This window comes from Jeotgalibacillus campisalis (assembly GCF_000829515.1).
GTDB lineage: Bacteria > Bacillota > Bacilli > Bacillales > Jeotgalibacillaceae > Jeotgalibacillus > Jeotgalibacillus campisalis.
Genome location: NZ_JXRR01000014.1, coordinates 173,014 through 288,356, shown reverse-complemented (window position 1 = coordinate 288,356; position 115,343 = coordinate 173,014). Strand labels below are relative to the sequence as shown.

General features: G+C 39.3%; 113 protein-coding genes and 1 pseudogene (1 of these 114 running past the window's edge). 27 read left to right on the top strand and 87 right to left on the bottom strand.

The genetic code is table 11. The features are described 5' to 3' along the window. Nucleotides 1–10 precede the first annotated feature (10 nt). The 11 genes from KR50_RS08520 to KR50_RS08470 all read right to left on the bottom strand — a co-directional run bounded on the left by KR50_RS08520 (nucleotide 11) and on the right by KR50_RS08470 (nucleotide 12,704). Entirely contained in the window at nucleotides 11–1,936 is a 1,926-nt protein-coding gene (locus KR50_RS08520; protein ID WP_041057300.1) for a stage V sporulation protein D, read from the bottom strand. A 107-nt stretch (nucleotides 1,937–2,043) separates the two neighbouring features. Continuing rightward, nucleotides 2,044–4,248, bottom strand: a complete 2,205-nt coding sequence (locus tag KR50_RS08515; protein ID WP_232304259.1) for a penicillin-binding transpeptidase domain-containing protein — start codon at nucleotides 4,246–4,248, stop codon at nucleotides 2,044–2,046. Further along, on the bottom strand, nucleotides 4,245–4,601 hold the full coding sequence (gene ftsL, locus KR50_RS08510) for a cell division protein FtsL (RefSeq protein ID WP_041057297.1): 357 nt from the start codon (nucleotides 4,599–4,601) through the stop codon (nucleotides 4,245–4,247). The genes KR50_RS08515 and ftsL overlap by 4 nt, the downstream gene beginning before the upstream one ends. A 27-nt stretch (nucleotides 4,602–4,628) precedes the next feature. Then, on the bottom strand, nucleotides 4,629–5,564 hold the full coding sequence (gene rsmH, locus KR50_RS08505; protein ID WP_041057295.1) for a 16S rRNA (cytosine(1402)-N(4))-methyltransferase RsmH: 936 nt from the start codon (nucleotides 5,562–5,564) through the stop codon (nucleotides 4,629–4,631). Between the two features lie 29 nt (nucleotides 5,565–5,593). Next, nucleotides 5,594–6,025 (bottom strand): division/cell wall cluster transcriptional repressor MraZ, encoded by a 432-nt coding sequence (gene mraZ, locus KR50_RS08500; protein WP_041057292.1) that lies wholly within the window; start codon nucleotides 6,023–6,025, stop codon nucleotides 5,594–5,596. A 283-nt stretch (nucleotides 6,026–6,308) separates the two neighbouring features. Beyond that, nucleotides 6,309–7,928 (bottom strand): bacillithiol biosynthesis cysteine-adding enzyme BshC, encoded by a 1,620-nt coding sequence (gene bshC, locus KR50_RS08495; protein WP_041057289.1) that lies wholly within the window; start codon nucleotides 7,926–7,928, stop codon nucleotides 6,309–6,311. A gap of 163 nt (nucleotides 7,929–8,091) precedes the next feature. Then, nucleotides 8,092–8,481 carry a DUF3397 domain-containing protein gene (locus KR50_RS08490; protein ID WP_041057287.1) on the bottom strand — a complete coding sequence of 130 codons (390 nt, stop codon included), beginning with the start codon at nucleotides 8,479–8,481 and terminating at the stop codon, nucleotides 8,092–8,094. After that, nucleotides 8,478–9,380 (bottom strand): 2-dehydropantoate 2-reductase, encoded by a 903-nt coding sequence (locus KR50_RS08485; protein ID WP_041057285.1) that lies wholly within the window; start codon nucleotides 9,378–9,380, stop codon nucleotides 8,478–8,480. Before KR50_RS08485 ends, KR50_RS08490 begins: the two co-directional genes overlap by 4 nt. A 200-nt stretch (nucleotides 9,381–9,580) precedes the next feature. Then, the gene (locus KR50_RS08480; protein ID WP_041057282.1) at nucleotides 9,581–11,122 is read right to left on the bottom strand and encodes an acyl-CoA carboxylase subunit beta; all 1,542 of its coding nucleotides are present in this window, start codon (nucleotides 11,120–11,122) and stop codon (nucleotides 9,581–9,583) included. 21 nt (nucleotides 11,123–11,143) lie between these two features. Then, entirely contained in the window at nucleotides 11,144–11,356 is a 213-nt protein-coding gene (locus KR50_RS08475) for an acetyl-CoA carboxylase biotin carboxyl carrier protein subunit (RefSeq protein ID WP_041057281.1), read from the bottom strand. 1 nt (nucleotide 11,357) lies between these two features. Next, nucleotides 11,358–12,704 carry an acetyl-CoA carboxylase biotin carboxylase subunit gene (locus KR50_RS08470; RefSeq protein WP_041058166.1) on the bottom strand — a complete coding sequence of 449 codons (1,347 nt, stop codon included), beginning with the start codon at nucleotides 12,702–12,704 and terminating at the stop codon, nucleotides 11,358–11,360. 207 nt (nucleotides 12,705–12,911) lie between these two features. Here KR50_RS08470 and KR50_RS08465 point away from each other — a divergent pair, with 207 nt between their 5' ends. Further along, nucleotides 12,912–13,385, top strand: a complete 474-nt coding sequence (locus KR50_RS08465) for an N-acetyltransferase (protein WP_041057279.1) — start codon at nucleotides 12,912–12,914, stop codon at nucleotides 13,383–13,385. Between the two features lie 95 nt (nucleotides 13,386–13,480). On the opposite strand, the gene KR50_RS08460 is transcribed toward KR50_RS08465, so the two are convergent. The 4 genes from KR50_RS08460 to KR50_RS08445 form a co-directional block, all read right to left on the bottom strand. Next, entirely contained in the window at nucleotides 13,481–14,098 is a 618-nt protein-coding gene (locus KR50_RS08460; protein WP_052476907.1) for an RsfA family transcriptional regulator, read from the bottom strand. An 82-nt stretch (nucleotides 14,099–14,180) separates the two neighbouring features. Continuing rightward, nucleotides 14,181–14,957: an enoyl-CoA hydratase/isomerase family protein gene (locus tag KR50_RS08455; protein WP_041057278.1), complete on the bottom strand. Its 777-nt coding sequence runs from the start codon at nucleotides 14,955–14,957 to the stop codon at nucleotides 14,181–14,183. Nucleotides 14,958–15,195: 238 nt separating this feature from the next. Further along, the gene (gene rpmF / locus KR50_RS08450) at nucleotides 15,196–15,369 is read right to left on the bottom strand and encodes a 50S ribosomal protein L32 (RefSeq protein WP_041057276.1); all 174 of its coding nucleotides are present in this window, start codon (nucleotides 15,367–15,369) and stop codon (nucleotides 15,196–15,198) included. Between the two features lie 60 nt (nucleotides 15,370–15,429). Next, nucleotides 15,430–15,981, bottom strand: a complete 552-nt coding sequence (locus tag KR50_RS08445; RefSeq protein WP_041057274.1) for a YceD family protein — start codon at nucleotides 15,979–15,981, stop codon at nucleotides 15,430–15,432. 273 nt (nucleotides 15,982–16,254) lie between these two features. Between KR50_RS08445 and KR50_RS08440 the strand changes: the two genes are divergently transcribed. Next, nucleotides 16,255–17,463, top strand: a complete 1,209-nt coding sequence (locus tag KR50_RS08440) for a nucleotidyltransferase (protein WP_041057272.1) — start codon at nucleotides 16,255–16,257, stop codon at nucleotides 17,461–17,463. Between the two features lie 159 nt (nucleotides 17,464–17,622). Here the strand turns inward: KR50_RS08440 and KR50_RS08435 are convergent, their stop codons facing one another. Beyond that, the gene (locus KR50_RS08435; RefSeq protein ID WP_041057270.1) at nucleotides 17,623–18,672 is read right to left on the bottom strand and encodes a SepM family pheromone-processing serine protease; all 1,050 of its coding nucleotides are present in this window, start codon (nucleotides 18,670–18,672) and stop codon (nucleotides 17,623–17,625) included. Next, nucleotides 18,662–19,459, bottom strand: a complete 798-nt coding sequence (locus KR50_RS08430) for a patatin-like phospholipase family protein (protein WP_041057268.1) — start codon at nucleotides 19,457–19,459, stop codon at nucleotides 18,662–18,664. The genes KR50_RS08435 and KR50_RS08430 overlap by 11 nt, the downstream gene beginning before the upstream one ends. A 125-nt stretch (nucleotides 19,460–19,584) precedes the next feature. Here KR50_RS08430 and KR50_RS08425 point away from each other — a divergent pair, with 125 nt between their 5' ends. Continuing rightward, nucleotides 19,585–20,766: a nucleoside recognition domain-containing protein gene (locus KR50_RS08425; protein ID WP_041057266.1), complete on the top strand. Its 1,182-nt coding sequence runs from the start codon at nucleotides 19,585–19,587 to the stop codon at nucleotides 20,764–20,766. A 24-nt stretch (nucleotides 20,767–20,790) separates the two neighbouring features. On the opposite strand, the gene coaD is transcribed toward KR50_RS08425, so the two are convergent. Then, nucleotides 20,791–21,270 carry a pantetheine-phosphate adenylyltransferase gene (coaD, locus tag KR50_RS08420; RefSeq protein ID WP_041057264.1) on the bottom strand — a complete coding sequence of 160 codons (480 nt, stop codon included), beginning with the start codon at nucleotides 21,268–21,270 and terminating at the stop codon, nucleotides 20,791–20,793. 4 nt (nucleotides 21,271–21,274) lie between these two features. Then, the gene (rsmD, locus tag KR50_RS08415) at nucleotides 21,275–21,844 is read right to left on the bottom strand and encodes a 16S rRNA (guanine(966)-N(2))-methyltransferase RsmD (protein ID WP_041057262.1); all 570 of its coding nucleotides are present in this window, start codon (nucleotides 21,842–21,844) and stop codon (nucleotides 21,275–21,277) included. A gap of 137 nt (nucleotides 21,845–21,981) precedes the next feature. Between rsmD and KR50_RS08410 the strand changes: the two genes are divergently transcribed. Continuing rightward, entirely contained in the window at nucleotides 21,982–22,371 is a 390-nt protein-coding gene (locus tag KR50_RS08410) for a DUF7147 family protein (RefSeq protein ID WP_041057259.1), read from the top strand. Between the two features lie 44 nt (nucleotides 22,372–22,415). On the opposite strand, the gene KR50_RS08405 is transcribed toward KR50_RS08410, so the two are convergent. Continuing rightward, entirely contained in the window at nucleotides 22,416–22,691 is a 276-nt protein-coding gene (locus KR50_RS08405) for a YlbG family protein (protein WP_041057256.1), read from the bottom strand. A gap of 83 nt (nucleotides 22,692–22,774) precedes the next feature. Here KR50_RS08405 and KR50_RS08400 point away from each other — a divergent pair, with 83 nt between their 5' ends. Both KR50_RS08400 and KR50_RS08395 read left to right on the top strand, forming a co-directional pair. Then, on the top strand, nucleotides 22,775–23,092 hold the full coding sequence (locus KR50_RS08400; protein ID WP_156969490.1) for a hypothetical protein: 318 nt from the start codon (nucleotides 22,775–22,777) through the stop codon (nucleotides 23,090–23,092). A gap of 87 nt (nucleotides 23,093–23,179) precedes the next feature. Then, nucleotides 23,180–24,082 carry a glycerophosphodiester phosphodiesterase gene (locus KR50_RS08395; protein ID WP_041057252.1) on the top strand — a complete coding sequence of 301 codons (903 nt, stop codon included), beginning with the start codon at nucleotides 23,180–23,182 and terminating at the stop codon, nucleotides 24,080–24,082. Between the two features lie 50 nt (nucleotides 24,083–24,132). On the opposite strand, the gene KR50_RS08390 is transcribed toward KR50_RS08395, so the two are convergent. Both KR50_RS08390 and ylbD read right to left on the bottom strand, forming a co-directional pair. Continuing rightward, complete coding sequence (locus tag KR50_RS08390; protein WP_041057250.1) at nucleotides 24,133–24,579, bottom strand: YlbF family regulator; 447 nt, start codon at nucleotides 24,577–24,579, stop codon at nucleotides 24,133–24,135. A 124-nt stretch (nucleotides 24,580–24,703) separates the two neighbouring features. After that, on the bottom strand, nucleotides 24,704–25,075 hold the full coding sequence (gene ylbD, locus KR50_RS08385; RefSeq protein WP_041057248.1) for a spore coat protein YlbD: 372 nt from the start codon (nucleotides 25,073–25,075) through the stop codon (nucleotides 24,704–24,706). A gap of 89 nt (nucleotides 25,076–25,164) precedes the next feature. Here ylbD and KR50_RS08380 point away from each other — a divergent pair, with 89 nt between their 5' ends. Then, entirely contained in the window at nucleotides 25,165–25,650 is a 486-nt protein-coding gene (locus KR50_RS08380) for a PaaI family thioesterase (RefSeq protein ID WP_041057246.1), read from the top strand. Nucleotides 25,651–25,749: 99 nt separating this feature from the next. Here the strand turns inward: KR50_RS08380 and KR50_RS08375 are convergent, their stop codons facing one another. Continuing rightward, entirely contained in the window at nucleotides 25,750–26,826 is a 1,077-nt protein-coding gene (locus KR50_RS08375; protein WP_052476905.1) for a CAP domain-containing protein, read from the bottom strand. Between the two features lie 206 nt (nucleotides 26,827–27,032). Here KR50_RS08375 and KR50_RS08370 point away from each other — a divergent pair, with 206 nt between their 5' ends. Together KR50_RS08370 and ytvI are read left to right on the top strand one after the other, a co-directional pair. Continuing rightward, entirely contained in the window at nucleotides 27,033–27,392 is a 360-nt protein-coding gene (locus KR50_RS08370; RefSeq protein WP_041057242.1) for a YugN family protein, read from the top strand. Nucleotides 27,393–27,591: 199 nt separating this feature from the next. Then, on the top strand, nucleotides 27,592–28,641 hold the full coding sequence (ytvI, locus tag KR50_RS08365) for a sporulation integral membrane protein YtvI (RefSeq protein ID WP_332307477.1): 1,050 nt from the start codon (nucleotides 27,592–27,594) through the stop codon (nucleotides 28,639–28,641). Nucleotides 28,642–28,729: 88 nt separating this feature from the next. On the opposite strand, the gene KR50_RS08360 is transcribed toward ytvI, so the two are convergent. The 7 genes from KR50_RS08360 to cyoE all read right to left on the bottom strand — a co-directional run bounded on the left by KR50_RS08360 (nucleotide 28,730) and on the right by cyoE (nucleotide 35,321). Next, nucleotides 28,730–29,191: a DUF420 domain-containing protein gene (locus KR50_RS08360; protein ID WP_041057239.1), complete on the bottom strand. Its 462-nt coding sequence runs from the start codon at nucleotides 29,189–29,191 to the stop codon at nucleotides 28,730–28,732. Between the two features lie 35 nt (nucleotides 29,192–29,226). Further along, a complete protein-coding gene (gene ctaG / locus KR50_RS08355) occupies nucleotides 29,227–30,135 on the bottom strand; it encodes a cytochrome c oxidase assembly factor CtaG (RefSeq protein WP_041057237.1) in 909 nt (302 codons plus the stop codon). Between the two features lie 175 nt (nucleotides 30,136–30,310). Then, a complete protein-coding gene (gene ctaF, locus KR50_RS08350; RefSeq protein WP_041057235.1) occupies nucleotides 30,311–30,643 on the bottom strand; it encodes a cytochrome c oxidase subunit IVB in 333 nt (110 codons plus the stop codon). Nucleotides 30,644–30,646: 3 nt separating this feature from the next. Beyond that, nucleotides 30,647–31,276 carry a cytochrome (ubi)quinol oxidase subunit III gene (locus tag KR50_RS08345; protein ID WP_041057234.1) on the bottom strand — a complete coding sequence of 210 codons (630 nt, stop codon included), beginning with the start codon at nucleotides 31,274–31,276 and terminating at the stop codon, nucleotides 30,647–30,649. Then, nucleotides 31,276–33,165, bottom strand: coding sequence for a cytochrome c oxidase subunit I (ctaD, locus tag KR50_RS08340; RefSeq protein WP_041057232.1), 1,890 nt, complete (start codon nucleotides 33,163–33,165; stop codon nucleotides 31,276–31,278). The genes KR50_RS08345 and ctaD overlap by 1 nt, the downstream gene beginning before the upstream one ends. Nucleotides 33,166–33,202: 37 nt before the next feature. Further along, entirely contained in the window at nucleotides 33,203–34,315 is a 1,113-nt protein-coding gene (gene coxB / locus KR50_RS08335) for a cytochrome c oxidase subunit II (protein WP_041057231.1), read from the bottom strand. 91 nt (nucleotides 34,316–34,406) lie between these two features. After that, nucleotides 34,407–35,321 (bottom strand): heme o synthase, encoded by a 915-nt coding sequence (gene cyoE / locus KR50_RS08330; protein WP_041057229.1) that lies wholly within the window; start codon nucleotides 35,319–35,321, stop codon nucleotides 34,407–34,409. 424 nt (nucleotides 35,322–35,745) lie between these two features. Between cyoE and KR50_RS08325 the strand changes: the two genes are divergently transcribed. Next, nucleotides 35,746–36,621: a COX15/CtaA family protein gene (locus KR50_RS08325; protein ID WP_052476989.1), complete on the top strand. Its 876-nt coding sequence runs from the start codon at nucleotides 35,746–35,748 to the stop codon at nucleotides 36,619–36,621. A 299-nt stretch (nucleotides 36,622–36,920) separates the two neighbouring features. Here KR50_RS08325 and pyc read toward each other — a convergent pair whose 3' ends face one another. The 3 genes from pyc to KR50_RS08310 all read right to left on the bottom strand — a co-directional run bounded on the left by pyc (nucleotide 36,921) and on the right by KR50_RS08310 (nucleotide 42,058). Next, nucleotides 36,921–40,364 (bottom strand): pyruvate carboxylase, encoded by a 3,444-nt coding sequence (pyc, locus tag KR50_RS08320; RefSeq protein WP_041057227.1) that lies wholly within the window; start codon nucleotides 40,362–40,364, stop codon nucleotides 36,921–36,923. A 44-nt stretch (nucleotides 40,365–40,408) separates the two neighbouring features. Then, entirely contained in the window at nucleotides 40,409–41,653 is a 1,245-nt protein-coding gene (locus tag KR50_RS08315) for an FtsW/RodA/SpoVE family cell cycle protein (protein WP_041058160.1), read from the bottom strand. A 123-nt stretch (nucleotides 41,654–41,776) separates the two neighbouring features. Further along, nucleotides 41,777–42,058: a YlaN family protein gene (locus KR50_RS08310; RefSeq protein WP_041057226.1), complete on the bottom strand. Its 282-nt coding sequence runs from the start codon at nucleotides 42,056–42,058 to the stop codon at nucleotides 41,777–41,779. A gap of 231 nt (nucleotides 42,059–42,289) precedes the next feature. On the opposite strand from KR50_RS08310, the gene KR50_RS08305 reads away from it, so the two are divergent. Further along, entirely contained in the window at nucleotides 42,290–42,787 is a 498-nt protein-coding gene (locus KR50_RS08305) for a molybdopterin-binding protein (RefSeq protein WP_041057224.1), read from the top strand. A gap of 61 nt (nucleotides 42,788–42,848) precedes the next feature. Here KR50_RS08305 and KR50_RS08300 read toward each other — a convergent pair whose 3' ends face one another. Then, nucleotides 42,849–43,304, bottom strand: a complete 456-nt coding sequence (locus KR50_RS08300) for a pyridoxamine 5'-phosphate oxidase family protein (protein WP_041057222.1) — start codon at nucleotides 43,302–43,304, stop codon at nucleotides 42,849–42,851. A 159-nt stretch (nucleotides 43,305–43,463) separates the two neighbouring features. Between KR50_RS08300 and KR50_RS08295 the strand changes: the two genes are divergently transcribed. Both KR50_RS08295 and KR50_RS08290 read left to right on the top strand, forming a co-directional pair. After that, nucleotides 43,464–43,667: a YlaI family protein gene (locus KR50_RS08295; protein ID WP_041057219.1), complete on the top strand. Its 204-nt coding sequence runs from the start codon at nucleotides 43,464–43,466 to the stop codon at nucleotides 43,665–43,667. After that, complete coding sequence (locus KR50_RS08290; protein WP_041057217.1) at nucleotides 43,667–44,122, top strand: hypothetical protein; 456 nt, start codon at nucleotides 43,667–43,669, stop codon at nucleotides 44,120–44,122. The genes KR50_RS08295 and KR50_RS08290 overlap by 1 nt, the downstream gene beginning before the upstream one ends. A 96-nt stretch (nucleotides 44,123–44,218) precedes the next feature. Here the strand turns inward: KR50_RS08290 and KR50_RS08285 are convergent. The 11 genes and pseudogenes from KR50_RS08285 to typA form a co-directional block, all read right to left on the bottom strand. Next, nucleotides 44,219–45,169 (bottom strand): annotated as a pseudogene (locus KR50_RS08285) (threonine ammonia-lyase); the annotation flags it as partial. An 86-nt stretch (nucleotides 45,170–45,255) separates the two neighbouring features. After that, the gene (gene leuD / locus KR50_RS08280) at nucleotides 45,256–45,840 is read right to left on the bottom strand and encodes a 3-isopropylmalate dehydratase small subunit (protein WP_041057214.1); all 585 of its coding nucleotides are present in this window, start codon (nucleotides 45,838–45,840) and stop codon (nucleotides 45,256–45,258) included. A gap of 15 nt (nucleotides 45,841–45,855) precedes the next feature. Continuing rightward, on the bottom strand, nucleotides 45,856–47,265 hold the full coding sequence (gene leuC / locus KR50_RS08275; RefSeq protein WP_041057211.1) for a 3-isopropylmalate dehydratase large subunit: 1,410 nt from the start codon (nucleotides 47,263–47,265) through the stop codon (nucleotides 45,856–45,858). A gap of 18 nt (nucleotides 47,266–47,283) precedes the next feature. Further along, nucleotides 47,284–48,384, bottom strand: a complete 1,101-nt coding sequence (leuB, locus tag KR50_RS08270; protein ID WP_041057210.1) for a 3-isopropylmalate dehydrogenase — start codon at nucleotides 48,382–48,384, stop codon at nucleotides 47,284–47,286. 20 nt (nucleotides 48,385–48,404) lie between these two features. Next, the gene (locus KR50_RS08265; RefSeq protein WP_041057208.1) at nucleotides 48,405–49,946 is read right to left on the bottom strand and encodes a 2-isopropylmalate synthase; all 1,542 of its coding nucleotides are present in this window, start codon (nucleotides 49,944–49,946) and stop codon (nucleotides 48,405–48,407) included. Further along, entirely contained in the window at nucleotides 49,933–50,964 is a 1,032-nt protein-coding gene (gene ilvC, locus KR50_RS08260; RefSeq protein ID WP_041057205.1) for a ketol-acid reductoisomerase, read from the bottom strand. The genes KR50_RS08265 and ilvC overlap by 14 nt, the downstream gene beginning before the upstream one ends. 23 nt (nucleotides 50,965–50,987) lie before the next feature. Continuing rightward, nucleotides 50,988–51,500 (bottom strand): acetolactate synthase small subunit, encoded by a 513-nt coding sequence (gene ilvN / locus KR50_RS08255; protein WP_041057202.1) that lies wholly within the window; start codon nucleotides 51,498–51,500, stop codon nucleotides 50,988–50,990. Next, a complete protein-coding gene (ilvB, locus tag KR50_RS08250; protein WP_041057200.1) occupies nucleotides 51,497–53,242 on the bottom strand; it encodes a biosynthetic-type acetolactate synthase large subunit in 1,746 nt (581 codons plus the stop codon). Before ilvB ends, ilvN begins: the two co-directional genes overlap by 4 nt. 382 nt (nucleotides 53,243–53,624) lie before the next feature. Then, entirely contained in the window at nucleotides 53,625–54,524 is a 900-nt protein-coding gene (gene ilvE, locus KR50_RS08245; RefSeq protein ID WP_041057198.1) for a branched-chain-amino-acid transaminase, read from the bottom strand. A 259-nt stretch (nucleotides 54,525–54,783) separates the two neighbouring features. Next, complete coding sequence (locus KR50_RS08240; protein WP_041057197.1) at nucleotides 54,784–55,095, bottom strand: YlaH-like family protein; 312 nt, start codon at nucleotides 55,093–55,095, stop codon at nucleotides 54,784–54,786. Between the two features lie 23 nt (nucleotides 55,096–55,118). Continuing rightward, nucleotides 55,119–56,960: a translational GTPase TypA gene (typA, locus tag KR50_RS08235; protein ID WP_041057195.1), complete on the bottom strand. Its 1,842-nt coding sequence runs from the start codon at nucleotides 56,958–56,960 to the stop codon at nucleotides 55,119–55,121. A gap of 109 nt (nucleotides 56,961–57,069) precedes the next feature. Between typA and KR50_RS08230 the strand changes: the two genes are divergently transcribed. Next, nucleotides 57,070–57,261: a YlaF family protein gene (locus tag KR50_RS08230; protein ID WP_041057192.1), complete on the top strand. Its 192-nt coding sequence runs from the start codon at nucleotides 57,070–57,072 to the stop codon at nucleotides 57,259–57,261. Nucleotides 57,262–57,280: 19 nt separating this feature from the next. Here the strand turns inward: KR50_RS08230 and KR50_RS08225 are convergent, their stop codons facing one another. Together KR50_RS08225 and KR50_RS08220 are read right to left on the bottom strand one after the other, a co-directional pair. Next, nucleotides 57,281–58,081, bottom strand: a complete 801-nt coding sequence (locus KR50_RS08225) for an inositol monophosphatase family protein (RefSeq protein WP_041057190.1) — start codon at nucleotides 58,079–58,081, stop codon at nucleotides 57,281–57,283. A gap of 148 nt (nucleotides 58,082–58,229) precedes the next feature. Beyond that, nucleotides 58,230–58,427, bottom strand: a complete 198-nt coding sequence (locus KR50_RS08220) for a hypothetical protein (RefSeq protein ID WP_041057189.1) — start codon at nucleotides 58,425–58,427, stop codon at nucleotides 58,230–58,232. Between the two features lie 255 nt (nucleotides 58,428–58,682). Here KR50_RS08220 and KR50_RS08215 point away from each other — a divergent pair, with 255 nt between their 5' ends. Next, entirely contained in the window at nucleotides 58,683–59,318 is a 636-nt protein-coding gene (locus KR50_RS08215; protein WP_041057187.1) for a YktB family protein, read from the top strand. Nucleotides 59,319–59,567: 249 nt separating this feature from the next. Here KR50_RS08215 and KR50_RS08210 read toward each other — a convergent pair whose 3' ends face one another. Further along, nucleotides 59,568–59,837, bottom strand: coding sequence for a UPF0223 family protein (locus KR50_RS08210; protein ID WP_041057185.1), 270 nt, complete (start codon nucleotides 59,835–59,837; stop codon nucleotides 59,568–59,570). 169 nt (nucleotides 59,838–60,006) lie between these two features. Here KR50_RS08210 and KR50_RS08205 point away from each other — a divergent pair, with 169 nt between their 5' ends. After that, the gene (locus KR50_RS08205) at nucleotides 60,007–61,533 is read left to right on the top strand and encodes an aminotransferase class I/II-fold pyridoxal phosphate-dependent enzyme (RefSeq protein WP_052476900.1); all 1,527 of its coding nucleotides are present in this window, start codon (nucleotides 60,007–60,009) and stop codon (nucleotides 61,531–61,533) included. Between the two features lie 158 nt (nucleotides 61,534–61,691). Here the strand turns inward: KR50_RS08205 and KR50_RS08200 are convergent, their stop codons facing one another. From KR50_RS08200 to KR50_RS08175, 6 genes are all read right to left on the bottom strand, one after another. Next, entirely contained in the window at nucleotides 61,692–62,552 is an 861-nt protein-coding gene (locus KR50_RS08200) for a polysaccharide deacetylase family protein (RefSeq protein ID WP_041057183.1), read from the bottom strand. Nucleotides 62,553–62,682: 130 nt separating this feature from the next. Further along, complete coding sequence (gene lpdA, locus KR50_RS08195; RefSeq protein ID WP_041057181.1) at nucleotides 62,683–64,092, bottom strand: dihydrolipoyl dehydrogenase; 1,410 nt, start codon at nucleotides 64,090–64,092, stop codon at nucleotides 62,683–62,685. Between the two features lie 5 nt (nucleotides 64,093–64,097). Continuing rightward, nucleotides 64,098–65,444: a dihydrolipoamide acetyltransferase family protein gene (locus KR50_RS08190; protein ID WP_041057179.1), complete on the bottom strand. Its 1,347-nt coding sequence runs from the start codon at nucleotides 65,442–65,444 to the stop codon at nucleotides 64,098–64,100. Between the two features lie 77 nt (nucleotides 65,445–65,521). After that, the gene (locus tag KR50_RS08185) at nucleotides 65,522–66,499 is read right to left on the bottom strand and encodes an alpha-ketoacid dehydrogenase subunit beta (RefSeq protein ID WP_041057177.1); all 978 of its coding nucleotides are present in this window, start codon (nucleotides 66,497–66,499) and stop codon (nucleotides 65,522–65,524) included. Nucleotides 66,500–66,502: 3 nt separating this feature from the next. After that, on the bottom strand, nucleotides 66,503–67,615 hold the full coding sequence (gene pdhA, locus KR50_RS08180; protein ID WP_041057174.1) for a pyruvate dehydrogenase (acetyl-transferring) E1 component subunit alpha: 1,113 nt from the start codon (nucleotides 67,613–67,615) through the stop codon (nucleotides 66,503–66,505). 581 nt (nucleotides 67,616–68,196) lie between these two features. Beyond that, nucleotides 68,197–68,838: a YkyA family protein gene (locus KR50_RS08175; protein WP_052476898.1), complete on the bottom strand. Its 642-nt coding sequence runs from the start codon at nucleotides 68,836–68,838 to the stop codon at nucleotides 68,197–68,199. A 211-nt stretch (nucleotides 68,839–69,049) separates the two neighbouring features. Between KR50_RS08175 and def the strand changes: the two genes are divergently transcribed. The 3 genes from def (at nucleotide 69,050) to rnjA (ending at nucleotide 71,903) form a co-directional block, all read left to right on the top strand. Continuing rightward, nucleotides 69,050–69,604 carry a peptide deformylase gene (gene def, locus KR50_RS08170; RefSeq protein WP_041057170.1) on the top strand — a complete coding sequence of 185 codons (555 nt, stop codon included), beginning with the start codon at nucleotides 69,050–69,052 and terminating at the stop codon, nucleotides 69,602–69,604. Nucleotides 69,605–70,022: 418 nt separating this feature from the next. Next, the gene (locus KR50_RS08165; protein WP_041057167.1) at nucleotides 70,023–70,232 is read left to right on the top strand and encodes a DNA-dependent RNA polymerase subunit epsilon; all 210 of its coding nucleotides are present in this window, start codon (nucleotides 70,023–70,025) and stop codon (nucleotides 70,230–70,232) included. A 3-nt stretch (nucleotides 70,233–70,235) separates the two neighbouring features. After that, nucleotides 70,236–71,903, top strand: coding sequence for a ribonuclease J1 (rnjA, locus tag KR50_RS08160; protein WP_041057165.1), 1,668 nt, complete (start codon nucleotides 70,236–70,238; stop codon nucleotides 71,901–71,903). 177 nt (nucleotides 71,904–72,080) lie between these two features. Here the strand turns inward: rnjA and KR50_RS08155 are convergent, their stop codons facing one another. The 6 genes from KR50_RS08155 to KR50_RS08130 form a co-directional block, all read right to left on the bottom strand. Then, nucleotides 72,081–72,746, bottom strand: a complete 666-nt coding sequence (locus KR50_RS08155; RefSeq protein ID WP_041057163.1) for a potassium channel family protein — start codon at nucleotides 72,744–72,746, stop codon at nucleotides 72,081–72,083. A gap of 54 nt (nucleotides 72,747–72,800) precedes the next feature. Then, entirely contained in the window at nucleotides 72,801–73,814 is a 1,014-nt protein-coding gene (locus KR50_RS08150) for a cytochrome d ubiquinol oxidase subunit II (protein ID WP_041057160.1), read from the bottom strand. Nucleotides 73,815–73,949: 135 nt separating this feature from the next. Beyond that, nucleotides 73,950–75,290: a cytochrome ubiquinol oxidase subunit I gene (locus KR50_RS08145; RefSeq protein ID WP_041057157.1), complete on the bottom strand. Its 1,341-nt coding sequence runs from the start codon at nucleotides 75,288–75,290 to the stop codon at nucleotides 73,950–73,952. A 303-nt stretch (nucleotides 75,291–75,593) separates the two neighbouring features. Next, complete coding sequence (locus tag KR50_RS08140) at nucleotides 75,594–77,414, bottom strand: ABC transporter ATP-binding protein (RefSeq protein ID WP_041057156.1); 1,821 nt, start codon at nucleotides 77,412–77,414, stop codon at nucleotides 75,594–75,596. Between the two features lie 4 nt (nucleotides 77,415–77,418). After that, nucleotides 77,419–79,179: an ABC transporter ATP-binding protein gene (locus KR50_RS08135; protein ID WP_041057154.1), complete on the bottom strand. Its 1,761-nt coding sequence runs from the start codon at nucleotides 79,177–79,179 to the stop codon at nucleotides 77,419–77,421. A gap of 217 nt (nucleotides 79,180–79,396) precedes the next feature. Next, nucleotides 79,397–79,939, bottom strand: coding sequence for a peroxiredoxin (locus KR50_RS08130; protein WP_041057151.1), 543 nt, complete (start codon nucleotides 79,937–79,939; stop codon nucleotides 79,397–79,399). Between the two features lie 238 nt (nucleotides 79,940–80,177). On the opposite strand from KR50_RS08130, the gene KR50_RS08125 reads away from it, so the two are divergent. After that, nucleotides 80,178–81,047 (top strand): mechanosensitive ion channel family protein, encoded by an 870-nt coding sequence (locus KR50_RS08125; protein WP_041057149.1) that lies wholly within the window; start codon nucleotides 80,178–80,180, stop codon nucleotides 81,045–81,047. Nucleotides 81,048–81,271: 224 nt separating this feature from the next. On the opposite strand, the gene KR50_RS08120 is transcribed toward KR50_RS08125, so the two are convergent. From KR50_RS08120 to KR50_RS08095, 6 genes are all read right to left on the bottom strand, one after another. Beyond that, on the bottom strand, nucleotides 81,272–82,390 hold the full coding sequence (locus KR50_RS08120) for an N-acetyldiaminopimelate deacetylase (protein ID WP_041057147.1): 1,119 nt from the start codon (nucleotides 82,388–82,390) through the stop codon (nucleotides 81,272–81,274). Between the two features lie 86 nt (nucleotides 82,391–82,476). Then, nucleotides 82,477–83,190 (bottom strand): 2,3,4,5-tetrahydropyridine-2,6-dicarboxylate N-acetyltransferase, encoded by a 714-nt coding sequence (gene dapD, locus KR50_RS08115; RefSeq protein ID WP_041057146.1) that lies wholly within the window; start codon nucleotides 83,188–83,190, stop codon nucleotides 82,477–82,479. A gap of 86 nt (nucleotides 83,191–83,276) precedes the next feature. Continuing rightward, the gene (locus KR50_RS08110) at nucleotides 83,277–84,158 is read right to left on the bottom strand and encodes a LysR family transcriptional regulator (RefSeq protein ID WP_041057145.1); all 882 of its coding nucleotides are present in this window, start codon (nucleotides 84,156–84,158) and stop codon (nucleotides 83,277–83,279) included. A 17-nt stretch (nucleotides 84,159–84,175) separates the two neighbouring features. Next, complete coding sequence (locus tag KR50_RS08105; RefSeq protein ID WP_041057144.1) at nucleotides 84,176–85,678, bottom strand: MDR family MFS transporter; 1,503 nt, start codon at nucleotides 85,676–85,678, stop codon at nucleotides 84,176–84,178. Nucleotides 85,679–85,700: 22 nt separating this feature from the next. Continuing rightward, complete coding sequence (gene cbpB / locus KR50_RS08100) at nucleotides 85,701–86,150, bottom strand: cyclic-di-AMP-binding protein CbpB (RefSeq protein WP_041057142.1); 450 nt, start codon at nucleotides 86,148–86,150, stop codon at nucleotides 85,701–85,703. Nucleotides 86,151–86,414: 264 nt separating this feature from the next. Continuing rightward, entirely contained in the window at nucleotides 86,415–86,672 is a 258-nt protein-coding gene (locus tag KR50_RS08095) for a YkuJ family protein (RefSeq protein ID WP_041057141.1), read from the bottom strand. Nucleotides 86,673–87,031: 359 nt separating this feature from the next. Between KR50_RS08095 and KR50_RS08090 the strand changes: the two genes are divergently transcribed. Beyond that, a complete protein-coding gene (locus tag KR50_RS08090) occupies nucleotides 87,032–87,277 on the top strand; it encodes a glutaredoxin family protein (RefSeq protein ID WP_041057139.1) in 246 nt (81 codons plus the stop codon). A gap of 38 nt (nucleotides 87,278–87,315) precedes the next feature. Here KR50_RS08090 and KR50_RS08085 read toward each other — a convergent pair whose 3' ends face one another. The 5 genes from KR50_RS08085 to ppx all read right to left on the bottom strand — a co-directional run bounded on the left by KR50_RS08085 (nucleotide 87,316) and on the right by ppx (nucleotide 92,763). Next, entirely contained in the window at nucleotides 87,316–87,552 is a 237-nt protein-coding gene (locus KR50_RS08085) for a hypothetical protein (RefSeq protein ID WP_041057137.1), read from the bottom strand. 54 nt (nucleotides 87,553–87,606) lie between these two features. Beyond that, nucleotides 87,607–88,374: a 2,4-dienoyl-CoA reductase gene (gene fadH, locus KR50_RS08080; RefSeq protein WP_041057135.1), complete on the bottom strand. Its 768-nt coding sequence runs from the start codon at nucleotides 88,372–88,374 to the stop codon at nucleotides 87,607–87,609. Nucleotides 88,375–88,485: 111 nt separating this feature from the next. Next, on the bottom strand, nucleotides 88,486–88,710 hold the full coding sequence (locus KR50_RS08075; RefSeq protein WP_052476895.1) for a hypothetical protein: 225 nt from the start codon (nucleotides 88,708–88,710) through the stop codon (nucleotides 88,486–88,488). Between the two features lie 357 nt (nucleotides 88,711–89,067). Continuing rightward, nucleotides 89,068–91,149, bottom strand: a complete 2,082-nt coding sequence (locus KR50_RS08070) for an RNA degradosome polyphosphate kinase (RefSeq protein WP_041057134.1) — start codon at nucleotides 91,147–91,149, stop codon at nucleotides 89,068–89,070. Between the two features lie 87 nt (nucleotides 91,150–91,236). Continuing rightward, a complete protein-coding gene (gene ppx, locus KR50_RS08065) occupies nucleotides 91,237–92,763 on the bottom strand; it encodes an exopolyphosphatase (protein ID WP_041057133.1) in 1,527 nt (508 codons plus the stop codon). Between the two features lie 147 nt (nucleotides 92,764–92,910). Here ppx and KR50_RS08060 point away from each other — a divergent pair, with 147 nt between their 5' ends. Further along, complete coding sequence (locus tag KR50_RS08060) at nucleotides 92,911–93,357, top strand: YkyB family protein (protein WP_041057131.1); 447 nt, start codon at nucleotides 92,911–92,913, stop codon at nucleotides 93,355–93,357. A gap of 341 nt (nucleotides 93,358–93,698) precedes the next feature. On the opposite strand, the gene KR50_RS08055 is transcribed toward KR50_RS08060, so the two are convergent. The 4 genes from KR50_RS08055 to corA all read right to left on the bottom strand — a co-directional run bounded on the left by KR50_RS08055 (nucleotide 93,699) and on the right by corA (nucleotide 98,126). Further along, nucleotides 93,699–94,610 (bottom strand): chemotaxis protein, encoded by a 912-nt coding sequence (locus KR50_RS08055; RefSeq protein ID WP_041057130.1) that lies wholly within the window; start codon nucleotides 94,608–94,610, stop codon nucleotides 93,699–93,701. Nucleotides 94,611–94,918: 308 nt separating this feature from the next. Continuing rightward, entirely contained in the window at nucleotides 94,919–95,371 is a 453-nt protein-coding gene (locus tag KR50_RS08050) for a TlpA family protein disulfide reductase (RefSeq protein WP_041057129.1), read from the bottom strand. 170 nt (nucleotides 95,372–95,541) lie between these two features. Beyond that, nucleotides 95,542–96,873: an MFS transporter gene (locus KR50_RS08045; protein ID WP_041057127.1), complete on the bottom strand. Its 1,332-nt coding sequence runs from the start codon at nucleotides 96,871–96,873 to the stop codon at nucleotides 95,542–95,544. Nucleotides 96,874–97,127: 254 nt separating this feature from the next. After that, entirely contained in the window at nucleotides 97,128–98,126 is a 999-nt protein-coding gene (gene corA, locus KR50_RS08040) for a magnesium/cobalt transporter CorA (protein WP_041057125.1), read from the bottom strand. A gap of 146 nt (nucleotides 98,127–98,272) precedes the next feature. On the opposite strand from corA, the gene KR50_RS08035 reads away from it, so the two are divergent. After that, complete coding sequence (locus KR50_RS08035; RefSeq protein WP_041057124.1) at nucleotides 98,273–99,418, top strand: aminotransferase class I/II-fold pyridoxal phosphate-dependent enzyme; 1,146 nt, start codon at nucleotides 98,273–98,275, stop codon at nucleotides 99,416–99,418. Between the two features lie 164 nt (nucleotides 99,419–99,582). On the opposite strand, the gene KR50_RS08030 is transcribed toward KR50_RS08035, so the two are convergent. After that, complete coding sequence (locus KR50_RS08030) at nucleotides 99,583–100,449, bottom strand: NAD(P)-dependent oxidoreductase (RefSeq protein WP_041057123.1); 867 nt, start codon at nucleotides 100,447–100,449, stop codon at nucleotides 99,583–99,585. 99 nt (nucleotides 100,450–100,548) lie between these two features. On the opposite strand from KR50_RS08030, the gene KR50_RS08025 reads away from it, so the two are divergent. Next, entirely contained in the window at nucleotides 100,549–101,205 is a 657-nt protein-coding gene (locus KR50_RS08025; RefSeq protein ID WP_041057121.1) for a GNAT family N-acetyltransferase, read from the top strand. 137 nt (nucleotides 101,206–101,342) lie between these two features. On the opposite strand, the gene ptsP is transcribed toward KR50_RS08025, so the two are convergent. The 4 genes from ptsP to KR50_RS08005 all read right to left on the bottom strand — a co-directional run bounded on the left by ptsP (nucleotide 101,343) and on the right by KR50_RS08005 (nucleotide 104,532). Next, nucleotides 101,343–103,061 carry a phosphoenolpyruvate--protein phosphotransferase gene (gene ptsP / locus KR50_RS08020; RefSeq protein ID WP_041057119.1) on the bottom strand — a complete coding sequence of 573 codons (1,719 nt, stop codon included), beginning with the start codon at nucleotides 103,059–103,061 and terminating at the stop codon, nucleotides 101,343–101,345. 3 nt (nucleotides 103,062–103,064) lie between these two features. Continuing rightward, nucleotides 103,065–103,328 (bottom strand): phosphocarrier protein HPr, encoded by a 264-nt coding sequence (locus tag KR50_RS08015; protein WP_041057118.1) that lies wholly within the window; start codon nucleotides 103,326–103,328, stop codon nucleotides 103,065–103,067. A 261-nt stretch (nucleotides 103,329–103,589) separates the two neighbouring features. After that, complete coding sequence (locus KR50_RS08010) at nucleotides 103,590–104,324, bottom strand: SDR family NAD(P)-dependent oxidoreductase (protein WP_041057117.1); 735 nt, start codon at nucleotides 104,322–104,324, stop codon at nucleotides 103,590–103,592. Between the two features lie 13 nt (nucleotides 104,325–104,337). Further along, complete coding sequence (locus KR50_RS08005) at nucleotides 104,338–104,532, bottom strand: hypothetical protein (RefSeq protein ID WP_041057115.1); 195 nt, start codon at nucleotides 104,530–104,532, stop codon at nucleotides 104,338–104,340. A gap of 212 nt (nucleotides 104,533–104,744) precedes the next feature. Between KR50_RS08005 and KR50_RS08000 the strand changes: the two genes are divergently transcribed. The 3 genes from KR50_RS08000 to KR50_RS07995 all read left to right on the top strand — a co-directional run bounded on the left by KR50_RS08000 (nucleotide 104,745) and on the right by KR50_RS07995 (nucleotide 107,947). Next, nucleotides 104,745–105,350: a CPBP family intramembrane glutamic endopeptidase gene (locus KR50_RS08000; RefSeq protein WP_041057113.1), complete on the top strand. Its 606-nt coding sequence runs from the start codon at nucleotides 104,745–104,747 to the stop codon at nucleotides 105,348–105,350. 107 nt (nucleotides 105,351–105,457) lie between these two features. Continuing rightward, nucleotides 105,458–105,589 carry a hypothetical protein gene (locus tag KR50_RS18815; protein WP_269746068.1) on the top strand — a complete coding sequence of 44 codons (132 nt, stop codon included), beginning with the start codon at nucleotides 105,458–105,460 and terminating at the stop codon, nucleotides 105,587–105,589. A gap of 231 nt (nucleotides 105,590–105,820) precedes the next feature. Continuing rightward, nucleotides 105,821–107,947 carry an ATP-dependent Clp protease ATP-binding subunit gene (locus tag KR50_RS07995; protein WP_041057112.1) on the top strand — a complete coding sequence of 709 codons (2,127 nt, stop codon included), beginning with the start codon at nucleotides 105,821–105,823 and terminating at the stop codon, nucleotides 107,945–107,947. Between the two features lie 36 nt (nucleotides 107,948–107,983). Here KR50_RS07995 and KR50_RS07990 read toward each other — a convergent pair whose 3' ends face one another. The 7 genes from KR50_RS07990 to KR50_RS07960 all read right to left on the bottom strand — a co-directional run. Further along, nucleotides 107,984–109,681, bottom strand: a complete 1,698-nt coding sequence (locus tag KR50_RS07990) for a M3 family oligoendopeptidase (protein WP_041057110.1) — start codon at nucleotides 109,679–109,681, stop codon at nucleotides 107,984–107,986. A gap of 160 nt (nucleotides 109,682–109,841) precedes the next feature. Next, the gene (locus KR50_RS07985; protein WP_041057109.1) at nucleotides 109,842–110,291 is read right to left on the bottom strand and encodes a MarR family winged helix-turn-helix transcriptional regulator; all 450 of its coding nucleotides are present in this window, start codon (nucleotides 110,289–110,291) and stop codon (nucleotides 109,842–109,844) included. A 188-nt stretch (nucleotides 110,292–110,479) separates the two neighbouring features. After that, nucleotides 110,480–112,048, bottom strand: coding sequence for a bifunctional metallophosphatase/5'-nucleotidase (locus tag KR50_RS07980; protein ID WP_041057108.1), 1,569 nt, complete (start codon nucleotides 112,046–112,048; stop codon nucleotides 110,480–110,482). 147 nt (nucleotides 112,049–112,195) lie between these two features. Next, entirely contained in the window at nucleotides 112,196–112,996 is an 801-nt protein-coding gene (phnE, locus tag KR50_RS07975) for a phosphonate ABC transporter, permease protein PhnE (RefSeq protein WP_041057106.1), read from the bottom strand. Beyond that, complete coding sequence (phnE, locus tag KR50_RS07970) at nucleotides 112,996–113,817, bottom strand: phosphonate ABC transporter, permease protein PhnE (protein ID WP_232304258.1); 822 nt, start codon at nucleotides 113,815–113,817, stop codon at nucleotides 112,996–112,998. The genes phnE (KR50_RS07975) and phnE (KR50_RS07970) overlap by 1 nt, the downstream gene beginning before the upstream one ends. Then, nucleotides 113,804–114,586, bottom strand: coding sequence for a phosphonate ABC transporter ATP-binding protein (phnC, locus tag KR50_RS07965; RefSeq protein WP_041057104.1), 783 nt, complete (start codon nucleotides 114,584–114,586; stop codon nucleotides 113,804–113,806). The genes phnE (KR50_RS07970) and phnC overlap by 14 nt, the downstream gene beginning before the upstream one ends. Nucleotides 114,587–114,767: 181 nt before the next feature. Continuing rightward, a protein-coding gene (locus KR50_RS07960; protein ID WP_041057103.1) for a phosphate/phosphite/phosphonate ABC transporter substrate-binding protein crosses the window boundary here: on the bottom strand, nucleotides 114,768–115,343 show its 3' portion. Its footprint extends 345 nt past the window's final position; the window shows 576 of its 921 coding nt (coding positions 346–921); the start codon falls outside the window, past its right edge; the stop codon is at nucleotides 114,768–114,770.

The window sequence follows — 115,343 nt, the reverse complement described above, 5'->3', positions numbered from 1 at the left end:
TCCATGAAAGTTATTCCCCATCCCCCATCATTACCCGTACAGTAGAGCCCTCATTGACCGTGACATTTGGCTTAGGAGATTGTTCGATAACTTTTTTGCCGTCTCCCTCCACCTCAAGTTTTAAAGGAAGAAGCATCTCTTTCAACTCCTTTGTGGTAACACCGATCAAATCAGGTACTTTATACGTAATAGGATCAAGCCATCGCACCGCTTTTTCAACTTGCGTTTTTCTTGGTTCTACCCCGAGTGTTCTTAAACCGTCTTCAAGTATATTTCCGACAATGGGTGCTGCTACAACTCCACCGAATTGAACTGTATTTTTCGGATGATCAATTGCAAGATAAACGATTAATTCCGGGTCATCACTCGGAGCAAATCCGATAAAGGATACGATGTAGCTATCATCCATGTATCTTCCATCTTTAACTTTTTGAGCAGTTCCCGTTTTTCCTCCAACTCTGTAATTCTCCACATATGCCCCGCGACCTGTACCTTGAGCGACGACTGTTTCAAGCGCTTCTCTGACTTTTTTCGATGTTTCCTCTGAGATTACCTGTCTTTTAATTTCCGGTTCTATTTCCTTAATTACCTCTCCCGTTTCCCCATCCACCCATTTTTTTGCAATGTGTGGCGTTGGCAAATGTCCCCCGTTAATGGCTGCAGACACCGCTGTAATCTGTTGAATCGGCGTTACAGACACCCCTTGCCCAAATGCAGTAGTGGCAAGTTCCAAGGGACCTACGTTGTCTAATGCAAAAAGAATTCCACTCGCTTCTCCCTGTAAATCAACGCCTGTTTTATCACCAAAGCCAAAATTATGAATATATTCAAAGAGTTTTTCTTTCCCAAGCCGATTACCTAATTCTATAAAGCCCGGATTGCATGAATTTTGAACAACCTCCAAGAAAGTTTGCTGACCATGTCCTTCTCTCTTCCAGCAATGCAGATGAGTGCCTGCAATTTCTACAGAGCCTGAGTCATAGAATTGCTCTTTTTCAAGGTCAACCTTTCCTTCTTCTAACGCTGCCGCAAGCGTGATAATTTTAAATGTTGAGCCTGGCTCATACGTACTCCATACAGGAAGGATCCGATTATAAATATCAGGGTTAACTTCCTGATAGGTCAAAGGATGAAAATCCGGTCTGCTCGCCATACCCAATATCTCTCCTGTCTTGGGATTCATTGCGACAGCTAGCATTTGATCGGGATCATATTGAATTTGAGCATTTGTTAATTCCCTTTCCAGGATTGATTGAACATTTTGATCAATCGTTAAATAGAGGTCATTTCCTTTTTCAGGCTGATTATAGTTTGCACTCATATCTTCCATATCTCTTCCTTTAGCATCGGTGTAAAGTTCAATTGCCCCTTTTTCCCCATTCAGCATTTTATCGTGCATTAGTTCAAGTCCTGATAAACCCTGGTTGTCCACACCTATAAAGCCAAGCACATGGGCAAGAGAACGCCCATTGGGATATTGCCTCTCAAAGTCATCTGCAATATAAACACCTTTTAATTCAGCCTCTTCTATTTTTCTGACCTGATCAAATGATAACTTTCTTCCTTCTGGATGAAGTTTTTCCATTGATCCTTTTCTTTCTACGAACGCTGTTGCTTTTTCAAGCGGCATGTCCAGTATTTCAGCAAGCATTTCTGCTGCTGCTTTCCGGTCTTCTATTTGCCTCGGAATAATAAATAAGCTCGGTGCCAGTTTGTTTGATACGATCGGCTCGCCATTCCTGTCGTAAATCAACCCGCGCTCTGCTTCCATTGGAAGCTCTCTGCTCCAGCTGCTTAGTGCTTTTGATAAAAGCGTATCGTGGGAGATAAACTGAACAATAAACATACGTCCTGTTAAAATAACGATACCTGCTAAAAAGAGCAGAAGAGCCAGCGCAAGTCTTTTCCTTACAGTTCTATTTGTTATTTTTTTCAAGGAGCACAATCCTCCATCTTCGTAATACTTCATGTATATGAATGCATTAGAAAGTAATGACAAAAAAGCCTTGACCAAACGGTTTCCCGTCAAGTCAAGGCTTTTGTTTAATCCTGAATAAGATCTTCTTCTGTAGATTCCTCATTTTGCTGCGGCTGATTTGTTCCGAAGGAAACAATTAACGGCTCATCTTCGGAGATTGGTGTATCAGGCTTAATGCTTTGTTTTTTAGCATAGCCTGAGCCGGCTGTGCTGAGCTCTAATTTAGCGAGACTGGCCATTTTAATGACATCTCTTACAGACCACCCGCTTACATCAGGTATGGTTAACTCACCATCTGTCAACAGAATAAATTTCTCTCCTGCAAGCAAAGAAGTATCTGATGAAGACTGGCCAATAATCGTTTTACCATTACCCAGTATAACCGTATCAATCCCTTGTTTTACCAAATCTTTTTGAACTTTTTCAGCGTTTTCACCTTCATATTCTTTAATAGGCACAGCTTTAGCCGTAGGCGCTTCGGCCGGTTCAATATTTAGATACTTCAAGCTGTTCATCATAACAGGATTAAACACTTTAGAAACGGGATCTGAACCAATCTCAGTATCACCTAGGGATGGCTGCTGTATAGCCACATAGACAATTAATTCCGGATCATCTGCAGGCGCCATGCCCATAAATGAAAACAGATAATTTTCTCTTCCCTGCATATACTTCCCCGTTGTAGAATCCGGTATTTGAGCGGTGCCGGATTTGCCGGATACTTCGTAGCCGGGAATTTTAAATGGCTGACCTGTCCCGTCTTCTGACGTTACCGTGGTGGCAAGGTATTCTCTTACCTTTGCAGCCGTTTGGGATGAAATCGGTTCGCCGGACACCTCAGGCTCTCCTTGATGGACCGTCTTTTTTGTGTTTGGATCCACAATTTTAGAAATCACAAATGGTTTCATCATTTTTCCATCGTTCGCAATAGCTGTTTGCGCCTGAATCATTTGCAGGGGCGTCACTGTGGTCCCCTGACCAAAGACAGTCGTCACTTTTTCTATCGGCCAGTTATAAAGAATATTTCCTGCTGCTTCATTCGGCAAATCAATGCCTGTGGGAGATCCGAAACCAAAGGCTTCGAGATAGTTTTCATAACGGTCCTCTCCCATCAATTCAAGAAGCTTGGCAAATGCAACATTAGATGAACGCTGTACACCCTCAAGGTAGCTGATTTCTCCCCAGCCAGCTCCATTGTTATGATCTCCGATTTGCGTTCCTAGCACATCATAGGTACCTGACTGATAAGTGGCATTAGGGTTAAACTTGTCTTCTTCCACAGCGGCTGCAAGAGAAAAAGCCTTAAATGTAGACCCAGGTTCAAAGGTGCTTTCAACTATTTGGTTATACCAATTATCTGACAGACCTTCTCTTGAATCTGGATCAAATGTTGGACGCTGACTCATTGCAAGAATTTCGCCTGTTTTTGGATCCGCAACAATTCCATACATTTTCTCAGGGCTGTACTCTTCTGCCACCTGACTCATCGCATCTTCTAAAAATGTCTGAACTTTTTTATCAAGTGTTAAGTAGACATCGTTACCGTCTTCTGCTTTTTGGATCGTTTCTTCACCAGAAGGAAGGAAGAATTCTCTGGCGTCTACTTCATATTCCATTTTCCCATTTTCGCCTTGCAGGTATTCATTCAGATTTTTTTCTATCCCCATTTGGCCGACGGCATCGACCGTTCCGTCTTCTTGTTCTTCAGGTCTTGCAAATCCGATCAAATGTGATGAAAATATGCCATTAGGATAAAATCTTTTCAAATCTTCTAAAAAGAATATTCCAGGCAGTTCAAGCTCTTCAAGCGCACTTTTTATTTCTAACGGAATGTCTTTTCCTTCAGCACCGAACTCTACTTGAAAACGTTCATTTTCAATCCCTTGTTCAAGCGTTTCAAGAATTTCCGCTTCTTCTATTGATAGATGCTCTGACAATATGCGGGCGGTTTTTTCAGGATCAGCCACATAATTTGGATCTCCTGCACTTGTCTTCATTTCTTCATTTAATACAGCAACAATTTTGTAAGCAGATGTGTCTTCTGCAATTACTTCTCCATTCCTGTCTACTATTTTGCCTCTTTCCGCCTCGAGTGTGCGTTCTCTCGCATATTGCGCCTCTGCCTGCGCAGCTAAATCACGACCTTCTGCTTCACCAGTAATCTGAAGAGTTAGGAACCTAGTAAGTAAAATAAAAAAGAGAGCACCAAATACCAAAAATAACAGGTAGGCGCCCCAATTTTTTTTTATCATTTTTAACGCAGTGTTCATGGCTGCTGAACTACTTTCACATTTGATTCATCAAGTGTCAGTCCAAGCTCTTTTGCCTTTTCCCAGACCCTCTCATATGTACTCATTTGACTGATTTGTATGGACAGGTCGTCATTAATATTCTGCTGGCTTACGATCGTGGTTTCGAGGGTTTGAATTTCTTTGTTGGTATTATATATTTCCGCTTGTGCAGTTATGATGTGCAGACTGGCGATACTTACAAATGCAACAAAAACCATCGCAATGACTTTTTCACCCAATGTAAAAGAAGAAGTTCTCTGCTTCACTACTCTAACTTTTTTAACTTGTTCAGCTGTTTGATACTCTTTGTACTGTCTCGCAGTATTTGCCACTCTAATTCCCCCCATCAAAAATTTTTATTATGTGTTTTTCTCTACGATTCTAAGCTTGGCTGACCTAGACCGATTATTTACCTCAAGTTCCTCTGTCCCTGCAACGATTGGTTTACGGGTAATTAATTTAAGCATTGGTTTATATTCTTCCGGAATAACAGGAAATCCGTGCGGCAGTTCAGGGCCCTGTGAAGCTTTTTTAAACATTGTTTTACAGATTCTGTCTTCTAGTGAATGAAATGTGATGACACTGATGCGGCCACCCGGTTTGATGATCTCCATCGCCTGTTCCAACGATTCCTCAACAACACCTAATTCGTCATTTACAGCAATTCTGATCGCCTGAAAAACCCGTTTTGCGGGGTGTCCGCCTTTACGTCTGGCAGGTGCAGGGATGCCATCTTTTATTAGTTCAACTAATTCACCAGTCGTTTCTATCTCTTTTACTTCTCTGGCAGCTTCGATTTTACGGGCAATTTGCTTGGAAAATTTCTCTTCTCCATACCGGTAAAAAATTCTAACCAAATCTTCAAATTTCCATTCATTAACAACAATTTTAGCTGTTAAAGGAGCCGACTGATCCATCCTCATATCCAGCGGGGCATCATTATGATAGCTGAAACCTCTTTCAGGAGTATCGAGCTGAGGTGAAGAAACGCCAAGATCATATAAAATTCCATCTACTTCATATACATCTAACAGGGCTAATTCCTCTTTTAAAAAGCGGAAGTTGGCTTTAATGAAGGTAACTTGACCGGCATATGGCTCAAGTCGTTTTCGAGCGCTTTCGATAGCGGTTTGGTCCTGATCAAAACAATATAATCGTCCTTGTTCTGACAGTTTGGACAAAAGATATTCACTGTGTCCAGCTCCGCCAAGTGTACAGTCCACATAAACTCCATCAGGTTTTACATCCAGACCGTCCACCGTTTCTTTTAACAATACAGTTGTGTGATCGAACATTTTGGGGTCACCTCAATATTTCTTTACATTTATAAATCAAAATCAATCAGGTTCTCTGCAATCTCTGCAAAAGAGTCCTCTTGCTCATCTAAATACGTATCCCAAATGGATTTTCCCCAAATTTCAATTCGGCTTGACACTCCAAGGATCATACATTCTTTTTCGATTTTCGCATAATCAAGTAAATTTTTAGGCAGGTTTATACGACCCTGCTTATCGATTTCACATTCTACAGCTCCAGAAAAGAAAAACCTCGCAAACGCACGGGCATCCTTTTTTGTTACAGGAAGGGAACGTACTTTTTCTTCGAGACGGCGCCATTCATTCATAGGATAACCGAAAAGACATTGATCAAGTCCTCGTGTAATAACGAAAACATCTTCAACATATTCACGGTGTTTCGCAGGAACAATAATTCTGCCCTTCGTATCAATATTATGTTGATATTCTCCCATGAACATGCGTCTTTCCCACCTCTCCACCTAAATGTACCACAGTCCCCCACTTCGTACCACTTCTTTCTTTACATTCTAACATAACTGTAATCTAGGAAATAGAGGCGATTATAAAAATTATTTTTTATATTTCTGAATTATTAGAATAGTGTAAAGGAAGAAGTTTCTTTATCAACCATAAAGCAGCGGTTTTTTTTCATTCAGCAAGACTTTTGACTAAACTTTGGTGTGAATAGTTAAATAAAAAACGGGTGCAGTTCCATTTATAAGGAACTGCACCCGTTTTTTATCATACAAATATTACCTTGTGATCATGGTCAAATTTAAAATTCAGCTTTACTAATTCAGAGGCAAAATCAATACCGTATTTGTTTAAAAAGTAAAAAACATTCCATATTCGCTCTTGAGGTCCGTCCTCTGGAATAAGTCTTGATTCAACCTGATCGTATTTTGTCAGCTCAACATGATGCTTAAAAGACAAATAGTCATTTGTTTTTCTTTTTAAATAGGCTAATTGCTTTTCATGTATGGCTAAGTTTTTTTCTACAATAGCAGGCAGTCCAGGATGAAGGTCTTCTGCTTTTTGCTTCATCTTACTATATTGATCATCAATCAGTTTTTGTGTTTCTTCGATATATTCTTCCATTGCTTCATCTTTAACGCTTGACCAAAACTGATCCTTCTCTTTTTTTACACCGGTCTTTAATACGGAATGGATTGAAAGGTTTAGATCAGTCAGTTTCTGTTGAATATCCCGCTCAACAATCGTGATATTCAGTCTGGGCATAATCGGAGGCATTGTCAGATCGAGTTGTTCAAAAGCACGTTTTAGCTCCGCCCAATAGGCGATTTCTCCGGGCCCTGCGATAAAAGAGAGTGAAGGAAAGAGCCACTCTTGCATAAGAGGCCGGGTCACTACATTATTGCTGAATAGATGAGGCGACTGATCAATCAACTCTTCAAGCACTTTATGTCCAAACTTATTGCTTCCATTTTTGTCTTGATAGCCATCAGGCGTTTTGAAAAGCAATATCCGCTCACCATTTATTGTCATAAATAAATTCACAGCATTTTTTTCAATCTCGATTAATGAATGGAAGCCATCTTCCATTAGCAATTCCTGCTGTTCGAAGACAGATGAAGTTATCTTTTCACTTTGATCCAGCAGTCTTTTAAAAAAGGGCTGTTCAATTTTTCTCAGTTCCTTATCAGCTGAATCTATGACAAGCAAACCTTCTTCTTTAAATAGATCCATTATAATAAAGGCAAACAAATCAGTTATCGAAGCTGATTCTTCAATTGCACCATCCAGCATTTCAATAAGCACTGAGGTATGAGATGTTTCGCCAAAATCTCTCAGAATCGATCTGACCCATTTTTTCATGGAGGATTTTTCAAAGGATGTATCAGATGCCATTCTTTTATCGAGCACCCGTTCAGCGTACCCTTTCTTATTTAGTTGACCATCTCTTTCTACATATACGTGATTGATCTCCATAAAATCGTGGTCTTCTCCGGCAATCCAAAAAACCGGTATAACAGGGACACTCAAGCTTTGAGACTGCTCTTTCGCTAATTGTATAATGGAAATAACTTTATGTATGGCATAAAGCGGGCCGGTTAATAACCCTGCCTGCTGGCCTCCAATGACCACCACACCATCCGAACGTAAATCAGCAATCGATTGTTGTACAGCAGGGCTCGATGGCAATGGTTTCATATATGCTTCTATACAGTCAGCAAGATCTGCCCGTTGAAACGAGCGTTCCTGCAATTCTTTTAACCGTTTATTATAAGCCTCCTGACCGTTGTACCCATAGTGAAAATTAGACAGGACTTTTTTGTCCTGATTCAAGTAATGTGAGGCAAACGGTTGAATGGCAGGAAGCGGTATGTTTTCCAATAGCATAGCTTAAAACCCCTTTTTCGGACATTCTCATTAAAGATTATAGCATCTGGGGTCTTAAATACGAAAGAAGATGCTTCAAGATAAGGAACTCAAGAATCCAGCTATTTATCTTTGAAGTGATAACATGGTGTATTCAGATTCAATCCTTTGCTAATCAAGCAGCTTAACTAATAGACCTGATAACACTGTAGAGTATTCCAAAAGCAAGCAGGAAACTGTAGATCATTAAGAAAAAAGCAAAATTCATCCGCCAAAACCCTCTATATAGTTTATGCCAATCAAAATCATCATTTTTCTGCCAAATATAAAAGGCTAATATAATTCCAATTAAAGCCATGAAAATGAGAATAAGCCATAACAAAGAAACGTTCCAGATCGTTAGGAATAAAAAGTAGACAGAACCAATTACAAATGGCGTGGCTCCGTAAATAGCGAGGTTAACAGCATATCTATGGTTTTTAGTCAGCCATTTTGCAGACGAAAAAAGCAGGATATACACCAGAATGGGCATAGCGATAAAAATAGAAATTACAAACGCAATAGCGTTGGTCAATGCCTGATCCCCTCTCTATATTCAATGGCAAGAATACTGTCATAGATGAAATTCAACAGCGGCAGCTTGATCTTCATTTTTCTTCCTTTCTCAAGGGTATATCCGATAATTGCCTCTACTTCAGTCGGCCTGTTTAAACTCACATCTGTTCTCATCGAAGAACTGTTTGCGGCTGTTGATTTGCATAGAGATTCAATCACGTCGAAAGAAAGTGAATCCCTCAGATCGAAAAAAACCTGCATTACTTCATCATAGAGAGAATGCAGCAGCTTATGCAGGTGCGGGTTGGTGATCAGCTCTCCATTTTTTACATCGAACAACGCTGTGAGGGAATTAATTAAGGTGTTTTTCACTAATTTTTCTGCTAAAAGTGCATAGTAATCGTCATGAAATTCAATTGGAAAAGAGTCAGCCCTTTTTTCTGCAAAAAAAGAAATAGCTTCGGATTTTCCCTTTACTGCTGCAATTTTCCATTTACCTACACCATTATGAAGGACCGCATTTTTTGAAAGCCTTTCTGCTCCATGTTCAACCGTGCTGACAAAGACGTGATGATGCGGCAGGTTTTCAGCCATCTTCAAATGGGACATCCCGTTCTGTATAAAAATAATGGGCACAGTTACAGGCAGCGAGGAAAGTGAAGGGTACAATAAGGATAGTTGATATTGTTTTACTGTAACGATGTAACAATCGCTTTCCTTCTCTCGCTCAATATAGCTGCTGGCCGTTACATCTGACCAATTCGTATTCTGATCAGCGTGCAGCGCAATTCCGTTCGCTTTTAGATCATCACTTTGATCTTTTTGCCTTGTAATCAGATGTACATTATGACCGAGTTGAGTTAATTTTGCTGCAAATAACAATCCGATCGCACCTGCTCCAATTACAGTAATCTTCATATAGCCACCTTCTTTTGTACTAGTTTAGCACTCATCAGCTTTACTTAATTTTAATAGCAGTATGTACTATTTTAATTAAAATCTTTTTATTATCCCTGCAGCTAAATCTCAATCTCAATCAACAGATTAAAAAAGAACTTTACACCTCTGACGAATAATTCGACAAGAGCTTGTAAAGTTCCTTGCTTATCTTTTCTTAATTATACTGGATTAACAGAACGTTTTTTAGGTGCGGGTGCAATTTTTTTCGTCGAGTAATAATCAAATCGCTTGATTAGCTCATTTCTTAACTTATCAGGCTCGACGATATCATCAATAATCAGTTCAGAGGCAAGTTTATAAAGATCAATTTCTTCCTTGTACTCCTGATGCTTTGTCTGAACGTAAGCAATACGCTCTTTCGGATCTTCAATCGCTTGGATTTTGTTAGAGTAGACGGCATTTACTGCAGCTTCAGGTCCCATGACTGCAATTTGAGCTGTCGGAAGCGCGAGACAGCAGTCCGGTTCAAACGCCGGTCCGGACATGGCATAAAGTCCTGCACCGTACGCTTTTCGAACCACAACAGAAATTTTTGGCACAGTAGCTGAACTCATCGCTGCAATTAGCTTGGCTCCGTGTCTGATTATCCCGGCACGTTCTACTTTCGTCCCGATCATAAATCCAGGAACATCTGCTAAAAAGAGCAAGGGAATATCGAACGCATCACATAACTGAATAAATTTCGCACCTTTATCTGCTGAGTCTACAAAAAGGACTCCACCTTTTACCTTCGGTTGATTCGCGATTATTCCAATAGGTCTTCCGTCCATCCGCCCGAACCCTGTTATAAGCTCAGGGGCAAAAAGCCCTTTAATTTCAAAAAAACTTTCACCATCTACTATTGTTTCAATCGCATCATACATGTTAAATGGAGCATTTTGATTTTGCGGGATCAGCTCTGATAATTTTTTTTCGGAAGATGGATTGATTTTTTCCAAAACAGGGACAGCAGATTTAAAATTTGAAGGAACATAACGTAAATAATCTTGAGCAAGCTTAATTGCCTCTTCTTCGTTCGCTGCCAGTATATCACCGCATCCGCTGACTGAACAGTGCATGCGCGCACCGCCCATTTCTTCGAGTGAAACTTTTTCCCCGATCACTTTTTCCGCCATTCTTGGTGAACCGAGATACATGGACGCATTGCCATCTACCATTATGACAATATCACAAAAAGCAGGAATGTATGCGCCGCCTGCAGCTGATGGTCCAAATAGCAAGCAGATTTGCGGGATTGAACCCGATAAACGCACCTGGTTATGAAAAATTCTTCCCGCTCCTCTTCGGTTAGGGAACATATCCAGCTGATCCGTAATCCTGGCACCTGCTGAATCCACTAAGTAAAGCAAAGGGATCATCAGCTTTTCGGCAGTTTCCTGTATGCGAATAATTTTTTCAACCGTTCTTGCTCCCCACGAACCCGCCTTAACGGTAGAATCATTTGCCATAAAGCATACGGGTCTTCCGTCAATTTTACCTGTCCCGGTCACCACACCATCTGCGGGTAAATCACCTGCAGTCTGGTTGGCAAAAAGGCCATCTTCTTGCAGAGATCCTTCATCTAAAAGCAGTTCGAGACGTTTTCTTACAAAGAGCTTTCCGGCTGCTGCCTGCTTTTCATGATACTTATCATGGCCGCCTTTTTTAATGGACTGTGTTATTTCTTCAAATCTGCTCTGGTTTTCTGTTTGATTGTTCATACGATTTCCCCCTTATGAAACTTAAGCTAATACCGCTAAGACGTCGCCTTCATTTACGAAATCTCCTATTGCTACCTTTAATTCTTTTACAGTTCCGTCTTGTTCTGAATCAACCGGAATCTCCATTTTCATTGATTCTAATACTAAAACGGTTTGACCTTTTGATACAGAATCTCCTTCTCCCACTAAAATTTGAAATACTGTTCCTGCCATTGATGATTGAATTTCCTTCATATTAATTCTCTCCTTTTTTCATCTGTTGTAGTGATTGTGTGTGATAATGTCCGCTTTTGAAGCTCTCAGAATTAAGTACTGTTTTAAACAGCGGAAGATTTGATTTAACTCCTTCAATCGATACTTCATCTAATACTTTTTCAGCTTTCATTAAACATGCTTCTCTTGTCTCATCGCTAATAATAATTTTTGCAATCATTGGGTCATAATAGGGTGTTATTTTATTGCCCTGTTCGTAACCGAAATCAATTCGAATATTCTCACCTTCAGGGAAACTTGCTTTTGTAAGTTCGCCCGGGGAAGGATAAAAGGTCACAGGGTCCTCTGCGTACAATCGAAATTCTACTGCATGTCCATTTTCCTTAATCTGATGCTGACCAGTGATCGGAACCGGAATATTTTGAGCAGTAACAATCTGCCACTCTACAAGATCAATACCTGTGATCATTTCTGTTACCGGATGTTCCACTTGAAGCCGTGTGTTCATTTCAAGAAAATAAGCGTTTTCGCTTTCGTCCACAATCATTTCAATGGTACCTGCATTTCGGTAGTCAACGGCTTTAGCTGCTTGAACAGCTGCCTTTAAAATATGTGAACGTGCAGTATCAGTCAGCTGGGGAGAGGGTGATTCTTCAATAATTTTCTGGTTCCTGCGCTGTATAGAACAATTTCTTTCGTATAAATGATAGATTTCTCCATCGGCACTGCCAAAAATCTGCACCTCTATATGCTTGGCATTTGGTATGTATTTCTCAATAAAGAGATCTCCTGATCCAAAGTACGATTCCGAACGCTTTTTCGTACTTTCAAAGTGCTGAGTGAGCGCTTGCTCATCATTACAACGAACCATTCCTACACCACCCCCGCCGTTGCTCGCTTTCAGCATCACGGGATAGCCTGCCTTGTCAGCGAATTTAACCGCCGACTCAAGATCTTCAGCCATGCTTTCCTGACCGGGAACAACAGGCACTCCCGCATCAATCATCGTTTTTCTGGCTTTGATCTTATCTCCCATACTCGCGATGATTGAAGAACTCGGTCCAATAAAGCGAATACCAGCTTCTTCTGTCATTTTAGCAAAATGAGCATTTTCAGATAATAATCCATAGCCAGGATGAATGGCATCTGCTCCTTCCTTAATCGCAATGTCTAAAATATCCTGTGCTTTTAAATAAGATTGAACAACAGGAGAAGGACCGATTAAAAAAGAATAATCTGCCTGCTTAACAAACGGCAGGTCTGCATCTGCTTCAGAATAAACGGCAATCGTTTCAATATTCATTTTTTTGCACGTGCGAATAATGCGCAGAGCAATTTCTCCCCTGTTTGCGATCAATATTTTTTTCATCATTGACTGCCCCTTTCTATTAAACATAAAATCATCCACTCTTCTATTACAGCAAGTTCTCCTCTTATTGTAAACGCTTTCTATTCAAATGTGCAGAATTTTTTGTTTCGTTGTTATATAATAAAGAAAAATACTGCTAAAAATGTTTCTTTCGCTAAGTTTGCGAAGAGTACTTTTAGCACAAAAGCTTTTAAGGGGTGTTCGTGCATGGCATTTAAAGTTGAGCATTTGCGTATAAATTACAAAACACTGGAAGAATTTAATAAATTTAGAGAAGTCGGCCTGCAGGAGCTTTCGATGAAAGATGAATTGGAATCAAATATGGTGGAAAATGACAGCGACTCTCCTTTCTATGGCATTTATCTTGGCAATAAGTTAATTGCCAGAATGAATCTTTACCGCAGAGACGCACGCTTCGACTTGTATTTTGAACCAGCTCAGGATTATTTGGAATTATGGAAGCTTGAAGTGCTGCCGGAATATCAAAAAAAGGGGTATGGGGCACAGATGGTGGAATTCGCCAAAAGCTTTGGTCTTCCTATCAAAACGAATCCCAGAGTTCAATCTCACGACTTTTGGCAGAAGATGGGGTTTGAAAAAGTAACCTACGATATGGAGCGCGACCGTGGTGAAAACCCGCTAGTCTGGTATCCTGAAGGGGTTACGGAACAAAAGCATTAATCAGCTTATTTAGTAGAATGGTACAGATGAAAATAGTTTAAAAACCCGTATGGAGCTTCAGGCGGCTCCATACGGGTTTTTATTCTCATCTATTTTTATAAGTCAACTGCCTCATTTTGTTCTGTTCTTGTCGGATTCCGATTCAATCTGAACAAGTTCCCATTCGGCTCCATTTTAAATACAGGAGCCTCATATGCTTCTTCTTTTCCTTCTTCCACACCAAGCTTTCTTGCTTTTTCTATAAGGTAGAGCAGAGCCCGATAATCCTCTTCTAGACCCTGAATCTTCATTTCTAGTTTTTCTTTTTCTCTCGTTGCATTTTCAAGGGATTGCTCTGCTTTATAGTATTTCTCTTTCCAGTCTACAGTATGGTCGTGGGAAGAAATTCGCTCGATCCAATTTGCAAGCTGACTTGTCATTTCTTCAGCAGACCAATTCAAAGATGTTTTCACAGCAGCTGCAGGTGCAGCGGGCGTTGCAGCTTTTCGGCTTGCATATCTTTCTTTTTTCGCCTGATCAATTTGCTGCTGGCATTCTTTTCGCAGACAAGAATTCCATCTAAATCCGCAAGCTGCCGGTGTACGGTTCACTTTTTGGGCAATCTCTTCAAATGCTCTTAATTGAGTGCTTCCGTTGCGAATATGAGACAGCACTGCATCCTCAAGCCATCTGTCTTCTTCTTCTGTCCAGCCATCTTGTCTAAGCTTTGTCATCTCTTTAACCCCCTAGTAATATTGAATCTACTTTTAGTCTATGCAAGAACAATAGGAAATAGACACAAAAAAACACGAAATTTTAAGATTTCGTGTTTTTACGAGAGGAAGAGTTTAAGAATCTTTCGACTGCTTCATGATGAGACTCTTTTCCCCAGAGTACTGAACATGCTTGGATTTCCATTTTCATCCGTTCATGCAAGTCTCCTTTTTTCCATTTTTCAGTCATCATTTTTTTATAAGCTGACAAAACATGGACATTTTTCAATAAGATAGGCTGCAGCAGATTCATGGCTTCTTCGAGCGTTCTTTCCTGCACGATGAAGTCTATAAACCGCTTTTCAAACAGCTCTTCGGCACTGTAAAAATCAGCGGCAGTCAATATGTGTAAAGCGTCAGCAGGCTGAATCCGTTCATAAAGAAGCGTACCGCCTCCCCATCCTGTGGTAATCGACAGGTTTGCTTGAACAAATCCCATTTTGATCTTTGGATAGGCAATTCGAAAATCACACGCTGCTGCAATCTCACACCCTCCTCCGACGGCTGTTCCATTCAGCAGCGCAACCGTTATTTTTGAAAGAGTTGATAATTCGTATAAGATCTCCCCCATTTTAGATAGCATGCTATGCGCTTCTTCTGCGGTTTTTAATGCATGGAATGCCTGAAGGTCTCCACCTGAGCAAAATGCATCACTGCCGCTGCCTGTTATCACAAGAGCCTTGATTGCATCATCAGCTGTCGATTGCTCAATCGCTTTACTCAGTCCGTCCATTACTTCATAATTAATTGCATTTTTTTTATCCGGACGATTGATAGTGAAAATTAATACCGATTCTCGCTTTTCGATCTTGTATACCAACTCTTCACTCCCCCTTTTTTCATGATCTGTACGATTGTACCATGCAGAATTTAAAGATATAACCCTGACAAAAGGTTGATAGGGTAAATGACAGCAGAGGATCTTTTTAGAAGAATAAATTGTCAATCATTCTTTCGTTTTCGCTAATGTTCAAAAAGATTTATTCAGACAATAAAAAACCCGTACAAGAGCCATGGCCTCTCATACAGGTTTTTTATACGAACTGATATCAGCTCAATTATTTGTTAACGATTTCCTTGCCCTTATATTGTCCGCACGCTTTACACACGCGGTGAGAAAGCTTCATTTCTCCGCAGTTAGAGCATTCTACCATACCTGGCACTGACAATTTCAAATGCGTACGACGCTTTCTCTTTGCAGTTTTCGATGTTCTTCTAAATGGTACCGCCATGTTTCCCACCTCCTTATAGAGAGTGATTGTAAAATGAACGTTCTTAAGAAGGTTCATGTTTTACGTATTTTTGTTTTCGTCGAAAAATTTCGCAAGATCAGCTAAACGTGGATCCGTTTTAGGCTGTTCATTTTGTTCCGTTTCTCTTTCACGTTCAAGCTCTTCCTCAGACACTACTTCCCAGCCTTTGCCGTTCAGCATGCCTTCGTCTTCCATCGCTTTGTCGCTAAACACTTGCAATGGAACTTGAAGAATAAGAATTTCCTCAATAATAGGTTCAAGATTCACTACTTCGCTGTCAAGCAAATGTATTTCTTCTTCAAGCCCTTCTTCCATATGGGAAGGATTGAGTAGAAAGGTTTCTGTGGTATCAATAGACACAGGATAAGGAACATCAACCAGCGTTCTCGCACAAGGAAGAGTAAGAACTGCTTCAATGTGTAAATGAAACGTAATTTTTGACGAGCTAATATCTGCTCGTCCTGTCACATGAACAGGACTTACATCTCTTATCTCGGAATCCCGTTCAGGCAATTCTTTTAATTCAATCGTCTCGTCTATAGAGAACGCTTCGTTACGAAATTTTTGTAATTGAATGATTGACCATTTCATATGTCATCACCTCAAGGCACAAAGTTGATTATATTCCCTTAATAAAGGAATGTCAAGATTTTTTCTTTACAACATGTCATAATTACTTATGTAGATTAAAACCTTCTGCCATAAAGGTTTTAAACGATAAGGTAATTGCTTATAACGTGCTGCAGAGAACTTTCAAAATAAAAAGACCGATGCTTCCACCCATCGACTTCAAATGCTATTATAACCTAAATGAAACCTGCTATAAAGTATAAATTGTTACAGGATGTGAACAGGGGGAGTAAAATGAAAGCAACAGGGATAATCGTTGAGTACAATCCATTTCACAACGGGCATTTACTGCATGCAGCAGAATCACGCAGAGCCGCTGGTCATGATGTATTAATTGCCGTGATGAGCGGTCCATTTCTGCAAAGAGGTGAACCGGCTCTCGTTTCAAAATGGGCCAGAACAAAAATGGCACTCACTTCCGGCGTGGATCTGGTTATTGAGCTTCCTTTTTCATTAGCCGTTCAGCATGCGACGCATTTCGCCTCAGGAGCTGTAAGAATCCTTCATTCTCTGGGCTGTGAGTCCATTTGTTTTGGGAGCGAAGACGGCTCTGTGGAGTCATTTAAAGAGACTGTTGCCTGGAGCACCGAAAATAAAGAACTTCTTGACGGTCAGATTAAGTCTTACAGTAAAAAAGGAATCAGTTATCCTTCAGCAGTAGCACTAAGCTATGAAGAGTTAGCTGACGGCACATCAAAAAAGGTAGACTTATCTAAACCGAATAATATGCTTGGCCTGCAGTATATGGAGGCAATCGAGCAGTATGCCCCGTCCATACTCCCGTATACAATTAAGCGTCAGGCTTCAGGCTATCACGATCCGACTCTTCATGAAAATAAAATATCGAGTGCTACAAGTATTCGAAAAACGATTGCAGAGTCCTCTCTTTCCTGCATAAAAGACCATGTGCCTCCAGCAGTCTACACTGAGTTATCTGAGTATTATGAGCTAACTGGTCAATTCCATACCTGGTCGCATTACTGGCCATTGCTTCAGCATGCGATCCTTACTAAGTCACCCGAAGAACTAAGAGGTTATTATGAAATAGAAGAAGGGATTGAATATCGATTACTTGATGCAGCAAAACAGTGCCAGTCCTACCGTTCTTTTATGGAAGCTGTGAAAACGAAACGCTACACCTGGACCCGGATCCAAAGAATCCTTACTCATCTTCTGAACGGATCTAAAAAGGAGGAAATTTCCTTACACCTTTCCCCATCCTATCTGCGCCTCCTCGGAATGAATAGCACAGGCAGAAGCTATTTGCAGCAGCATAAAAAACATTTATCTCTGCCTTTAATCAGCAAGATAGGAAGAGAAAATGAGAAGCTGTTAAATTTGGATATTAAAGCCGGCATGGTTTATGCAATGGGGGTTCATGATACAAGGGCTCGACAGCAATTGATGGAAAGCGATTTTAAAATGCCGCCCATCATCCTTTAGTCTTACCTATTTAATGGACAATCTCCATTTACTTATATTCATTTTATGTTTAAAGCGGATTCACAGTGTTTTAGAAAAGAACTGGTTAGTTATATAGAGAAAATGAATCCTGCAAAAAGGCCGAGACGTATGTCTCAGCCTTTTTACAACCTGTTCAGTTTACGATTTTACATCCAGCCCTTCAAGAAACTCCAGCGCATCTTCAAATGTTTTGATCGGGACTATTTCCATAGAGCTTTCGATCGCTTCTGCCGTTTTTGCTGCTGATTCATAATTCGTTAAAATTTCAGGATTTTCTTCGATTATTTCTTCAGGGATCGTATCGTCTGGCGCGAGGAAATATTCAATGCCCTGTTTATCAGCAGCTACTACTTTTTGATCGATTCCCCCAATTCTTCCAACAATTCCTTCACTTGAAATAGTGCCTGTTCCTGCAATGTCATAGCCTTTAGTCAGATCTTCTTCTATTAACTGGTCATAAATTTCAAGGGAATACATCAATCCGGCTGATGGGCCTCCGATATCCTCTGAATTAATGTAAACAGAGGGATCTGTTTCAATGCTGCGGTCATCTACAAGAGAAACTCCCAGTCCTACCTGCTCTGGTGTTTCAGGAAATGCTTTCAGCGGCAGTGTTTCTTCTATTATCTGATCGTTTCGCTCCACCCTGATTGAAACTTCTTCTCCTTCTTTTTTATCTTTAACATACTCAATAAATTCCTTTGAGGACTCAAAAGAATTACCATCAATCATAGTGATTCTGTCTCCAGCACGAAGAACATCTTCAGCAGGCATATCAGAGAAAACATTTAATATATAAATGCCACGGTAGCTGAATGAATAATCTGCCTGTGCCTCTCTAAACGCAACTTCAATTGCTTGAACAGCCGAGCTGTCCATAAGATGAAGCTGCCTCACCGAATATTCTTCATCACTTTCATGCGGATTTCTTATTTCATTTACAGGATACACAATTTGATAATCATCAAATTGTGCCCATATGTAGGCAAATATATTTGCCTGTACCTGGGATACAGTCATAAGGGAAAAATCTCCCTTGCTGCTCGTACCCTCGTTAACCTCAACAATTTCATCAAGCGCAAATGCACTTCCCGGTTTTTGAATGTAGTAAGGAAGTGTATAAAAGCTTGCCACTGCAAAAATGAGAACAGCTGCAGTCAGGATCCAAAGCCATACTTTATTTTTCATTTCCCATTTGATTCTCCTTCCAGTAATCAATTGCTTGATGAATAGCAGGCAAAGCTTTTCTTGCCTCATCTTCGCCAAGCAGAATAATGTCAGCAGCCTGCTGAAATGTTTTGCCGCCAAACTGCTCTACTTTAGGACTTATCAATACATCTGCAGTTGACAGCTTATATCGTAGCACTTCAGATTGTAAAATATCTATACTCTGCATAATAACATCATAAATTGTACTTATTTCAGCATTTCGTTTCACTTGAGAAACATCTACCCCTATCACGACATCAGCACCCATCTCTCTTACCACACTTGAAGGAACGCGATCAATTACTCCTCCGTCAACCAAAAGCCTTCCATCCACTTTCTCAGGCACAAAGATGCCGGGTACGGAGATGCTTGCTCTTACGGCTATATCGACTGGCCCTGTTGTAAAAACAACCCTTTCCGCTTTTACAATATCAGTTGCCACAATAGATAAGGGAATGACTAAATCTTCAATATGCTTCTGATGAGTAAAAAGCTTAATGAATTGTTTTATTTTTTCTCCGGAGATAAACCCCATCCTTGGAATGGTAATATCAACAAAGAACTTGCTTCGAAACGTATGAGCAAGCCGGTAAAGATCTTCAAGCTCATGACCGGCACAATACATCGCCCCAACTAAAGAACCCATCGAACTTCCTGCAACCAAATGAACAGGAATATTCTCATCTCGCAGAACTTTCAAAACGCCAAGATGCGCAAATCCTCTTGCCCCGCCTGATCCCAATGCCAGACCAATTTTTGGTTCCATCTTCTCCCCTCCAATAGTCGAACGTTCTAATATGATGGTAAAAACATACTTTATACAAAATAGCAACGTGTCCACTTAAGTCATTTTACATTCAGGAACTGTCATTAAAGAGAGGAAACCTTACTATGAAGCAGCGTCTATACCCCCACCTGTTTTCAGCAGGAATCTTTTTTTGTTTACTTGGTCTTATTGTACACCCTCAGGCCTCACTTGATGCTTCCATTAAAGGATTGGAACTTTGGTGGACCATTATTTTTCCCTCTTTGCTTCCTTTTTTCATTTTGGCCGATCTTCTCCCACAATCAAATTGGATGTCCTCGATTGGAAGAATGGTTCAGCCAGTAATGAAGCCGCTGTTTAACGTCTCAGGCAAAGGTGCAATGGTTCTCCTTTTAGGGTTCACATCCGGTTTTCCTGTCGGAGCGAAATTATCTGTAAAGTTATATAATCAGGGAGAGTTAAGCTTTTCAGATGCCCAGAGACTTGTTTGCTTTACGAACGGAGCTAGCCCCATCTTTATTCTTGGTGCTGTGTCTGCCGGTTTATTACATACCCCCAAAGCAGGTATTTTATTGTTAACAGCCCACTATGCAGGAAATTTTATTATAGGAATCTTCGCAGGTAGAATGATCAAAGAAACAAAGGGGTTAAAAAACACCGTTCTTAAGACTGAGCATAAATCTTCTCTTTCATTTGGTTCAGCTCTTCAAAGTGCCGTGGCTGCATCTGTTCAGCAATTGATGGTCATTGGCGGCTTGATTATACTTTTTTCTGTAATCAGTTCAGTAGCGGTTAAATTCCACCTTTTTGAAATTCCTGCATTCATTTTGAAAGAGCTTAGTTTGTCTGCTGGTATATCAGCTGACTGGGTTAGTGGATTTTTATTGGGGATTTTAGAAATATCAAATGGTGCAGCCACAGTAGCAGGTGACGAAAAAAACCTACTGGTAAGCTGCTTGGCTGTCCTAGCCATCATATCATTTGGAGGATTTTGTATTCACGCGCAAATTATAGCATGTATACATCAATCCCCCATTAAGTATAAACCATTTCTTCTCGCTCGAATCGCACATTTAATTCTTTCACCTATTATTTTTCTTATTCTGATAAAAGGGATGAACCATTCCGTTTCCTGGCTTCCTTCTATGAGTGAACAGGTGATTGCATCTCCTGTGAAAAACCAGCCTTTTTTGCTTTTAAACTGGTTCATTGAATTTGGCCCCGTCATCAGCATAGGAGCCATTTTGCTTGCTGCTATCGTTATCATGCGTCAGCTTAACAAACCATACAAAAAAACATGGAGATAACAGATTCATGTTATCTCCATGTTTTTATTCGTATTTTTTTTGCAAAGCTTTCTCCACCTGAGGAGGCACTAATTCAGATATATCGCCTCCGTACTTAGCAACCTCTTTCACGATGCTTGAACTTAAAAAAGAATATTGATTATTTGTCATAATAAAGAACGTTTCAAGCTCCTCGTGGAGAACTCTGTTCATTGAGGTAATTTGCATTTCGTATTCAAAGTCAGATACCGCTCTTAACCCCCTTATAATGACGTTGGCCTCTACTTCCCTTGCATAATTTACTAAAAGACCCTGATAAGAATCAACTTTAATATTGGGAATATGCTTAGTAACTTCTTTAATTAAATTCATTCTTTCTTCTACTGAAAAAGCGGGTTTTTTTGAAGAATTATTTAACACGACAATTCTTAACTCATCAAAAACTTTAGCACCCCTTGAAATAATATCCAGATGTCCATATGTAATCGGATCAAAACTACCCGGGCAAACTGCTCTGCTTCCCATCCCGTTATTCCTCCTCATCGTAAAAAGCATGTTTGTAAATCGTTATTGCTGTAGTTCCATAGGTTTCTTTGCGGCTGCATACCAGTGTTCCAATAGCTTCTGGCAGTTCCACCTCAGCGTCGTGTTCACACATAATAATGCCGTCTTGTGTTAATAGTTTATCTCTCTCAATTTTCTCCAGCAAGCTCACAAGCTTTTGAAGCTTATATGGAGGGTCTAAAAAAATGCAGCTGAATTGAATCCCTCTTTTTGAAACCGCTTTCAATGCTCTTTCTGCTTCGTTCCTGAAAACTTCTGAATGCTCTATGTAATGGCAGCGCTCAATATTTGATTTAATTGTATGTATAGCATCCCGGTCACGATCAATAAATACCACTTTTTCAAGTCCTCTGCTTAGACCTTCCAAGCCGAGACTCCCGCTGCCTGCAAAAAGGTCCAGCCCGATGCCGCCATCAAAATAAGGGCCGATCATATTAAAAATCGATTCTTTCACTTTGTCTGTCGTTGGCCTGGTATTTAAACCCGGTACAGCTTTAAGCTGAATGCCTTTTTTTTCACCTGAAATTATTCTCATTTCATCACCACTCACTCATAATGTCGAACATAATGCTACCATACTTTATTCTTCATTGCTATTACTGATACAATGAGCAGATGTTAAATACCCGTTTCAATGGTAAAATGAGATGGGTTCGAAAGGATGTGATAGAAATGATCCAACGATTTATTGAATTAGGAGAAGGCTATTCCGATTTATACGAGTTTTTGGAAATTGTAAAAGCAAACTCACATCGTATTGAGAGAATTCTTGCTCTTCATACAAATAGCAAAGAAAAATCAAAGACTTCAGTTGTGGCAGTAATGAAAAAGACAGACCCGGGTAATTTTCAGGCGCTATACATTTGCCGGGAAGGAATTCCTAACCCAACACACACGCCGAACAAAAGGTTTGAATTAGTTAAGTCTAGTGCCGCTGAATTCGGACACTCTTTTATAGAACTTGAGGTTCAACCTTCGAGCAGGTTTGCCGAGAAAGAATTGTTTTTCCACTATTTAATTGGCATTTTACGTATGAATCGATATATTAGTCCCTTATCCTAAAAAAAAGCCGGCATTTTGCCCGGCTTTTACTGAATGCTGCTGGATTACAGGCCCATTTTATAATCGTATTCCTTGGCCTTATCCGGCTTTGCATTTTCATATTCTGTTTTAACAAATGGGCGCTGAGAGACTTCCACTTTTTTCACATAGGAATAGTTAGATAATTTATCTGCAAGCTTTTCAACTTCATTCTGGTTGCAGTATAATAATACATATTTCATCTTTCTGGAAACATAATGGACGTTTCCAAACCTTCTTAATGTCTTAGCATGTTTTAAGCTGTGGAGCCATACGATTAGTCCTTGTCGTTCCATTAGCATATTCATTACCTCACCTGATTTTCTTATAGTAAATTGTAGCACACGTGAACATTGATCGGCAATCATATCAAAGAGGAGAAGCGATGATGGATATCGACCTTATATGGGAGAATTTCGTACAGAGGCTGAGTCAAACAGATGGAATTTCCTGTGTACGGTGGAAAAAAATAGCCGGCATTCCCTTTTTATATATTTTTGTCGATGGCATAGATACAGAGCGTCTGCATTATGCGATCAAAAAAAATGCCGGCAAAGCGATGAGAGGCAAGCGGCTTCACGCAGAAACAGTCCCCGTCCGCCAATCTGAAAATGAGTATGTTTTCCGTCACCGATTTTATGTGCCTCAGGAAAAAATGTTCTGCTGCGGAAATCTATGTCCTGACTGTATTCGCTTCAAATAAAGCTCAAAAAAGGTTACATTTGTTGTCGAGAGGGTAACATGCTACCATTAAGGTAGAAAAGATACATAATGAAACGGGGGATACACTATGGGTAAGAAAACAAATATAGGATTAGCATTAGCAGCTTCCGGAGCGGCTTTATGGGCTGGTTCCAAAATGGCTTCCAAGCCTGTTAAAAGGCCTGAGAAAAAATATTTTGAAGGTGAAAAGCCACGTGTTTACGCTCACCGCGGCGGAGCTGACTTAGCTCCTGAAAGCTCGATGGCAGCGTTTAGACATGCTGCAGAGCTTGGTGTCGACGGGTTTGAAATTGATGTTAGATTGACTAAAGATGAGCAGCTGGTCGTTTTTCATGACAGATTTATTGACCGTACAACAGACGGTGCAGGAAGAGTTGCAGATTACACATTGGATGAACTGAAAGAATTTGATCTAGGTTTTCATTTCCGTGACTTACAGGGAAAACAAACGTACCGTGGAAAAGGCGAGAAAATACTCACGCTTAAAGAACTTTTTGAAGCCTTCCCAGACCACTTGATAAATATTGACATGAAAGAAGATCCGGATACATATGAGGGCAGCCTTATGCCTTCTAAGGTATGGCGATTAATTGAAAAATCAGGGGTGGAAGATCGCGTGCTTGTTACAAGTTTTTATGATGAGCAGATCGATCGCTTCTCTCTATATGCTCAAGACCGGGTGGCTATTGGTGCAGGAGAAAGTGAAGCAAGAAAGGCTTTTTCATTATTTAAAAGCGGTTTTGGTCATCTTTATTATCCAAAAGCGGATGCTCTTCAAATCCCAACAAAACACGGTGTAGTGCCGTTGGATTCTCAATCATTTATTGAATTCCTTACTTCTCTTAATGTTCATGTAGAATACTGGACTGTAAATGATGTGGAAACGATGGACCGCCTGCTTCGCTATGGCGCACATGGACTTGTGACAGACCGCCCTGACATTGCTCTTCAGCTAATTTCACAAGAATAATCAAAAAACCCCCGTTGCTTTTTACAGCAACGGGGGTTTTTTATAGGCGGTCACGCTGAACACGAGCACCCTCCACCTGAACCACATCCACCGCTGCAGCTCGATCCGGAATCAAAAAATGCATTTCCGGTAGGGATTTTTACATGTTCCGATACAGAATGCCCAATAATTTTACTCACTTCATCAAGAAGACTTTGCACATTATTTTCTGCGATCCTGAATTGAGCCACATTAGGGTCCATGTCCATTTCCCTTTTTCTTTCCCTGATTTCTTTCATCACTCTTGAATAATCAGGGTGATATCTGCCAAAACGCTGAACTTCCTCATAAAGTTCTTTAAGCTTGGCAAATCGATTTATTTTATCCATTGATTCTTTAGTAGAACGCAACTTCTTATATTTATCTAAATAATTTTGTGTATCTTCTGATAACAAAATCATCTTGCTTAATTCATCTGTTGAATCCAGCAATTCAATTCCTTCTATGGTAGCAAACATTCTTCCACCTCCGTGATAGTAGTTTATCACGAAAGGATAAAAGTTGAAAATTATTCTTTCCATTCCCATGCATTCTTGCTTTTATTTCATCATTTTCCATAACGGTCTGTTATGCTATTTCTTGTCATTTCCAATAAGTCATATAAGATTCATTTTTTGTTCCGGCTGAAGGGCCTGCCTTTTTTGAAGTCTGGGACTGAAACTGCGATAATAGTCCGGATACCATTTCTAAAGCATCTTTACATTGCTCTACATATTGTTCAATTTGATCATCATCAAGTGACTGCAGCTTTGTTTTAATCGAGTGAATCCACTGTTTGGATGTTGCAGACTCAGAACTGTCCGCAAGCCATCTCTTATCATCTTCTCCAAACAAATACCAATCCTCGAATAAATCCTGCCAGGTCCGTTCTTTATTCCTTACTTTTTGTATAATGTGCGGATTTTTCACTAAAAAAGCTTTAAATTCCTGCAGGCGTTGTTCCCTTTGTTCCATCCCTATCGCTCTCCCCTCTGGTATTAGGCCACCTCTATGCTTTATGATATGATGAATACGATACATTGGTTAAGGAGGAACAGGAGTTAATGAAAGAAGATTTACGTGATTTAACCGAGAATTTATTGACTTATGGAACAAAAGAAGATCTTTCTGTTCTTAAACAGGTTCTTACAGGACTGAATGATAAAATTGATAAAAAACACACTTCTTACACCAGCGCTCTTTTAAATATGAATAAGGATGTGAAATCAGCATCTTGTGTGGTGAAAATACCTGTTTCAAGCACATTGCATAATTCATTAGGCATCGTGCATGGAGGAATGTCTGCTACATTGCTAGATACAGCAATGGGATCACTGGCAAACCATTTAGCCCCGGAAGGGATGGGGGCTGTAACGAGCCAGCTGAATGTTCATTTCCTGAAGCCAATTACAGGAGAAGAAATGACTGCCACGGCGAGCATACTGCATCAAGGCCGTAAAACTATGGTAGTAGAAGCATCTATTAAAAATCCATCAGGTGAAATTGCAGCTCATGGAACGGGGTCATTTTACTTAATAAAGAAAAAATAACCTTATTAAAAAATATAAGCAGGCACATTACCCAAGTGAAGGTAGTGTGCCTGCTTTTTTTAAAGGGATCTTGTATTTTTACAAAATCTACATTTATTCTTAACTATCATCTTCATTTTCTTCATCCATATCGTATTTAATGAAATCTTGAGTGAAAAATAGGTAGTATACACCCGTTCCAAGATGTGTATATTCTTCTTTTAACATTGTTTCACGATGTCCCTCAGAATTCATCCAGGCATGAAGAACTGAAAAAGAATGAGTATAGTTCGACGCACTATTCTCAGATGCTTCCTCAAACGAAGCAATCCCTTCTGTTAATCTTTGTTGGAGCGTTCCCTGCAATGATTCATCTGTCAGCAGAGAATCCTCGTATAAAAGTCTGCTTTGCTCTTTTGCAATCCCGGCTAATTGAAAGTCAGGCTTAAGTGCGCTTATGCTCCGCTGCTTACGGATAACATTTGTCATTTCAAAGAGCTGCTGTTCGGCTGCAGCATCAATTTCCGTTTGATTTGCCTGCTCAACCGGCACAGCTGGCAAATCTCCTCTGTAAACCAATTCATAAGGTCTTTGTTCAAGAAGTGTCTCTTTATCCATAAAATAAACAGCTAATATGTTTCCTGTAAAACGATCCACAAACAACTGTCCATACATATCACCAAATGGGACAAGCAACCTGGTATGAAGATCTTGTTCACTTAATTCAAATTGATACACCCCATTATCACTTTCTACGATAATCTCGCTTGTAATCATCGTAAACCGATAAATTTCTTCTAATGGCTGTCCAATTTTAAACGGTGAAAGATCAATGTTCTCACCAAGCACATAAATCGCTTTTACCGTTTCGTCTTTCACAGCTACTTGTATATATGCTTCTGCTCCGCCCTGATAAATTAACCACTCTAAGTCGTAATATCCGGGATCAATACGGTCAGGTTCACCCCATTTTGTAATAAACTCCTCAACAGATTTTCCTATATAGACCGAGATTCCGCTTTTTGGTCGTGTTAATCCATCCGAAAGGTCTGCAGGTACGTTTGTTCCTTTATCATCTCTGGATAACTTTACAGGTTCATTTTGTAACAGTTCATTTTCCTGTACAGAAGGACCATCATAAAAGCCAATTAAAAATATGATGACAAGGACCACCAATATTCTTAAAAATACTTTCACTATCGTACCTCCTCTCCCACTCTTCTTTTCTTAATTATACACATAGGCCTAATGGATGTGTAGGATGTTACATTTTAGAGGTTTTCAAGATTTCGCCACAACTATGGTAAATTAAATATGTGACATAATTGCAACTTGTATTTTTTTCGACTATTATAAAATGAGACGATTATTTAAAGTAAGGAATTACAGGAGGGAAATTTTGCATGCGCTTTGAAAACACTGGCCTCGAAACATTACTTATTGAACTGGATCGACTCGATGAAACTATGAGAAACCATGGTTTAATTCGTGCAGGTCAATGGGATTGGGAAAGAGTTACATACGATCGTAAGTTCGAAATTCGTGAAGGCACATTTTATTTACGGATATTCGGTTACACCGAAGACGGAGATGTCGGCGCACATGATGCTGATATTAAGTTATTGACTCCCCTTTTAGGTAAACATTATTATCCACATGGTGTTGAATACGGAGAAGGTGAAGAATTCCCTTCCCATCTTGTTCAGACATGTGAGAAAATTCTAGTGGCTTTATATCAAGAATTGTCATTAATCACTGAATAATTGATTATAAAAGAGCCAGGAATTTTTGGCTCTTTTATTAAATTCACCTATTTCACCCTCACTCCATGCACCATTTTAGATCAGCAGACATCCTATATGCTCCACCCGGCTGCATTTGATTTTTTATTCAATTATAAAAGAAGACGAATCATATAAGCTCACATATTGAAATTAGGGAAGGGGTCCTACATTGTCGAAAGTGTTTACGAAACGAAATGGCTATATTTTATCTCTCTTAATTATTGCCATACTCGTTATTTACTTTATATTGCCTGTGTCGGTCCCGTTAATAATGGCTCTTATCACAGCGCTCATACTGGAACCTTTAGTAAAGTTTCTTCAGCATTATTTTAAGATTAAAAGGAAATGGTCTGTTGGCATTACTTTTATTTTGTTTATTGCCTCAATCACTATTCTTTTATATTTTTCTATTACACGCTTAGTTGGGCAGGCTATTCAATTCGTTGAAAATCTCCCTGATTATGTAAATGAATTGTCTGAGTGGTGGACTGAATTTGAAGCGGAACTTACTGTCGCATTTGCGAGAGTGCCAACGCAGGTTCTTGATGAAATCAGTGCTGAGATGGAAAACTTCCTCACTGATTTCCGAACGAGTATTACTTCCTTTATTAATATTGAAACCGTTACAGGTGCTGTGACGAATATACCAGAATACCTTGTCAGCTTTATCGTTTATTTAATCGCTTTATTTTTAATTATGATCGATCTGCCAAGAATCAGATCGGGTATCTATACACATCTAAAAGAGCGCACCGCAGAGAAAGTAAGATTCATGACAGCCAGGCTCTCTAAAGTGATCTGGGGATTTGCAAAAGCGCAATTTCTTGTAAGCCTGCTTATTTTAGCTGGTTCCCTAATCGGCTTGTGGATCATTGCACCGGAAGTTGCTTTGATTATGTCACTAGTTATCTGGATTATCGACCTTATTCCCATTATCGGTTCCATAGCAGTATTAGGTCCCTGGGCCATCTTTCAATTAATTACTGGTGATATTGAACTAGGAATACAACTTTCAGTGCTGGCCGTTGTGCTTCTGCTTATCAGACGGATTGTTGAACCAAAAGTAATGGGCAGCCATATTGGTCTTTCACCGCTGGCTACTCTCGTTGCTATGTTCATCGGACTGAAACTATTTGGTCTATTAGGATTTATCATTGGTCCATTAGTATTAATCATTTTTAACTCTTCAAAAGAAGCAGGCATCATTAAGGTAAACTTTAAATTTTAGCGTATGCTATTAAAAAAACTCACTTTCATTATCGAAAGTGAGTTTTTTATTTTCTCTATTTTAAATGACTAAGAAATAATTAGATTCATTATGATCCTAGAATTGCTTTAATGACCGAAGTTGTTTCCCCGCCATCATAGAGGACATACAATAGAGAATAAACCATAACCCCGGTGGTGGCAGTGAAAAACCAAATAACAGACGTGATCGGGCCAATCCTTCTGTGTTTTTTTATATTATTCTTATAGCCCAGCCAAATGGTAACAAGTCCAAATACTGCACCAGTTGTAGCTAAAATAATATGGAAAACAAGAAAAATTGTATAATAAATTTTAATGTCATCCGGGCCCCCAAAAGCGGTATTTCCGACAAAAATGGTGCGGCTGGCATAAATAATAAAGAATGTAAGTGCAGCCACAGCAGCTGCAAACATTGTTTTCTTGTGAGCTTCTACTTTTCCTTTAACTACAAGAATCCAGCCCGCTGCAACTAATATAGCACTGAGCACAATAAAAATCGTGCTCAGTGTTGGCAATAAAGGTAAACTCATCCGCAATATCCTCTTTCCCTTGAATAATCAGTACGTTAAACTTGTTCTGTTTTGTAATAAGAAGCGTTTAACAAATCACCCTCATCTTTTTCACGTCGGTACCAATCAAAGAATACCTGGGCAAGAACGACTCCATATACAATCTCCTGAATGATCTTCATGACAACGCCGCCTGTCTGCTGGTCGTCTAAAGGAGGCATGTTGCTAAAAAGCTCAGGTCCTGTCAATCCAAGTGAAGCCAGGCTTTGCAAAGTCCCAGCTGGCACACATAGAGCCATTGCCTCAAGCCATGCTCCCCCATTATAAAACGTTTCGTACATTGGGGCGTCTGCAAAGATAATCAGCGCACAGGCGGGTGTCAGTAAGATCCCATCTGCGAAAATATATCCAATCTTTTTAAGACCACTCAGTCGATATTCATCCTCCACCTGATTGACCAGCGGCCACCACATAAAGAACGCCAATGACAATAACAGCGCTGTGTATCCGGCATGCAAAACCTCATCCACTTTAATGGTATCAAATATTAACGGAATATGATAAAAGGAAAACACACCATTAAATAAGATGAGCGCAATAATCGGCATCGTAAAAAATCTGAAAAAAGGTCTGACAAATCGATTGCGAATGACAGCCTTCCACATATAGCTAGGAACTGCCACAATAAATAATGGCGGGATCAATAGATAAAAGATCCCCATCTGAATCATGTGGACCGAAAACATAATATGCGCAAGTAAATCAATTGGAGAACCTTTCACGATATACGTGATGACCATCGCTGTTAGAAACAATACGATCTGTTTCTTTGTCAAAGGCTCGCTATCTTTAAAGCGGTGTCTCCATTTCGTTGCCAGCAAGAAAAACAGCACCGTGAGCACAATCATACTGATGAGAAAATAGGGACTCCATAATGCCTGGAAGCCAAAGATCTCAATTGACATCTGGCACCTTCCTTTCATTAAATACGTACTTAACTTTAATTATATCGGTGGTGCTGTTTCACTTCAACGCCCTTACATGACAAAGTCTTGACAATCTCGTGCGGCATTAAGCTGCCGACCTGAAAAAACAGGAAAAAAAGACTGCTGAGCACCTGCTCAACAGTCTTTTTTGTTTCTACCACCAGACAATCGTTAAAAATGTCAGAATGGTGATAAATGCTACCAGCGCACCGGAATATAAAAACAAAGCAGCTGCCCCGTGTCCTTTATGGCTCATGTGCATAAAATAGTACAATTGAAGAACTACTTGTAATGCTGCCAATGCAAGCAGAACCGGATAAACGAATGTTTTGTCAAACCCAGCCAGCACCATAATAAAAGCAATAAGAGTCACAAAAATCATTAATGCGAATGAAGTAACATGTTTACGCATTTCCTCTGCTGCTTTTTTACGTCTGTACTCATAGTTCACTTTCGGGTTCGCTGAAGTTGATTGTTGAGTCGCCATCAGTTATCCCACCATTCCCATTAAGTATACAACCGTAAAGATAAATACCCATACAACATCGATAAAGTGCCAGTAAAGAGAAGCTAAAAAGAATTTTGGTGCATTGTATAGGTTTAATCCCCGGTTGGTGTTCCGTATAAGCAAAAGCAAGAACCATCCAAGACCCACCACTACGTGGGCACCGTGGAAACCAACAAGCGTATAGAAGGAAGATCCAAATGCACTGCTTGTAAAGGTATGATGATACTCATGCACGTAATGGTTAAACTCGTAAATTTCAAATCCTAAAAATGCTAATCCCAAGCCAACTGTGATAATAAGCCAGGTTTTCATTTTTTGGAAATTATAATTTTTCATGTGGTACATCGCGTACACACTCGTCAGTGATGAAGTCAAAAGCAGCATCGTCATGATGAAAACGAGCGGCAATTCAAACATATCAATTGCCAGCGCATGATCATCACTTGGAACTTTATCTTTTAAAGCAAGATAAGTTGCAAACAAAGATGCAAATAGGACTGTCTCGCCGCCTAGAAATAACCAAAAACCTAAAAACTTATTTTTACCTTCAAGGGTGGTTTTTTCAGGGGATTCCGGCCATGTTCTGCTTGTGAATTTTTGCTCAGCATCCATTATTCCCTACCCCCCTCATCGTCTTTTAACAAATCTTCTTTGTGTATATGGTAGCCATGGTCATCCTTAAGTGAACGGACAGCCATTGACCCTAATGTAATCAATAAGCCGATAATCAATACTGGTATCGCCCAGACAAAGCTTTCACCGTCTGATGCTCTCCAGTCGACTTGATACATGGCTCCAAATGCTGCAATAAATAATCCAAGCGACATAACAAACGGTATAAATGAATTGTTAGGCATATGGATGTCTCCAACTGGTTCTGCAGGAGTCATTTTTGTATTTCCTTCCATTTTTTCAATCCAGTAAGGATCAAGACCACGTACTAATGGAAGCTGCTTGAAGTTGTAAAATGGCGGTGGTGAAGCGATCGCCCATTCTAATGTACGGCCATCTCCCCAAGGATCATTTCCAACCCTGACATTTTTGATTTGCGTAATAATAATATTGTACACAAGCACCAATACAGCGACGGCCATAAAGACTGCACCGATTGTACTGATCAAGTTGAATAGATTAAGCCCCTGGCCATCAAGAAACTTCCAGATACGTCGTGGCATCCCCATTAAACCGAGGAAATGCTGAACAAAGAACGTAGCATGGAAACCAATTAAGAAAAGCCAGAACGTAATTTTACCTAAAAATTCATTTAGCATTGTGCCAAACATTTTCGGCCAGTAAAAGTGAGTCCCTGCAAGAAGGCCTAATACTACTCCTCCAACAATTACATAATGGAAGTGAGCTACAACAAAATACGTATCATGATACTGATAATCTGCAGCTGCTGAAGCAAGCATAACGCCTGTTACGCCCCCTGCAGTAAAGGAAGGAATAAATGCTACTGCGTAAAGCATTGGAGTTGTAAATACAATGCTTCCTCCCCACATCGTCAGCATCCAGTTGAAGATCTTCACTCCTGTTGGAACTGCGATTGCCATTGTAGCTACAGCAAAGATTGCGTTTGCAGTTGGTCCAAGACCAACAGTGAACATGTGGTGAGCCCAAACCATGAATCCTAAAAATCCGATCAGTACGGTAGCAAAAACCATCGCTGCATACCCAAAAAGACGTTTTCTTGAGAATGTAGCAAAGATTTCAGAGAAAATACCAAATGCCGGAAGTATCAGAATGTACACTTCAGGATGTCCAAAAATCCAGAATAAATGCTCCCAGATAATCGTATTTCCACCCATGGATACATCAAAGAAATTAGCTCCAAACATACGGTCAAACAGCATTAGAAAAAGTCCGACTGTAAGCGGAGGGAATGCAAATAGGATTAGAGCTGATGCCACAAACGTAGACCATGTGAATAAAGGCATACGCATGTATGTCATTCCCGGTGCCCTCATGTTAATGATGGTCACTAGAAAGTTAATTCCGGCAATTAATGTCCCTGCTCCGGATATCTGAAGACCCAGTACATAAAAATCAATACCATGGCCCTCTGACGTTATAGATAAGGAGGCATAAGATGTCCACCCTGCGTCAGGTGCCCCGCCTAAAAACCATGAAAGATTCAGGAAAATTCCTCCGAAGAAAAACAACCAGAACCCTAAAGAATTTAGAAAAGGAAAAGCTACATCTCGTGCTCCGATTTGCAATGGAACAACAGCATTCATAAAAGCAAACAATAATGGCATGGCTGCAAGAAAGATCATCGTTGTTCCATGCATAGTTAAAATTTCATTGTAAAGTCCTGCACTGACAAAGTTGTTGTCAGGAACAGCCAGTTGAATCCGTATGATCATGGCTTCTATACCGCCGACCAGAAAGAAGAAACCTCCGGAAATTAAATAAAGGATTGCTATCTTCTTGTGGTCGACCGTTGTGAGATAATCCCACAGGACTGCCAGGAATCCTTGTTTTTGTGCAACGGTACTCACTCATTAAACCTCCCTTGTTCGATCTCCAAGTAATTCATTACTCTGTATAAACTTTCAAACTCATTAAGTATTCTGTTAAAGCATCAAGGTCTTCATCTGACAGGTCATCTTCGTTGTAAGCGCCCATCGTATTACCTGGCTTTAGCTTATCAGCGTTACGAATCCAGTTTTTAATATTTTCTTCTCTTGACTCTTCAGGATCTCTGTTATCGAGAATGCCTGCTACGTAAGAACGTTCTCCAAATGTTGCAAGGTTAGGTCCTGGAGAATTACCTGCTCTTTCAGTAGGGGAAACAGCGTGACATGAAATACAGGCCTGGCCGTCATTGCCAAAAACCTCTTCCCCGCGGGCAATGGTTTCGTTTTCAGGTTCACTTTCTTCTTCTCCTGCTTCCTGCATAGCAGCAACCCATTCGTCAAAGTCTTCACTCGACAATGTTTGAACTTTAAAGTCCATTAACGCATGTGAAGGTCCGCAAAGCTCTGCACATTTACCGTAAAACAGGTTATCCACTTCTTCAGCACTTTCGCTGTCAAAGTTGAGATAAAAGGTATTCATGTTATCCACATTTGTATCAATCTTGCCTCCAACTGCAGGAATCCAAAATGAGTGCTTTACGTCAGAAGCGATGACATTAAAGTATACGTTTTGGTCAGTTGGAACGACTAAATCCTGCGCTGTTACAATCCCCTGGTCCGGATAATTAAATTCCCACCAGTATAGATTTGCACGCACGTCAATTACTAATGCAGTTCTATTGCCTTCTTCGTCTACTTCTTCCATTTCAGCTGTATCTGCTAAGGCAAACGTTACAGCTACTGTTGGCACCGCTAACACTAAAACCAAAATAATTGGTATAACAGTCCACAGGATTTCGAGTGTATGGCTTCCCTCGACCTGCTTTGGAATAACGTCTTCGCCGACTTTTGAACGTCTGAATTTAGTAATGGCAATAGAATAAACAATTGAAACAACAATGATAACGACAACCATTACGACTGCGCTAAGCACCATTAAGTTATATTGCCTTTGAGCCACTTCACCTGCCGGCTGAAGCGCAGACAAAAATGGCTCTCCACAGCCGGACAGAATAAACGCTAAAGCCGCAATCATCGGCAGAAGCCGCCATTTCTTTAGCCCTTTTTTCATAGCTTCATTAAACCCCTCTTTCATCTAAATAGTAGTAAGTATGGAGAATTAAATCTATATGGATTTCTTAAAAAAGAAAGAATTCCTGAAATTAAATGAACGTGATAATAACCATTCCCACAAAGAGAATTGTTAAATAGTTCAAAGAATATACAAACATTAACGTTGCCCACTTATGGTCCTCTTTCATCCGATACCCTGATATTGAAAGCGCTAACCAACCTGCATTTAAAAGCGTTGCCAGCGTTAGAAATACAGGACCAAGTGAAGACATTAAAAACGGCAGTGGAAATAAAGCGATAATCCACAGCAGCATGTGATGTTTCGTTACAGCAAATCCTTTAACTACTGGAAGCATTGGAATATCAGCAGCTCGATATTCTTCTACTCTTCTCATGGCAATGGCGTAAAAATGAGGCATTTGCCAGACAAAAATTATTAAAAACAATGCAAGCGGAATCATTCCAAGGCCCGGATCTACTGCTGACCACCCTATTAAAGGAGGAACGGCACCAGATATGCTGCCTACAATGGTATTGCTGACATACCTTCTTTTTGACCACATCGTATAGAGCACGACGTAACTGACCACACCAATTAATCCGATCACACCGGCTGTAAAGGTCGTCATAAAGAGCATGATCTGCCCGATAGCTATTAAACCAAGTCCGAGGACCAGCACACGTGATGGCTGTACTCTTCCCGTTACGGTTGGACGGTTTTTCGTACGTTCCATTAAATGGTCGATATCCCGATCTATATAATTGTTAATACTGCAAGAGCCAGCCACAATTAATGAGGAACCGATCATCGTTAAAAAGATGATATCTAATGAACCGAGGAAATGGGCATTTGTAAAATATAATGCCAGCCACAATCCTGTAAAAGTAGTAATAAAATTAGAATTTACAATTCCAATTTTTATAAGAGCGAGGAAATCTTTCCAAGCAGTTGTTCCAGAAAAATCTGCCTCTTTTACAGCCGACACAACTCGACTATTTGACACATTTTCCCCTCCTCTCCATTCTTGCTAATACATTTAACTACATCTACTATAAAGGATAGCGAACATGATTTCTATATTTAAAATGAAATTCAACTAACTTGTCGCAGCCAAAAAATAGTTAAATGTAACAATTCCTTCACATCTGAGGAAAGCTTTTTAATAATACCACAACATTAAGTTATCCTTAAATAATATTCGAATTTTTTTAAGGTTTGTGAAAAAAATTTGTCCTCTAGTTTGAATAAACTGTGTCACTTTTAAAAAAGGGTACCATCCTCCCCTATTCTGTACCATAATGGAAGAGATGTATGCTTAAATCATTTTAACTCTGATAAAATGAATAATTCCTACTATTAATTATAAGAAGGTGAATTACTTGCAATCTAAGGCTTTAAAGTTTTTAGCGGTACTGACTACTATTGTTATGCTCCTGGTTTTATTAGGTGGAGCTTTGGTTACAAAAACAGATTCCGGAGCAGGCTGCGGTCAGTCTTTTCCATTATGTCATGGGCAGGTAATTCCAGATGAACTCTTATTTGAAACCATCGTTGAACTCTCACACCGATTTGTTTCAGCACTTGCTGGAATGCTCGTTCTAATTTTGTCCATCTGGTCCTGGCGGGCGATCGGTCATAAAAGAGAGACAAATTTTCTGGCTATTCTAGCGTTCTTTTTCTTAATGCTGCAGGCTCTGCTGGGTGCGGGTGCCGTGGTATGGGGACATTCTGATCTTATTCTCGCGCTGCATTTTGGTATTTCACTTATTTCGTTCGCTTCGGTTTTGTTGCTTACTCTTCTGATTTTTGAAGTAGATAAAAAATTTGAGGCAGAGCTCATCGTGATTGATAAACGGATCCGCTATCATACGTATGGCGTTATGACCTATATTTTCTTAGTGGTTTATTCAGGTGCTTTTGTCCGCCATACGAATTCAAGTTTGGCCTGTCCTGATTGGCCGATGTGTGTAAACAGTGAATGGGCATCGCTTCCCCTAACCTCTTCTCAATGGTTTCAAATGGGACATAGATTTGCTGCTGGTCTGATTTTTCTTTGGATTGCTTATATTGCCTGGATGGCTTTTCGCAATTATAAACATCAAAAAGTTATTTATTACGGCTGGATGATTGCTTTTGGCCTAGTTTCCGCTCAGGTTATTTCAGGGGCACTGGTTGTCATTACCAGACTTAATTTAGTATTGGCATTAACGCATGCACTTATAATATCTTTATTGTTTGGACTGCTAAGTTACTTCCTATTACTTATGTCCAGGGCAAAAGTGAATTCAACTAAACATAAATAACTTGCTTTACTCATCAAAAAAAAGAGGCTGGGACAAAAGTGTCTCAGCCTCTTTGATCGGTTCACTGCGCTTCAGGCGGACGCTTTCCGCAGGGACGGCGCTGAGCCTTTCCAGGGCCTTGCCCTGCAAAGTCTCAGTTTGCCGTCATATCCTGCAGGAGTCGCCACCTTCTGCTCCGTTCACCTCTTACTATTTATAAATACTACCACGTTTTTTTAAAACTTTTTAGAGTTTTGTCCCGACCTTTATCCTTTTTTATCTTTTACAACAAAATATTTTTTGTGAAGCGAATGGACGTTTCAGGATTTTTTCTTAAGTCTTATAAGTAGATCTCCCGGTTTCAATGCCTCTCCATTTTCGACAAAGATTCCATCCACGATTCCATCAAATGGGGCCTGAACAGTGGTTTCCATTTTCATCGCTTCAGTTATCAGCAGGTGATCTCCTTGTTTGACTTCATCTCCTGGACTAATGACGACTTTAATTACCGTGCCCGGCATGGTCGCTCCCAGTTCCTCGTGATTGGCCGGGTCAACTTTTTGCTTTATTGCCACAGTTGACTTAATACTTTCATCTTTGATTACTACTTCCCGCTGCTGCCCGTTTAAATCAAAATAAAGAACCCTTGTCCCATCTTCTCTTGCTTCACCAACAGAGACAAGCTTTAAAATAAGCGTTTTGCCTGTTTCGATTTCGACCTCAATTTCTTCACCAAGTCTCATTCCATAATAGAACGTTGGTGTATCAATAACCGAGACATCACCAAATAGTTGATTTGTTGCTGAGTATTCTTTAAAAACTTTTGGATAGAGAGCATGTGCCAGCGCGTCAAAAAGTGTAACCGGACGACCTAATTCTTGGAATAGCTCTTCTCTGACCGCTTCAAAATCAACCGGCTCTAATTGCTCTCCCGGCCTAACCGTAATGGGTGTTCTGCCTTTTAAGATAACCTCTTGAAGTTCTTTTGGAAACCCTCCATGGGGCTGGCCTAAGTGTCCTGAAAACAGTTCAACCACCGAATCCGGAAAATCGATGGACTTTCCTTTTTGGATGACAGCTTCTTCATCCAAATTGTTTTGCACCATGAACAGTGCCATATCGCCTACCACTTTAGAGGAAGGTGTTACTTTAACAAGATCGCCAAAAAGCTGGTTAACACGGGCATACATCTCTTTAACTTCTTCCCACCGGCCGCCGAGTCCTACGCCTTTTGCCTGTTGCTGCAAATTACTATATTGACCGCCTGGCATCTCATGTTTATAGATTTCTGAATGAGGAGAATTCATGCCGCTTTCAAAATCTTTGTAATACTTACGTACATCCTCCCAATAATGAGAAAGAGTTTCTGCATGATCAACATTCATTTTAAGCTGTCTGCCAGCTCCGCTAAGCGAGTAATGAAGACTGCTCGCACTCGGCTGTGAAGTCAGCCCGCTCATCGAGCCAAGGGCCGTATCAACGATGTCCACACCTGCTTCGATGGCACGAGCATACTGAAAAATACCGTTTCCGCTTGTATCATGAGTATGTAAGTGAATCGGCAGTTCTACTGTTTCTTTAAGCTCTGTTATTAATCGATAAGCAGCTTCAGGTTTCAGCAGACCAGCCATATCTTTAATGGCTAAAATATGTGCACCCTGTTCCTGTAATTCTTTGGCAAGCGTTTTATAGTAGGACAAATCATACTTTGACCTGCTTGGATCCAAAATGTCGCCTGTATAGCAGATTGCTGCTTCAGCGACTTTGCCTGAATCTCTTACTGCCTCTATGGCGACTTCCATTCCTTTAACCCAATTTAAGCTATCAAATATTCTAAATACATCTATACCCGCATGTGCAGATTTCTGAACAAATTCTTTTATGACATTATCCGGGTAGTTCTTATAGCCAACTGCATTAGAAGCACGTAAAAGCATCTGAAAAAGAACATTCGGAATTTTTTCGCGCAATGTCAGCAATCTCATCCAGGGGTCCTCTTTTAAGAAGCGGTACGCTACATCGAATGTAGCCCCTCCCCACATTTCAAATGAGAATAAGTCTGATTGCAGTCTGGCAGATGAATCTGCGATATTTTTTAAATCGTTTGTCCTTACTCGCGTGGCAAGAAGTGATTGATGGGCGTCCCTGAAAGTGGTATCTGTAATTAATACATCATCCTGATTTCTTACCCAGCTTGCCAAAGCTTCCGGTCCGTGTAGATCAAGATATTGTTTTGTTCCAGAGGCTGGTTGTTCAAGCAGGTTCACCTTCGGAATTCTTGGTTCTGAGAAATATGGCTTCTCTCTTTTTTCAATGCCGGGAAAACCGTTGATGGTTACGTTCCCAATGTATGAGAGCATTTTTGTTCCTCTGTCTTTTCTTTTTGGGAAAAAGAAAAGCTCTGGAGTTGTATCAATAAAAGAAGTATCGTAATCACCTGTTAAAAAATCTTTATGTTTGACTACATTTTCTAAAAATGGAATATTTGTTTTTATGCCTCTAATTCTGAATTCCTGAAGATTTCGAACCATTTTAGCTGCAGCCTGTTCAAACGTAAGAGCCCACGTAGATACCTTGACAAGCAGAGAATCATAATGGGAAGATATTTCAGCTCCCTGATAGCCGTTCCCCGCATCAAGCCTTACACCAAATCCTCCACCAGAACGGTAAGCCATAATTCTGCCAGAGTCAGGCATAAATCCATTAAGAGGGTCTTCAGTTGTCACACGTGACTGAATGGCAAATCCATTAAGCTGAATTTTTTCCTGCACTGGTATCATCATTTTATCACTATGTAAAAAGTGCCCTTCGGCAATTAAAATTTGAGATTGAACAATGTCAATTCCCGTTATCATTTCTGTAATGGTGTGCTCAACTTGCACTCTGGGATTAACTTCTATAAAGAAAAACTCTCCGTTTGCAACCAGAAATTCAACAGTACCTGCGTTTACGTAATTGACGTTTTTAGCGAGCTTCACTGCAGCTTCACAAATTTCATCACGCAGGGCTTGAGGAAGGGAAAGAGATGGAGCCACTTCCACTACTTTTTGGTGTCTTCTCTGAATCGAACAATCCCGTTCATACAAATGAATGATGGTACCTTCTAGATCCCCCAAAATTTGTACTTCAATATGCTTTGGATTTTCAATAAATTTCTCGACATAAACTTCGTCATTGCCAAAAGCAGCCTTTGCTTCTGATTTCGCACGGTCAAAAGATTCATTTATTTCTTTAGCTGACCGGACAATTCTCATTCCCCTGCCGCCGCCTCCGAGAGAAGCCTTGATAATAAAAGGGAATCCGTGATGACGACCAAACTCCTCAATCTCTTCAACATTTTCAACAGGACCATCGCTTCCAGGTATGACCGGAATATTTGCTTCAACAGCCTGATTGCGGGCTTTTACTTTATCGCCAAACATATCTAAATGGCGTGAAGACGGGCCTATAAATACGATTCCTTCCTCTTCACAACGTCTGGCAAAATGGATGTTTTCAGAAAGAAAGCCATACCCTGGATGGATAGCATCGACCTCTGCTCGTTTTGCAATTTCAATAATTCCTTCTATATCAAGATAGGCGTCTATTGGTTTTTTTCCCTGACCAACGATGTACGCTTCATCTGCTTTAAATCGATGAAATGATCCGCTGTCTTCTTTTGAATATACCGCTACCGTTCTTATTTTTAGTTCTGTACACGCACGGAAAACCCTTATTGCAATTTCCCCTCTGTTTGCCACTAAAACTTTTTTTATAGCATTCAATGAAACTACCTCCTTATGAATGTCCGCCAAACTGATGATCGTTATTATCCTCTGTACGCTCTTTTATGCTGCTTTGTTCCTGTCTGACTGTAGTAAACAGGTTTTTCAACTGCTTCTTTATTTTTTTCATTTACGTACTTGTCTTCATATTTAACAAACATAGATACGTTTAACAGCAATCCCATAGCAAGTGACAGCAGGATTAGCGATGAGCCTCCATAGCTGATAAACGGAAGCGGAACTCCTGTAATTGGAATGACTCCGGACATACCGCCAAGGTTAATAAATGATTGAATTCCGATCATGCTAGCTATTCCAATTGCCAGCATCTTACCAAATCTGTCCTTACTTTTTATTCCAATAAAAATTCCTTTTAAGACGATGTAAGAAAGTCCCAGCAGAACAAAACCCACACCGGCAATTCCCAGCTCCTCTGAAATAATCGCCATGATAAAGTCGGTATGCGGTTCCGGCAGATACCCAAGCTTCTGTATACTCTGGCCGAGTCCGCTTCCCCATAATCCGCCGTTTCCTATAGCATAATAGGAACCTACTAATTGCCATCCATTATCATTGATGTGAGCGAAGGGGTCGGTATAAGCTGCAAATCGCCCAATTCGCTCTTCGGAAAAAATACTTTCAAAGCTGCTCCGTCTAAAAATAAAAAGGATCAAGCTGAAAAAGGCAGCTAATGCACCTCCAATACCAGCGAGCTTTAACATGTTGCCAAATTTCATTCCCGAAGAAATAATGACACTCATACCGATAACAAAAATAATAGCAGCAGTACCGAAATCAGGTTCCATGGCAACGAGAAAGCATGTAGCAACTAACACGGTCAGCGGAGGCATAACGCCCCTGTTAAATTCGTTTATGTACGTATACTTCTTAGCATATATCGCTGATAAATAGACGATAATGCCAAGCTTTGCAAATTCTGATGGCTGCAGTTGAAACGATCCCAGCTGAAGCCAGCTTTGAGCATTATTAATATTTGCCCCGAACAGCTGCACCATAAGGAGTAAGGAAAACATTAATAGGAGAATAAGAATCATCATAAATTTTTCTTTGTACAGCTTATAAGGAATAAGAGCCATCACTGTAAAGCCAATAAGTCCAATGATCAGATTCCTTCGCTGGGCATTATAGAAAAAATCTGCAGACTGATCCAATACTTCTACTGCGTAAACCATTCCTGCACTGTATACCATCACAACTCCAAAGATCCCTAACAATACGTACACAACTAGTAAGGAATAATCGTACGATTTAAACATTCTTTTCAGAATGGTCGACATTTATATCAGTCCTATCTTGATTTTAATCATTCGCTATATTAAGTCAAAAAACCTGCTTTTTTGATAAAAAAAACTCAAACAATCTTATTTGCATTGTTTGAGCATGACAACAAATTATTTATTGGTGAAAGCTTCATGTAGGATTGAAAGCTCTTTTTCAAGAGAATCCATTAACGTTTTTCCATCCATTTCATCCACAAGTCCGAGACGAACAGCAAATTCTATTTCACGGGATAACCCAAACATTTGCGTATCTAAAACCTCTTCATACAATGGACATTGGGGCATTGTCAAATTATCCATTTGAACTTTTATGAGCTGCGCGATTTTTTCAGCGTCTTTACGCAAAAGAGAATATGCTTTTTCTCGATGATCGATTTTTATTTCTGATGTCACATTGATCCCCCCATTCCATGCAAATTTCTTTCATCTATATGTCTAACCTAATAAAGAAAAATAAGATCCGATTAGGTAGTTGTTCTTTAGTAAATTGTAGCGTTTTGAACCCTAAATTGCAAGCTTCGCTCTGTTTTTCATCCAGTCTGATCAGGTGCAGGAATTCGTTCTTATGTGACAAGTAATCCCATCCGCTGTATACTTTGACTAAATAGAAGGAGGAGTTTTAAAATGAGTGAAACCATTCCGGTTACAGGAAAAGTAAAATACGAAATAACCCTTGATCCTGGTGTTTGGATTCTTGATGACCGAAAAATAGATTTATTAACATACTTTGATGAAGATCAACTACATAAAGATGAGCTGGAAGAATATACAAAGGCCGTGGCTTCACATTTTTCACGGGAAATTCAAGAAGGATCCATCTATCCCCCGACCCTGAAAACGGAGAAGAAATTCCAAAAACAAAAAATGTTAACAGGAACATTCGGTATTCCACTTAAACCTTTTTTGGAAAATGCAGAGCCCTATGCTGAAGCAGATACTTTAACAATAGAAACCTCAAACGGACTCAAACGTTTCCCAATCGATGAAGCTCTTACATTCATTCTTGCTTTCTCATATGAGGGTAAGCCTCTGACAGAAGACGGTCCTGTACATATTCTTTTTCAGGATGGTACAAACAGAAAGAACCCAATTAAACATATAAAAAAGTTTATCCTTTCATAGCAAAAAGAAAGTAATCTGTAGTTTTACAAGCTTATTAAATAGGTTATATATCCGCTGGACATCAGTGCTTCTTGAGATCATTCATTACCTGTGCATCCAGTTTTTCGGCGGCTTCTTGATCGTAGGTTTTATCAAATTTAGGTTCTTCTACTATTTTTGCGCCATAAAACATTATATCTCTTACTTCCTTTATCGCCAAGCGGACGATCGCCAGTTCTATCGGCACTTCGCCAGAAGATCTGCCTGCTGTATGTGCGCTGCCGCTTATCGAATAACACGTTTCATTCGCAATTATATTCAGCGCAATTAGAGGGTTTTTCTCAATATTTGATATAATACGTGATCGCTTGTCAACTGCAAATAAAATGACAGACTCATCTTTTGCATGCACCCATGATAAAGCATTGATCATAGGGCCGCCTGTTTCGTGATCAATTGATGCTATTTGAACAAATCTTTCATTCAGCAATTCTTCAAATAAAGCCGGTATTAATTTTGATTCAATACGATTTGCCATTCGTATCCCCCCTAGTCTTTACAGTATAAGATAATTTGGACGGTAACACACTAAAATTTATTTAAAAATTCAGTGTCAAAATCATCAATTACAACAACAAGCTTGCCCACATGCTATACTGAAACTATTGTAGGTTTCATTTTTCGGAGGTGCTTATTTATGAGAGTAAAATGCTTTATATGTGACAAAATTGAATCGATTGAAGACTGGAGTCCTTTAGCAAAAAAACTCCGAAATCGTCCTATACACACTTATTTATGTGACGAATGCGATAATCGAATCGAAGAGAAAACAAAGAAAAGAATTGCTACCGGGAACTTTACCTTTTATAAAAGTTCTCAACGCATAGAAGATGATTTTTAATGATTGTTAGAGGAACTCTTATTGGATTATTATCAGGTATTCTGTTGGGGTTTATATTAAAGGGGATGGAGATTGCTTCATCGCTGAAAGTATACACTCTGCTTTTAAATATTGATTTTATCCCGGTTGCAGGAGACATTTTATGGCCGGAATGGGCGGAATTTTTGTTTCACTTACTTGTTGCAGTCATTCTTGGTATAATTTTTTATTATGGAGCAGAGAAAATTAACGGGAGGGTTAAGCTGTACCTGTTTGCATTTCTGCTGACTTTTCCAGTAATTTTTTTGTATTTCCCGCTCTCTATGCTCGCCATCAAAGATGTTCCAGCACCTGGTGACCTGACCGCCTTTGGATTATGGAGTGCCGGACACATTTTCTATATACTGTCATTGCCGGTTTTTTATTGGCTTGTTGAATTCGTTTTTAAGAAACTGGGAGCAAACACAATAAGGTAATATCAAAATGCCCCGCAAACATGATAGTTTGCGGGGCATTTATAGTTAAGTTTAAATCTACACGTAAAAGGAAATAGCTAACCAAAAACTTTAAGGTCATAGGATAAACGAAGACCGCTGTTTTCTTTTCTGATCTTCTTTAATCGTCTGTCTGCAAATTTCAAGTTTAGCGACATCCAGATTTCCTCCACTCACAATTACCCCTACTTGATGTGCTCTGTCGGCTTGAAGATGGTTTCCCAGCAATGCCGCTATGCCTGCTGCTCCTGCACCTTCGACCAGCATTTTTTCTCTTTCTAGCATAAACAAAATGGCTTGTGCAATTTCCACTTCTGATACGGTGATCATGTCATCTACATATGACTGAATAATTTGAGTTGTGTAAACACCCGGTGATTTGACTTTAATTCCTTCAGCAATGGTGGAATGGAATGGGATCAAACTTTTGTCCAGCTGATGAAAAGCAGAAGCAATAGCTGGTGCTGATGCAGCCTGAACTCCCACTACTTTAATGTCAGGACGGACTAATTTAATGGCTAAAGCGGTTCCCGCCAGTAACCCTCCGCCGCCTGCAGGAACCACAACGGTATCCAGCTCAGGATTTTGCTGCAGCATTTCAAGTGCTACTGTTGCTTGTCCTTCAATAATCGTACTATCATCAAATGGATGAACAAAAGTAGCACCCGTTCTTTTCTGATAACGCCTCGACTCTTCGTAAGCTTCATCAAAGGATTCTCCAGTAAGTTCTACTTTTGCTCCATATTCTCTTGTGGCATCCACTTTCGAATCCGGTGTATTTTTAGGCATAAAAATAGTTACCTGCACACCTTTTTCTCTTCCGGCAAGAGCCACTCCCTGGGCGTGGTTTCCAGCGGAAGCAGCTACAATCCCCCGTTTGCACTCCAGTTCAGTAAGTTGTGAAATTTTATTAAAAGCACCCCGAATTTTAAACGAACCGGTGCGCTGCAAATTTTCAAGCTTCATCCATACCGAATGTCCGGTTCTATGATTTAATGTTTTTGACTGCTTGCATGGAGTACGATGAACAAAGTCGCTTAATCGTTCTGCTGCTTTAAATAAGCTCGCGGTGTCATGTGAATTCCCAAGTGGATCATCCTCTCATATTAGCTGTATTAGGCATGCTTTTTTTCATACGCTGCAATTTGTTCTTCAAACTGATAGGTCAGGGCAATTTCATCCCATCCGTTTAACAGCATTTCTTTCCAATAAGGATCAATATCAAAGGTGATCTTTTCTTCTGTATCATATTGTATAAACTGTTCTTCAAGATTGATAAAAACTTCTTTTTGATGTTCTGTACTCTCTTTAATAAGCTGCCTTACACTCGCTTCATTCAGTCTGATCGGAAGAATTCCATTTTTTACACAGTTATTATAAAAAATATCTGCGAAGCTTGGCGCTATAATCACTTTAAATCCATAATCAAGTAATGCCCATGGAGCATGCTCACGTGAAGAACCACAGCCAAAATTGTGACTGGCTACTAATATTTCAGACCCTTCGTACTGAGGGTTATTTAATATAAAAGATGGATTTGGTGTTCCATCTTCACGGAATCTCCACCCGTAAAACAAATAATTCCCAAAACCAGTCCGTTCGATTCGTTTTAGAAATTGCTTAGGAATAATTTGATCTGTATCCAAATTTACTCGGTCAAGCGGCGTTGCAATTCCTGATAATTTATTGATCTCCTTCATTCTTCCCCCTCCATTCTACGCATGGACGCTCAGCATATTCCGCACATCTACAAAATGACCTTTTATGGCTGCCGCTGCAGCCATTACAGGACTGACCAGATGCGTTCTTGCACCGGCTCCCTGCCTTCCTTCAAAATTACGATTGGAAGTAGAAGCACATCTTTCGCCAGGAGGCACAATATCATCATTCATTGCCAGACACATACTGCAGCCTGATTCTCTCCATTGAAAACCTGCTTGTTCAAAGATTTTATGAAGCCCCTCTTTTTCGGCTTGCAGCTTCACCTTAAAAGAGCCCGGAACAACTAGTGCTGTGACGTTTGGATGAACGGTCTTGCCTTTCACTACCTCCGCTGCTTCTCTAAGGTCGCTTATTCTTGAGTTCGTGCAGGAACCGATGAATACATGCTGAATTTCAATAGAAGAAAGAGGTGTGCCTTCTTTTAGATCCATATAGGTCAAAGCCTGTTTCAGTTCTTCCCGATCTGATTTTTCAGCATAATCAGAAGCATATGGTATCGCAGAAGATATACCTGAACCCATAGAAGGATTTGTTCCCCATGTCACAAATGGTTCTATTTCGTTCGAATGAATTTCAAGGGTCTGATCGTAGCTGGCCCCCTCATCCGTCGCGTATGATAGCCAATTGTTTTTAAGTGCATCAAATGCACCGCCGTCAGGTACGTGAGCACGGCCTTTAAGATATTCAACTGTTTTTTCATCCGGGCTGATCAAGCCTGCCCTTGCACCTGCTTCTATCGACATATTACAGATTGTCATTCGTTCTTCCATTGAAAATTTCCTTATCGCATCTCCCGTATATTCAACAATGTGACCTGTCCCGACATCCACTCCGAACTTTGAGATAATCGCTAAAATGACATCTTTGGCTGTCACACCAAAACCCAATTCACCGATCACTTTAATTTCCATCGTTTTCGGCTTCGACTGCCAGAGTGTCTGGGTAGAGAGCACATGTTCAACTTCACTTGTCCCGATTCCAAAGGCCAAAGCACCAAAAGCACCATGTGTTGAGGTATGACTGTCTCCACATACGATCGTTTTTCCCGGTTGCGTAAGCCCAAGGTCCGGTCCAATTACGTGGACTATTCCCTGATCCGGGTGATCCATATGAGCAAGCGGAACGCCAAACTCTTTACAATTTTGCGCAAGGGTGGAAATTTGTTTTCTTGAAACGGGATCTGTAATATTGGACCTGTTTTTAGTCGGAACATTATGATCCATCGTCGCAAAGCTTAGGTCAGGCCTTCTTACTTTGCGTTTATTTAATCTTAATCCCTCGAAAGCCTGCGGAGATGTTACTTCGTGCAAAAGGTGAAGATCAATGTAGAGTAAATCCGGTTTTCCTTTTTCTTCATATACAATATGATCATTCCAGACTTTTTCAATAATCGTTTTTGGCATGGGTAGCTCCTCCCTTTGTTACACGTAAGCAGACATTATATGATCAGAAACAAATTCCCTTTCAAGTTCTTCAATTACTTTATCTGTAAAAGCAGTTGTTGATAAAACACGGTGTCCTGTTTTTTGAATATCTGTTGTGCAATAGCCGTCTTTGTACACACTGTATACAGCTTCTTCGACTGCTGCTGCTTCTTTTTCAAGACCAAAAGAGTATTTTAGCATCATAGCTGCTGATAAAATTGCTGCAGAAGGATTGGCTATATTTAATCCTGCAATATCAGGAGCTGAGCCATGTACTGGTTCGTATAATCCGAAACCGTCTTCTCTTATGCTTGAAGATGGAAGCATCCCCAGAGAACCTGTAATAACAGATGCTTCATCACTTAAAATATCTCCAAACAAATTTTCTGTAACGATCACATCAAATGAAGAAGGCTGTGTAATAAGCTTCATAGCTGCCGCATCTACGAGAATATGCTCTACTTCAATATCCGGATAATAAGATTTTTTTTCTTCTACTACTTCTCTCCACAGCTTACTTGACTCTAAAACATTGGCTTTATCCACCGACGTTACTTTTCCTTTGCGAAGTCTGGCTAATTCAAAAGCCTTTTCAACAATTCGTTCAATTTCTTTTCTTGAATAAGTCAGCGTGTCGACTGCTCCGTTTGCGGTTTTACGTTTCGGTTCGCCAAAATACAGGCCTCCTGTTAACTCTCTGACAATCATCATGTCCACTTCTTTTACAAGATGTTCTTTTAATGGAGATGCATCCATCATTTCCGGCACCGCTTTTACCGGTCGTAAATTTGCAAAAAGACCGAAATGCTTGCGGATCGCTAATAGTCCTTTTTCCGGACGCAAAGCAGATGGATTATGGTCCCATTTAGGTCCCCCTACCGCTCCAAGTAAGATGGCATCGCTTTTTTCACAGACAGCCAGGGTTTCTTTCGGCAGCGGTTCCCCCGTCTGATCGATTGCCTCCCCGCCAATTAAAGCAGATTGTATTCTAAAGGAGTGATCAAACCTTTTGCCGATTGATTCTAATACCTTTACAGCAGATTTTGTAACTTCCTTGCCAACTCCATCTCCCTGTAACACGGCGATTGTTTTTTTCATGATGATTCCTCCTTTGGAATTTACACAGTTTTTGCGAGTGAGCGATTCCGTTCATTCACAATTTGACGGTTAATAGCATTTAAATATGCTTTAGCTGAGGCCTCAAGAACATCCTGGGCTACATCTCTCCCTGTGGAAGATTTCCCGTTGTAAGTTAAATTGACAACCGCTTCACCTAGAGCATCTCTTCCTTTTCCAATAGAAGTCACCCGGTAATCTAGCAGATGTACTTTCCCTTGAACAAGACGCTCAAGTGTATTACAGATGGCTTCGACACTACCGGATCCGGTAGATGCTTCCTGAAGGATTTCGCCTTTTGGATTCTTTAAGGAGACACTGGCAGTTGGAATACTTCCATTGCCATATTGTACTTGCACTGATTTCAATTCATAAACAGGCGTATCGTCCTCCTGAATTTGCTGATCCGTTAGTATAATATATAAATCGTCTTCTGATATTTGCTTCTTTTTATCTGCCAGCGTTTTAAACGCTTTAAACGCTTCATTTATTTTTTCATCCGTTAAGTCAAAGCCGAGTTCAACAGCCTTATTTTTAAATGCATGACGTCCGGAATGTTTCCCTAAAACAAGCTGATTGGAGGTTTCCCCAATAAGTTCCGGGGTGATAATCTCATAGGTCGAACGATCTTTCAGCATACCATCCTGATGAATGCCGGATTCATGGGCAAATGCATTTTTCCCCACCACAGCTTTATTCGCCTGGATTGCCATTCCTGTCAGTTGACTTACAAGCTGGCTGGTTCGTTTAATTTCCTGGAATTGAATTGCCGTTTCGAAATTATAGACATCTTTTCTGATGTGGAGCGCAACTGCCAGCTCTTCTAACGCTGCATTACCTGCTCTCTCACCAATCCCGTTAATGGTTGCTTCTACCTGATCAGCTCCATTTTCAATCGCAGCAATAGAATTTGCAACGGCCATTCCAAGATCATTATGACAATGAGCTGATAGCTTTACTTTGTCTATACTCTTAACATTATTTTTAAGATAGTTAAACATCGCACCGTATTCAGCTGGTGTAGCGTAGCCTACTGTATCGGGTAAATTGATCGTCGTCGCCCCTGCCTGAATTACTTTTTCTACGATGCGAACAAGAAAGTCCGGATCGGATCGGAATGCATCCTCCGCAGACCACTGAACTAAAGGAAAATGCTTTTTAGCGTGTTTTACAGATTCAACTGCGATTTCAACCACTTGGTCGGGCGTTTTTTTTAATTTGTGCGTCATATGAATAGGCGAAGTGGCAAGGAAAATATGCAAATGTGGCTCCGCGCCATACTTTAACGCCTCCCACGACGTATCAATATCGCTTTTAACAGCTCTCGCAAGCCCGGTTACAATGGAAGATTGAACGGTCTGAGCGATTTTCCTTACTGCTTCGAAGTCTCCTTGAGAGGAAGCAGGAAAGCCTGCTTCAATTACATCTGTACCAAGCTTTTCAAGCTGCCTGGCAATTTCCAGCTTTTCAGCCGTATTTAGATTAATTCCAGCTGATTGCTCCCCGTCTCGAAGTGTGGTGTCAAAGACATCAATTTTTCGCACTAGAGACCACTTCCTTTTGTTCTTTTTTTCCTGATTTTACAAATGGCATCATACTTCTTAATTCACGTCCGACTTTTTCGATTTGATGTTCGCTTTCCTGTCTTTCGATGGCAGAGAATTCCGGACGATTCAATTGATTTTCAAGCAGCCAGCCTTTAGCAAATTTACCTGTTTGAATATCAGTTAAAATATCCTTCATACGGGCCTTTGTATCTTTATCAACCACTCTAGGCCCTGATACGAAGTCTCCCCATTGAGCGGTATCTGAAATAGAATAACGCATGCCAGACATTCCATCCTCATACATAAGATCAACAATTAGTTTAAGTTCATGCAGACATTCAAAATACGCTAATTCAGGCTGGTAACCTGCTTCTACTAACGTTTCAAAACCTGCTTTTACTAAAGAGGTAAGACCCCCGCACAGAACTGCCTGCTCACCGAAGAGATCGGTCTCCGTTTCCTCTTTAAAGGTAGTTTCCAATACACCAGCACGTGCGCTTCCGATTCCTTTTGCATAAGCCAGTGCTGTTTCTTTCGCATTGCCGGATACATCCTGATAAACAGCAAACAGAGCTGGAACACCGGCACCGGATTCAAACGTTCTTCTTACAAGATGCCCCGGACCTTTTGGTGCTACCAGAAAAACATCCACATCTGACGGTGGGACAATTTGATTAAAGTGAACGTTGAAGCCGTGTGCAAAAACCAGCGATTTGCCTTCGCGAAGACCTGGTTTAATTTCTTCTTCATACACTGCTGTCTGACGTTCATCCGGTACAAGAACCATAATGATATCTGCTGTTTCTGAAGCTTCCTTCACAGATAACACCTCTAGTCCATCTGCTTCTGCCTGGTCAAAAGATTTACCTTTTCGCACACCTACAACAACGTTATGCCCTTGATCTTTTAGATTCTGAGCGTGTGCATGTCCTTGTGAACCATACCCGATAACAGCTACCTTTTTTGATTTAAGTGACCCGTCATTGATATCCTGATTGTAATAAACTTTAGCCATGTAAAATTCCTCCTAATAGTGGTTTATAAGATTGACAGCTGCTGAGCAGGTGCTTTTTGTGTTTCCCTTACGAATGCTGTTGCTCCTGTACGTGTAAGCTCTTTAATTCCATACGGTTTTAATAAATCAATAAAGGCTTCTATCTTGCCGGGATCGCCTGTAACCTGAACAGTAATGACGTTCTTGCTCATATCAATCACCGTAGCTCTGAATGGTTCGATAATGCTGTTGATTTCACTTCTGACTCCAGGCGGTGAAAGAACTTTTATAAGTGCTAACTCCCTCGTTACGATCGCTTTATCTGTAATATCATTCACTTTCAGCACGTCGATTTGCTTCTGTAATTGCTTTAAAAGCTGTTCGAGTTTTCGCTGGTCCTCTACGTGAACCACAAAAGTCATTTTTGAAATGCCTGCTTTTTCTGTATGACCGACAGTAATACTTTCAATATTAAACTGACGTTTCATTAATAGACCGGTTACCCTGTTTAATACACCACTCTGATTAATAACTGTTGTCGTGATTACTCGTTTCATCCTTTCACCCCAATCATTTCATGCAGCCCTTTGCCTGGAGCCACCATTGGATAAACATTTTCCATTTGCTCCACTCTGCAATCAATTAAAGCAGGTTTATTCGATGAGAAAACTTTTTTGAAAAGCTCATCTGCATCATGGTAGTTTTCAACTTTATAGCCTTCGATATTATAAGCCTCGGCAAGTTTGACAAAATCAGGCTGTGAAGGCATAAGCGACTCCGAATACCGCTTATCGTAAAACGTTTCCTGCCATTGGCGCACCATGCCGAGGCATTGATTGTTTAATATAATGACTTTTACCGGAATCTGACTCTCCTGAAGCAGCGACAATTCCTGAAGGGTCATCTGGAAACCACCATCTCCTGTAATCGAAACAACTGTTTGATCCGGCTTCGCAATTTGCGCACCAATTGCTGCAGGGAAGCCAAATCCCATTGTTCCGAGTCCGCCGGAAGTAACCCAGTGGTCCGGATGATTAAAGCGGTAGAATTGAGCCGCCCACATCTGATGCTGTCCTACGTCGGTTGTGACGATCGCATTTCCTTTGGTATGCTTATGCACCAGTTCAATGACTTCCTGTGGAAGCATTTTTTTCGACTCGTTTGAGTAAACAAGCGGGTACTCGGCTTTTGATTTTGTTAAGTGAGTCGTCCATGGTTCAATAGCAAGTTTGTTCATTTCAAGCCTTAACAGTGAATCAATCGCTTCTTTTGCATCTGCTACAATAGGAATATCTGTATGAACATTTTTTCCTATTTCTGCTGGATCAATATCTATATGAACCACCGTCGCATTTGGAGCAAAATGTTCCAGGTTTCCTGTCAAACGATCGTCAAATCTGGCTCCTATATTTATAAGAAGATCCGCTTCACAAATTGCCATGTTAGCGGTAAACGTTCCGTGCATTCCTGCCATCCCGAGAAATTGGGGATGATCACCAGGTATACTGCCAAGACCAAGTAATGTATTGGTTACGGGAACGCCTGTATTTTCAACAAATTTCACAAAGCTTTCTGACGCTTTGCTATGCAGGATCCCGGCTCCAGCTAATATCAGCGGTTTATGTGCTCTCTGCAAAGCTTGAGCTACTTTTTGAATCTGAAGAAAATTTGGAGATGTTGTTGGCTGATAGCCAGGCAAATTTAATTCTGTTGCTTTTATCTCTGCTGAAGTAAAAACCTCATTGGAAATGTCTTTAGGTATATCCACTAGAACGGGACCGGGTCTTCCGGTAGAAGCAATATGAAAAGCTTCGTGTATGATTCTCGGCAGATCCTCCACCCGTTTCACCTGGTAATTATGCTTAGTTATCGGCTGAGTGATCCCGACAATATCCGCTTCCTGAAAGGCATCTGTTCCAATTACGGCGCTTGCCACCTGTCCTGTAAAGACAACCAGAGGAAGCGAGTCCATCATCGCATCTGCAATGCCAGTAACGAGATTGGTGGCACCCGGACCGGAAGTGGCAATCACCACACCTGTCTTACCTGATACTCTTGCGTATCCTTCGGCTGCATGTATCGCTCCTTGTTCATGCCTTGCCAGTATGTGAGGAATAGGATTTTTGTATAGTGCATCATATATTGGAAGAACAGCACCGCCGGGATAACCAAAAAGCATTTCAACCCCTTCATTTTGAAGAGATTGAATGAAAACATCGGAACCTTGCAGCACAGGTTTAGGATGCTCACCTGCAACGTTCTGTTCTTCTTCCTGTGTTACATTTACATTTACGCTCATTTTCTAGCGCCTCCTTTAATAGGTTCAGTGACGTATGGACAAAATGGCGTTGAACAAATAAAAAAAGCCTTTTTCAGCCCATACAAAAAGAATGCCTTTTGTATAGGGATGAAAAGACTTTTCATGGTACCACCCTATTTCGCAGCGCTTGCCGCCTCGTGAACAGAATCTCTGTTCATTGATAACGAACGTACTAATTACGTCCGGGATGCACCTACTAGAAATGACGTTCAGTGCTCCACTCCGAGGGGATGTCGCTATTAGCAGCAATACCGGCTTCCAGCATAACCGGTTCTCTGTGATTGCAGAAGCTAATAACTTTTGCCTCATCATTGATTTTTCGATCTTCACTTTAACTTATGAACGCATTAACGCATTTATGTTAACCTGCATTTAATTCTGAGTTATGAACTTTAATGCCATCTTTGACGACAAGATTTCTAAAAGCTTCGAGAAGTTCATTTGTTATTACACCCGGAACACCCGTTCCAATGGATCTTCCATCTACTTTGACCACTGCGATGACCTCTGCTGCCGTACCGGTTAAAAATACCTCATCCGCTACGTAGACGTCATGTCTGGTGAATACTGCTTCTTCCATCGAGTAGCCTTTTTCTTTGGCCATTTCAATAATTGCATTTCGAGTGATTCCTTCGAGTGCCCCTACGTAGCCAGGCGGTGTTAAAATTTTCTTATTACGTATGATAAATATATTATCAGCCGACCCCTCTGCAACGTACCCCTGATCATTTAACATGAGCGCTTCAGGTACACCTGCTAGTCCAGCCTCTATTTTCACTAAGATATTATTCAAATAATTCAGTGATTTCACTTTAGGACTTAGTACATCCGAGCGGTTTCTCCTGCTTGCCACTGTGACGATTTCAATTCCGCTGTCATAAAGTTCTTTAGGAAATAGTGATAAGGACTCTGCGATCACAATGACATTCGGAACTTTACATGAGAAAGGGTCTAAACCGAGATTTCCTATCCCCCTTGAAACAACTAATCTTATATAGGCATTTGATAAATTATTTTTTCTTAAAGTTTGAAGGACGATTTCAGTCATTTCCTCTTTAGTATAAGGAATTTCAAGTAAAATTGATTTTGCAGAATCATACAATCTGACCAAATGCTCATCTAGACGGAAGACGTTATCGTTATAGGATCTAATCCCTTCGAACACCCCATCTCCGTATAAAAAACCATGATCATAAACTGATACTTTTGCATTTTCTTTCGTAACATATTCGCCGTTTAAAAAGATCAATTGTTCACTCACTTAATCACTCCTTCCCGCTACCCTTATTACATCCTGTAAAAGGTGATGTACTTGAATTGTTGACAATCATAACTCGGATAAAACAAAGCGTCAACCTCAAAAAGTTGAATTATTAGATAAATTAGAATATTTAATTAAATTGTATGCGTTTTCATATTTGGTATATCAACGTTTGTGAAAAAGAAAAATTTATTTATCTTCCATGGCGGTGTGAGAACAAAAAAAGCCTGTTCATCTAAATGAACAGGCTTAAAAGCATTTATATTGTTCCTTTTGCTTGTTCTCTTCGCAATCGGATTTTGTAAATAATTAAAATTAAAGATGCGATAATGAGCCCCTCTGCAATGGGCAGGAAAATCGCCAAAAAAGTTAAAACCGTACATCCAAGAATTAAGAAGATGTAAATCACAGCTGATTTTAATAAAGGCAGCTTTTTAGCAAAACCAAGCTTATAAACTAAAATCGAAAGAGCAATAATTGTGATGTATAGCAGCCACATGCCCATTTCTGGATTGACATCTACACGGTACAGTGCAGGAAAGAAAGATAACCGATCTTCCACATTTACCATGCAAAATCACTCCTGTCCCTGTATTAGTTGGCTTCAGCTGTTTTTTTCTTTTTCTGCGAACGTTCGCGCTCACTTTTATCAAGAATTTTTTTACGAAGTCTGATTGACTCCGGTGTAATTTCACAAAGCTCATCATCATTTAAATATTCCAGTGATTCTTCAAGCGTCATGATACGAGGTTTTTTTAATGTCGTTGTTTGCTCTTTATTCGCAGACCGTATATTATTAGCCGCTTTTACCTTTGTAACATTAACTGTTAAGTCATTATCACGGGTATGCTGACCAACAATCATTCCCTCATAAACATCGGTACCCGGCTCAAGGAAAATCGTTCCGCGGTCTTCGACACCGAGAATCGCGTATTGTGATGCCTGGCCTTTGTCCATTGATACAAGAACACCTTCACGACGTCCGCCTACGCGTCCTGTCTGCATAGGCTGATAAGAATCAAATGAGTGGTTAATAATTCCATACCCGCGTGTAAGTGTCAAGAATTCTGTAGTATAGCCGATAAGACCGCGTGCAGGGATCATAAAGGCAAGACGCACCTGACCATTGCCGTTATTAATCATATCCAGCATCTCGCCTTTTCTTTCACCCATCGACTCAATAACTGATCCAACATATTCTTCTGGTATATCAATTTGAACACGTTCTACAGGCTCGCTTCGAACGCCGTCTACATCGCGCACAATTACTTCAGGTTTTGAAACCTGCAGTTCAAATCCTTCACGTCTCATATTTTCGATTAAGATTGACAAGTGAAGCTCTCCACGACCAGATACGATCCAGGCGTCAGGAGAATCGGTATTTTCAACACGAAGGCTGACATCCGTCTCAAGCTGTGCACGAAGTCGTTCTTCGATTTTTCTTGAAGTAACATATTTTCCTTCGCGTCCTGCAAAAGGACTGTTATTTACAAGAAACGTCATCTGAAGTGTCGGCTCATCAATTCGAAGAATCGGCAATGCTTCCTGATGCTCAACTGGGCAGACTGTTTCTCCAACGTTGATATCTTCCATTCCAGAAACGGCAATTAAATCGCCGGCATGAGCTTTTTGTATTTCTTGACGCTTAAGCCCAAAGAAACCAAAAATTTTCGTTACTCTGAAGTTCTTTACTTTGCCATCTAGTTTCATCAGAGAAACCTGCTGACCTACTTCCATTGTTCCCCTGAAAACACGGCCAATTCCAATTCGTCCAACATAGTCATTGTAGTCAAGCAATGCAATCTGAAACTGCAAAGGATCTTCACTGTTATCTATTGGCGCCGGGATATTTTCAACAATAGACTCATAAAGAGATTCCATCGTTTCATCCTGCTTCTCAGGATTCACACTAGCCGTTCCATTGATAGCAGAAGCATAAACAACAGGGAATTCCAGTTGATCTTCGTTTGCATCTAACTCGATGAATAGGTTTAGCACTTCATCAATTACGCCTTCTGGACGTGCTGCATCACGGTCGATTTTATTTACGACAACAATCGGCGTTAAATTTTGCTCAAGTGCTTTCTTCAATACAAATCGGGTTTGCGGCATACAGCCTTCATATGCATCAACGACTAAAAGAACTCCATCAACCATTTTCATGATCCGTTCAACTTCGCCGCCGAAATCTGCGTGTCCTGGTGTATCTAAGATGTTAATCCGTGTATCTTTGTATTGAACCGCAGTATTTTTAGCAAGAATGGTAATACCGCGTTCTCTTTCCAAGTCATTTGAATCCATCGCACGTTCTTCCACATGTTCATTTGAACGGAAGATACCAGATTGCTTCAATAACTGGTCTACGAGAGTAGTTTTACCATGGTCTACGTGAGCGATGATTGCAATATTTCTAAGATCTTGTCTTAACTTTGTCATTATTTCACTCCTGAATGCTTTTCCAAGCTTTATTAACTGTACTATTATATCATATAAGGTGGAAATACAAAAATTAATTCTGTAAAATGATTGTGAGGAGGCGCTGCACATGAAAAAAACGAACGGGATTTTTATACTTTATGCATTTGCTGCAGTACTGGCAATGTCCGGTGTGGGAATTGCAGTAGGAGAAAGAAGCATTATTTGGGCTATTATATCAATTATTGCTTTGATTGCAGTATTTGGAATGGGATTTAAAACAAAGAAAAAATATAGAGAGTTAGAACTGGAAAAGCACTGAGCGAAGGCTCAGCGCTTTTTTAGAGCTTTCCTTTTAAATAATCATTGTAAATTTCTTTATGAACAGATGGATTCCCTGCAAATAAAGAGTCTTTTTCAATTAGAGTATGAGGTCCATTTTTTAAATTCGTAACCACTCCCCCAACCTCTTCAAGAATCACTTTTCCTCCTGCAATGTCCCAAGGAGAGAGCCGCATAGTCAAATACCCATCTAATCTGCCGCAAGCTACATAAGCCAATTCAAGTGCTGCTGAACCATATGATCTTGTGCCTCTAACCTTATGAACCAGCGGTCCGAAAACCTCATAGGGCACCTTGTCATGCTTCGTTACCCATGTCGCATTGAGCGCAAGTATCGCTTCAGTAAGGTTAACGGGTTTAAGGTGAGGAATCTGTGTCTGATTAAGAAATGCCCCTTTTCCTTTTTGGGCATGGTACAATTCATCTGCTACGACATCATATATGTACCCGAGCATTCCGATTCCATTATGATATACTCCTACAGAGATCGCGAAATTTCTTTGCTGATGTACAAAATTCATCGTTCCATCAATAGGGTCTATAATCCAAACCACTCCGTCGAGCGTTGTAAGGGAATCTCCATATCCTTCTTCGCCCATAATTTTATGACTCGAATCAAAATCATTCACTTGTTTAACAAAATATTGCTCAATTTCTTTATCCATATTGGTGACTAAATCGTTAACATTACTTTTTGTTTCTATACTTAACGTGCTGGAGAATGATTTTCTGATGGTTTCGCCTGCATTAGAAATCAATCCCCTGGCAAATCCATCGACTTCATCCCAATTTATTGTCATAAAAATCCCTCCCGCGAATATCTGCTTATCTTTTACAAGGGTATCTTACCCTCCTTCATATCGCAAGAAATATACACACAAAAAACTAAGACGAATGCTCTGTAATATAGAGCATTCGTCTTAGTTTTGTCTGCTGGTTCCCGAGTTGTTAGAGGCCGCCTGTCAGATCAAGGAGATCCTGGCGTATTACGACAAGCTTTTCCTTTGACGAAGTAATTAATTGATCATTATTTTCTTCCAAAGCTTCATACAGTACAGCAAGTTCATAATCCAGTTCCATGCGCAAAATGGCCATTTTTTCCGATTTAAGACCTCTTTTTCTAGTAACTTGGATGACCTGTTTCATCTTCTTGCACCCCTCACCTTAACCGATTCGACGGCTTTTTCATATTTGTTGTTCTTTCTGGTTAATCCATTCTATGCGGTATGAATCAGTTTATTCTTAAGAAAGAATTATGCTACAATAATATGTAGCTGATTTCTTACCGGCCACTGAAAATTCTTATTAGTATTATAGCCTAAATATTCTTCGTTCAAACGAAGAGTCAAAGTTTTTTGCATACCCCCTTCATCTTAATTTAGGAAATCAAGGAGTGATCTAATGTCAGCAGTTTTTGAAAAACATGATTTTGATGTATTTAAAATTGATGGACTCGAAAATAGAATGTCCGAGATCCAATCACGCATACAACCTAAGTTTGAATTACTTGGACAGGAATTAGTTCCATTTTTAACCGAGCAATTAAACGAAGAAATGCATCTTCATATAGCCAGACACGCCAGAAGGACCATCAATCCTCCCAATGATACATGGATGGCCATTTCTTCAAGCAAAAGAGGGTATAAGAAACTGCCGCATTTCCAAGTCGGATTATGGGATGATCATTTGTTTGTTTGGCTCGCTTTTATTTACGAGCTGCCCAGCAAAGCAAAGATAGCTGATTCATTTCTTACAGACTTTGATGACGTTATTCAAACTTTCCCTGAAGATGGATGGATTTCTTCTGATCATATGAAAAAAGAAGCCAAGCAAATCAGCGAAATGAACGAAGGAGACTTTATGCGTGTCCTGGAACGATTTAAAAATGTAAAAAAAGCTGAATTACTCGTTGGCAAGCGTTTCCTTCCTTCTGATCATGTTATTCAAAATCAGGAAGAATTATTAAAAGAAATTAAACAGATTTACACCAAATTGCTTCCACTTTATAAACATGGAATAAAAGAACAAAACAGGTAACTTACCTTCTACTTGCACTTGATTTCTGACGGATCTTTTAAAAAGACCATCGCTTTCCGTAAGAACGAGGCAATAGAATGATGTTTATCAAAGAAATATTGAACGACTCTACACCCACATACTCGCTTGCGCTCCTTAAAGTTGGGGTTTCCTCGCCATATTTAGGTAAATATGAACAAATAAAAAATGTCTTCACGAAATTTCGTGAAGACATTTTTTATAGCTGAGTTCTGTCAAAGCCTTTTAAAGCTAAATTGAGATATTCCCGCCATCGTCGGTGTTTTTTGCTTTTTTAACGGCCTGATAAATCGAATAACCACTTGACTCTTTAAATTCTTTGTCAATTGATTTTTCTTCTGATTTGCTTGGAACAATTTCTTTAAACCGTCTATAAGCTGCCATAAAATCACTCTTATTTACGTGGGATATATGTGTTTTTTCAACTAGTTCATAAAACTTCATTACGTCAATAATTTCCTCAGTTGTCCAATCTATAGATAGTGGATATTGTAATTCCATTTCTTCACCTGCTTTTCCATGTATTCTACTTTATTGTACACAAAATAAAATTACTTTTAAATAGATGTGCTGCATCCGCTTTAATCATTTTCATTCTTTCGTGAAAGTGCTATAATTTTTTTGATATCAATGAAGATCATACAAAACTCTTAACGAGGTGGAATATACATTGTCAGAATTACCAACAAGTTCAGCTACGCTTGATGTTTTAAGATCCACAGGCAATTTAACTCAAGATGATACCCCTTTATTTTCAGGATTGAAAAAACACAGTGCTGCTAAACCCGTACAGTTTCATATACCCGGTCATAAAAAAGGGGCGGGTATGGATCCAGAATTCAGGGAATTCATTGGAGATAATATCCTATCAATTGATTTAATAAATATTGCGCCTCTAGATGATCTGCACCAGCCGAGAAGCTTAATTAAAGATGCTCAGGATTTAGCTGCAAAAGCATTCGGTGCTGATTTTACATTTTTTTCAATACAAGGAACAAGTGGAGCGATTATGACAATGGTTATGAGTGTTTGCGGTCCTGGTGACAAAATTATAGTACCGCGAAATGTTCACAAATCAGTTATGTCTGCCATCGTATTTTGCGGAGCGATCCCAATCTTTATTCACCCAGAAGTAGATAAAGAACTTGGTATCTCTCATGGAATCACTCCTGACTCGGTTTTATCTGCACTAAAGCAGCACCCGGATGCAAAAGGGGTTCTGGTTATAAATCCGACTTACTTCGGTGTGGCAGCTGATTTAAAAAGCATTGTAACAATAGCGCATTCATATGATGTTCCCGTTTTAGTTGATGAAGCGCATGGAGTCCACATACATTTTCACGACAGACTTCCTGTATCCGCCATGCAGGCAGGTGCGGATATGGCAGCAACGAGTGTTCATAAATTGGGCGGATCGATGACTCAAAGCTCTGTTTTAAATTTAAAAGAAGGACTTGTTTCAGCAAAAAGAGTGCAAACAATCTTAAGCATGCTGACCACAACATCCACATCCTATCCTTTACTTGCATCATTAGACGTAGCTAGAAAAAGGCTTGCGACTAATGGAAAGCAATTAATCGAAGAGACGATTGAGCTCGCAGAACAGATTCGTTCCAGCCTTAAAAATATTGAACAAGTTACTTGTATAGGTGCTGAAATAATCGGAACTAAAGCCACTTTTGATTTTGATCCTACTAAAATCATCATATCGGTCAAAGAATTAGGAATAACAGGGTATCACGCTGAAAAGTGGCTTAGAGAAAAATATAATATCGAAGTTGAACTTTCCGATTTGTATAATATTCTCTGTATTATTACCCCTGGAGATACAAAAAAGGAAGCAGCTATCTTGATTGAGGCGATAACTGAATTAGCGAAAGCCTTCAAGCACGACGAAAATTTTGTTTCTCCACAGGTCATGCTGCCAGATATTCCGCTTTTAGCACTATCGCCTAGAGAAGCTTTTTATTCTGAGACAGAGCTTTTGCCGATCGACCAAACTGCCGGAAGAATCTGCGCGGAATTTATTATGGTTTATCCTCCTGGGATTCCTATTTTTATTCCTGGCGAAATCATTACAAACGATAATTTAACTTATATTCATGAGAATATTGAAGCAGGGTTGCCTGTTCAGGGTCCTGAAGACGAATCACTGCAAACCTTAAGAGTGATTAAGGAGCACCGAGCCATAAAATAAATAAAAAAGAGGCCGTGATCGGCCTCTTTTTTATCCCATTTTATTCATGACGGTCATTTTGCCGATCTGCAAATCCCCAGCACTTTCTCCCATCCCCATGGACTGAAAGCGCTTCCTTCATTATATTATAGTAAATGGAAACAGATTTCAATACTTATTTACTCGATCTCTATCCCTTTTATGGCTGCAGGATCCACTAATTCATAGCCCTTATCCCTCAATCCATTTACAATTGCCGGAAGTGCTTCATTCGTCCAGCTGCGGTCATGCATTAAAAGATTAGCACCGTTCGTAAGATATTCAGTATTTACCATTATATCACTTAAGCTCGCTGCATTCTGATAGTCAGCTTCCCAATCATAGCCATAAGTCCAATTCATAAGCAGCATACCTTCTTCTTTTGCCACTTGAGTGGAAAAATCAGTATTTGCTCCAAAAGGAGCTCTGAAGAACACAGGTCGTTCCCCAATAATCTCCTCCACCCGATCATTAATAGAAACGATTTCGTCACGCTGCTCCTCTTCACTTATATCACGAAGATTTGGATGAGAGTATGTATGGTTGCCTATCGGAAATCCCAGTTCATGAATCTCTTTTAACATTTCTTCTTCTTCCGGTGTATCAAGAAAATGGCCATTAACAAAGAAGATTGCTTTTGCGTCAAGTTCTTTTAATGTATGAGCCATTTCTACTGCGTGCTGGTCAGGCGCGTCATCAATGGTAAGAAGAGCGACCTGTGGGTTTGCATCACCAATTGGCTGAACCGACCAATTGACATCATTTAATTCATAGATTTTTTCTACTCTTTCTTCCACTGGTTGATCATCAGACTCCTGAGTTTCATCTTTCTCCTCAACCGTTTCTTGGTCTTCCTCCGTTTTTTCCTCTATGTTTTGTTCTTCTGAATCTCCTTGTGTCATCGTTTCAACCGTTTCTTCTTCTGATGCTGCACCATCATCCGCTGAACATGCAGATAAAAGTAATAAGCTGGTTAATCCAATTGCCGCTGAATGCTTCATTCGTTTCCTCACCTTTCAAAAATAGATCACTTCATTTTATCATAGTTAACTAAATATGTAATGTATTGGAATAAGAAAGATTATTTAAAATAATATAGCCCCCTGGATCACACCAGAGGGCAATAAAAATTTATTTTACGATATGAATTGGTGTTCCAAGAGCAACCTCGGCTGCTTCCATTGTAATTTCTCCTAAAGTAGGATGAGCATGAATGGTCATTGCTACATCTTCAGCAGTCATACCTGCTTCAATTGCAAGGCCAAGTTCAGCAACAATGTCTGATGCTCCATTTCCGGCGATTTGTGCACCGATAATGAGTCCATCTTCTTTGCGTGTCACAATTTTCACGAAACCTTCTGATTGGTTAAGCGCCAAAGCACGGCCGTTGGCTGCAAACGGGAATTTAGCCGCAGTTACTTCAATGCCTTCTTCTTTAGCTTGTCCTTCAGAATAACCTACAGTTGCAAGTTCAGGGTCAGTAAAACATACAGCAGGAATTGCCATATAATCAACTTCAGATTTTTCACCTGAGATTACTTCTGCAGCCACTTTGCCTTCGTAGGAAGCTTTGTGAGCCAACGGAGGTCCATCCACAATGTCACCAATAGCATAGATATTACCTACACTTGTACGGCATTGCTTATCTGTTTTGACGATTCCGCGATCGGACATTTCAACACCGACTTGCTCCAAACCGATTTCGTCTGTATTAGGACGACGGCCAACAGTTACTAGTACGTATTCTGCTTCAACTTTCACTTCTTCGCCTTTAGCTTCATAAGTGACAGTTACGCCATTATCTGTTTCTTCAGCGCCTTTTGCCATTGCTTTAGTGATAACATTTACACCTTTATTCTTTAGGCCTTTTTTGACAATGCTTGTCATTTGCTTTTCAAATCCGCCAAGGATGTCATCAGCACCTTCAAGAATCGTCACTTCAGTACCCATATTGGCGTATGCAGTACTTAATTCAGTACCAATATATCCACCGCCGATAACTACTAGACTTTTAGGTACTTCTTTCAGCGCCAAAGCGCCTGTTGAATCAATAATTCTTTTTGAGAATTTAAATGATGGTATTTCAATTGGTCTGGAACCAGTAGCTAAAATTGCATTTTTGAACTTATACGTTTGAGCTGAGTTATCATCCATAACACGGATCGTTTCCTCATCTACGAAGTAAGCTTCACCACGTACAATTTCAACTTTGTTTCCTTTTAACAGGCCTTCAACGCCGCCTGTTAATTTTTTCACGACTCCGGCTTTCCATTCCTGAGCTTTTTCGAAATTCAGCTTCACATTCTCAGCTACAATTCCCATATCATCAGAATGTTGTGCCTGTTCGTAGCGATGACCGATCGTAATCAACGCTTTTGAAGGAATACAGCCGACATTTAAACAAACGCCGCCTACATATTCTTTTTCAACTATTGTAACTTTTTGTCCCAGCTGTGCTGCGCGAATTGCCGCAACATAACCTCCGGGTCCTGATCCGATGACAAGTGTGTCAGTCTCAATTGGGAAATCTCCAACTACCATGTGGTTTACGCCTCCATTAGTAAAAGTTCTGGATCGTTCAATAAACGTTTAATTAGATTTAATGCATTTTGAGCAGTCGCACCATCAATAATACGGTGGTCAAAGCTCAATGATAATGCTAACACAGGAGCTGCCACAATTTCACCATTTTTTACTACTGGCTTTTCTGCAATACGTCCAATTCCAAGAATCGCAACTTCAGGGTGATTAATAACTGGTGTGAACCATTGGCCGCCTGCTGAGCCAATATTTGTGATTGTACAAGAAGCGCCTTTCATTTCGTTACCTGAAAGTTTACCGTCACGCGCTTTTGTAGCAAGTTCATTAATCTGGTCAGAAATGCTGAAAATAGATTTGCGATCTGCGTCTTTAACAACTGGCACGACAAGACCTTTTTCAGTATCTGCAGCAATTCCGATATTGTAATAATGCTTTTGAATAATTTCCTGCGCATCATCGTCAATAGATGTGTTCAGAGCAGGGAATTCACGAAGTGCAGCTACAAGAGCTTTTACCACATATGGAAGGAATGTAAGCTTAATGTTTCTTTCCATAGCGACTTCTTTAAATTGCTTGCGGTGAGCTACAAGTTTGGATACATCTATCTCATCCATCAATGTAACATGAGGTGCTGTTTGCTTAGAATTAACCATCGCTTTTGCAATCGCTTTTCGCATACCGCTCATTTTTTCGCGCGTCTCTGGATATTGACCTTCAGGCACTTCTTGTTTAGCTGGAGCTTTTTCTTCTTTAGCTTCAGATTTGGCCTGTGATTCTTCTTGTGAAGCAGCTGGTGTTTCTTCAGCACTATCACCGCTCAAGTAGGCTTCAATATCCTCTTTGCTGATACGGCCGTTTTTACCGGAACCTGATACGTAGCGAATATCTACATCTTTGTCTCTTGCATATTTTCTAACGGAAGGCATCGCCACGATGCGACGGTCAGGGTCAACATCTGATTGCGCTGCATTATCAGGTTTCACATCATCTTTTGGTTCTTCTTGCGCTGAGTCAGCTTCTTTTTGTTTAGCAGGTTCTTCTTTAGGTTCTTCTTTGGCTTCTTCTTTTTTCTCGTCATCGCTGTCAGAGCCTTTAAATTTTAAATTCTCATAACCTGGCGCATCAAATTTGATGAGCGTGTCACCAACGACCGCTACTGCACCTTCGTCAACAAGAATATCTTCAACTGTACCCGCAACAGGAGAAGGAATTTCAACGACTGCTTTGTCGTTTTGGACTTCGCAAAGCACATCGTCTTCTTCAACTTTGTCGCCTTTAGTAATGAACCATTTTACAATTTCACCTTCGTGAATACCTTCACCAATATCTGGTAATTTAAATTCAAATGACAATGTTTTCACCCTCCTGGAAATCTTTATTTTCTAAAACAGTTTGAAACGGAGAAAATTCTCCGTTTCACCATTTAAAATTAAAATTCAAGTACTTTTTTCGCTGTCGCAATGACATCTTTAGAATTTGGCAGCCATACAGACTCTGCTTGAGAAAACGGGAATACTGTATCTGCAGCAGTTACGCGCAGTACGGGTGCTTCTAGACTAAGGATTGCGCGGTCATTAATTTCTGCCACAACGCTTGCAGCAATTCCTGCCTGCTTTTGAGCTTCTTGAACAACAATCGCACGATTTGTTTTTTCTACTGATGCAATGATTGTTTCAATATCGATCGGCTGAATCGTACGCAAGTCAATTACTTCAACTGAATAGCCGTCTTTTTCAAGTGCTTCTGCTGCTTTTAATGATTCATGCACCATCGCTCCGTACGTGATAATAGACAGGTCAGTTCCTTCACGCTTTACATCTGCTTTACCCAGTTCAATTGTGTAGTCTTCTTCAGGAACTTCTTCCCGGAATGAGCGGTAAAGTTTCATGTGCTCTAGAAAAATAACAGGATCGTTATCGCGAATAGATGCGATCAGCAAGCCCTTAGCATCTTTTGGAGTAGATGGAATTACTACTTTTAGACCTGGCTGCTGTGCCATTAAACCTTCAAGGCTGTCAGCATGCAGCTCTGGTGTATGAACGCCGCCGCCAAAAGGTGAACGGATGGTAATTGGAGAAGAATACTTCCCGCCGCTGCGGTATCTCATTCGTGCCATTTGACCGCTGACTGAATCCATTACTTCAAATACGAATCCGAAAAATTGAATTTCGGGTACAGGACGGTAACCTTCTAATGCAAGACCAATGGCCAGTCCGCCAATTCCTGATTCTGCTAAAGGAGTATCGAAAACGCGATCTTCACCATATTCTTTTTGTAATCCTTCAGTAGCACGGAAAACTCCGCCATTTAAACCTACGTCCTCACCAAAGACAAGTACGTTTTCATCGTTTTTCATTTCTGTGCGAAGAGCGTCAGTGATTGCTTGAATCATTGTCATTTGCGCCATGGCTTACTTCGACTCCTTCTCTTTGTAGATTTCATACTGTTCTTTGAGATTATTCGGCATTTCTTCGTACATATTTTCCATTAAGTCTGTTACTTTTTGCTTCGGTGTATCATCTGCTACCTTAATCGCTTCTTTAATTTCTTCTTTTGCTTTTTCAATTGATTCGTTTTCTCTCTCTTCATTCCAAAGATTTTTATCTTCAAGGAATTTTCTGAAACGAACTAAAGGATCTTTCTTTTCCCATTCCGTATCCATCTCATCTGTACGATAGCGTGTAGGATCATCACCAGCCATCGTATGAGGTCCATATCGGTAGCAAAGAGTTTCTATAAGTGTCGGACCTTCTCCATTAACAGCACGATCACGGGCATCTTTAGTAGCAGCATAAACTGCAAGAGGGTCCATGCCATCAACTAAAATACCAGGGATACCAGCAGAAACTGCCTTTTGAGCAATTGTTTTACCAGCTGTTTGTTTGTCTCTAGGAGTAGAGATCGCAAACTGGTTATTTTGAACAACGAAGATTGCAGGAGCTGCATAGGCGCCAGCAAAGTTAATGCCTTCATAAAAATCTCCCTGTGAAGATCCGCCATCACCTGTGTATGTAATGGCAACTGCTTTTTTACCGCGTTTTTTCAAACCTAGAGCAATCCCTGCAGTTTGCACATACTGCGCACCAATAATAATTTGAGGAGGCAATACATTAACTCCTTCAGGAGATTGGTTTCCTAGATAATGACCGCGGGAGAATAAGAAAGCCTGAGATAAAGGAAGACCATGCCAGATTATTTGCGGCACATCGCGGTAACCCGGAACAACCCAGTCTTCTTTTTCAAGCGCGAAATGAGAAGCAATCTGAGATGCTTCCTGACCTGCAGTCGGTGCATAAAAACCAAGACGTCCCTGACGATTTAATGAAATCGAACGCTGATCTAAAATTCTTGTATAAACCATACGATGCATTAATTCCTGAAGATCCTCGTCACTAATGTCAGGCATTGCATCTTCATTTACAACATTTCCTTCATGATCTAAAATTTGAAACATTTCAAAATGATCTTCGATTTTGTGCAGTGTCTTTACTGCGTCAAATTGAGCTGTTTTGTTTGAAGCCATTTCATCCACCTATCCTTCCATATTTAAATTTAAGGAACTTTTCCTTAATTCAAAAATCCATATACTTTTTATTTTTCCACAAAAGTGCTAAGAAAAAACATAAAAGTGTATTATTTATTTGCTGTATCAATTTTTTTATTATTTATACTGATACAATCTTTCGTACTTGCTTAGTTTACAATATTAAAAAGCTTGTCGTCAATAAGAACGAATTGACCATAAGGATCGGCAGAATAAATTTCTTCAACTATGTATAGACCTGCTTCGTGAACTGAATCAATTTTAATCAAATTTCTGCTGAATATTAATTTGAACGGCTTGTAACTCAACATTTAATAGGAAAAGGAATGGTAGGAACTAATTCTTTCTAAAGCGTTTAGAATTAAGCAAGGTCCAATAAATTTTAGTAAATCCAGATCTGCCAAAGCCATGACCATTTGCTAAGGTTAAAATCGAATCCAACTATTAAAATTAGTAAACTGTAGTATTAAAACAGTCATATCTGTACTAGTATTAAACTGAATTTCAAACTGTTATATGGCTGAAGAGACATTTTAATCATTAAAAAAAGCAGGGGGCCCCTACTCTTCTTCAATCATGCTGTAATATTCGCTTTTTAATTCATTATAATCATCTGTTTTACCGTTAAACGCTTCATTTTTTTCTGTTATTGTGCTGTATTGTGAATTGATCTTTTCAATTTGACCTTCCAGCTCTTCCAGTTCAAGCTCTGAATCTTTAAGCATTGTATACAACTCCCGGTCATATTCAATGCCTGTCATGTATTGGTCAACAAACTCACTGTGGAGCTCATAACGCTCTGTCATAGTAGTTACCATTTCCTCTACATGAGCTTTTAGCGCTTCATCTTCAAGGTCCTGTACTGAATCTTCAATTGCCATAAACTCTTCTTCTGCTTCCTGCATTGAATCTGCCTCAGTTGAAATATGTTCTTCCCGCTGATCTAAGTTTTCTAAAGCTTCATCAGCCAGCGATTCAATTTCCTCAAACTCTTCCATATCTAAAGACATAACATTAGTAAATAATTCTTGCTCTTCCTGCTCCAGTGCTTTGATAGGCTCTTGTGAATCGACGTATTCCTGTTCTTTTTCCACGGTAGAATCCAGGACTTCTGTAATATCTTCTTCCGGTGAACCTCCAAAGACACAGCCAGCAAGGAAAAAAGAAGATAAAACGGTTCCTGTTAAAATAGATTTCTTCACGATCTATGTACCCCCTTGAGATATTGACTATTATAATAGTATAGGTGATTAAATCAATACGCAATGATTTTTACATTACTTTCACTATTAAGACACTGTTTAATTCTGCTCCCATCTATTTTTTTCTTAATAAAACTTTGATATGATTACTCTAATTGCTTTACGTGACAATTAGAGGCTTGTGATTAGTTAAATATCAGGAGGATTTCATATGATTAAAATGGAAGATATAATCCGGGATGGGCACCCGACATTACGAGAAGTAGCAAAAGAAGTACCGCTTCCCCCCTCTCGTGAAGATAAAAAAACCTTATCTGATTTGCTTCAATATGTAATGAATAGCCAAAACCCCGAGATCGCTCAAAAATTCGGATTGAGAGCAGGCATCGGGATTGCAGCTCCTCAAATAAATATATCTAAAAGAATGTTTGCTGTTCATTTAGAAGATGGTAAAGGAGATTTGCACAGTTACGCACTCTTCAATCCTAAAATCATCAGCCATTCTGTTGAAAAGTCCTATTTGACATCTGGAGAAGGCTGCCTGTCCGTTGACCGCAACATCCCAGGCTATGTTCACCGACATTCACGTGTAACCGTTACGGGTTTTGATTTAGAAGGCAGTCCGGTTAAACTGCGCCTTAGAGGTTTGGCTTCAATTGCAGTCCAGCATGAAATTGATCACTTAAATGGAATTATGTTTTATGACCATATTAATCTGCAGGATCCTTACTACGAACCTGCAGGGGCTATCCCGCTCGAGAGATAGATAAGGGCGATTGCTGTCTTGCCGCCAGCTTGTCTAAAAGGTCTTTTTTCAGAGAGTTCTCTTTATTTTGATCCACTCCTTTTAAATGTGCATATGACATGCAGCATGGATGAGCGTTGTCAAGCGGCTTGTCTTTACATAATGCAGGAAAACGAGTATTATAATGATAAGGAGTGATCCGCAATGTTGAAGAAGCTACGAAAAAAGCTTGCACGACAGTGGAGAGACATGCTACGTAAAAAGACTATTGCCTAGGCCCCTGTAAAGCCCTTCATATTCAGGAGGGCTGTTCTTTATGTTAAAGGGTTATGATAGAAGAATGCAGAATTTTGCTATTAACATTAGCTGGTTGAGTAAAAGCTGAGGACAACATGTTCAAGGCGTTAAATAAGTTTTATTAGTTGAAGGAGAGATTATGATGATTTATAAAGTGTATTATCAGGTAAGTGCTAAAGAAGTACCGGTAAGAGAAAAAACACAAACACTCTTTTTAGAAGCTGATTCTGAAATGGACGTACGTTTAAAGCTTAAAGATCGGGACTATAACATCGAGATGGTTCAAAAACTAGAGGGCAAATATCTTGAGTATGAACAAAATCATGAAAACTACAAGCTGGAGCAGCTTTAAGTAATGAAATTTGTAAAAAATGACCAGACCGCAGTGTTTGCCCTCGGCGGTATGGGGGAAATCGGAAAAAATACCTATGGGGTCCAATTTCAAGATGAAATTATCTTAATTGATGCCGGAATAAAATTTCCGGAGGATGAACTTTTAGGTATTGATTATGTTATTCCAGACTACACTTACTTAGAAAAAAACGCTGATAAAATTAAAGGTCTTTTTATCACGCACGGCCATGAAGATCATATCGGAGGCATCCCTTATCTTCTAAGGAAGATCAATATTCCCGTTTATGGCGGAAAGCTTGCATTAGGACTTTTGAAAAACAAATTGGAAGAACACGGACTGCTGCGAAATGCTAAACTTCATCCTATTGGGGAAGATGATGTTATTAAATTTCGAAAAACAGCTGTAAGTTTTTTCAGAACGACACATAGTATTCCCGACTCTTACGGAGTAGTGGTAAAAACCCCCCCGGGCAATATTGTTCACACAGGAGACTTTAAGTTCGACTTTACCCCTGTCGGTGAGCCCGCCAATTTAACAAAAATGGCAGAGATCGGAAAAGAAGGGGTTCTCGCTCTTTTATCTGACAGCACAAATAGTGAGGTACCGAATTTTACAATGTCCGAACGTAAAGTCGGCGAAAGCATTGATGAAATATTTCGTAAAGTAAACGGCAGAATTATTTTTGCCACTTTCGCATCGAATATCTACAGACTTCAGCAAGTAACTGAAGCTGCAGTTAAGTTTGGCAGAAAGGTTGCCGTCTTTGGGCGCAGCATGGACAATGCGATTGCAATTGGCCATGAACTGGGCTATATCAGGGCTCCTAAAGATACATTTATCGATGCTCATACTTTAAACAGGCTTCCGGCAGACAAAGTAGTAATACTTTGTACAGGCAGTCAGGGAGAACCTATGGCAGCTCTTTCACGAATCGCTAACAGTACACATCGTCAGATTCAAATTATCCCTGGTGATACAGTAGTATTCTCGTCCTCACCAATCCCAGGAAACACAATTAGTGTAAACCGTACAATTAACTTGCTTTATCGTGCTGGGGCCGATGTCATACATGGTCCGCTGAGTGATATACACACTTCCGGACATGGTTCTCAGGAAGAACAAAAGCTTATGATTCGGTTAATTCAGCCTAAGTTTTTTGTGCCAATCCACGGTGAATATAGAATGCAGAAAACGCATGTATCATTAGCTGTCGATTGTGACGTCCCTGAGGAAAATTGCTTTGTGATGGATAACGGCGACGTATTGGCACTAAGCAGCAATGAAGCCAATGTGGCAGGTAAGGTTACTTCCGGCTCTGTTTATATCGACGGAAGCGGAATTGGTGATATAGGAAATATTGTTTTACGCGATCGCAGACTTTTATCAGAAGAAGGTTTAGTGGTTGTCGTAGTCAGCATTAATATGAAAGACCACAGGATCTCTTCAGGACCTGATTTGATTTCCCGCGGATTTGTTTATATGCGAGAGTCAGGTGAATTAATTCACCAGGCACAATCTCTTATTCACAAGCATTTAAATAAAGTTTTATCTAGAAAAACCACGCAATGGTCTGAAATTAAGAATGAAATTACGGATACTCTCGAGCCTTTTCTTTACGAGAAGACTAAACGACGTCCAATGATCTTACCAATTATCATGGAAGTTTGATATCTCTAAACGAACAATAGCCACTATTCATTCCAAGGAATGAATAGTGGCTTTTATTTATGGTTATCTTAGATATTCACACATTCTTATTTAAAAAAGTAGTTCTGTCAAAAAGAAAGAACGTCCTCAAAATAGGGACATCCTTAATTAAATCTATTGATGCTCAATCTTGCTTCATTAAGAACTCTGCATCACTTTTTTCTCAAATCTGTTGATATCTGTATCTGCTCCAATGACGATCAAAATATCATCTGCTTGAATTTCATCGGTTGCCTGTGGGGAAACAATAATATCATCTTTTCTTTTTATTGCCACAATATTAATTCCATATTGCGCACGAATATCCAGACCGATAATAGTGTTGCCAATTAATAAGTCGTTTGCCACAATCTCTACAATCGAGTGCTCATCTGAGAGCTCCAGATAATCAAGTACATTATTGGATACGATGTTATGAGCAATTCTTTTGCCCATATCCCTCTCCGGATGAACGACTTTATCTGCTCCAATTCTTCTTAAGACTTTCTCATGGTAATCATTCTGAGCTTTAACTGTAATTTTTTTCACACCAATTTCTTTAAGCATTAAGGTCGTCAATATACTTGCCTGAATATCATCCCCTATTGCAACAATAACATGATCAAAGTTTCTAATCCCCAGGCTTCTTAAGACAGATTCGTCAGTTGAATCCGCCATCACAGCATGTGTTGCAATATTTGCAAATTCGTCTATCTTATCTTCGAATTTATCAATCGCCATCACTTCCATGCCTTGTTCAACCAACTCCCGGACAATGCTTCCGCCAAAGCGGCCTAATCCGATCACGACAAACTCTTTTTTCACAAATACTCCCCCATTAATTCTTGCTTCGTTTTTACCATTTTACCATATATATTATTATTTTTTGCCTTTAACATAATCAGCATCAAATAAAAATAATCTCATTAGTAAAAACAAGGATGGGATCAGAAGAAGTAAACCTGCTATAAACACCACTATTAAGGCCGTTCCCATTGTTTCATTGACTACACTGCCAGTAATCGTTACATATGGGTATACGATATATGGCAGATGAGAAGCACCGTAGCCAAAAAAAGCAAAGAAAAATTGAAGCATAACTGAAATAAAAGCGATGCCGTAATTTTTTTTCATGTAGACAAGAATGGTTGCTATTAAGAAAAAGACAAAGGACAAACCAAACATCCACCATAAATCAAGCGCTTTTTCAAAATGTTCCGGATTATGCTGCTGTAAAGAAAGGAATACGAGAAAGCTTGCTAATATCGTTGGCGCACTCCAGAACAGCGAAAACTTCCGCAGTATTTCACGGGAATCAGCATCCTCTGCACGATCAGCATAAAAAGTTAAAAAGCTTGCACTAATATAGAGAACAGAAACAATCGCAAGTAATACTACGCTCCAGGAATAAAAGCTAGTAAACAATTCGCCCGCAAGAAATACAACCCCGTTTTCTGTTTCTTCCAAAAATCCACCTTCTGATATTGTTAATGCCGTAGATAGAGCCGCGGGAATTAGAAGACCCGTGGCGCCATAAAGAAAAAGAAAGAAGGTATTATTGCTTACACCGTAATTTCCGAAAGCATAAAACGCGCCACGGATGGATAAGAGAATAATTGCTACACTGCCCGGCAGCAGGAGTGCTGTGCCGAGATAATACGCCGTATCAGGAAAGAACCCAATTAATCCGACGAAAAAAAAGACAAAAAATACGTTTGTTACTTCCCATACCGGTGATAAGTAACGGCTAATCAATTTGCTCATAATATGTTCACGCTTTGTAACTCGTGCATAGTAAGCAAAAAAACCGGCACCAAAATCGATTGAAGCAATAATTAGATATCCATATAGAAAAACCCAAAGTACTGTAATTCCCAATACTTCCAAGCTCATATAACATCCTCCTTATGTAAGTTAGGATAGGGGGCGAGGACACCCCCATTTCAATTCCTCAAAAATTACTTACGTTCTAAAAGTACTTTCTGCCTTGCTTAAGCTTCCAACAGAGGAAACAGATATCGAATACTTTTATTCAACCCAGCCATTCGGATACCGTTTTTCCACTTCTGCTTCTGGAGGTCTGTTCTTAAACATTTTTGTTAAGACCGTTACGGTGAATATAGCTAGAACGATATACAGCAGGATAAACATTATTAGTGCAATTCCCACATCTCCAGAGGTTGTTGCGCCCTCTTCAACTGTCATAAAACCTCTCAATATCCAAGGCTGGCGACCTACCTCAGCCAGTACCCAGCCGCATTCGATCGCGATCATGGCAAGAGGTCCGCTGGCTACAATAGACCACAGTAATGGTTTGTTCCATTCATTAAACCTTTTAAACAGCATAAGGACAATAAATATACCGGAGATCAATAATGAAAACATCCCTATTCCTACCATTATATCAAATGCATAATGTATCCAAAGCGGCGGCTGCTCTTCTTCAGGGAATTCATTAAGACCAATTACTTCCGTATCAAATGAATTACCTGACAGGAAGCTCAGCATGCCAGGAATGCGAAGCGCGTTGCTTACTTCCCCTTCTTCATTTATTGTCCCAAATACGATTAGATCAGCATTTGTTTCTGTTTCAAAATGCCATTCCGCTGCTGCCAGCTTCTCCGGCTGATATTCAGCCAAATATTTTGCTGACAAGTCTCCGGCAAGGGCTGTGCCAGAAGCAAAGACTAAACCGGCGACCATTGCTATGCGCAATGCTTTTTTGTGATAATCAGAGCCTTTTTTACGGAGAATGGCAAGCGCTGCAATTGCTGCCAGGATAAATGCTGCTGTCATATAACTCGACATGACCACGTGAAACACTTTAGGCCAGGTTGCAGGATTAAACATAGCAGCAAGCGGCTGAATATTCACTGTCTCGCCGTCTACAAGATCAAAACCCTGCGGATTATTCATAAAGGCATTTACTGATGTAATAAAGAATGCTGATAATGTCGAGCCGATCACAACAGGAATTGTAAGAAGCCAGTGATACCAACGGTTGCTAAAACGGTCCCATGTATATAAATAGATTCCAAGAAAGATCGCTTCAAAAAAGAATGCAAATGTTTCCATAAATAATGGCAGAGCAATCACCTGTCCGGCTAATTGCATAAAACTAGGCCACAGCAACGATAATTGAAGACCAATAGCTGTCCCTGTTACAACGCCAACAGCTACAGTAATGGTGTAGCCTCTGGCCCATCTGCGTGCTAAAACCAATAGATCTGCATCTTTCCGCTTAATGCCTAAAAACTCAGCAATCATAATAAATATCGGAATTCCCACACCAACTGTTGCAAAAATAGCATGGAACATTAATGTGCTTGCTGTCAGAATTCGACTCAGCATGACGCTATCTAATTCCAATGACTTTCGCCTCCTTTAATTCTTCCCTTATCTCTTATACCCACTATATCACTTCGTAAAGACAATTATAAAATATAAAGTCAGTTTGTGATGTGTTGAACATGAACATTTTGTGACATCATTCACAATCTATATTTTCATAATAAAAGCAGCTGCAACGATCGTTGAGCTGCTTTTATTCTTTAGTAGATTCTTGTCTTTAACTCAAGCATTCTCTGGAATAAGAATGATTGGTTCATCTTCATCTCAGGATTTTAGCTGGCGCATTCCGGATCTATTGTGTGTCCTGATTATCTATTCCCGTTACAATGCTTTTTGTATATTGAATTGAGATTGAACAAGATGGCTATAGATTCCTTCTTGACTCATGAGATCATCATGACTTCCATGCTCCATCAGCTTTCCGTGATCAAGCACATATATCCGGTCAGAATCTCTGATAGTAGATAATCTGTGAGCAATAATTATTGCAGTTCTTCCCTTTAATAAAGTTGTTAATGCTTTTTGAATTTGAACTTCAGTCTCGGTATCAATAGAAGCTGTGGCTTCATCAAGAATAATAATTTGAGGGTCTGCAAGCAGCGCTCTTGCAAAAGAAATCAGCTGTCTTTCTCCAACAGAAAGTATATTCCCTCTCTCCTCTACTTCGGTATCAAACCCATGGGGCAGCTTCTCGATAAAAACGTTTGCTCCGACAGCCTTTGACGCGGAAATAATTTCTTCGTCTGTTGCGTTAGGATGACCAAATCGTATATTTTCCTTTATTGTACCTGAGAAAATAAATGTATCCTGAAGAACAATCGAAATCTGAGAGCGCAGGCTTCTTAAAGATACATCTTTGAGATCATGACCATCCATTCTGATCAGCCCGCCTGTAGGATCATAGAATCGGGTGATTAAATTGGCAATTGTAGTTTTACCGGATCCGGTATGCCCTACAAGTGCGACAGTTTCTCCCGCTTTTATTTCTAATGAAACAGAATCTAGCGCCTTCCGATCTTTTGAGTAGGCAAAATCTACTTTTTCAAATGAAATATCTCCATTAATTTGATTAAGGTGAACTGCATTCTTTTTCTCTGAAACATTAGGCTGTTCATCAAGAAATTCAAAAATTCTTTCAGAAGAAGCCATCCCCATTAACAATTGGTTGTACACCATTCCAAGTCGTGAAATAGGCTCCCAAAACATCCCTAAAAGGAAGGCAAAAGAAACAAGTTCGCCCAGTTCCAGCCTGCCTGATTGAATTAGTGAAGCTCCATACCAAATTAAAATGGCAGATCCAACTGCATTCGTCATTTCAACAAGAGGTCTGAATGTTGCATTTTTTTTCGTCGCATCACGCCAGCTTTCAAATGTCTCCGTATTAACTCCATTGAAAAATTGAGCATTTTCATTTTCCTGATTAAAGGATTGCGTAACACGAATTCCTTGAAGGCTTTCATTTAAGTGGGAATTTAATTTTGACTGTTTTAAACGAACTGTTTGCCACGATCTTCTAATTTGTCTTCTTAATTTTGTAGATATAAAAAACATAATTGGAAGAATGACCATAACAGCCAGTGCCAGTTCCGGGCTTATCGTAAATAAGATAATAAAAATTCCGATCAGCATTAAAGCATCCATTAATAAATTGATGACACCGTTTGTAAAAAGCTCCTGTAAAGAATTAATATCGTTCATAATTCTTACCAATATGGACCCTGCTGAACGCTGATCAAAAAAACGGTTACTCAGCCACTGAACGTGAGTAAATAAATGTTTCCTCAGGTCATATATCACACTTTGCCCCAGTATATTCATCCATTTTATCCTGAAAATATTTGCCAAATAATTTATTACGTACAACGCCGCAATGACCCCAACCAGGATAAGCAGCAAATTGCGGTCCTGACTTTCAATTGCTTCGCCTATAACATAGATACCGATTAGTATGGGGATTGCGAGACGGATAGCAGTTGTGATTAGAACCATTATGATGGAAAGGGGCAGCAATTTTTTTGAATAAGGCTTCAAGTATCTTAAAAGTCTCCAGAGCTGCATCCAGTTAAATGGTTTTTCGATTACTTGATCGGTTGAATAGTTGAATCGGTTCATAATTGAATGACTTACTTCATTTTTACCCATGGAATCACCTCGCTTTAGACTGAGCATGCACTATTTTTTTTTGATCTTTATATTGAATATTGTAAATGCGTTGATATTGACCTTCTTCAATTACTAAAGAATCATGGGTTCCCCGATTTGTAATTGTACCATTCTCAAAAACTAAAATTTCATCTGCATGTTTTAATGATGAAATTCTGTGAGCAATAATAATAGTGGTTCTGCCTTTCATGACTTCTGTTAAGGCTTTTTGAATATTAAATTCCGTTTGCATATCGACTGCACTGGTGGCATCATCGAGAATTAATATACTAGGATCCAGGCAAATCGCTCTGGCTATTGCAATTCTCTGCTTTTGACCTCCAGATAAACCAAGCCCTCTTTCACCAAGCATTGTGTCATACCCATCAGGAAGCTCCATGATAAATTCATGAGCTTGTGCACGCTTTGCGGCATTAATGATTTCTTCTAACGAAGCTTCAGGTCTGCCGTAAGAAATATTCGTTCTTATAGTAGAAGAAAACAGGAAAGATTCCTGTAAAACAAAGCCTACATTTTGTCGCAGCGAAGATAAGGTGTAATCGCGTACATCAATATTATCAATTTTCACACTTCCTTCAGTAGGTTCGTAAAACCTTGTCATAAGCTGAGTTACACTCGTTTTACCCGACCCCGTTGCGCCAATTAAACCAATCATTTTCCCGCTTTCAACAGTAAAAGAAACGTCATCAAGCGCTTTTTCATCATTTTCAGTATATCTGAGGCTCACATTTTCAAACTCAACTTTTCCTTTACTTCTCGTCATCGTTACAGCGCTTTCTTTGTCTGTAATTGATTCATTTGCGTCCAGAATTTCCAACAGCCGCTCACCTGAGGCTTTGGATTGAGAAAACTGATTGATTGTAAAGCCGAGATTCATTATTGGCCAAATGATAAATCCAACTAAACTATAAAAAGCTGTTAACTCCCCGGGAGTTACATTCCCGTTTACTACTAAGTAACCACCGTACCCTAATAGCAAAATGACACTTGCATTTCCGAGGAACTCCATCAAAGGAAAATACTTTGCCCAAATATCAGCTGTATAAATGTATTGATCTTTATAATCCTTATTTGATGTATTGAATTTCCCTATCTGGTGTTCTTCTTTTGAAAGAGATTTTACTGTATTTATTCCACTTATATTCTCCTGAACGTTAGTGTTGAGCTGACCAAAAGACTTTCGCACCTTACGAAATGCGGGGTGTACTTTTTTATCAAATTTGTATACAACAACAGCCAGAAAAGGGATGGTCAGCATAGTCACGATTGTCAGTGGAACAGAGTAATACAGCATGACTCCCGTAGTGACGATAAGTAAAAGAACCAAACGAATTAATTCTGCGAAACCGAACGATAGAAAAAAACGGAACATTTCAACATCAGCAGTCAGTCTGGACATAAGATCTCCCGTTTTAGCATTATCATAATACTGAAACGGCAGACGCTGAAGCTTCTTATACAATGTATTTCTCAGATCATAGACGGTTATGATTCCAAATAAATCTCCATTGTACTGCGATATGTAGGTAGCGATTCCTTTTATGACCATTATACCGATGAAACCCAGCGCTAAGTAAGGTACGATGCCATATCTGCCTTCGAGAATAACTTCATCTATCGTTAACTGCAGGATGATCGGATAAACGACAGTAATTCCAGTCATGATCAGCAGAAAAACGATGGATACAATAAAATACCGTTTATGAGGCCAATAAAAGCTTTTAAGTTTTTGCAAGACGTCCATGTCTTTCCTCCTTCCACAATTTAAAGCATACTACTTAATATATCGGTTTTCGAAATATAATACCACCTTTATTTTGAATTTTTTTATAACATAAAATATTCAATATTTTAAAATCGAACTTGCAGGCAAGTGTTTTCGTAAACCTCCTTTTTTAAAAATTCCCTATCAACGTTCTCACAAAAAAAGACCAGCATCAGCTGGTCTTTTTCCTTGCTATTTAGAGTGTTTTTTGTCCCGGTTTCCAGTTTGCAGGGCAAAGTCCACCCGTTTGCAATGCCTGAAGAACACGAAGCGTCTCATCTACATCACGGCCAATATTGTTATGGAATACTGTTTGATATTGAAGTTCTCCTTCAGGAGATATAATAAATAGTCCGCGAAGAGCAACTCCTTCTTCTTCAATCAGTACGCCATAATCACGGGAAATTTGGTGATTCGTATCTGCTGCGATAGGATATTTTAACTCGCCAAGACCATTATCTTTACGCTCTGTATTGATCCAAGCTAAGTGAGTGTGAATTGTATCAGTTGAAACAGCAATTACTTCTGTATCAAGATCTTCAAATTCATCATAACGATCTGACATTGCAGTAATTTCTGTCGGGCATACGAAAGTGAAGTCCATTGGATAGAAAAACAATACTGTCCATTTGTCTTCTTTCATGTTTTGTTCCAGGCTTACTTTACCGAATTCTTTGTTTGCCAGCACAGCCTCCATGTCGAAACGTGGAGCTTGCTTGCCTACCATACGTTCTGCCATCAATAATCCCTCCAAAATTTGATTCATAGTCGAGCGAAAAATTCTTCCAACAAAAATCTACATTCCAAATGATAATATAATCAACATACAGAGTCAATTATAAGGATTTGAATGCTGCGTTTTGTATGACCTCTAATTAATAAACTGTGCAATCTTAAGTAAATTATGCTGTATTGTTTGAAGAAAAAAATATAAAAGTGTTAAAATGAATGCTCTACGTCTGGAAAGGATGATTAAAATGGCTTACTTACAATTAACAGTATTAAATGAAAGACTGGCTGAGTATGAATGGGGTGCCCTGCTAATTGCTCTGGGAATAGGAGCAATAAAAGTGATTGGGATTATCATCGCTTTTTTAATATTCAGAAGCATTGGTAACCGTGTTCTGACTCGCACATTTGAGAGGTACGAAAAAAAAGAAAATGTTTCGACTAATCGAGCAAAAACACTTGAAGGATTAACAAAGAATTTATTTGGATATGTTCTAGTCTTTATTTTATTTGTAACGATTTTGCAAGTTTTTAATTATGACGTGACCGCTCTCATTGCCGGTGCAGGAGTTATAGGTCTTGCGATTGGCTTTGGCGCACAAGGATTAGTGAGTGATGTGGTAACAGGATTTTTCATTTTGCTTGAAAAACAAATTGATGTCGGCGATTACATCACAACAGGCGAATTTTCAGGAATTTGTGAAGAGGTAGGTCTTCGTCAAACAAAAATCCGAGGTTTCGACGGTACTCTTCATTATGTTCCAAATCGGGAAATTACCGGCATGAGCAACCACTCAAGAGGAAATATGCAGGCTTTGGTGGATATCGGGATCTCTTATAATGATGACGTGGATAAAGCAATTGATGTTCTTCAATCAGTTTGTGATGATCTTGCCCAAACAAATCCAGCCATTACAGAGGGGCCAAATGTACTTGGTGTTCAAAATCTAGGGGATTCAGATGTGGTACTCAGAATTATTGCCAAGACAGCGAATATGGAACAATGGGGTGTTGAACGGAGTCTGAGAAAATCAATTAAAGAGGCTTTTGATCAGCACGGAATCGAAATTCCGTTTCCTCATCAGGTTTATATAGAGAAAAAAGAATCGTTGAACTAAAAAAAATAAGTCTTCGAGGCTGATCAGAGAGTACGCATCCTAATGCTCCTGACAGCCTTTTTTATATTTAATAATAGATGAAATATCTTAACTGAAAGTAAAAAAAAGGGGCTGAGACTAAAAATATGTCCCGCCCTCTCTAAATTCAAGCTCTTATCTTATTCCATGTTATATTACAACTTAACAATCGATCGATACAGCTATGCTGCTTAAGCAGAAGCCTTTTATTCCTGGTTTCTGCTCAAATACTTCCACATCAAATCAATCGCAATTGGAATTGCTTCTTCATTCGGATTTAATTTAGCATGGTGAAGGCCATGAGGTGAATCTACTCCCAGCCAGAACATAAAGCCCGGGATCTCCTTTAAAAAGTATCCGAAATCTTCTCCGGTCATTGCCTTCTCACACTCAATCACCTTTACACTGCCTGATTCACTTGCAAAGTTCATAAATTCCGATACAAGTGTCTCATCATTATAAACCTGGTAATATGGCTGATTGAATTCTGCTTTAACTTCACAGTCGAATGATGCCCCGATCCCATTGGCAATAGCTTCTACTCTGGATTTTAGAATAATCATTGTGTCAGGATCAAGAGTCCGCATTGTACCGCTTAATAACGCTTTGTCGGCGATAATATTGCCGACTGTTCCGGACTCAAGCTTCCCGATTGTCACGACGCCGCTATCGAGAGGATCAAGACTTCTTGAGACTATGGATTGCAACTGTGTAATAAGGTGGGCTCCCGCTACAATCATATCTTTGGTTTTATGTGGATAGGCCGCATGGCCTCCAAGTCCAGTCAGTTCTATGTGAAGTTCAGATGTATTTGCAAAAAGCAAACCAGGTTTTGCAGCAATTTCCCCTGCTTTATATTCAGGAGCGATGTGCAGCCCTATCATTTGATCCGGCATCCACTTTTTCATCTGCTCGGACTGAAGCATTCTTTCAGCTCCTCCGGGACCTTCTTCTGCAGGCTGAAAAAGGAAAAGAAGATTATCTTGTACAGGATTCATAACAGACTGTGTCAGTACACCAAGGGCGATTGACATATGAAAATCATGTCCGCAGGCATGCATATATCCAAGGTGCTCAGATTTAAAGTCAAGGTTTGTCATTTCCTCAATAGGGAGTCCGTCTATGTCCGCACGGTAACCAATTGTCTTCACGGGAGAAATGCCTTCAACAAAAACGAATAGTCCAGTTTCCCATTTTTCCACTGTTAAGCGGTCTTGCGGGAGACTATTTATATACTGCAATAAAAATTCTTGAGTTTTAAATTCGCTATAGCCAGTCTCGGGTATTTTATGCAACTCTCTTCTAATAGAAATAAAAGGATTCATTTTCCTGCACTCCTTAAAAAAAGACGCAGAATAATATCTGCGTCTCAGACTGTATTCAAAACATTTCCCGCTTTGCTTAATGTACTTTATAGCTGGCGAAGTTCCTGCTTAATTTCTGTTTTTGATTTTGTCTTTTCATCTATCTTTTTAAGAACTTTAGCCGGCGTTCCCGCAACTACCGTGTATGGAGGAACATCTTCTATAACGATAGCGCCTGCTGCCACTACAGCACCTTTCCCAACCGTTACACCTTCTAACACAACAGCATTTGCTCCGATAACAACATCATCCTCTACGATCACCGGCTTAGCTGATGGCGGCTCAATGACTCCTGCAAGAACAGAACCGGCACCTATATGGCAATTTTTACCTACTGTAGCTCTGCCGCCTAAAACAACATTCATATCAATCATCGTTCCCGCACCCACAACTGAACCGATATTTATAGAGGCACCCATCATAATAACTGCATTATCCCCGATCTCAACCTGATCACGAATAATTGCACCGGGTTCAATTCTTGCCTTCACATGTTTAAGATCCAATAACGGGATAGCTGAGTTTCTGCGGTCATTTTCAACAACATAATCAGCGATTTTATCTTCATTTGAATGAATGGCTTCTGAAAGATCCGCCCATTCTCCAAAAACGACACCAGTCTCTGCTGAAAGAAAAGTTTGAGCTGATTCCCCAAAGTTAATTTGATCGAGGTTTTGTCCTTTTAAATATACTTTTACAGGTGTTGATTTTTTTGCATTTTGTATGTATGAAATAATTTCGTTAGCATTCATCTGGTTCATTATCCTATCTCCCTTCAAGAACATTAGTAACTATAGCGCTCTTCTACTTTATCAGAACAGAGTATTTAAAAACAAGTCATTAGTAATCAATTTAACTTCATTTCCTTTAAGTAATCCTTAACGACTTTCGAAAAAGCTTCTACCTGCGGAAGCTCAAAAGATGACTGGTAGCCTAACAGCCAGGTATCTCTTTTCAGAGCAGCTTCTTCTGATTGAAGAGGGATCTTATAAATATTTTTTTCTGAGCCGGTTAGCGTAATGGAAGGCAGTATTGCATAGCCAATTCCGTTAAGGGCCATTTGCTTGCAAGTCTCAATTTGATCAACCAAAATGTTTTGCCTCGGCGCAGTTTTAAAATGCTGATTCCACCAGTCCTGAATCTCCTGGTAATAATTTGAATCACTTTTAAACTGAATAAAGGGTCTTTCTGTTTTTAGTAAATCTTCAATCGATTTTATTTCCTTATCCACAAGGTAAAGCTGATCCTGAAACAGATGCATCTTAGGACCTTTCCAATCTGGAGTCCCGCGTATAATGCCTATATGTACTTCTCCTGCATACACAGCCTGTAATATTTCACTGCTCCAGCCAGTTATTAACGAAATACGGGCGTGGGGATTTGCCTCTACAAAACGCTTCAATACTTTCGGCAGCCAGTTTTGACCCACGATTGAGGCACAGGCTATTTTTAGCGTCCCATACACCTTTGAATCCATTAATTGCAATTGCTCGCTTACACTTTCTTCTTTTAGAAGGATATCCTTTGCTAACTGAATCACAACTTCTCCTGCAGGAGTTAAAGTAACTCCTTTTTGGGATCGTAAAAAAAGAAGCTGCCGCCATTCTTTCTCAATCGTTTGTAGTCGCTGAGATAGGGCAGGCTGGGAGATAAAAAGACGCTCCGCAGCTTTTCTCATATTCATTTCCTGAGAAAGCACGACAAGCAAGCGGTAATCGGAACGATTCATTTTTTAAGAACCTCTCTTCATGAAGGAATATCCTTCTTTGGTAGAAATAAAATCAGAATTAAGCTGATCACGGCAATCACGAGTACGATTGCATATACAGACTTTAACCCCGTAGACATTGCCTGTTGAAGAGCATTCAGAATATCCCCGTCCAGTGAGCTTCGGCCCTCTTTTGTCAGCAATTCATTAACTGCGTTCACATCAAGTTCATTTACATTTTCATTTGTGCTTGAACGAAATGAGTTTAACAGGCTGGCATTTAAAATGCCGCCAAGTAAAGCCACTCCTACTGTGCTTCCCAAGTTTCGCATGAAAATATTTGCCGCAGTAGCCGCTCCCCTTAAATTCCATGACACTGCACTTTGAATCGTTACGATAAAAGAAGTAGTCGTCAGCCCCATACCAACGCCGACAAAGAACGATGACATAGCAGCCCACCACGGACCGTAGGAAGGCTCCATCAGCACAAATAGTACTGCACCGACAACAAGCGAGCATCCGCCAATAAGCGATGTCCGGTAGTAGCCAATGCGTATAAGGAGCTTGCCTGCAATGACAGCTGCTATCGGCCAGCCAATCGACATTGCTGTGAGTGTAAATCCCGCCACTCTTGCACTTTGCTCCATCACACCGGTAACGAATGCAGGAAGATAACTTGAAATTCCTATGATCAATATACCAGCTGCAAGAGAAACAATGTTTGCGATTAATATAGACCGGTTTTTCCATATTGAAAATGGCATCATTGGTTCTTCCGTCTTCATTTCATGCTTTATAAATTGAATAAATAAAACACTTGCCGCTATAAGCAACCCAGCAGCCGTCAATGAAGTCCATCCAACTGTTACGCCTCCTTCAACTAGTAAATAAAGGAGAACAGTCAGGGAAGCTGTCAAAAGAATAGCTCCCTTGCTATCAATATGATGTTTTTTCTTTTCAATTTTCTCATCTAAAAAGATCCACAAACCGATGAGAGAAAGAATCCCTAATGGAATATTTACCCAAAAAACATACTGCCAGCCAATGGTATCTACTAAGAGCCCGCCTAGTGCAGGACCCATAATGGCAGAAATACCCCAGACACTTGATAAATATCCTTGAATTTTTGCGCGCTCTTCTTTGTTATAAATATCTCCAACGATAGTCGTCGCAATAGGAAGCACTGCTCCGGCTCCAATTCCCTGAATAAACCTGAAAGCTATAAGCCACTCCATTGATTCAGCGAACCCGCACAAGATTGATCCAATTAAAAATAAAGTCATGCCAAATGTTATAACCGGTTTTCGTCCGAACAGATCTGACAGCTTTCCGTATATCAAAACCGTAACCGTACTCATCAGTAAATACGATGAAAATACCCAGCTGTAAAGTTCAAATCCACCAAGATCTGCTGCAATGGCAGGCATAGCTGTTGATACTATTGTCGCTTCAATGGCACCAACAAACATAGCGAGCATAACAGATGCCAAAATGAAAGGTCGATATTTATTTTGTTTAAAATTTGCATCTGAAGTATTCATCCACTAGTTGTTCCCTTCAAAATTAAGCCTGTTGAATTTGCATATGAATATGCCTTTGCAGCTGTTTAAGCATGACTCTCCTGGTCATGATCCCCTGGAAATACCCCTCTTTGTTCATGACACATAAAAATGGATGATCCACAAGAAGATTTAATGCATATTGAAATTGATCAGTCATTTTCAAATGGGGAATATTTGGATCCATTACTTCTTCTACCCGTTTTTCATCCAAACGGTCAAATTCAATTGTCTCAAGACCAAGGATTGAATCGGTAATCATCTGCATACTGATTAATCCTTTTAAATGGTAATGCACATCTAAAACCGGAATAGCTGAATAGCCGCTTTTAGTAAGCAGCAATAATGCATGTTCGATCGTATTGGACGGCTGAACGTGTGCAATTTTTTCAGATGAAATAACGAAATCTTCAATAGCTGTTTCTAGAAAGTCTTTATGTTCGATAGAAATCATATTCTGATACCCCTTTTTACTTGAACATTCTTTATCATCATAACATATTTTCCAAAAAACGCTGAAATGTAAGATTTATTCCTTCATACTGAAAACTTCTTTTTATACTCTGTTTAAAGAGAAATAATTCAATCATATTCCAAAACAAAAAAAAGCTGTCATTCATTCCACGGTAATGGAACAAATGACAGCTTTAAATAAATTTACAATGCAGCTGAATAAAATCAGAAGACCATAAATTACTTTTAGTTGTAACCGAATGCTTTATAATTCGTTTTCTTCCTGAAGCAGTTCAAAAATTTCGATAGCGGTCATATCGATATTATCGAACGGGTATTTTTGAGCTTTATTATCTCGGTCGTACACTTCAAGTTCGAACGTGTCATTAGCTGAAAAGTATTTTACCTGACAAACTCTTCTTCCGTTAACCTCAAAAAATCTTGATTGTACATCTCCTGAATCATCTTGCTCCTGTAACGTTTTTAACCTTTGAATAATGCCCATTAATTGTGATTGTGACATACGGCATTCTCCTTCCCTATTAAAGTATGGCTTCAATGCCAGTACCGTTGCATTTAAGAAAATGCAATTACACAGCATTATAAGTAAAGTATCGCAATAATTTCAGCTAGTATAGAAACACGCTGCGAGTGTCCGGAAAGTAAATTCAGCTTTTATTTATTTCCCCTAATCTGCTCATTACAAAACAAGGATTACTATACCATAATTAAATTAAAGATTATATAGTTTAAACAGATTAACATAACTAATATTAAATTCCTAACAAGCCTTGATCTTCAGCATATATTTTGACACATTGCTTTCTATAGGACAAACTAGATAAAGAATTACAATACATGTAAAGTCAGGACGTGAAAATTATGCATAAGGTTGTACTCTATACACAGCCCCAATGCCCGCCATGTGAAATTGTAAAAAAATTTTTACAAGCGCACTATATTCAATTTAAAGAAGTTAATATAAAGGTTGATCAAAAGGCAAAATCATATATGCTGACTCAATTGGAAGCTTATTCTACTCCTACAGTAGTAGTTAATGAACAGCAGGTGATCAGAGGGTTTAATTTAGAAGAACTGGCATCCGCACTAGATATTTCATGTGAATAAAAAAGCCAGAGATCAGGAAATTCCCTTTCAGCTGGCGTTTACGTAATCATAATCCAATAAATAATGTATCCTGTAACAAAAATTGCAGCCAGGATATAAACAATAAATACTGGATTCATTAAAACATTGTGTGCACGCGCTCCATTTGCTACATCTTCATCTTTGGTGTCTTTTGCTTTTGAATTCCGATAGGCAATCCTCATGGTAATAAAAAAACCTGCAACACCAATCAATATAAAAAATAGTATTAAACCGAAATAAGGTCCTTCGCTCAACCTGATCACATCCTTCTGTTATAGAATGTCCAGATTTTTTGCGGACTATTCACCTTAAAATGGAAAAGAATTTAAGTACTGGCCACCATCCATTGTGATGCATTCTCCATTAATATAAGCGGCTTCTTCAGAAAATAAATAAGCCGCTAATCCTGCAATTTCCTCAGGCCTGCCTAATCTCTTTAGTGGAACAGATGCAAGTGTTCGTTTGGCAGCTTCTTCAGATTGCCACAATTTATCTGCTCCACCCGTTCGCTCAATAGGTCCCGGGGCAATCGCATTGGTCCGGATTCCATATTTATGTCCCCACTCTACAGCAAGCGTCCTCGTTAAAGAAAGAACACCCGCTTTTGCTGCAGCGGAATGTGCTACTCCTGCACCGGCATCCCACGCGTATGTTGCGACCATATTAATCATACTTCCTTTAATATTGTTTTCGATCCAATAGTCTCCAGCGGCTTTTGAACAATAAAATGTGCCATTTAATACAATATCAATAACAGACTTCCAGCCATTCGGCGACATTTTTTCAACAGGACATATGAAATTACCAGCCGCATTGTTAATAAGTCCATCCACTTTTCCAAACTTTTTCACTGCATCTTCTATCATTTTCGGAGCCATTTCGGCCTCTCTAACATCCATTTGAAAAATATCAATTCCGCCTGATCCATCGACAGATAATTCATTTTTAGCAAGGTTCAGTTTATCAAGATCTCTTCCAGTAATTAATACTGAATGTCCATCCTGCACGAACCTTTGTGCCATGTACTTCCCCATTCCATTTGATCCGCCTGTAATAATATAAACTTTCTTCTCCATCCTGAATCCCCCTTTTAAAATGAATGAATATTCACTCATTAAAGTATACGGCAATAGAGCTTAAAAATCAAAAAAACCTGCAACTAAGTTGCAGGTTTACGTTCATTTTTATTATTGAGAAAAATCTTGGGATAATGAAAGTTTTTGATGAAGCTGAGTAATCGCTCGAATAATCGTCCGTTTTCGATGATGCCCGACAGCAAATGCTGAAAAGCCATTTAATTCGGCGAATACTTTCCCTTTTGAGCCTTTATCCGTAAAACCGTCTGTATAGACTACTACCGTTCCAAAATCTGTAGGTATGCGCAAGATATCTAATTTTATGCCTTTTTTCACAGCTATATTAAACTCCTTTACCTTTGACTTGCTTAAAAACACTATTTCTAACGTATAGGACTAAAGAGTAAATGTCAAATTAAACAAGACGTGCCCTTCAGTCAAATGAAAAATTTATTTCATTCCATAATTACCTATTATAACAAATATATTCAAAATATATATACATTAAAAATTTTTATTAAAATAGCTTTAAATCTATAAGCCATCACTTTCACCTACCGAGTAGTGCATTAAGTCATCAAGTAAAAGATATAATCGTGTGGGGATTTAAGAAAACTTAAACTGGAAAAACAAATCTTCAGTCATGACAAATATTCATCAGCACGATCTTTTAAAGACTAAGCGTTCTATGAACTACTTTTCATTATAAGCGTTATCCAAAAAGATTTGCTGGGACTGGATCGATTTATCTCGTTTCTTTAATATATAACTGTATTTTCCCGTGTTGTCCTGATAACGGGCTTTAATATTATCACGCAGCTGCCAATTTAAAATTTCAAGCAGTTTTATTTTATTCTTTTTTTCAAGAACCGGGAAAAAGATTTCTACCCGCTTCTCCATATTTCTAGTCATTAGATCGGCGGATGACAGATAAATTTTCGGCTGACCATTTTGATTAAAATAATAAATACGACTATGTTCTAAATATCTTCCAATAATACTAAGTACTTTTATGTTTTCGCTAACTCCTTCTATGCCCGGTTTTAAGCAGCAGATCCCACGAACAATCAAGTCAATTTTTACTCCTTTGCAGGAAGCTTTGTAAAACTTTTTAATGAGTTCTTTGTCCGTCAGCGAATTCATTTTGGCAATAATGTGCCCATTTTCCCATTTTTCATGGTAAGCAATTTCTTCATCAATAAGTTCACTCATTTTATCTCTAATCGAAAAGGGAGCTACAACTAAATGATCATATACGGGTTTTTCACTATCTCCGCTAATATAGTTAAAAAACTTTTCAGCATCTTTTCCTACTTGAGGGTTTGAAGTAATGATTCCCATGTCTGTGTATATTTTTGCAGTTTCTTCGTTATAATTTCCTGTACCAAGGTGAACGTAATTTTCTATCTTGTTCTGTCTTTTTTTAACAATGAGCGTAATTTTACTGTGAGTCTTTAAGTAGTTCATACCATATAAAACTTTGCAGCCTGCTCTTTCAAGTTCTTTTGCCCATTTAATATTCTTTTCTTCTTCAAACCTGGCTTTCAATTCAACTAATACCGTTACTTGTTTGCCATTTTGAGCTGCCTTTTTTAAATTATCAATAACCGGGGAATTTTTACTTACTCTGTACAGTGTTTGTTTAATTTCAAGAACTTCAGGATCTTCAGCTGCGATTCCTACAAAATCAACTATTGGACCAAAGGAGTCGTAAGGATGGTGAAAAAACAAATCCTGTTTTGACGCCAACTTAAAAACATCTTTTTCGTTTTTTAAAACTTCAGGCGTTTGAGGATCGAATGGAGGAAATAATAAATCCCTTTTTTCGTTTTCAACTTCCTGTACAAAAGAAAACAAAAACGTAAGGTCCAAAAAACGATTAATTTTGTAGACATCTTCCATTTCAATTTCAAGTACATCGATTAAATAGGAAAGGGCATCATTGTGTAAGGTATTCTCTTCAATTTCAAGTCTTACTGCCGCTCCCCATTTTCTATTCTTCAGTTCTTTTTCTATTTCAATTAATAAATCGCTGGACTCATCCTCATGAATCGTCAAATCGGCGTTTCGGGTGATTCTAAATATGGTGGTTGATGTAACATTGTATCCTGGAAATAATCTATAGATAAATTGAGAAATAACTTCTTCAAGCATAACAAACGTATCACCCTCATCAGAAGGGATGCGAATCGCACGGTTGATTGAAGTTGGCACTTGAATGACAGCCATCTCCTGCTGTTCACTCGCTGCTGACTCAGACTCCAAATAAACAAACAGGCTGAGGCTTTTATTGGGGAGTTTCGGAAAAAAACTATTTTTGCTTATAATCATACTAGTTAACTTCTGAGAAATATGTTCTTCAAAATAGTACTGAATATATTCCTGCTGATAGTCAGTCAATTCGGATGTTTTAACAAAGAACAGATCTTCTTTTTCCAGCTTTGGCAGTATCTCGTTTGCAAAAGCCTTGGTTTGAAGTTCCACCAGTTCATGATTATAGTGTGAGATTTCTCTTAATTGTTCTTTAGGGGTAAATCCTGCTTTGTTTTCAGGTTTACTGAAGTTAGCCTTAACCTGATCTTTTAATCCGGCTACTCTTACCATAAAAAATTCGTCTAAATTTGAACTGAAAATCGCTAGGAATCTTAATTGTTCCAATAAGGGATTTTTATGATCAAGCGTTTCCCATAGAACCCGTTCATTAAAAGCAAGCCAGCTAAGTTCTCTGTTGTTGTAAAAGGATGTGCTTTCAAAAAATTGATTTGGGTTATCCATTCTGCCTTCACCTCTATATAGAAAATAGTCAATTAATCTAATAATAAAGAATGAATATGAAGCCACCATATGCTTAATGTAAAAATATTATTTTTTTACAAACTCAAGAGCAATCAATTTTTTCAATGCTTTCTCCAAATGCTTCTTTTGCTTTTCAGCCTGGTATTCTTCTGCTAATGTATTGCCTGCAGCTTCCAATGTCACTTTCACATTCCCCGCAGATTTTTCAATTCTCACCCGCTCGATTAATCTTCTTTTGGACCCATTTAAACTATAAGCAAATTTCAAAAGAGCTCCAAGTTCGCGAATTGTCTGATGTTCTTCTTTTGTAAACCATTCCGAAAAAGGCTGTAAATATTGCTGAAGAGAAGATTTGTTTTTAAATGAAGCAATTAGAGCCAACTTGATTCTGTCGTGATGAAGCACGCCGTCAATTGAACGATTGGCAATCAGATAAAATGTGTGCTGACTGCTTGATTCTGAATCGATGTATTCACCCAGATAATATAAGTAGGCTCCACGCTTTAACAGGAGAAGATCTTCCTCTGAATAACTCAATTCCCCTATTTTGCAAAGCTGCTCATAAAGATCAGATGAAAGTTTCATCATGTATTCAGCGTCCATTGGATTGATAGAATAATCAAAAGAAAGCTCTTTTAAACTATTTATAAAAACCTCATTTTTGCTTAAGGGTGTTATGTTTTTGTCCATCAGTTCTTTAATAACTATTCCGTCACGAAGTCCTTTACGGCTGAACAAAAATCCTGTAGCCTGGGTGATTTCAAAAAGCTGACAAAACACTTGAGAAGCAGGTGCTATAATGTCGGATCGGTCAGAAGAAAGTCCATCCAATTTTTCCAGTTCTTCAATTGTCTTCGTCAATAATTGATCTCTTAACGTAAAAAGAGATGTTTTAGACATAAAATACTGATGGACACCTGCTATTGGATAATCCTTTAGTTGCTGATCAATTTGAGCAATATTTCTCGCACTGCCCCCGATTGCGACAATAGGTACTTGCTTATTTTTGAGCCAGGAAAGTGTAGCAAAATGATCCTTTAAAAAAGTGATCAGCTTTTTTTGTTCGCTTAAAGTCATCGCATCTCCCTTCATAAATTTTCGTTTAAGTGTAACAGCGCCAAAAGGAAAGCTATGAGCATGCTTAAGCTTTTTATCTTCAAAATAAGTAACTTCTGTACTTCCGCCTCCCATATCAATCGTTACACCAGAATTTATAGGAGTACTGTGAACGACTGCGACGTACCCAAAGTATGCCTCTTCTTCTTCTGTTAAAATCGAAACAGTCCAGCCGACCTTATTCTCAATTACTTTTAAAATATTTTTTCGATTTCGAGCCTGCCTCACAGCTGCTGTTGCTACCACCCTTAAATCATCAATAGTATGGTAATTGACAATTTCTTTAAAAGATTCCAACGCTTCAATTAATTTTGTGACGCCCTCTTCACTCATCATTCCATCTTCTGACAAATACGAGCTGAGCCTGGCAACGGTCTTGATATTTTCTATTTCTCTCATACCCTTATCTACTTCATAGTGATAAATGACTAAACGAATCGTGTTTGACCCAATATCAACAACTGCTGTTTTTTTCATGTGCTCATCTCCAGTTAATTTACTATGTACAAGTATATATCTTAACGAGTTTGCCTGCTACTTTCTTTCTTTTCCCTGTTCTTCTCTTTAAAAATCCTTCTTTAAAGGCTATACTTTAAAAAACCATAAAAATAAGGGAATGATGATATGACCGATTTTGATCCTCAAAAAAATAGCGTCACTGTACTTTCTCAAGCATTATTCACTGTAAATAAGCACGCTAAGACTGCGTCTGATCCAAAATATTTATACAGATTAAAGAAAGAAACGCTTGCAAAACTTTTAAAGGAAGCAAAGGCAAAGAAAATTGGATTGCAGTTTTCAAGGAATCCAGGGATGAGTCAGCAAAGATCTGATGTGTTAGTAGAGTGCGGAGACTATTTGTTTCATTTGCCTCCTAAAAAAGAAGATTTCGATACACTTCCCCACCTAGGAAAGCTCTCAGATACTTTTCGTAACCCCAAAACCAAAATGAGCTTAAGAGAAGCAAAGGTCATTCTTCAGTCATACACTGGTCTGTCTGATTCCCAGCCTCCGACACCAAGAAACAATAGAACGTATCAAAAACCTGTTTTTAAACGCCTCGGTGAATAAGTAGCTTAATTAAACTGCTAGGTAAGAAAAAAAGGCCGAGACATTTGTCTCGGCCTCCTTGCAACCCTTCCGTTAACTTATAAGCAAATGATTTCGAAAGAATTGACGCTTGCGTTCTTCTCAGGTAACGCCATGTATAGCCCTCAAGGACCTTCATTTTCTTTAGGAGTTGTCCCTTCCAAAAACCTCTAGTTTATATTCCACACTCTTATTACTATAATTATGATCATCATGTCTCGTTCTCTTTTTAACCTGCCTTTAGCTTGTTCTTATTTGAACGACCCCCACTAACTCGCTCACGCTGCTTTAAATGGGGGTTTTCTCGCCTTTTTTAGCAAAAGTTAAAGAGCAAGTCGATCAATACATTGCACTAATTCATTAATTTGCGGTTTGCTGATTTGCGCATCTGCTCCCACCTGGTTTCCTTTATGCCTTAGATCTTCCGTGATAAGAGAAGAAAACAGTATGATTGGCAGCTTTGACAAGGTGCTATGTTCTTTTACTTTTTTTGTAAAATGATGCCCGTCCATCTGCGGCATCTCAATATCCGAAATGATCAGCTGAACACTTTCTTCAATTGGTTTTCCTTTATGTTCCATTTCAATAGAGGCTAAAAAATTGAATGCGTCTTTTCCGTTTTCAAAAAACTCGATTTGATCATAGCCTGCCTCATTCAACGTATCAAATAATAGTTTGCGCAGCATCGGTGAGTCTTCAGCGATAAGAAGTTTCTTTGATGAGCGCACTCTTTTACCTAACTGTTTAATCATACCTACATTAATACCGGTTTGCGGATTAATCTGAAGCAGGATTTGTTCAAAGTCAAGTAACAGAAGCATCTCCTCTTGACGTTTAATTACCCCGATGACTAGAGTTGCTTCATTTTGATACATCTGAGAAGGTTTCTCTATTTGATCCCATGATACTCTATGGATCATGGAAACATTATCGACTTGAAAAACAATTTTTTGTTGATTATATTCTGATACAATGAATTTTTCCTGTGACATTTTCTCTTGAATAGGTGCACCAAGAACTTTTCGAATATCCACTACAGGTAGAACTTCTCCTCTTAGTTGAATAATCCCCATTACATATGGATGAGCATGAGGGATTGGCGTAACAGGCACGGGCTGGATAATTTCTTTTACTTTAATAACATTTATCCCATAACGGTGCTGATCAATTTGAAATTCTATAATTTCTAATTCATTTGTTCCACTTTCAAGAAGAATACCTTGATTCTCTTTCAACCGTTCCACCTCTGTATCTTTTTTCCTATACTATACCATGACTTAAGACTAGCAGCACTATAAAAATAAGCCTGAGACAAATATCTGTCTCAGGCTCGTTGACCGGTTCACTTGGCTTTAGGTGGACGGCATTATGCAGGGACGGCGCTTGAGCCCACCTCAGCCTTTGCCCTGGGGGTGCTTCTGCAGGAGTCGCGATCATCTGCTCCCCTCACCTCTTTGGATGATCTATCCTTTTTTAAGCAGCTTTTTTCATTTATGTCCTAGCACCATCTTTTACTAATGATCCTTGGATTAAATTCTATCGGCTATTTCTTGTCTTCTACTCCAAGCACTCGATTCAACCGCTTACGAAGCATTTTCATGCCGCTTCCGCCTGCTTGAAAATGACGAAGCTGTCCTTCTTTATCAAAAACATAATATGCTGGTACATATTGATTTTCAAATGCTTCTGTCAGCTTATGGTCACCATCTACAAATATTGGTTGAACAATATCGTGACCTCTTGCCACTTGTTCAATTACACTAATATCCAGGTCATCTTCAGATCGTGGCATATGAACCGCAACAACGTTGAGTTCATCTTCGTATTCGTCCCGCAATTCATTAATATCAGGCATTGCTTCTTTACAAAGGTGACAGCTTACTGACCAAAAATGAATGAGAGTAGGCTTCTCCCCCACCAAATCTTTTTTTGATACTTGGCCATTAAGCCATTTTGTAGCTCCTTGAAGTTCGGGCAATTGTTCTCTTAGTTTCATTTATAAACAGCCTCCTTAAGCAGTAGCGTGATCAATTTCTCTTCACCATATTCATGCAGCATGCAGATGGTGTGAATCATCTTTATTTACCACATTAAAATCATTATTAAAAAACATAATTCACATTATAGAAATGACTGCATGAATAGTCAAGAGAAACGTTTGAACCACTAAATCTCATTCGCTTTTGGCTGCTTCACTTTAAATAAAATAATTAACCCGATCACTGCCATTACTGCAAGAGAAGAAATGGCGATGCGGCTTGCCGTATCTCCATATTCTCTTAAATTAAGTGTTATCGTTCCATAAATAAGTGGACCTATAATAGAAGAAACCTTGCCTGAAAAAGCGAATAAACCGAAGAACTGCCCCCGTTTTTCTTCAGGTGTTAATTCCACGATCAGCGTTCTTGACGTTACCCACATTGAGCCAAGTGCAATGCCAACCAGGCTGCCTGCAACCCAAAACATCCATTGAGCTACCGCTAATGCTGCAATAACAAGTGCAGTGATTAAGATAAAAGCAACTGCAATAATCGCATTTTTGGACCCGATTTTTGTTGTGATGTGTCCGAACATAAAAGAACCTATAATGGCGGCGATTGTAGAAACCAGATATAAAACAATAAATTGGCCGCCGTTGAAACCTACAACTGCTGTGGCATAAATCGCCATAATGGCAATCGTAGTCGCAATCGCATCGTTCAGAAAAAAATAAGCAATCATAAACGTAAACACATTTTTATACGACTTCATTTCTTTAAATGTAGCCCAGATTTCTTTATATCCTGAGAAAAAAGAAGCCTTAGATTTGTCTTTATTTTTTGCTGGAGGATCTTTTAAGAAAAAGAAAAGAGGCAATGAAAAAAGCAAATAGAGAACAGCTGTCGGTATAAAAGCCTGCTCAGGGCTTCCCTCCTGCACGAATAAATAGACCGTTAAACCTACGAGGGTCCCCAGATAGCCAACGGCTACTCCAAAACCGGAAATTAGGGGGATTTCCTCTTTTGAACCAAGATCACTCATCATTGTGTCATAAAAGACGAGAGAACTATTAAAAAAGAATTTTGCAATAACAAACATGATCACTACCAGAAATAAAGCTGCAGGCAGCCCAAACCATTCTGCTTCTATATTTCCTAAAGCAAATACGCCCATAAGGAATGTCCCCAATATAGAAATGGAAGCAAACCAGACAATATACTTTTTCTTCTGGCCTGTCCGGTCAATCCATACTCCATATAATGGCGAAAATAAAACCAGAAAAAAGCTGGCGAGGGCATTCGCGTAGGAAATAAAGGTACTTGCCACCTGACTCATTTCCTCACTGCTTCCAATCGCAGCATCAAGATAAAATGGAAAAAACACAGTGTTAATATTCGATGAAAAGATTGTATTAGCAAAATCGTACAGAGCCCATGACAATATAGGCAACGTTAAATATAACTTCCATCCTTTCCTTGGCTGTTGATTGCGATTTAACTGAACGGGTGATTTTTGCATAGTAAATGTATCCTCCAATCTGCACATGCTCTCTATACAATTCCTTTAACACAGTTAATTTCCCTGCTCATTTACTGATTATTTACAATTACGATATGATGTGGCGTTAATGAATAGTATATCTGTGATTAATTATGGATTTCGATGCTACTGTCTCATCTGTCCGGTTGGATCAATCTGCGGGCAAAGACTCAATCTAGAACATCAAACAGGCTGGAACGTAACTTTAAAAGTCAGGTCCCAGCCTCTTTAAATTATTTAAGAAAAATCCGTCTTCTCTTCTTCTTTCTTGATCTCGAAAAGCGCAGCCAGCCAATTTTTCTAAATATGAAAAACATGACAGTGGCTATTAAGGCCATGACACCTAAAACCACAAAATAGCCATTTTGAAACTCAAGCTCCGGTATATGAATAAAATTCATTCCATATAGTCCTGCAATGAACGTTAAAGGCATAAAGATTGTCGTAATAACTGTCAGCGTCATCATAATATTATTCATTTTATCTGAACTGACAGAAATGTAATTATCCCTGATGTCAGAAGAAAAATCCCGATAAGATTCCAGCATTTCAACGAGTTTTATTACATGATCATATATATCCTGAAAATAAAGCTGCTGTTCTTTATCAATGGATATTTGGGTAGTGTTCAGCAGCCTGTATAGAAGATCTCGCATAGGAAGAAGCGATCTTCTGAGCTTTTGCATGTCGTGCCTGACATCATAAAGCCTGTCCATTAAATCATGAGAAGAATTTTCGTCTGTCCGTTCTTCTATATGATTCAACTGATCTTCGATTCCGTAAACGTATGGAAAGTATTCATCCACTATATTATCAACGATGGCATGAACTAAATTAACCGGATCAACCGCTTCCTTAACAGAGTAATGCTGAAGTTTTTCAAAGAGCTGATTGACGCTCCGAAGCTCTTCGTGATGGAAAGTAACGAGCATTTTATCATTGACGAACAAATTCAGTTCCAGTGCATCGTACGTTTCTTTCGGAAGACTATGTAGTAGAAAGAAAATATAATCATGATAGTCATCCAGCTTTGGACGCTGATAGTCTCTTTCAATACAATCCTCAACAGCAAGAGGGTGAAAATCAAAAGTGGATGTAAGTTCCTTTTCTTCTTCTGGAGTCGGCTGGTTAAAATCTACCCAGTACCAGGCAAACTGATCACTTTTAATTTCATTAAGTGAGATATTATCAAAGCAGGTTCCGTCATGTTTAAATCCTAAAGTTCTAATCATTTATTTCTTCCTTTCAAGCTCAATACTTTGGTTTATCCACTTTTACAAAGTTTAATCATTAAATATGAAAATATTTCTTTTGAGACATGTCTTTTAACTTTTGAAATGGTAAACTATCGGAGTAATGTGAAACGGAGGGACCTTTCTTGACTTCTAAAATAAATCCAAATGTACAAAAACTTGAGATATCCGGAATAAGACAGTTTTTTAACCGCATTTCTCATGTGGATGATATGATCTCCCTGACAATTGGGCAGCCTGACTTTAAGACTCCACAGCATATTAAAGACACAGCAATTCAAGCAATTAATGAAAATTTTACATCCTATACCCATAATGCAGGTTTCATAGAACTTAGACAGGCAATCAGCAGCTTTATGAATGTAAAGTATAACTTACTATATAATCCCGAAAATGAAATAATCGTAACGAATGGAGCTTCGCAGGCAATTGATACTGCGCTTAGAACGGTTTTGATGCCTGGGGATGAAGTTATTTTACCAAGTCCTGTATACCCTGGTTATACGCCAATCATAAATCAATGTGGTGCTGTTCCAGTTCTTATTGATATAACCGAAACACAATTTAAATTAACTGCAAGCCAGATTGAAAACGCGGTAACACCCAAAACGAAATGCATTATTCTGCCATATCCCTCAAACCCAACAGGAGTAAGTTTACTTAAATCTGAACTTGAAGATATCGCCAGAGTGGTAAAAGAAAATGATTTGATCATAGTAGCAGACGAGATCTACAGCGAACTTACCTATGACCGCAAGCATGTATCAATAGGAACCATAATTAAAGAGCACACGATTACGATTAATGGCCTTTCCAAATCTCATGCCATGACAGGCTGGAGAATTGGCGTACTGATGGCGCCGGAATGGATTGCAAAAGAATGCCTAAAAGTTCATCAGTATTCTGTTTCCTGTGCCTCCTCCATCTCTCAAAAAGCGGCCATTGCAGCTTTTACTACTGGCATAAATGATGCACTTCCAATGAGAGATGAATATCGAAAAAGGCGTAAATTAACCGGAGATTATTTAAAAAGCCTTAATTTCAAAACCATTGAACCGGACGGGGCATTTTATTACTTAGCTGGTATTCCTTCTACCATGTCGTCATTTGATTTTGCTCTGCTCCTGGCTGAACAAGCGAAAGTAGGTGTGATCCCTGGTACTGCATTCGGGGAACACGGGGAAGGATTTATAAGAATTTCTTATGCCTGCTCTGAGCTATCGATCCATCTCGCATTTGAGCGAATAAGCAAATTTCTTCAGAATCGCTGAATTATACGGTTTACACCAATTAATGATATATGAGTATGTGCATAACTTCAAAAGTCCGTTAAAAGAAGCTGAGACATTGTCCCAGCTTCTTTTAATTGTAACGTAAACGTGAATATTATTTTTTTCATTAAACAATAGCTTTATCGAATTTTTCAGTTCTTCAATTATTCGTAATAAGCAATAAGCGCTTGTGTTCCATCTTCATCGTGTCCTGCTTTTGCTATTTCCTGGTATAATGACTTTGCTAGCTGAAGCCCGGGAAGATCCAAATTCATCCGTTGGGCTTCTTCTAAAGCAATTGATAAATCTTTAATAAAATGCTTCACATAAAATCCAGGAGCAAGATCATCTTTGATCATTCGTGGAGCCAGATTTGATAAAGACCAGCTGCCTGCTGCACCGGTTGAGATGCTCTTCAATACAAGGTTTAAATCCAATCCCGCTTTCTTAGCATAAGTGAGAGATTCACAAACGCCAATCATGGTGGATGCAATGACAATTTGGTTGCTCATTTTTGCATGTTGACCGCTTCCTGCAGGACCATGAAACACTATATTCTCTCCAAAAGTCTTAAATAGAGGAAGAATCTTATTAAATATTTCTTCACTGCCTCCAGCCATGATGGATAGGGTACCATTTTTTGCTCCTACATCCCCTCCTGAGACCGGTGCATCCAAAACTGCCATACTCCTCTCTTGAGCAAAATTAGCAAGCCTCGTAGCCAATGAAGGAGTTGAGGTCGTCAAGTCAATAAAAATTGTACCTGCGTCAGCATTCTTTATTAAACCCTCCTCACCCATATACAGCTCCTCTACATCCTGGGGAAACCCGACCATAGTAAAGATCACTTCACAGTTTCTCGCTATCTGTGCAGGTGAATCCTGCCAGATTGCTCCTTTATCTACGAGTGATGCTGCTTTTTTCTTTGTACGATTATAAATATGGATTTCATTCGGCAGCATCAGCAAGTGATTAATTATTCCTCTTCCCATTACTCCCGTGCCTATAAAACCAATCTTTGTCTGTTCCACGTGAATCCCCCTTTTCCTTTAGCCTCTATTATTCCTCAATTGCATGGAAAGAGCAAAGCTGTGATAGGATAATTGATAGTTATGTCGGGAGGTTAAAGTATGCTTAAAGAATTTTATATCTATCAAGGCGAAAATTTGCTGCCTGTAAAAATCAGAAATTATTCAATAGAGGACGCAAATTCACTTATACAAATTCAAAAAAACGCATTTCCCCCTCCATTTCCAAAAGAACTACTTTGGACAAAAGAACAAATCAGCGAGCATGCAACTCTTTTTCGCGACGGTGCACTATGTATAGAAGTTAATGGTGAATTAGCAGGCTCTTTCACTGCCATGCGAACAGAGCTAGATGATCAAAAAGCACATACATGGGAGGAAATTACGGATGCAGGTTGGATGAGAATGCACAATAATGCGGGAACAACGCTATATGTCGTTGATATCTGTGTGGATCCTTCGTTTAGAGGACTTGGTTTGGGCCGGGAATTAATGTGTGCGGCCTATCAAACAGTTGTTCATTTAAAGTTAAAGAGGCTTGCAGGAGGCGGCAGAATACCTGGGTATTCAGCTTATAAAAATATCATGCCGGCAGCAACGTACTTCGAGAAATTAATAACCGGACAACTAAAAGATCCTGTTTTTAGTTTTTTAATTGGCGTTGGAAGAACACCTGTGAGACTGATTCATAACTATATAGAGGATGAAGAATCGGATGATTGCGCTGTACTTATGGAGTGGAAGAATCCTTTTAACTAAAGAAAAAATAAAAAAAGAACCGGATAATGGGGGTTATCCGGTTCAAAAAGGGAAATCAGAATGAAAAAGTATGCTTGTACTACCTATATACTTCCCCCGTTAGCTATACATTATTCATATTTAATATAACAATTTGATTACAAATTAACAGCTTTTTTTACAGCAGCAATAACTTCTTCATTAGTAGACATTGTTAGAACTTCTTCTGCAAGAGTTTTCATTTCTTCCTTGGAAATACCTAACAATTGAGACCGTGCTGGAAGAATGGATGTAGCACTCATTGAAAATTCATCCAGACCTAAACCTAACAGGATTGGAATCGCAATTTCGTCCCCTGCCATTTCCCCGCACATCCCTGTCCATTTACCTTCTTTATGAGAAGCGTCAATCACCATTTTAATCATTCTAAGGATAGCCGGATTGTATGGCTGATACAAGTAAGATACTCGTTCATTCATACGGTCAGCAGCCATCGTGTATTGAATTAAGTCATTGGTTCCAATGCTGAAAAAGTCAACTTCCTTAGCAAATTGATCAGCCAAAACTGCGGTTGATGGAATTTCAACCATAATTCCGACTTCGATATGATCTGCCACAGACACTCCTTCTTCAAGAAGTTCTTCTTTGACTTCAAGCAGGATCGCTTTTGCACTTCTAAATTCAGTAAGATTCGAAATCATCGGGAACATGATTTTCAGATTGCCATACACACTTGCGCGAAGCAGTGCACGCAATTGAACTTTAAAAAGATCTGTTTCTTCCAAACAGAGTCTGATCGCTCTGAATCCCAAAAATGGATTCATCTCGTGAGGCAGATTCAGGTATGGGAGTTCTTTGTCTCCGCCAATATCGAGTGTACGAACGACAACGGGTTTTCCTTCCATGCCTTCAAGTACTTCTTTATAAGAAGTAAACTGCTCTTCTTCAGTTGGAAGTTCATTTCGTCCCATATATAAAAATTCAGTACGGTAAAGTCCAATTCCTTCACCGCCGTTATTGCGAACTCCTTCAAGATCTGCAGGAGTTCCGATATTCGCAGCAAGCTCAACATGATGGCCATCTTTTGATACTGATTTTTCATCGATAAGTTTTGCCCATTCTGCCTTTTGATCAGCAAAATGACCTTGCTCTTTCTTATAGTTATCGATTATTTCTTCAGTAGGGTTAATATGAACTTCTCCATTCAATCCGTCCACAATAACCATATCGCCATTTTGAATCTCTACTGTCGCTTCTTTCGTTCCTACAACTGCAGGAATTTCCATCGAACGGGCCATGATCGCTGAATGCGATGTTCTTCCGCCAATATTCGTTGTGAAGCCTTTAACGAATTCTCTGTTAAGTTGTGCCGTATCAGAAGGGGTTAAATCTTCTGCAATCACGATAACTTCTTCAGAGATCATACTTGGATTCAGAACTTTTACTCCCAGAAGATGAGAAAGCACCCGTTTTGTTACGTCACGGATGTCTGCAGCGCGTTCTTGCATGTATTCATTGTCCATCTGCTCAAACATGGTGACAAACATATCCGCTGTTTCTTTTAAAGCAGCCTCTGCGTTAACAGAATCCTGCTTAATTTTATCTTCAATTGGACCCGTTAATTCAGGATCGCTTAAAACAAGAAGATGAGCCTCAAAGATCGCAGCCTTGTCTTCACCAAGTTCTGTCTTGGCACGATCCCGGATGACTTCCAGCTCAGAACGTGAAGTGTTCATAGCTTTTTGAAAGCGCTCAATTTCCTGCCCTGGATTATCTACTTTTTTTTCTTCGAATGACAAATCCGGCTCTACCAGACGGTAAGCCTTTGCAATTGCAATGCCGCTCGATGCTGCAATTCCTTTAAGTATAGAAGACATCTTTTATGCCAAACCTTCACTGTGCAATGTTTCTTCAAGGCTTGTAAGTGCTTCCTGCTCGTCACTGCCCTCAGCATAAATTGTAATTTCGGCATTTTTGCCCACACCAAGTGACATTACACCCATAATTGATTTTAGGTTTACTTTTTTGCCTTTGTACTCAAGCTGTACATCTGAATCAAATTTGCTTGCCGTTTGAACAAGTAAAGTTGCTGGACGTGCGTGAATTCCCGTTTCTGCTGTTACTGTAAATTGTTTCTGTGCCATAGTCTATCTTCTCCTTTTAACTTGTATTTACAACATCACCATATTAAATTAACGAATAAACGAATCAGAGTCAATAAAATATTGATGTCCACTTAACAGGGTGAGTTTGTTTTATCTTTCTTAAGAACTAAGAATAACATGTAAACCCTTCTATCACAACGAATTTGCTGTTGTTTAAACTTACCTTCTACGCTTTGTAAAGGAAATTTCACATCATTGATCCACTTTTTACTGATTCATATCGGCATGCTTTATTATTAATTAATGTTCATATATCATTTTTCTCGACATACCACCATCAATGATGAGGTTTTCTCCATTAATAAAGCCATTTTCTTTGCTGGTTAAAAACACACAAGCCCTGGCTATGTCACTCGTCCTGCCCACTTTATTGGATGGATGCTGACTATGGTCTATGTCCCTCAATTCATCATACTTTTCGGTTTCAATCCACCCTGGGCTTATAGCATTTACAGTAATATTTTTTTCACTCAGCGTTACAGCTAAAGAATGGGTCAAGGCATGTATTCCGCCTTTGGAAGCTGAATAGGCTTGAGTATGTTCTTCGGACATAAATGCGCGAGTAGAACACAAATTGATGATGGATCCACCATTCATAAATCGTGCTGCTTCTCTGGAACAATAAAAAACACTCGATAAATTACTATTTATAATGGATAACCAGTCTTGCTCCGTGACATCCCAAATAGATTGAAACTCAGATTTTCCAGCATTATTAATTAGTATATCCAGTTGTCCGGATTCTTCGATAACTTCCTGAATTAAGGCTGTCACTTCATCTAAAATGCCTACATCAGCAGATTTGCCAAAAGCTGCAAATCCTTTTTCCTGAAGCTTTTCGACTTCTTTCATCAATGTATTTTTATCTACATCTACTAAATAAACTTCATTATCCAGGGACAAAAATGTTTTTGCAATTTCCAGCCCGATGCCTTTAGCTGCCCCGGTAACCACTACTACTCTTCTATCACTCACTATCTTGACCTCCTTAGCTTCTAGGGTCTTTTAAATATTCATAGATTACATGACCGCTTCTTTGAGCAATGCCCCTAAAATGTTTAAAATCCTCTTGTGCAAGTATTATTTCTCTGTACGTTTGAAAATCCTCCTTTGAAATTTCGAGCTTAGTTTTTTCTCCGCTTCTTAATTCATTAAGCTTATGTTCAATAATTTCTGTTGTCATTTTAAACCTTCCTTTCTTTTACCCTTATTTTCCTTGAGATTAACTAGTGAATATGTTAAAACATCCAGAGAGTTTAGATCATACATCTTTTCATGCAATTTACACTATATTCTTTTCTTGTTTACTGTTAAAATGTTCTTTATGTTTTGCAGTTCGAAAGTATAAGATTACTATGATTCATTTACATGGGTCGAACCTGGGAGGTTTATTATTTGATTAAGCAATTTATTTGGCCATTTACAGGCTTAGTAATTATTCACCTCTTAATGTATATAACATTCTTTGACCAGAGAATATTTTGGTATTTGTATTCAGGGACAGCATTGGTCATGATAGCGTTAAGCATCTCACAATCCGGCATTGAAAAGGGCCGTCATCCTATAAATCGCTCGATTTTTTACGGCGTTCTATCCGGTTTCACTATATACGGTCTGCTATTCATTTCTTATCAGCTTCTATCAATCGCACCTGGTGATTTTGAGCAAATGGTTGATTCCCTTTTTCATCGGCTCAAACCGGATCAGGTCTGGCAGCTCCTTTCCCTTATCCTGATTATTATACCTGCTGTTGAGTTCTTTTGGCGCGGCTTTATTCAGCGAAATTTAGACGAACACTTGACGCCTGTTGGCAGCATCCTGATCACTGCTGTTTTATCCGCCTCTGTATTTTTATATTCGGGAGACTGGACCTGGATGGCTGCCGCTTTTATCGGATCTGTTTTTTGGGGTATGCTTTATTACTGGAAGAAAAGTATATCACTCGTTATTATTTCACATTTAACTTTTGACCTATTATTTTTCTACGTTGTGTTTATCTAATTGAATGGAGAAAATATAAGAAGTTAAAAGTAAATAAACCTGCAGCAAAATGGTTTGGATAGAACGATAAAAAGTTTAAAAAAGTCAGTATATATTAGAAGTATGAGATGATCGTATTGGGAGGAGCCGGCTCCAACCGTCCCTTTGGAGGCTTCCATCTTAAGCGAAAAGAACCGGTTAAAGAGTTTGAGACACATTTTGTCTCAGGCTCTTTTTTTTATCCTACTATCGGCAATTAATAAAAACCTCTATTGTTTAAAGTAATTTCATGAGGGCATTCATAAGTTATAGACTTTACAGGATTGTATTGCTCAAACAAAATACTTGAAAGTCAGATAAGGTCAAATTATAATACAGCTATAAGGTCAATAATAGTCAAACAAGCAGATAAATAGACACATTCTTGCCCTTTCGATACAATGGCAAAACATTCAATAAATAATAATAATTATATATAAGGAGGAGTCACAATGATTTGCGAAAAATGTCAATCAAATCAAGCGAATGTTCAGCTACGTCTTCAAATTAATAGTCAGCAGCAGGATTTCAACTTGTGCTCCAATTGCTATAGAGAAGAAAAAGCGAAACTTCATTCTGCAATGAATGATCAAAATACACCTTCAAATGAATCACCTATTGATGATTTCTTATCTTCTTTTAAACATGGTCAGCCCTCTGGTAAAAATAATGAATCACCACAAGAGCAAAAAGGAGGGCTTTTGGAAGAATACGGACGAAATATCTCTCATCTTGCTAAAGCCGGTCTTATTGATCCTGTCATTGGACGAGATCGGGAGATTGACCGCATGATCGAAGTATTAAATCGCAGAAATAAAAATAACCCCGTTCTGATCGGGGAGCCAGGTGTTGGGAAGACTGCAGTGGCAGAAGGTCTTGCTGCACGCATTTCGGAAGGAAAAGTGCCTGCTAAGCTTAAAACAAAGGAAGTTATTTTACTTGATGTAGCTTCACTAGTAGCAAATACAGGTATTCGCGGACAGTTTGAAGAACGCATGAAGCAGTTAATTGCTGAACTTCAATCTAAACAAAATGTTATCTTATTCATTGATGAAATTCATCAAATAGTAGGCGCTGGTTCTGCTGAGGGATCGATGGATGCAGGAAATATCTTAAAACCAGCGCTAGCAAGAGGGGAACTTCAATTAGTTGGGGCAACAACATTAAAAGAATATAGAAAAATCGAGAAAGATGCTGCCCTTGAAAGACGTTTTCAGCCTATTCAAGTGAATGAGCCTTCTGTTGAGGAAGCAATGGTCATCCTAAATGGCTTGGCTCCTCATTATGAAAACTTCCACGAAGTAAAATACGAACAAGAAGCGCTTGAAGCGGCTGTGAAGCTGTCACACCGTTATATTCAAGATCGCTTTTTGCCAGACAAAGCGATTGATCTGCTTGATGAATCAGGGTCAAAATTAAACCTGACTGTCGATGCAGCTGATACTGAAACAATTAATCAGCGCTTAACAGAAATTCATGCTGAGAAACAAAAAGCACTGAAAGAAGAACATTATGAACGAGCGGCTGAACTAAGAGATGAAGAAGAACAGCTTGAAAAAAGTTTAAACTCACATCAGCCATCTCATCAGCCAGTCGTTACGAAAGAAATCATTCAGCAGCTGATTGAACAAAAAACAGGTATTCCAGTCGGCAAGCTTGAAGATGACGAGCAAGCGAAAATGAAGCGCATCGAATTGAGTCTTAATGAGAAAGTTATTGGACAGCATGAAGCGGTTAAAAAAGTAGCAAAAGCTGTACGCAGAAGCAGGGCAGGTTTAAAATCAAAAGATCGCCCTACAGGCTCATTTTTGTTCGTCGGTCCAACTGGAGTAGGTAAAACAGAGCTGTCTAAAACGCTTGCTTCTGAATTATTCGGAAGCAAAGATCATATGATCCGTCTTGACATGAGTGAGTATATGGAAAAACACAGCACTGCAAAATTAATCGGCTCGCCACCAGGATACATCGGGCATGATGAAGCGGGTCAATTAACTGAAAAAGTCCGGAGATCTCCATATAGCATCATTCTTTTAGATGAGATCGAAAAAGCACACCCTGATGTCTTGCATATGTTCCTACAGATCATGGAAGATGGGCGTTTAACAGACAGTCAAGGGCGCACCGTGAACTTTAAAGATACAGTCATTATTATGACAAGCAACGCAGGTGTAGGAACAAGAAAGAAAGCTGTAGGATTCGGTTCAAACGAAGCATTAAATGAAGCAAATCTTTTAGATTCATTAAGTGATTTCTTTAAACCGGAATTTCTAAACCGATTTGACAGTATTATTGAATTTTCTGCTTTGAAAAAACAAGACCTTATTCAAATTATTGACCTAATGCTTCAAGATCTTGACAAAACATTAGCTGAACAGGATCTAACGCTATCTGTAGACCAGCAAGTAAAAGAAAAGCTTTCTGAACTCGGCTACCATCCAGCCTTTGGTGCCCGTCCATTAAGAAGAGTTATACAAGAGAATATTGAAGATGCAATTACTGACTTTATGTTCGATCATACTGAAATAAAGAATCTGTCAGCTGTTTTAGAAGACGATAAAATCACGTTAAAACAAGCATAAGAAAAAGGTGCCTGATTGAAATCAGGCACCTTTTATTTATAACTTTTTGTCATCCACTGAATTTAACCAACTTTCAATGTTCCCAACAACTGACTCCACACACCCATCTTCAAATGGTGAAAGTAAATTAGCTTCTTTAACTAGCGCTGTAAATGATTTAGAACCACCCAGTTTACATAGATGCAAATAATCGTTCCAGGCTTCATTGAAGTCTTCCCTTGAACGCTTCCAAAATTGAAAAGCACAGATTTGAGCTAATGTATAATCAATATAATAAAACGGATCTTCATAGATATGCCCCTGGCGCTGCCAGACTCCCCCTGCCTCTAAGTAAGAATGGCCGCCATATTCTCTATGAGGAAGATAAATCTCTTCGATTTTTCTCCACGCTGATTTTCTTTCAGCAGGCGTCATTTCAGGATTTTCATAAACAATATGTTGAAATTCATCTACTGCAACACCGTATGGTAAAAAGAGCAGACCACTGCTGAGGTGAGAAAATTTGTATTTTTCCGTTTGATCCTCAAAGAATCGTTCCATCCATGGCCAAGTAAAAAATTCCATGCTCATAGAATGAATTTCAGCTGATTCATGCGTTGGCCACAGATATTCTGGAATGTCTAAGTGCCTGCTGGAGTAAACCTGAAAAGCATGGCCTGCTTCATGGGTGAGAACGTCAATGTCTCCGGACGTTCCATTAAAGTTTGAAAAAATAAACGGAGACTGATAGTCCTCTATAAATGTACAGTAGCCACCTGCTTCCTTGCCTTTCTTCGCTTCAAGATCCATTAATTTACGGTCTGTCATAAAAGAAAAGAATTCATCCGTTTCAGGTGAAAGTTCATGATACATTTTTTTGCCGTTCTCAATAATCCAGTCAGGAGATCCTTTAGGCACAGCATTCCCGGATAAAAAAGATAATGGCTCATCCCAAAACATTAGCTCATTTACACCAATTCTTTTTGCCTGTCTTTGTTTAAGCTTAGTTGCTAAAGGGACAATATAATCGCGGACTTGATCCCTGAAATTTTTGACCATATCTGCATTGTAATCAATTCTGAGCATTCGTACATAGCCAAGCTCCACGAAGTTTTTGTAACCTAATGTTACAGCAATCTCATGCCGTACTTTCACCAGCTGATCGTACAGATCATCGAATTTTTCTTCATTTTCCTTATAGAAATCGTAATTTGCAAAAGTTGCTCTCTTTCTGGTTTCCCGATCAGTAGATTCCGCATAAGGATAAAGCTGGGCCAATGTTAATTTTTCATCATTAAACTCTACTTCCGCAGATGCCACAAGCTTTGAATATTGGGAGGTTAGTTTATTTTCTTTTTGAAGCAGTGAAATTACTTCAGGAGAAAAAGCCTTCATCGAAAATTCCGCCAGGCTAAAGAGCTGTGATCCCCATTTTTTCTCCAATTCATCTTTCCAAGGTGAATCAACCAACGCCTGGTAATATAGATTCGTCAATTCTGTTAACTGCGGCTCTACTTCGTCAAAATAATCTTTTTCATTTTGATAAAATTCATCGTTCGTATCAATGGAAGCACGGATATACGCTAAATTAAATTGCGTAGACAAGTTGTTTCTGAACTCATTAATTGCTGTAATTGCTTCCGTCTGCTGTTCTACAGAATCTGCTTCGTTAAACTTATCAAGCAATAGATGAAACCGGTCTTTTTCTTCTTCAAACTTCGGCCGTTTGTATGTATATTGATCAAATGTCTTCAAAATAAATCCCCCTTTTTCTAATGATTCTATTTTCGAATAGCAATTCCCTTCATAAATACAAAAAAACTGCTGGTTTAACAGCAGTTTTTTATCGTTTGCTTTAAAAATATCTATTAATTAAAAATTGAATGAATTACTTAATCTGCTGCATACGATTTTCTCAGTAGGATAGGTCCCGAATGGACAATCCCAGCTTCTTAAGAAGTTCAATCGCCTGCCCCTGTTCTTCTGATGATAGTACTGACATCATGCCGTGCAGGTTTTTTTCGTGATTAGGAAAAATTTCAGCCATAAAAGAATTTCCCTCTTCTGTCGTTTCTGCATACGTCACTCTTCTGTCTTGTGGAGAGGCGATTCGTTTAATTAAACCTTTTTTTTCAAGTTTATCCACTACGTACGTTATACTGCCGCTGGCTAATAAAATTTTCCCGCCGATTTTTTGCAGCGGTTGTTTTCCTTTATGGTATAGCAATTCCAACACAGCAAATTCAGTCGGATTTAACCCCTGCTGCTGAATGAAACGATTACTCATTTCGTTCATTGATTTATATGCTCTTGAAAGTACAATAAATAATTTCAGAGATTGTTCATAATCAACAGTATCACTCATTAAAGTCAGTCCTTTTTTATACACTTTATATAGTAGTATAGCGATATATTTTCAAATAAGTCAAACAGGGTTTGCAAGATCTTATAATTGTTAATGGTCACCATAGTTATTCATCAAATCAGTACTAAGGGGTTCACCCGCTTGGATTAGCGATACCCAGTTTCCCTTTCAGATTGAAGCGGTTATGTTTATTTTTCCGAATTTATTACTTTAAAATTATTGTTTACTACTGCTTTTACCGTCTCTTTTTCAAGCAGATCTTCTGCTAATAGCTCTGCCATATCAATCAGTATTTCTTTCACTACGGGCTTGTCTTTGAACATGATGAAATCACCGCCGCCGCCAGCCCGGTAATTATTCATCACCACATGGTAAGGCCCTTCGTCTTCAAATTCCAGTTCGATCACCCGTTCGCCAATTGGTTTTGCCGCGTCTATTGTATAGAAGATGCCTTCCCACATATCGTAGTTATAATGCTGGGGTTTAGGGGAGACAAAAGCAGGATTAACGCCAATTTGATTTTCATCATTTACCATAAAATAAGAGGCGGACTGTTCGAGTGCTTTTTTTATATCCTCTTTGGAAAGCTCTAGCACGGTCAATGTATTTGGGTATATATAATTAGATACAATGTCTCTCATGGTTACATTTACTGGCAGGCCTTTTGACGCATTACTCATTAAAGAGGTATTGGAAATACTGACTCCGGCAGCTTTCATTTGTACTTTATTAATCCACTCGATCATTGGATGCTCATTTATTCTTACATCTAAAGGATCTTTGATCGTCATATCGCCATCTATAAAACCGATTGGCTGATCCAGCCATTTTTGAGTTTCCAGCTCCTGAAAGTGGACAATATCTAAAACCTCTTCGTCTGGAGGCTGTTCTTCCATTGAAACGACTTCTCCTTCAATTTTTTCAACAGTCCATGAATCCGTTCCCTTTTTAAGGTGAATCACTGCTTTTCCAATGTGCTGACCATTAAATCCGGGCTGTAAAACATATGTGTTGTTCACATATTGGGAAACGGTTCTGTGCTGATGTCCGGTTAACAAAAGATCAATTCCGGCTACCTCCTGTAAAATTTGGCATCCCTGATTTTCACCTGTCTGCTCTTCTGTTGGTTCCGCTGTTTGCAGATCGCATTCAAACCCTCCGTGATAACTGACAACCAGCAGATCCGGCTCCTCTGTTTCATGAATAAACTGCACCCACCTCTTTAAAGATAACAGAGCATCTTCAAACGCCAGTTCTTTAATATGCGATGGATTTTCCCAATTTGGTATATAATGCGTGGTTATCCCTACGATGACAATTTTTACTCCGTTAACTTCCTTGACGGTGTATGGATAACCAAAATAGGATTCCTTTGTGACTTTATGTAGTATATTGGCAGACAGCCATGGAAAGAAAGATTGACTGACAGCTTTACTGACAATAGACATTCCATAATTAAACTCGTGGTTCCCAATCACTGCACAATCATATTGAAGATAGTTCATTACCGATATCACCGGGTTTGGCAGGTGATCACGAAATTTTGCATAATGATAGGTTAAAGGGGTTCCCTGTATACAATCCCCATTATCAATCAGTAAGAGTTCCGGCTCAAGCTTTCTCATTTCTTTTATATAAGAGGAAATACGCGCAAGACCATTAGGCGTTTCTTTGTTTGCAGCATAATGCAGGGGCATTATATGGCCATGAACATCACTCGTTTCGAGTATAGTTATTGAAACTTCATTGTGTGCCATCGTATCCTTCCTTTCTCTTTATAGTTAATCTTAACAAAAAAAAAGTGAAGCCAACTACTTTTATTGGCTTCACCCGAAAAAATATCATTTTATTAATTTCTGTTGATAGCCTTAAATCACTACAACAACGCTTAAAGCGCACTTGTCTTATACTATTCTTTTTCTAATTGCTGCCGAGATAAAATCAATAATCGTCACAACCACGATAATAATAAGAATAATCAAACCCATTTCGTTCCAATTCCGATTACTTGAAGCAAAGAAGATAAGTGTCCCGATTCCTCCGGCTCCTACTACTCCTAAAATCGTCGAGGCTCGAACGTCAACTTCGAAGCGGTAGATCGCGTAAGATAAAAATTCAGGTATTACCTGCGGAATGACGCCGTGAAATAAAATTTGAAGTTTATTTGCACCGTTCGCTTCCATAGCTTCTACTACCTTCATATCAACTGACTCAAGAACCTCAGAATATAATTTACCAAGCATTCCCGTTGAGCCAATGGCAATAGCAAGTACACCCGCAAAAGGATTAGGTCCAACAGCTACTACAAACAGTAATGCCAGAATTAAATCGGGAAAGGCACGAACAGCACTGAGAATCCATTTACCTACTGCTGTTAAGAAGCGATTGTTTGTCATATTATTTGCAGCGAGAAAACCTAAAGGAATAGCTAGTATAGCTGCCATGAGGGATCCTGCAAAAGCAATATAAAGAGTTTCAATCATCGCATCTAAAACTTTGTCAAATGCATTCCAATCCGGCCTGAAGAGTCTTGGGATAACTCGCTCAAAATTATTTGCCATCCGCTCGAATGCCCGTTCCCAATCAATATTAATTCCGAGAAAAGTCCAAACGTATAGAGCAATAACAACTGCAGCCATTAAACTTTTTTTCGCTATGTTAAGAGGATTTCTCTTTTTCTTAGGGGGCATCTGCAATTCAGCCATTAGACAATCGCCTCCCTGATTTTATTACTGACATACTCTATCATCACCACGAGGATAAAAATACCAATTATAATCGCCATCGCATTTGGCAAGTTATATAATCTAATCTGCTGGTCAAGGACAAGCCCAATGCCTCCTGCTCCAACGAGGCCAAGGACAACGGATGCTCGGATATTAATTTCAAACACATATAAAACTAATGAAGAAAATTGCGGCAGCACTTGGGGAACCAATCCATAGTAGATCATTTGAATGGTTCCAGCACCTGATGCCTGCATGGCTTCTAATGGATTCATATCAACAGATTCAATGGTTTCACTAATCAACTTAGCTAAGATCCCCAATGAAAAAATGATTAATGCCAGGATCCCGGGAAAGACTCCGAGACCAAAAATACCGACAAAAATAAGTGCTAAAACGATGTCTGGAATGGTCCGTAAAACATTAAGAAAAAATCTCATGAACCCGTACAAATATTTATTCGTTGTGATATTTTGAGCCCCAAGCAAACTTAATGGGACACACAAAATAGCGGCAACTGTTGTTGCAATAATAGCCATTTGAATCGTTTCTGAAAAAGCGGCAACGACCGATGAAGCGACTAAAACTTCCAGGTTTGGCGGAAAGAACTTCGCTAATAGAGCAAATAAATTAGGTAAACCAATTACGAGTTCACCTGGAGTAGAATTGGTCTGATAGGTGCTTAGAAAATACAAAGCCAGCACCACACCAAAAATGAGCAGCAAACGAGATTTTGTTTTCGATGTATAAATTGACGGCGTTTTACCCGTTGTCAAAAGCCCGGTGTCAGTCTTCTTCAAGGTCAGCACCTCCGCGCATATCGTCTTCACGAATCGCACGGCCGTATATTTTTTCAAATGTTTTTTCATTCACTTGTGATACGGGACCATCAAAAACGACTTCTCCTGCTCTCATTCCAATAATTCGGTCAGCATATTCCATTGCCATATCTATAAAATGAAGATTAACGATTGTTGTAATTTTATCTTCACGATTAATTTTCTTTAAGTAGGACATAACCTGATGAGATGTGGGTGGATCCAATGACGCTACAGGTTCGTCAGCCAAAATATAGTTTGGTTTTTGGGTCAGAACTCTCGCAATGCTTACTCTTTGCTGCTGACCGCCGCTCAGTTCATCTGCACGATTATAAAGTTTCTCTTCGATATTAACTCTTCTCAGACTTTCAAATGCTAATGCACGATCCTCTTTACTGAATAAATTAACGATTGAACGAAAAGTTCCCGTGTGACCAAGTCTTCCTGCCAGTACATTTTTCATCACATTCGAGCGTTTTACTAAGTTATAGTTTTGAAAGATCATACCAACCTTTGTCCGAAGACGCCGCAGATCTTTTCCTTTGTATTTTAAAATATCCTCTTCATCCACAAGAAGTGCTCCAGACGTTGGAGTCACTATTCGATTAATACTGCGAATAAATGTTGACTTACCTGCACCCGATAATCCTACAATAACGACAAACTCTCCATCCTTAATCGTTACATTGACATCTTTAAGTCCTTGCGTCCCATTTGGATATACAAGAGATACATCTTTAAATTCAATCACCCTGCGTCAACCCCCAAAATTATCTCTGTCTTATTTCGATAGTCTTTTTATTTACTTGCCATTCTGCCTCATTACAACTGTACCAAGCTCCGTCTGCCTTTATTAAATTATCCATTTTGGTCAGTTACATTAAAAAAGAGAGGAAGAGTTTCCTCTCCCCCTGAACACTTTTTTATAGTAATTAGTCTAGAGTAATTGAATCTTTAAACTCTTGGTACGTATCTTTTACTACCTGGTATTCTTCATCTGATGCCTCATCAATTGCATCCCAGTTATAAACAGAATTCATAATTTCGATCATTTCTTCATCGTCATTAAAAGAAAGAAATACTTCTTTAATTTCAGCAACCATTTCATCACTCAGTTCAGGAACTACTGAGATTGTATCATTTGGAATTTCATCGGTATATCCGATAACTTTAAGCTTATCCATTACATCAGGATATTCTTCTTCCAATTCACCTCTTGCATCATCAAATGTAGTGGCTACATCTGCATCGCCTTCGTAAACAGCAATAGCTGCATTATCATGACCGCCAGCAGCAGTTGAGTTAGAGAAAAACTCTGTCTGCAAAGCTTCTACTGAATCAAGGTCAAATTCATTCATCAGCTGTGAAGCCGGGAATAAGAAACCTGATGTAGACGCTCCATCTGGATAGGCCCATACTTTTCCTTCCAAATCTGCAAGTGTTTCAATTCCGGAGTCTGCTTGAACGACATATTGAGCTTTATACGTTCCAGAGCCATAACGGATGGA

Excerpts from the sequence above, each read along its gene's own strand:
- rsmH (WP_041057295.1), bottom strand. The coding sequence starts at position 5,564 with ATGTTCGATCACACAACTGTATTGTTAAAAGAAACGGTGGACGGTCTG.
- KR50_RS08045 (WP_041057127.1), bottom strand. The coding sequence starts at position 96,873 with ATGCAAAAATCACCCGTTCAGTTAAATCGCAATCAACAGCCAAGGAAA.
- def (WP_041057170.1), top strand. The coding sequence starts at position 69,050 with ATGATTAAAATGGAAGATATAATCCGGGATGGGCACCCGACATTACGA.
- ctaG (WP_041057237.1), bottom strand. The coding sequence starts at position 30,135 with ATGTCAATTGAGATCTTTGGCTTCCAGGCATTATGGAGTCCCTATTTT.
- KR50_RS08125 (WP_041057149.1), top strand. The coding sequence starts at position 80,178 with ATGGCTTACTTACAATTAACAGTATTAAATGAAAGACTGGCTGAGTAT.
- KR50_RS08210 (WP_041057185.1), bottom strand. The coding sequence starts at position 59,837 with ATGGAATTACAATATCCACTATCTATAGATTGGACAACTGAGGAAATT.
- leuC (WP_041057211.1), bottom strand. The coding sequence starts at position 47,265 with ATGCCAAAAACGATTATTGAAAAAGTCTGGAATGATCATATTGTATAT.
- ilvN (WP_041057202.1), bottom strand. The coding sequence starts at position 51,500 with ATGAAACGAGTAATCACGACAACAGTTATTAATCAGAGTGGTGTATTA.
- leuB (WP_041057210.1), bottom strand. The coding sequence starts at position 48,384 with ATGAAAAAAACAATCGCCGTGTTACAGGGAGATGGAGTTGGCAAGGAA.
- KR50_RS08410 (WP_041057259.1), top strand. The coding sequence starts at position 21,982 with ATGATCCAACGATTTATTGAATTAGGAGAAGGCTATTCCGATTTATAC.
- KR50_RS08060 (WP_041057131.1), top strand. The coding sequence starts at position 92,911 with ATGACCGATTTTGATCCTCAAAAAAATAGCGTCACTGTACTTTCTCAA.
- ilvC (WP_041057205.1), bottom strand. The coding sequence starts at position 50,964 with ATGGCTAAAGTTTATTACAATCAGGATATCAATGACGGGTCACTTAAA.
- KR50_RS08430 (WP_041057268.1), bottom strand. The coding sequence starts at position 19,459 with ATGGAACCAAAAATTGGTCTGGCATTGGGATCAGGCGGGGCAAGAGGA.
- KR50_RS08290 (WP_041057217.1), top strand. The coding sequence starts at position 43,667 with ATGATTGTTAGAGGAACTCTTATTGGATTATTATCAGGTATTCTGTTG.
- KR50_RS08305 (WP_041057224.1), top strand. The coding sequence starts at position 42,290 with ATGAGTGAAACCATTCCGGTTACAGGAAAAGTAAAATACGAAATAACC.
- rsmD (WP_041057262.1), bottom strand. The coding sequence starts at position 21,844 with ATGAGAATAATTTCAGGTGAAAAAAAAGGCATTCAGCTTAAAGCTGTA.
- KR50_RS08325 (WP_052476989.1), top strand. The coding sequence starts at position 35,746 with ATGCTCCTGGTTTTATTAGGTGGAGCTTTGGTTACAAAAACAGATTCC.
- KR50_RS08165 (WP_041057167.1), top strand. The coding sequence starts at position 70,023 with ATGATTTATAAAGTGTATTATCAGGTAAGTGCTAAAGAAGTACCGGTA.
- ylbD (WP_041057248.1), bottom strand. The coding sequence starts at position 25,075 with ATGGAACAAAGGGAACAACGCCTGCAGGAATTTAAAGCTTTTTTAGTG.
- bshC (WP_041057289.1), bottom strand. The coding sequence starts at position 7,928 with ATGCTATTGGAAAACATACCGCTTCCTGCCATTCAACCGTTTGCCTCA.
- ptsP (WP_041057119.1), bottom strand. The coding sequence starts at position 103,061 with ATGTCTTCTATACTTAAAGGAATTGCAGCATCGAGCGGCATTGCAATT.
- ppx (WP_041057133.1), bottom strand. The coding sequence starts at position 92,763 with ATGAAAAAAACAGCAGTTGTTGATATTGGGTCAAACACGATTCGTTTA.
- KR50_RS08395 (WP_041057252.1), top strand. The coding sequence starts at position 23,180 with ATGGGTAAGAAAACAAATATAGGATTAGCATTAGCAGCTTCCGGAGCG.
- KR50_RS08130 (WP_041057151.1), bottom strand. The coding sequence starts at position 79,939 with ATGGCAGAACGTATGGTAGGCAAGCAAGCTCCACGTTTCGACATGGAG.
- KR50_RS08225 (WP_041057190.1), bottom strand. The coding sequence starts at position 58,081 with ATGACAATAAATTGGGATGAAGTCGATGGATTTGCCAGGGGATTGATT.
- KR50_RS08465 (WP_041057279.1), top strand. The coding sequence starts at position 12,912 with ATGGCATTTAAAGTTGAGCATTTGCGTATAAATTACAAAACACTGGAA.
- KR50_RS08185 (WP_041057177.1), bottom strand. The coding sequence starts at position 66,499 with ATGGCGCAAATGACAATGATTCAAGCAATCACTGACGCTCTTCGCACA.
- lpdA (WP_041057181.1), bottom strand. The coding sequence starts at position 64,092 with ATGGTAGTTGGAGATTTCCCAATTGAGACTGACACACTTGTCATCGGA.
- KR50_RS08445 (WP_041057274.1), bottom strand. The coding sequence starts at position 15,981 with ATGAAATGGTCAATCATTCAATTACAAAAATTTCGTAACGAAGCGTTC.
- rpmF (WP_041057276.1), bottom strand. The coding sequence starts at position 15,369 with ATGGCGGTACCATTTAGAAGAACATCGAAAACTGCAAAGAGAAAGCGT.
- KR50_RS07980 (WP_041057108.1), bottom strand. The coding sequence starts at position 112,048 with ATGGCACACAATGAAGTTTCAATAACTATACTCGAAACGAGTGATGTT.
- KR50_RS08150 (WP_041057160.1), bottom strand. The coding sequence starts at position 73,814 with ATGAGCTTGGAAGTATTGGGAATTACAGTACTTTGGGTTTTTCTATAT.
- KR50_RS07995 (WP_041057112.1), top strand. The coding sequence starts at position 105,821 with ATGATTTGCGAAAAATGTCAATCAAATCAAGCGAATGTTCAGCTACGT.
- ilvB (WP_041057200.1), bottom strand. The coding sequence starts at position 53,242 with ATGAGCGTAAATGTAAATGTAACACAGGAAGAAGAACAGAACGTTGCA.
- KR50_RS08435 (WP_041057270.1), bottom strand. The coding sequence starts at position 18,672 with ATGAAAAATAAAGTATGGCTTTGGATCCTGACTGCAGCTGTTCTCATT.
- ctaF (WP_041057235.1), bottom strand. The coding sequence starts at position 30,643 with ATGGCGACTCAACAATCAACTTCAGCGAACCCGAAAGTGAACTATGAG.
- KR50_RS08105 (WP_041057144.1), bottom strand. The coding sequence starts at position 85,678 with ATGAATACTTCAGATGCAAATTTTAAACAAAATAAATATCGACCTTTC.
- KR50_RS07985 (WP_041057109.1), bottom strand. The coding sequence starts at position 110,291 with ATGAGTGATACTGTTGATTATGAACAATCTCTGAAATTATTTATTGTA.
- KR50_RS08120 (WP_041057147.1), bottom strand. The coding sequence starts at position 82,390 with ATGAATCCTTTTATTTCTATTAGAAGAGAGTTGCATAAAATACCCGAG.
- KR50_RS08070 (WP_041057134.1), bottom strand. The coding sequence starts at position 91,149 with ATGGATAACCCAAATCAATTTTTTGAAAGCACATCCTTTTACAACAAC.
- KR50_RS08370 (WP_041057242.1), top strand. The coding sequence starts at position 27,033 with ATGCGCTTTGAAAACACTGGCCTCGAAACATTACTTATTGAACTGGAT.
- KR50_RS08300 (WP_041057222.1), bottom strand. The coding sequence starts at position 43,304 with ATGGCAAATCGTATTGAATCAAAATTAATACCGGCTTTATTTGAAGAA.
- KR50_RS08460 (WP_052476907.1), bottom strand. The coding sequence starts at position 14,098 with ATGACAAAGCTTAGACAAGATGGCTGGACAGAAGAAGAAGACAGATGG.
- KR50_RS08485 (WP_041057285.1), bottom strand. The coding sequence starts at position 9,380 with ATGAAGATTACTGTAATTGGAGCAGGTGCGATCGGATTGTTATTTGCA.
- coxB (WP_041057231.1), bottom strand. The coding sequence starts at position 34,315 with ATGAAAAAAGGGCTAAAGAAATGGCGGCTTCTGCCGATGATTGCGGCT.
- KR50_RS08515 (WP_232304259.1), bottom strand. The coding sequence starts at position 4,248 with ATGAACACTGCGTTAAAAATGATAAAAAAAAATTGGGGCGCCTACCTG.
- KR50_RS08475 (WP_041057281.1), bottom strand. The coding sequence starts at position 11,356 with ATGAAGGAAATTCAATCATCAATGGCAGGAACAGTATTTCAAATTTTA.
- KR50_RS08360 (WP_041057239.1), bottom strand. The coding sequence starts at position 29,191 with ATGAGTTTACCTTTATTGCCAACACTGAGCACGATTTTTATTGTGCTC.
- KR50_RS08405 (WP_041057256.1), bottom strand. The coding sequence starts at position 22,691 with ATGCTAATGGAACGACAAGGACTAATCGTATGGCTCCACAGCTTAAAA.
- phnE (WP_041057106.1), bottom strand. The coding sequence starts at position 112,996 with ATGGCTGAATTGCAGATGCCCCCTAAGAAAAAGAGAAATCCTCTTAAC.
- KR50_RS08400 (WP_156969490.1), top strand. The coding sequence starts at position 22,775 with ATGATGGATATCGACCTTATATGGGAGAATTTCGTACAGAGGCTGAGT.
- KR50_RS08095 (WP_041057141.1), bottom strand. The coding sequence starts at position 86,672 with ATGTCACAATCACAATTAATGGGCATTATTCAAAGGTTAAAAACGTTA.
- KR50_RS08140 (WP_041057156.1), bottom strand. The coding sequence starts at position 77,414 with ATGGGTAAAAATGAAGTAAGTCATTCAATTATGAACCGATTCAACTAT.
- KR50_RS08215 (WP_041057187.1), top strand. The coding sequence starts at position 58,683 with ATGTCAGCAGTTTTTGAAAAACATGATTTTGATGTATTTAAAATTGAT.
- KR50_RS08220 (WP_041057189.1), bottom strand. The coding sequence starts at position 58,427 with ATGAAACAGGTCATCCAAGTTACTAGAAAAAGAGGTCTTAAATCGGAA.
- KR50_RS08440 (WP_041057272.1), top strand. The coding sequence starts at position 16,255 with ATGAAAGCAACAGGGATAATCGTTGAGTACAATCCATTTCACAACGGG.
- KR50_RS08240 (WP_041057197.1), bottom strand. The coding sequence starts at position 55,095 with ATGGTAAATGTGGAAGATCGGTTATCTTTCTTTCCTGCACTGTACCGT.
- KR50_RS08295 (WP_041057219.1), top strand. The coding sequence starts at position 43,464 with ATGAGAGTAAAATGCTTTATATGTGACAAAATTGAATCGATTGAAGAC.
- pdhA (WP_041057174.1), bottom strand. The coding sequence starts at position 67,615 with ATGGCTTCAAACAAAACAGCTCAATTTGACGCAGTAAAGACACTGCAC.
- KR50_RS08425 (WP_041057266.1), top strand. The coding sequence starts at position 19,585 with ATGAAGCAGCGTCTATACCCCCACCTGTTTTCAGCAGGAATCTTTTTT.
- typA (WP_041057195.1), bottom strand. The coding sequence starts at position 56,960 with ATGACAAAGTTAAGACAAGATCTTAGAAATATTGCAATCATCGCTCAC.
- KR50_RS08005 (WP_041057115.1), bottom strand. The coding sequence starts at position 104,532 with ATGACAACAGAAATTATTGAACATAAGCTTAATGAATTAAGAAGCGGA.
- coaD (WP_041057264.1), bottom strand. The coding sequence starts at position 21,270 with ATGGGAAGCAGAGCAGTTTGCCCGGGTAGTTTTGATCCGATTACATAT.
- cbpB (WP_041057142.1), bottom strand. The coding sequence starts at position 86,150 with ATGATTTCTATCGAACATAAAGACTTTCTAGAAACAGCTATTGAAGAT.
- KR50_RS08200 (WP_041057183.1), bottom strand. The coding sequence starts at position 62,552 with ATGAAGCATTCAGCGGCAATTGGATTAACCAGCTTATTACTTTTATCT.
- KR50_RS18815 (WP_269746068.1), top strand. The coding sequence starts at position 105,458 with ATGATCGTATTGGGAGGAGCCGGCTCCAACCGTCCCTTTGGAGGCTTC.
- KR50_RS08025 (WP_041057121.1), top strand. The coding sequence starts at position 100,549 with ATGCTTAAAGAATTTTATATCTATCAAGGCGAAAATTTGCTGCCTGTA.
- KR50_RS08015 (WP_041057118.1), bottom strand. The coding sequence starts at position 103,328 with ATGGCACAGAAACAATTTACAGTAACAGCAGAAACGGGAATTCACGCA.
- KR50_RS08090 (WP_041057139.1), top strand. The coding sequence starts at position 87,032 with ATGCATAAGGTTGTACTCTATACACAGCCCCAATGCCCGCCATGTGAA.
- dapD (WP_041057146.1), bottom strand. The coding sequence starts at position 83,190 with ATGAACCAGATGAATGCTAACGAAATTATTTCATACATACAAAATGCA.
- KR50_RS08110 (WP_041057145.1), bottom strand. The coding sequence starts at position 84,158 with ATGAATCGTTCCGATTACCGCTTGCTTGTCGTGCTTTCTCAGGAAATG.
- KR50_RS08050 (WP_041057129.1), bottom strand. The coding sequence starts at position 95,371 with ATGAAACTAAGAGAACAATTGCCCGAACTTCAAGGAGCTACAAAATGG.
- leuD (WP_041057214.1), bottom strand. The coding sequence starts at position 45,840 with ATGAAGGAGATCAATAAATTATCAGGAATTGCAACGCCGCTTGACCGA.
- KR50_RS08135 (WP_041057154.1), bottom strand. The coding sequence starts at position 79,179 with ATGGACGTCTTGCAAAAACTTAAAAGCTTTTATTGGCCTCATAAACGG.
- corA (WP_041057125.1), bottom strand. The coding sequence starts at position 98,126 with ATGATTAGAACTTTAGGATTTAAACATGACGGAACCTGCTTTGATAAT.
- KR50_RS08390 (WP_041057250.1), bottom strand. The coding sequence starts at position 24,579 with ATGTTTGCTACCATAGAAGGAATTGAATTGCTGGATTCAACAGATGAA.
- KR50_RS08345 (WP_041057234.1), bottom strand. The coding sequence starts at position 31,276 with ATGGATGCTGAGCAAAAATTCACAAGCAGAACATGGCCGGAATCCCCT.
- KR50_RS08230 (WP_041057192.1), top strand. The coding sequence starts at position 57,070 with ATGAAAAAAACGAACGGGATTTTTATACTTTATGCATTTGCTGCAGTA.
- KR50_RS08380 (WP_041057246.1), top strand. The coding sequence starts at position 25,165 with ATGAAAGAAGATTTACGTGATTTAACCGAGAATTTATTGACTTATGGA.
- KR50_RS08480 (WP_041057282.1), bottom strand. The coding sequence starts at position 11,122 with ATGAACAATCAAACAGAAAACCAGAGCAGATTTGAAGAAATAACACAG.
- KR50_RS08470 (WP_041058166.1), bottom strand. The coding sequence starts at position 12,704 with ATGAAAAAAATATTGATCGCAAACAGGGGAGAAATTGCTCTGCGCATT.
- mraZ (WP_041057292.1), bottom strand. The coding sequence starts at position 6,025 with ATGTTCATGGGAGAATATCAACATAATATTGATACGAAGGGCAGAATT.
- rnjA (WP_041057165.1), top strand. The coding sequence starts at position 70,236 with ATGAAATTTGTAAAAAATGACCAGACCGCAGTGTTTGCCCTCGGCGGT.
- fadH (WP_041057135.1), bottom strand. The coding sequence starts at position 88,374 with ATGGAGAAGAAAGTTTATATTATTACAGGCGGATCAAATGGAATGGGG.